This window comes from Mycolicibacterium diernhoferi (assembly GCF_019456655.1).
In the GTDB taxonomy this organism is placed as follows: Bacteria; Actinomycetota; Actinomycetes; order Mycobacteriales; family Mycobacteriaceae; genus Mycobacterium; species Mycobacterium diernhoferi.
The window spans coordinates 2,287,780-2,403,122 of the sequence record NZ_CP080332.1; the positions used below are offsets into that span (position 1 = coordinate 2,287,780).

Sequence of the window (115,343 nt, forward strand, 5' to 3'; positions counted from 1 at the left end):
CCGCCCTGGCCGAACTGGAGGGCGCGGCCTCGGCGCTGGCCTTCGGGTCCGGGATGGGGGCGATCAGTGCGGCCCTGCGGGTGCTGGCGAAACCGGGCACCACGCTGGTGGTGCCGGCCGACGGCTACTACCAGGTGCGCCGGTATGCCGCCGAATACCTGAAGCCGCTGGGGGTCACCGTGGTGGAGGCCGCCGCCGCGCAGATGTGCGAGGCCGCCGGCCACGCCGACGTCGTGCTCGCCGAGACCCCGGTGAATCCGACGCTGGACGTGGTGGATCTGCACCGGCTGGCCACCATCTGCCGGTCCCGCAGATCCACCTTGATCGTCGACAACACCGCGGCCACACCGCTGGGCCTGCAGCCGTTGTCGCTGGGTGCCGATCTGGTGGTCGCCAGCGCCACCAAATCCCTGGCCGGTCACAGCGATCTGCTGGCCGGATACGTGGCAGGCAGCCATCCCGGGTTGATGGCCGCCATCGAGCGGGACCGGCTGCTGGCCGGGCCGGTGCTCGGCGTGTTCGAAGCCTGGCTGGTGCTGCGCAGCCTGGGCAGCGCCGGTCTGCGTATCGACCGCCAATGCCGCAACGCGCACGCCGTCGCGCTGATGCTGCGCGATCATCCCGCCGTCCGCTCGGTGCGGTATCCGGGCCTGCCGCAGGATCCGTCGCATGCCGTGGCGGTGGAGCAGATGCGCCGGTTCGGCGGCCTGGTGTCCGTCGAACTCGCCGACGCGGGCGCGGTGCACCGGCTCGTAGAGCGCAGCGCCCTGCTGGTCGCGGCGACGAGTTTCGGCGGGATCCACACCTGTGTCGACCGCCGGGCGCGGTGGGGCGATCCGGTACCCGACGGATTCGCCAGGATCTCACTGGGCATCGAGGACACCGACGACATCGTCGCCGACATCGAGCGCGCCCTCACCTGACAAGCCGGGCCCGGGCAGCAGCCGGTAGCCTCTGCAGGTTGTGAATGCGCGTACCCGAGTCGCCGTCATCTACGGCGGACGAAGCTCCGAGCACGGGATTTCGTGCGTTTCCGCAGGAAGTATCCTGCGCAACCTGGACCCGCAGCGGTTCGAGGTCGTCCCGGTCGGCATCACCCCGGACGGGACCTGGGTGCTCACCGACGGCCGGCCCGAGACGCTGGCGATCGATGCCGGTCAGCTGCCGAACGTGACCGAGAGCGCGGGCACCGCGCTGGCGCTGGCCGCCGACCCGGTGCGCCGGGGCGAGCTGGTGTCGCTCGGGGAGGGCGCCGGCCAGGTGCTCGCCGCCGTCGACGTGGTGTTCCCGGTGCTGCACGGCCCCTACGGCGAGGACGGCACCGTCCAGGGCCTGCTGGAACTGGCCGGGGTGCCCTATGTCGGGGCGGGCGTGCTGGCCAGCGCGACCGGCATGGACAAGGAATTCACCAAGAAGCTTCTGGTCGCCGACGGGTTGCCGATCGGCGATCACGTGGTGCTGCGGGCCCAGCAGGACACCCTCACGCTCGACGACCGGGAGCGTCTGGGCCTGCCGGTGTTCGTCAAACCCGCCCGCGGCGGCTCCTCGATCGGGGTCAGCCGGGTCACGGCGTGGGATCAGCTCGACGGGGCCATCGCCGCGGCGCGCCGGCACGACCCGAAGGTGATCGTGGAGGCCGCGGTGATCGGCCGCGAGTTGGAGTGCGGCGTGCTGGAGTTCCCGGACGGCCGGGTGGAGGCCAGCGAGATCGGTGAGATCCGGGTGGCCGGGGTGCGTGACCGCGAGGACAACTTCTACGACTTCGCCACCAAGTACCTCGATGACGCCGCCGAACTGGACGTGCCCGCCAAGGTGGACGACGCCATCGGCGACGAACTGCGGGCGCTGGCGGTCCGGGCGTTCCGCGCCATCGACTGCCAGGGCCTGGCCCGTGTGGACTTCTTCCTCACCGAGGACGGGCCGGTGATCAACGAGATCAACACCATGCCCGGCTTCACCACCATCTCGATGTACCCGCGGATGTGGGCGGCCAGTGGGGTCGACTACCCGACGCTGCTGGCGACGATGGTGGACACCGCGCTCGCCCGCGGCACCGGCCTGCGGTAGGTCCTCGGGCGGACGATGAGCTACCGGGGCGGCCCGGGATCCAGCGGCTGAGCGGGCATGGTGCGTTCCAGCGCCTTGGAGATCAGCTGGATCGGGGTGGGGCCGGACCCGGTCGGCAGCGTCAACGCCACGTAGATGCCGCGGTCCACGGCATACCAGGTGCTGCTGCCGTGCGCCCTGGCCTCGAACCACTGCACCGTGTCGACGACCTGCAGCGGGGTGCCCACCACAAAGTCGGTGGGCCGTTGCAGTCCGCAGCGCAGAATCACCGGATCGGCCTGCGGATCGGCCTGCCAGGCGGCGGCACCGGCGGGCACCGGTTCGACGGCCTCGGCGCGATGGTAATCGCCCAGCTGTTCGGGAAGCTCCTCCATCAGCGCCTGGCACTGCGGGCTCTCGGCGTCCGGGGCGAGCGCCGCGGCGATGGCCACCGGTCGGTCCGGCGGGGCCGCCTGCCGGGTGGCGGCGAAGGTCAGGACCACGATCACCGCGGCCACGGCAACGCCGACCGCGGCGATGATCAGCGACCGGGGCGGTCCGTCGTGTTCGTCGGGCTGCGTCACATCGGTCACTCTAGGGCTGCTGGGCCCCGGCGATCGGGCAGGTCAACGTCCGGGTGATGCCGGCGGCGCGCTGTACCGCGGTCACCACGCCGCGGTGCAACTCGTCGGGGGTGTCGGCGCCGACCCGGGCCACCACGTCATAGGGGCCGGTCACGTATTCCGCCGAGCGCACTCCGGGCAGTTCGGCCAGCTGCTTCGCGACGACCTCGGCGCGGCCCACCTCGGTCTGAATCAGCATGAATGCCTCCACCACCGCCAGTGCCTCCGTTTCTGCTGCATAGACTCGGCGCCGCAGGGATCAAACGTACCGCAGGTCGCACCGGTGTTCAGGCCGGCTCCTGCCAGACAGGACGGTGAGATGGCCGACAGGGAGCCGACCTTGGCGCAGGTCGGGGAGTTCGGCGTCATCGACCGGATCGTGGCCGGCCGCCGACAGCCGGCCGCGGTGACGCTCGGCCCGGGAGACGACGCGGCGGTCATCACCGCCGCCGACGGCCGCACCGTGGTGTCCACCGACATGCTGGTCCAGGATCGGCATTTCCGGCTGGACTGGTCGACACCGCATGACATCGGACGCAAGGCCATCGCCCAGAACGCAGCGGATGTCGAGGCGATGGGCGCGTCCCCGACGGCGTTCGTGGTGGCCTTCGGGGCCCCGCCGGACACCCCGGCCGCGGCGGCTCAGGCACTGTCCGACGGCATGTGGGAGGAAGCGGCACGCTGCGGGGCGGGCATCGCCGGCGGGGACCTGGTCAGCGCCCCGCTGTGGGTGGTGTCGGTGACGGTGCTCGGCGACCTCGGCGGGCGGGCCCCGGTCCGCAGGGCCACCGCGCGTCCGGGTGACCAGGTCGCCGTGGCCGGGGACCTGGGCCGCTCCGGCGCCGGATATGCCCTGTGGCTCAACGGAATCGATGATCATGACGAGCTTCGGAAACAACATCTGGTGCCGAAACCGCCGTACGGGCAGGGCTTCGCCGCCGCCGACGCCGGGGCCAGCGCGATGACCGACGTGTCCGACGGGCTGCTGGCCGACCTCGGACACATCGCCGAGGCGTCCGGGGTGGTGATCGACCTGTCCACGCGGGCCCTGGGCGCCGATCACGACGCCCTGACCGCGGCCGCGGCGGCCACCGGCGGGGATGCCTGGGATTGGGTGCTGGGCGGTGGCGAGGATCACGCGCTGGTCGCGACGTTCCCCGGCGCGGTGCCCGCGGGCTGGCGGGTGATCGGCCGGGTGCGCGACGGTGCCGCCGCGGTGGTGGTGGACGGCCAACCGTGGCAGGGAAATCCGGGCTGGCAGTCGTACTAGCGCGGCGGCACGCTAGTTTGGGCGCTCGTGACACAACGCTCGCTGACCGATCTCGTCGATCCCGGCTGGGCGCGCGCGCTCGAGCCGGTCGCCCCGCAGGTGGCCGACATGGGGGAGTTCCTGCGCGCCGAACTGGCCGCCGGGCACCAATACCTGCCGTCGGGGGAGAACGTCCTGCGGGCGTTCACGTTTCCGTTCGAGGCGGTGCGGGTGCTCATCGTCGGCCAGGATCCGTACCCGACGCCGGGGCACGCGGTCGGCCTGAGTTTCTCGGTGGCCCCGGATGTGCGGCCGATCCCGCGCAGCCTGGCCAACATCTTCAACGAGTACGGCGAGGATCTCGGCTATCCGATGCCGGCCACCGGGGACCTGAGCCCGTGGGCCCAGCGCGGGGTGATGCTGCTCAACAGGGTGCTCACGGTGCGGCCGGGCACACCGGCCTCGCATCGTCGCAAGGGCTGGGAGGCGGTGACCGAATGCGCCATCCGGGCGCTGGTGGCGCGCCCGCAACCCTTGGTGGCGGTGTTGTGGGGACGCGATGCGCAGACGCTGAAGCCGATGCTGGCCGAGGGCGGGTGCGCCGTCATCGAATCGGTGCACCCCTCGCCGCTGTCGGCGTCGCGGGGGTTCTTCGGGTCAAAGCCGTTCAGCCGCGCCAACGAGTTGTTGACGCGGCTGGGGGCCGAACCGATCGATTGGCGCCTGCCCTAGCGGGCGGGGCGGCGGGAGGCCGCCCGCGCAGGCGCGGGGCGGAACTAGCCGCGGGTGACCTTGCCGGCCTTCAGGCAGGAGGTGCACACGTTCATCCGCTGCTTGTTGCCGCCGGGGCGGGTCACAGCGTTGACGCTCTGGATGTTCGGGTTCCAGCGACGGCTGGTCCGACGGTGGGAATGCGACACCGACTTGCCGAAGCCGGGGCCCTTAGCGCAGATATCGCACACGGCAGCCATGTCAGAACTCCTCATTAATCAGTACTTGGGGGTCAACGACCACATGACGGGTGACCCGACAACCCGATCAGGATACCGGCCCGGGCAGTCGTTCTCCAAAACGTGGCCTCCGCGCAGGCTCGCAGGCCGCGTTCGGTGCTCATGAGTCGCGCGCTGTGCGCGCTCACGGGCGCCTTTGATTATCCACAACGTGTGCAGCTGCGGCAGCGCTGTCGGCGGCGATGGCTATTCTTGCGCGCACGGGCTGGTCCGAGCTGGAAGGGTGGATTGATGTCGGCTGCGCGGCTCGATGCACCCGCACTGCGGCGCTGGGCGCACACCGCCGTCGGGCAGCTCATCACCCATACCGAGGAGATCAACCGGCTCAATGTCTTCCCCGTCGCGGACTCCGACACCGGCACCAACATGCTGTTCACCATGCGGTCCGCGGTGGCCGCACTAGATGTCCGCGACGATCTGGACCTCGCCGCGCTGACCGCCAGCCTGGCCGACGGCGCGCTGCGCGGCGCGCGCGGCAACTCCGGGGTGATCCTGTCCCAGATCCTGCGCGGCTTCGCCGACGTCGCCGCGGACCGGCGGGCGGCCGAGATCGACGGGCCGGCCTTCGCCGCGGCGTTGCACTGCGCCGAGAACCTGGTGGTGGCCTCGATGGGCGAAGCGGTGCCGGGGACCATCATCTCGGTGCTCGGTTCGGCCGCCGATGCCGCCGAGGAACTCGCCGCCACGGGCGCCGACGTGTCGACGGTGGTCGGGGCGGCCGCGGCCGCGGCGGTGGTGGCGCTGGAGCACACCCCCGATCAGCTCGACGTCCTGGCCGAGGCCGGGGTGGTGGACGCGGGCGGGCGAGGACTGCTGGTCCTGCTGGACGCGCTGACCGCGACGCTGGTCGGCACCGCGCCGCGGCGCGACACCTACGAACCGGCCGGGGATCCGGCCGAGCCGACGATCACCTCCACCGCGCCGCCGCAGTTCGAGGTGATGTATCTGCTGAGCGGCTGTGCGGCCGACGCCATCGAGGGCCTGCGCGCCGCGCTGGACGCGCTGGGGGACTCGGTGGCGATCACCGCCGGCTGCGGCGGAACCCATTCGGTACACGTGCACACCGACAATGCCGGTGCTGCCGTGGAGGCCGGCCTGGCGCTCGGCACCCTCACCGGCATCCAGATCACCGTGCTCACCGGCGCCCGCCCGGCGATGCAGACCGGGCGGGACCGGGCGGTGCTCGCCGTGGTCGACGGGGACGGTGCGGCAACGCTGTTCGCCGGTGAGGGCGCGCACGTGTTGCGCCCGCACGCCGGGGCGCCGATCAGTGCGCAGCAGTTGCTGCGGGCGCTGGTGGATACCAACGCCGCGCAGATCATGGTGCTGCCCAACGGTTTCATCGCGGCCGAGGAGCTGGTGGCCGGCTGCACCGCGGCCACCGGGTGGGGCATCGACGTGGTGCCGGTGCCCGCCGGGTCGATGGTGCAGGGACTCGCCGCGCTCGCTGTGCATGATCCGGCCCGCCAGGGCGTGGATGACGGATACACCATGGCGCGCGCCGCGGCGGGCGCCCGGCACGGTGCGGTGCGGGTGGCCACCGAGGAGGCGCTGACCTGGGCGGGTTCCTGCAAACCCGGTGACGGGCTGGGCATTGCCGGCGATGAGGTGCTGATCGTGGGCCGGGACCTGGCCGCCGCCGGGGCCGGGCTGATCGACCTGCTGCTGGCCGCCGGCGGGGAGTTGGTCACCGTGCTGATCGGCGCCGGTGTCGACGAGAAAGTGGGCGAACGTTTGCGTGACCATGTGCGGCAACGACATCTGGGTGTCGAACTGGTGAGTTACCGCACCGACCATCACGGTGACGCCCTGCTGATCGGGGTCGAATAGCCGTGGTCGCACTCAACGATCTGCTCGCTCCCATCATCGGTTCCAAGGCCTCCGACAAGCTGGAAGAGGCGTTCGGTATCCGCACCGTGAACGATCTGCTGCGGCACTATCCGCGCAAGTACAGCGACGGGATGAGCGTGCGCGAAGAAGGCGAGGCGATCGAACTCGAAGAGGGTTCGCATGTCACCTTCGTCGACGTCATCACCAAGGCCGAGGCCAACTACATGCGCAGGCAGACCGGCAAGAGGCAGCGAAAGTTCCTGCGGGTCACCCTGGGCGAGCGCAATCCACCGATCACGGCGACCTTCTTCAACGCCGAGTTCCTCGAGAAGAGCCTGACCGAAGGCACCCGGGTGATGCTGTCCGGGGAGATCGGCTACTTCCGGAACACGATGCAACTGTCCCATCCCGCGTTCCTGGTGATCGACTCGCCGACCGGAAGGACCATCGGCACCCGGTCGTTCGCGAAGATCGCCGATGCGTCCGGAGAGTCCGGCGCGGGCGTGCTGGCGGCGTTCGAGAAGGACTTCTTCCCGATCTACCCGGCGACCAAGAAGCTGCAGAGCTGGGACATCTACGCCTGCGTGCAGCAGGTGCTGGCCGTGCTCGATCCGATACCGGAGCTGCTTCCGGAATCCTTTCTGCGGCAATGGGATCTGGTGTCCGAAGACAAGGCGCTGCGGGGCGTGCACATGTCCGAGAACGCCATCGAGCGGGCCGCGGCGCAGGAACGGCTGACCTACGACGAGGCGATCGGGCTGCAGTGGGCGCTGGTGTCACGGCGCTACGGCGAACTCGGGGAGACCGGTCCGCCCGCCCCGCGCCGCGACGACGGTCTGGCGGCCGCTCTGCTCGGGCAGCTACCGTTCGAGTTGACCAACGGGCAGCGCGAGGTGCTCGAGGTGATCTCCGAAGAATTGGCCGGGGCCCGGCCGATGAACCGGATGCTGCAGGGCGAGGTCGGATCCGGCAAGACCATCGTCTCGATCCTGGCGATGCTGCAGATGGTGGATGCTGGCATGCAGTGCGCGCTGCTGGCGCCCACCGAGGTGCTCGCCGCGCAGCACTACCGGTCCATCCGCCAGGTGCTCGGGCCGCTCGCGATGGCCGGGGAACTCGGTGCGGCCGACGGCGCGACGGCGATCACCTTGCTCACCGGCTCTATGTCGCCGGCGCAGAAACGCCAGGCACGTGATGAGATCTATTCCGGCACAGCGGGAATCGTCGTGGGCACCCATGCCATCATCCAGGAGTCGGTGGAGTTCAGCCGGCTGGGCATGGTGGTTGTCGACGAGCAACACCGGTTCGGTGTCGAGCAACGTGACCGGTTGCGCGCCAAGGCCACCGGCGGCATCACCCCGCATCTGCTGGTGATGACCGCGACGCCGATCCCGCGGACCATCGCGCTCACGGTGTTCGGCGACCTGGAGACCTCGACCTTGCGCGAGTTGCCCCGCGGCCGGCAGCCCATCGCCAGCAATGTGGTGTTCACCAAGGACAAACCGTCCTGGCTGGACCGGGCGTGGGCACGGATCGTCGAGGAGGTCGCCGCCGGCCGGCAGGCCTATGTGGTGGCCTCGCGCATCGACGAGGAACCCGACAAGAAGAACGCCTATGAGCACGGCCCGCCGCCGGTCACCGTGCTGCAGGTGCTGGAACGGTTGAGCACCGGCCCGCTGGCCGGGTTGCGGCTCGGTCTGATGCACGGGCGGCTGGCGCCCGAGGAGAAGGACGCGGTGATGTCCGCGTTCCGGGCCGGTGAGATCGACGTGCTGATCTGCACCACCGTCATCGAGGTCGGCGTGGACGTCCCCAACGCCACCATGATGGTGGTGATGGACGCCGACCGGTTCGGCATCAGCCAGCTCCACCAGCTGCGCGGGCGGATCGGCCGCGGGCAGCATCCGAGCCTGTGCCTGCTGGTGACGCGGATGCCGGAGAGCTCCAAGGCGGGGGAGCGGTTGCGCGCGGTGGCCGGCACGCTGGACGGCTTCGCGCTGGCCGACCTCGACCTGCAGGAGCGTCAGGAGGGAGATGTGCTGGGCTACAACCAGTCCGGACGTCTCACCACCCTGCGATTCCTGTCCCTGGCCGATCACCTGGGCATCATCCAGGACGCCCGCAGCTTCTGCGAGTCGGCGTATCTGGACAACCCGTACCAGCCCGGGCTGGATGTGCTCGCCGCGCCGTTCCGCAACTCCGACCGCGTGCAGTACCTGGACAAGTCGTGAAACGGATCGGCCTGCTGGCGGCGGGGGCCGCGCTGGCGGTGCTGGTCGCGGTTCAGGTCACCACGCAACCCGGTGCGGACTCGGTGCGCTACGTCGCCGAGGCCGAGACCCCCACCGTGGCCCCGGGCGTCGACGTGCTGGCCGGCGTCCCCGAGATCCCGCTGCGCATCCGCGGTTACGACTACCGGCGCGCGGCGTTCGGGGAATCCTGGGATGACGACAACGATGCCCCGGGCGGGCGCAACGGCTGCGATACCCGCAACGACATCTTGGACCGTGATCTGGTCGAGAAGTCCTATGTGTCCATCAAACGGTGCCCGACAGCCGTGGCGACCGGCACGCTGATCGACCCGTACACCAATGCCTCTGTCGCGTTCGTGCGTGGCAACCAGACCGGCGCGTCGGTGCAGATCGACCACATCGTGCCGCTGGCACTGGCCTGGGATCTGGGTGCGCGCAACTGGTCTGATCAGATGCGGCTGCGGTTCGCCAACGATCCGGCCAACCTGCTGGCGGTGTCCGGGGCGGCCAACCAGAACAAGGGCGATGGTGAGCCGGCGGTGTGGATGCCGCAGAACCGGGCGTTCTGGTGCCAGTACTCGGTGCAGTTCGCCGCGGTGCTGCGCGGCTACGGGCTGCCCGTCGACTCCCAGTCAGCCCAGGTGTTGCGGGAGGCCGCCGGGACCTGCCCGACCGGCTGAGGCGGCGCCTCGTCGGCCGGGGAGAGCGTGCGCGGGCGGCGCCGGTTGGCTCACGGTGACGGTGACGGCCGAGACCACCACGACGAGCATGGCGAACACGTGCACCCAGGTGAGGGTCTGGCCGAGCAGCAGCCAGCCGGCGGCGCCGGCGACGACCGGTTCCAGACACAGCAGCACGCCGAAAATGCGCGGGCTCATCCGGCGCATGGCCACGAATTCCAGTGAGTACGGGATCAGCGAGGACAGCAGGGCCATGCCCACCAGGGGGATCAGCACCGCCGGGACGGTGGCCGCGAGGTCGCCGACGGCCCCGACACCGAACGGGGCGACCACGAACGCACCGATGAGGATGCCGATCGCGAGTGACCCCTGCCCGGGCATGCGGGTGGTGACCCGCTTGCCGGCCGCGATGTAGAAGGCCCAGAAGGCGGCCGCGATCAACGCGTAGCCGACACCGACGGGGTCGAGCCTGTCCCCGCCTCCGCCGCCGCCGTGTTCGCCGAAACCCAATACCGCGATGGCCGCGGCCGCCGCCAGCACCCAGCCCAGGTCGCGGCGCCGCCGGGACAATGCCGCCGAGAGCAGGAGAGGCCCGGCGAATTCGATGGTGACGGCAATGCCGAGTGGGATGCGCGCGATGGCGGCATAGAAGAACCCGTTCATGCCGGCCATGGCGAAGCCGAAGAGCAGCACGGCTTTCCAGGTGTCACGATCCCAGCCGAAGGCGCGCGGCCGGTGCAGCGCCAGCAGCAGCAGGCCCGAGATGAGCAGACGGGCGCCGGTCGTCAGCCCCGCACCGAACTGCGCCAGCAGCGGTATCGCGATCACCGCACCCAACTGCAGCGACATGCACGACCCCAGGATCATCAGGATGCTCGACGGAGCGCGCGCGGACATGCAGCCATCCTCGACTTCGGGGCTATCATCAGTCCAGCGAGTCTTTTTGAGTCATATAGGTAAGTAATTCTGATGAATGATCGGCCGGCTGCGGGAGGCGCACCATGCTGAATCTGCAGCGCCTCATCGTCCTTCACGAATTGGAACGACGTGGCTCGCTCGCCGCGGTCGCGCAGTCGCTGAACTACAGCCCCTCGGCGGTGTCCCAGCAGCTCACGACGCTGGAGCGCGAGGTGGGCACGGCACTGACCGAGCCGATCGGCCGCAGTGTCCGGCTCACCGATGCGGCGCGGATCCTGGTCGAACACACCCGGGTGGCGATCGCCGCCATCGAATCGGCGGAGTCCGAACTCGCGGCCTCGGTGGGCGCGGTGGGCGGCAGCCTGCACATCGCCTCCCTGCAGACCGCGCTGCTGTCCCTGCTGCCGGCGGTCCTGGAGACGCTGGAGCGGGTGCACCCGGAGTTGCACGTGGACGTCTCCCAGCGCGATGTGTCCGAGGCGGCGTCGGGTCTGCTGGCGGGAACGTTCGACGTCGTGGTCGGAGAGGAGTACCCGGGCGGATCGCTGCCGGCGCGCGCCGGGTTGCACCGCAGGGATCTGGGGGCCGACGAGATGCTGCTCGCCGTGCCGGCCTCCGGTCCGTGGAGTGCGGTGAATTCGTTGTCGGAGGTCGCGACGGCGCCGTGGGCGCTGGACCCGGTGAACTCCGCGCCCGGACGGTGGGCCCGGGCCACCTGCCGCGACAGCGGATTCGAACCCGATGTCCGGTTCGACGGGGTCGACCTGCTGGTGCACCTGCAGATGGTGCGGGCCGGGCGGGCGGTGTCGTTGGTGCCCTCGCTGCTGCGCGCGGAATGGGCGCACGGCGTGCGCCTGGTGGAACTGCGTGGTGCGCCGAGCCGGCGGCTGTTCACCCTGACCCGCAGCGCGCGGGTGGCGCATCCCGCCGTGCATGCGTTCCGGGAGGCACTGGCAACGGCATTCGACGCTCAGCGGTCCGTCGCCGCCGGCCGCGCATTCTGATCGCGGCACCGATCTACGTAGCCGGGGCGTAGATTGGGCTGCCAGAACGGAGGTACGGATGCAGCAGCGGGGGTTCGGTGATCTCGAAGCCACGGTGATGGATCGGGTCTGGGGCCGAGAAGACGGTGTCACCGTTCGCGAGGTGTTCGAAGAACTCTGCGACGCGCGGCAGATCGCCTATACGACCGTGCTGTCCACGCTGGACAACCTGCACCGCAAGGGTTGGGTGCGTCGCGAGCGGGAGGGTAAGGCCTACCGGTACTGGGCGACCATGACCCGTGAGCAGCGCTCGGCCAACCTGATGCGGGCGGCGTTCCAGACCGGCGGCAGGCCCGAGGCCGTTCTCGCCTTCTTCGTCGAGCAGATGTCCGACGAGGAGTCGGCGCAACTGAAGGCGGCGCTGCGGTCATCGGCCACCCAGAAGCGACGCCGATGACGGCCGCGGTCTATCTGCTGCTCTACGGGATACTGGTGACCTGGCTGGCACCGCCGCTGCTGTCACGGTTGACTCGGGGTGGCCTGAATCCGCGCCTGGGGGTGGCAGTTTGGCTCACCGCGATCCTCGGGGTGCTGGCAGCCTGGTCGGTCGCGGTCGTCCTGACCGTCGTGCACGGTGTGCGCGGGCTGCCCGAATCCCCGGTGATCGTGGTGTGTCTGGAGTTGCTCGGCATCCCCGAACAGGTTGCCACACCGAGTGTGGAGGGCACCGTGCTGCTCATCGCTGCCGCCGTGCTGCTGTGGACGGTGGTCGGGGTGCGGGCGGGCCGGGCCGTGCGCGGGCTGTGGGCGAGCAGTCGTGAGCACGCGCAGGCGGCCCGGTTGATCGGTGAGCCCACCGACCGCCCGGATGTCTTCGTGCTGAACGCCGAACGGCCGGCCGCGTACTGCGTGGCGGGCCGCCCGAATGCCATCGTGGTGACCAGCGCCGCGGTCGAGCGCCTCACCGGATCACAACTGGATGCGGTGCTGGCGCACGAGAACGCCCACATCACCGGTCGTCACCACCAGTTGTTGATGGTGCTGCGGGCGCTGGCCGCGACCCTGCCCCGGTTGCCGTTGTTCCCGCGTGCCGCGGACGCGGTCGGCGAACTGCTGGAGATGTGCGCCGATGACCTCGCCGCTCGCCGGCACGGCGGCCGAACCCTGGTGGCCGGGATGGTCAAGCTGGCCGGGCCGGTCGCACCGGCGGGTCTCGGAGTCGCCGCGTCCGCGATCACCCGGCGGGCCAACCGGCTGCTGATACCGGCGCACCCCGGCAGCCTGCGGTGTCACCGGGTGACCGCCTGGGCCACCATCGCGGTGACCGTGGCGGCGCCGGTGGTGGTCAACCTGATCTGTCGGCACTGATCCCGCTGCGCTCCGGCGCGCCGAACCACTGACCGATCAGGTGACGGCGTTACCGGCCTTCCACTGCGACCAGGGGATGTTCCAGTCGCCGAGGCCGTCGGTCCCCGACAGCGTCGGCCCGACGGTGTTGACCACTTCGACGATGTCGCCACGTTTGGTGTTGTCGTAGAACCACTTCGCGTTCTCGGTGCTGACGTTCAGGCATCCGTGGCTGACGTTCGCCCGGCCCTGGCTGCCCACCGACCACGGCGCGGCGTGCACGAAGATCCCGCTGTAGGACATCCGGGTTGCCCACTTCACCTCGGTGCGGTATCCGTCCGGGGAGTTCACCGGTACACCGTAGGTCGACGAGTCCATCACCAGGTCGGCGAGGCGCTCGGCGATGATGTAGGTGCCGTTGTCGGTGGGTGTCTTGTCCTTACCCATCGAGATCGGCATCGTCTTGGCCACTTCGCCGTTGACGCGCACCGTGAGGGTCTTGGTGGCGTCGTCGGCGGTGGCGATGACCTCATCGCCGATGGTGAATCGGGTGCTGGCGTCGTCCTGGCCGAACAGCCCGTCGCCCAGGTCGACTCCGTAGGTCTTCGCCTGGACTTCGACGGTGGTACCGGGCTTCCAGTATTTCGCTGGGCGCCAGCGCACTTCGCGGCCACTGATCCAGTAGAAGGCGCCCTCCACCGCGGGTTTGGTGGTGACGGTGATGGCGCGTTGGGCGGCCAGCCGGTCGGGAATGACCTCGTCGAAGGTCACCGAGATGGGCTGGCCGACGCCGACCACCGCGCCGTCGCCGGGCATCAGGTAGGGCATCGTCAGATACTGCGGGGAGTGGGTCTCGAAGGTGGCGCTGGTCCGCGTCACCCCGCCGAGGCCGAATGCGGCTGCGGTGAGGGTGTATTCCTTGTTGTAGCCCAGCGGCTCGGCCGAACGCCATGAGACGCCGTCGGGGCTCAGCTCACCGTCGACCACCCGGCCCTGCGCGTTGACCAGAGTCACCTCGTCGAGGACGCCGGCCTCGACGCTCACCGTCACCGGCTGCTCCACCGACACCCCGATGTCGCCCTCGGTGACCGAGGACTTCAGTTTCGGGACGAGCAGATCGCCGTACGGCGTGCCCTTGTCGGTGACGGTCTGGGCCGTCGGGGGTGCGGGAGCGGTGCTGCAGGCGTTCAACCCGAGGATGAGGGCGAGCACGGCGAGCAGTGTCAGTGGGACACCCAGAAAGTTTCGTCGTCTGACGGTTGCCGATGTCATCCGCCGCATCACCGTTGTCCTGCCGTGTGTCGAAGTGCCGTTGCGCTAACATCCTACGTAGCGACTACGTAGATGCACGTCAGCGCGGGTGCCCGGCGCCGTCAGCCGCGGATCGGGGGAGAAGTCCAGTGCTCAAGACTCGGGCCGGGCGGGCGGTGATCACCGCCGTCGGCGTCCTGATCATCGTGGCGGTGGCGATCGTCGTGTTGATCAAGGGCGGCGACCGCGAGCGCGGTGCCGAGACGGCGGAGACCGGATCGGCGCAGGTGGTGCGCGACAGCAGTCATCGACTCACCGACCCGCGCGATGCGCAGGCGACCTTCGTGGAATTCCTCGACTTCGAATGCGAAGGCTGCCGCGCCGCCTATCCCATCGTGGAACAACTGCGCGCGGAGTACGGCGACCGGGTCGAGTTCGTCCTGCGCTATTTTCCGCTGTCCGGGCACTACAACGGCGAGCGCGCCGCCCGTGCCGTGGAAGCCGCCGCACAGCAGGGCCGGCTGGAGGCGATGTACCGAAAGATGTTCGAAACACAGGCCGAATGGGGGGAGCAGCGAGTGCCCGCCGACGGTGTGTTCCGCGGTTTCGCCGAGGAGCTCGGGCTGGACATGGCGGCATTCGACAAGGCCTACGACGAGCCGGCGACACTGGAACGCATCCGGGTCGACCAGCGAGATGGCGAGCTGCTGGGTGTGCAGGGCACGCCCACCTTCTTCGTCGACGGCGAGCAGATCCTGGTGCGCAGCGTGGACGATCTGCGAAACGCCATCGACGGCGCCTTGCGGTGACCCGGATCTGTGGGCCGCTCGCGGTCCTGCTGCTGTGCCTAGCGCTGGTCGCGGCGCCACCGGCAGCGGCGACCTGCACGGCAGGCGATGCGCAATGTGTGCTGCGCCAGCGCATCGCGACGGCCGAGGCGTACATCGCGGGGCGGCCGGGAACGATCGGGTTCGTGCTGCGCGACCGGGTGACCGGCGCCCGGTATCGCAGCGCCGCGGCCGCAACCCCGATCTGGACCGCGTCGACGATCAAACTGGCGATGGTCGCCGATCTGTTGACCCGCGAGCAGTCCGGCGCGCTGCGCCTCAGCGCGGCGGACCGCCATCAGATGGCGGCGATGCTGCGCAGTTCGGACAACGACGCCGCCGACGACCTGTGGTCGCGCTACGGCGGACCGGCCAACGTGTTCAACGTCGGCTTCCTCCGGTACGGGATGGCAAGCGTGCGGCCCCAGCCCGGATTCGGGGATGTCTACCCGTACTGGGGGTTCCAGAAGGGCACCGCCGACGATTTCGACGCCCTGATGAACTATGTGCTGACCGGTCTCACCCCGGCCAACGCCGCCGCGGTGATCGCCGAGATGCAGCGGGTCGACCGTTCGCAACAGTGGGGTGTCTGGGGCGCCGGCTCCGCGATGTCGCCGGGCAACAAGAACGGCTGGTCGCAGGAAGAGGGCGGCTGGGTGGTCAACTCCGTCGGTTTCGCCGGGCCGGGGCAGCGCTACACGTTGGCCATCATGAACGCGCTGGGCGGACGGGGCGGATACGACGACGGCGTGCAGACGACGACCGAGGTGGCACGAATTCTGCTGGGGCCCAGCGGCGGTTAGCCCGCCGGTTGCCAGCCGTACATCGCGGTGTCCATCTGGTCGTCGTCCAGCGGGTCGACGGGCAGGCGGATCTGGCCATCCCGGCGCCGCAGACCTTCGAGCAGCAGGGCGACGTAGCGATGCCACAGCTCGGGTTCGACATGGCCGGCCCATTCGCTCACGGTGCCGGCCAGCAGGCTCAGGATCGGCATATCGGTGTGCGCGGCATCGGCGCGCAGGTAGCCGTCGGTGCGGGCCCGCTCGAACAGCCGGGAGACCGGGGGCACCAGCCGCTGCCGGGCGCACGCCACCGAGTACCCGCCGTAGGCCGTGCTGAACACCATCTCCCGCAGGCCGCGGTCGGTCGCCGTCAGCCCGCACATCTGCTCGACGAACCACACGAACCCGTCCCACGAGTTCGGCTGCGCGAGAGCCGATTCTGCCAGGGCCACGATCTGGTCGATGGCGCTTTCGAAGATGGCGTCCAGCAATTCCTCTTTGGTGGCGAACCGCCGGTACACCGTGCCGACACCCACCCCGGCGTGGTGGGCCACATCGTTGAGGGTGGCTTCAAGGCCGCGCTGGGCGAACAGGTCACGTGCCGCATCGAGGATGCGTTGCCGATTTCGCTGGGCGTCCTTGCGTAGGGTGCGGGGTTCGTCGACGGATGTCATCGCTGGTCCCGTTGCGCGGTGACCGCGCTGCCGAGCCAGCGCCGCAGGAACTTTCGCAGTTCCTCCGGGGAGCGTCGGGCGTCGTTGGGGGCCACGAAGAAGGACAGCATGATCCGCAGGGTGAACTCGACCAGCTCCTGCAGGCTGGCCTCGTCGTATCCGTGTGCAGCCCAGTCCACATCGAAGCGGTCGATCATCCGCATGCCGATGGCGCGAGCCTCTTCCGAGGTGAGGTCCTCAGTGTGGTTGTGCGGGTAGGACTCCGAGAGCAGGATGCCCAGATGCGGGGTGCGCCCGACCTCGGCGAGCGTGAACAGCGTGCCCTCGGTGAGGGCCTCGGCCGGATCGTGGATGCCGCGCACGTGGGTGGCCAGTCGGTCCAGGAAGGCGTCGACCGAGCCCATCGCCACCGCCCGCATCAACGCGTCGGAGGTGGGGAAGTAGCGGTACACGGTCTGGCGGATGATGCCGAGCGAGGTGGCGACATCGGCCAGGGAGATGGCTTTCCCGGTGGCGCTGACCAGGTCGACGGCCGCGGTGACGATGCGGCGGGTGGCTTCCTCATCGGTCTGGGGTGGATCTCCGCCCCAACCGCGCCTGCGTGCCATCGTCGTCTTTCGCTCGTGAGTCGGAGAACGCGACGGTAGCACGCACCGGTAATCATACAAGTAAACGTTGATGCGTATGATCGTGTGATAGTTTCCGGCCATGACCAACCTGCAAGTACGCAAGATGCGGTTCGGCTTCGCCGATCACGACGTCCCCTTCCTGTGGAACGAGGCCAACCCGGCGTTCTCCGCGATGGCCAACGCAGTGTCCTTCCTGGCGATCGCGTTCGAGAAGATGATCGTCACCACCATGACCGAGGCCAAGCCGCTGCTCACCGACCCGGTCATCGCCGAGGAGGCCGACGCCTTCACCCGGCAGGAGGGTCAGCATTCGATGGCCCACCGCCAGCACGCCAAGGGGCTCATCAAGGCCTACCCGGCGCTCAAGGAGACCCTCGACGAGGTGATCAAGTCGTTCGACGACCTGGTCGCCACCAAGTCGCTGAAGTACCGGCTGGCCTACACCGCCGACCTGGAGGCGACCTTCACGCCGGTGTTCAAGCTCATGCTCGACAACGACGACCGGTTGTTCGCCCCCGGCGACGACCGGGTGGCCTCACTGTTCCTGTGGCACTTCGTGGAAGAGGTCGAACACCGCAGCTCCGCGCTCATCATCTACGACGGACTCGTCGATGACCCCTGGTACCGCATGCGGGTCGCGCCCTCGGTCTTCAAGCACGTGCTCGACGTGGTCCGGATGGCCTGCGAAGGCTTCAACAAACACCTTCCGCTGGAGGTGCGCAAGGTCGACGCCATGTCCGCGTTCGCGTTGGAAGGCCGAAAGAACAAGCTGCTGAGGCGAATCGGGCTTCGCCCCGACTACGGCCCACTGGAGAACGCTTTCGCCGGTCTGTCCAAGCGCGAGATGGCCGCCGCACTGGTCGGCATCGTGCGCAGCCAGATCCCCGGCCACAACCCAGAACACGAAAAGCTCCCGGTGCTGGCCGGAGAATGGTTCGATCGCTTCGACGCCGGTTACGACGTAACCCAGTGGTACACGGCGAACACGCCCGCCGCCGGCTCCGAGGACAAGAAAGCAGCCGATGTCTGATCTGTGTGCGCCCACATTCGAGCAACTCGCCGAACGGATGGGCTTCTCCTGCGCCGAGGCCGGGGGCCTGGTGGAACTGCGCAGTCCGTTCGCGCTGGAGAACTGGACGCTGCCGGTGCTGGAGCTCACGGTGATCGTCGGCGCAGTCCTGGCACTGGTGTACGCGATCACCCGGTACCGGCGCCACGGTGATGCCACCAACCTGGTGCTGTGGTTCGGCGCCATCGCCTATCTGGCGATCATCGAACCGCCGCTGTACTTCCCGGCGCAGTTCGGCATCGCCGAGTACGTCGACACGATGTTCGCGCACAACGTGTTCACCGTCGACTTCCTGTGGGGACGACTACCGCTCTACATCATCGCGATCTACCCGATGATGGCCACCATCGCCTTCGAGATCGTGCGCACCCTCGGGGTGTTCCGGCGGTACGGCGCCCTCGTCGGGGCGGTGTGCGTCGGATTCGTCCATCACGCGTTCTACGAGATCTTCGACCACCTGGGCCCGCAACTGCGGTGGTGGGAATGGACGCTGGACCATCCGATGGCCCAGCCGTTCCTGGACTCGGTGCCGCTGCCCAGCATCGTGGTGTTCGCCACGCTCTGGCCGATGTCACTGGCCTTCTGCGTGCAGTTCTTCGTCGGCCGCCACGTCGACCGGGGACAGCGGTTCACCGGGTGGCAGATCCTCTGGCGCACCGTCGTCGTCGGCGTGCTCGCGTCCATCGGCACCGTGCTGCTGCCCGCGCCCGCCACGATCATCGGATCGTTCACCAACTTCACCGTGATGGGTGTGGTGTACGCGCTGGAACTGGTCGCGATCACCGTCGTCGCGGTGCCGGTGCTGGTCAAGCAGTGGCAGCGGCTGCGCAACACCCCGGCGGGGGCCACCGAGGCGCGGCACACCAGCCCGCTGATGGTGCGCTTCGGCGTGGGCTATCTGGTGGTGATGGCGGTGCTGTGGGTGACCGCGCTGCCGGCCTACTTCGGCGCCGTCGACGGCGTCACCGACAACGGTGACCCGATCGGCAGCCTGTGGTACACCGCACTGTGTTTCGTGATCGCGGGCCTGAGCGCCTTCGCCGCGCTGACGGTGAGCGCCACCAAGACCGAGAAGGTGCCCGCCCCCGTCGCCTGATACGACTTCGGCGCGTTTACGTACGTTCTCCGTACGTAAACGCGCCGAAATCGTGGTCTGCGACCTAGGTCCCGGTGTAGGTGGTGGGGTCCGGGCGGTAGCGGGTGCCGTCATCGAGCGCGGTCAACGCGGCCAGATGCTCGGCGGCCAGCTCGAAGCCGAACACGTCGAAGTTCTCGGCGATGCGTTCGGGCGACTTCGAGCGCGGGATCACCACATTGCCCTGCTGCAGGTTCCAGCGGATCAGCACCTGGGCCGGCGTCTTGCCGTACTCGGCGGCCACCGCGGTCACCGTCGGGTTCTCGAGCAGCTTGCCGACGCCGAGCGGGCTGTACGCCTCGGTCACGATGCCGCGCTCCGCGTGCTCGGCGCGCAGCTCGGTCTGCACCAGCTGCGGGTGCAGTTCGATCTGGTTGACCGTCGGCACCACATAGGACAGGTCGATGATGGTGGCCAGGTCCTCGGACGTGAAGTTCGCAACGCCGATCGACTTGGTCAGCCCGTCACCCTGGATGCGCATCAGGCCGCCCCAGCTGTCGACGTATTTGCCGGTGTCGCCGCCGGGCCAGTGGATGAGATACAGGTCGACGTACTCCTGGCCGAGCCGCTCCAGGCTGGCCTTCGCGGCGTCCTGGGAGGCCTGGAAGCCCTGGTCCGGCGTGGCCAGCTTGGTGGTCAGGAAGATCTCGGAGCGCGGCACGCCCGATGCGGCGATGGCGCGGCCGACGCCCGCCTCGTTGCCGTAGGCGGCCGCGGTGTCGATGAGGCGGACGCCGATCTCCAGCGCCGCCGCGACCGCGCGCTCGGCCTCGGTGTCGGAAAGCTCACCCACTCCGATACCGAGTGTCGGGATGGTGTTCTCGTCGCTCAAGCTGATGCGTGGCGCCGCAGCTGCCGATGTCATGTTCTGCCTAACCTGTGAAATTGAATGTCCGTGGATCGGGACCCAGGCGGGTGCCGTTGTCGAGCGTGGCGATGGACGCGATGTCCTGTTCGTTGAGTTCGAAATCAAACACGTCGAAGTTACTCGCGATCCGGTCGGGGTGCACCGACTTCGGGATGACGATATTACCCAGCTGAAGATGCCACCTAATCAGCACCTGGGCTGGCGTTTTACCATGGGCCTCGGCCACCGCCACCACGGCGGGTTCGCTCAGCAGGGCGCCCTGGCCGAGCGGGCTCCAGGCCTCGGTCGCAATGCCCAGCTCGGCGTGCACCTCGCGCAATTCCTGCTGCGGGAACCGCGGATGCAGTTCGACCTGGTTCACCGCGGGCACGATCCCGGTGCCGTCGATCAGGGTCCGCAGATGCTCGGGCGCGAAGTTGCTGACGCCGATGGACCGAACCCGGCCCTCGTCACGCAGGGTCGCGAAAGCCTTGAAGGTCTCGACGAACGCGTTCACCTCGGGCATCGGCCAGTGGATCAGGTAGAGATCGACGTAATCGACGTCCAGGCGTTTGACGCTGTCGTCGAACGCCCTGAGGGCCTTGTCGTATCCGTGCTCGGAGTTCCACAGCTTGGTGACCAGGAACACGTCCTCGCGGGGGACACCGTTGTCGGCCGCGCTCTTGAGCGCCTGCCCGACCTCGCGTTCGTTGCGGTAGGCGGCCGCGGTGTCGATGTGCCGGTAGCCCGTCGACAACGCGGCTTCGACGGCCTGCCGGGTCTCCTCGGGCGCGGTCTGCCAGACTCCCAACCCGACCGTGGGAATGGAATTACCGTCGTTCAGCGACAGCGTGGGATTCGAAAGGCCAGTCATGACTCAAAGTCTGCCAGCCCGGCGGCAGCCGAGCCCGGCGCGCCTCAAGATGGCGGCAGTCGCCAGCCGATTTTCGCTGCCGCTGATGGCACGGATTCCGGACCCCGTGAAGCGGGTGATGCTGGGCCGTCGTTCGGTCACCATCGACGGCAACACCCTGGACACCACGCTGCAGCTGATGCTCACCGCACAGCGGGCCTCGGGGGTCGGCGGGCTCGTCGCCAGCGACGACGTCGCCGTCTCCCGCAAGCAGCTCGGCGCGGTGGCCGGCGCCTTCGGCACCCCGATCGTCGTCCCGGTGCGTGACTTCACGATCCCCGGCCCGGCGGGGGAGTTGCCGGTGCGGCACTACCGTGCCGACTCGGGCGCGCCGCTGCTGGTTTTCCTTCACGGTGGTGGTTTTGTCCTCGGCGGTATCAATACCCACGACGCGCTGTGCCGGCGGATCTGCCACGACTCCGGCGTGCACGTGCTGTCGGTCGACTATCGGCTCGCGCCCGAGTACAAGGCGCCCGCCGCCGCCGAGGACAGCATGGCCGCCTACCTCTGGGCGGTGCAGCACGCCGACGAGTTGGGCGCCGATCCGCAACGGGTGGCCGTCGGCGGGGACAGCGCCGGCGGAAACCTCGCCGCGGTGGTCACCCTGACCGCCCGCGACACCGGCGCGCCGCTGCCGGCACTGCAACTGCTCATCTACCCGGTGACCGATATGGCCGGGGAGACCGTCTCCAAGAACCTGTTCGCCGACGGCTTCTTCCTCACCAAGGCCGACGTCGAGTGGTTCGACCGGCACTACCTGCAGGACGCGGCCGTCACCAGCAGTGATCCGAGGGTGGCGCCGCTGCTCGCCGACGATCTGTCGGGACTGTCACCGGCCCTGGTGCTGACCGCGGGGTTCGACCCGCTGCGCGACGAGGGCCGGGCCTACGCCGCCGCACTGGCGGCCGCGGGCGTGCCGGTGGACGCGCGGGAGTACGGGTCACTCACACACGGTTTCGTCAACTTCTTCCCGCTCGGCGGGGGCAGTGAGGTGGCGCTCACCGACCTGACCTCGGCGCTGCGTGCTCATCTCAGCCGGTAGGCTGCACCCGTGGCGAACAAACCGAAGAAGCAGGCCAAATACGACTTGAAGGCCGCCGACCGCAAGCGCAACCTCCTCGTCCAGATCGGGCTCACCTCGATCGTGGTGCTGTTCGCGGTCGCACTCGTGCTCTACATCGTGCTCTCGGGCGAGACCCGGCCGGAGGCCGGCGAGGCCCGCGCGGTTCGCGTCGAGTCGAGCGATGTCGTCAAGAAGGACGACGGTATCGAGCCCAAGGTTGTCCTGTCCGTCTACGAGGACCCGCTCTGCCCGCACTGCGGCGCCTTCGAGAAGGCCTTCGGCCCGACCATCAACAAACTCATCGACGGCGGAGCGATCGCGGTCGACTACTACATGGTCGGGATCCTGAACAGCGCCGGGAACCAGAACTACTCGTCGCGGGCCAGCGGTGCCGCCTACTGCGTGGCGGATGAATCGGTCGAGGCGTTCCGCCGCTTCCACGGCGCGCTGTACGCCCAGCAGCCCAGCGAGACGGGCGGCATCTACCCGACCAACGCTCAGCTCATCGAGACGGCGCGCCAGGCCGGTGCCGGGGGCAAGGTGCCCGAGTGCATCGACAAGGGCCGTTACGTGGAGATGGCGGGCGGCATGGCCAAGGCCACCGAGATCAACGCCACGCCGACCGTGCGCATCAACGGCGAGGACTACCAGTACAGCACTCCGGAGGCCCTGGTCGGCAAGGTCAAGGAGATCGTCGGCGACGTACCCGGGATGCCCGAAACATCGTGACCGTCGCCACCGATCTCGATTCGACCGACACCTCGGCCGGACGCAGCGGTGTGCGCCGTTCCAGTGCGATCGGTGTGCTGATCGCCGGGGTGCTGGGGCTGGCCGCCGCCGCGGCGCTGACCGTCGAGAAGATCGAGATCCTCATCGATCCGAGTTACATCCCTTCGTGCAGCCTGAACCCGGTGCTGTCCTGCGGATCGGTGATGATCACCCCGCAGGCCTCGGTATTCGGCTTCCCCAACTCCTTGATCGGCATCGTCGGTTTCACCGTGGTGCTGGTGACCGGGGTGCTCGCCGTCGCGCGGGTGAGCCTGCCCCGCTGGTACTGGGCGGGGTTGGCGATCGGCACCGCGCTGGGCACCGTGTTCGTGCACTGGCTGATCTTCCAGAGCCTCTATCGGATCGGGGCGCTGTGCCCCTACTGCATGGTGGTCTGGGTGGTGACCATTCCGCTGTTGGTGATCGCCGCGTCGATCGCCCTGCGTGCCGACACCGCCACCGGGGTGGCGGGCGCGCTGTACCAGTGGCGCTGGTCGCTGGTGGCGCTGTGGTTCACCGCGGTGTTGCTGATGATCCTGGTTCGTTTCTGGAATTACTGGTCGACGTTGCTGTAGTTCGTCGATGGCCGGGATGTTTCCCGGACTTCACACCCGGGGGCTGCGGCTCGGTGAGTTATCCGCAGGTCAGTATCCTCATACCACCGCTTCCTCAGGGGGGTGACGGAGCGAAGGCCGGGGCCATCGTAATCCGAACATGAAGGAGACGAGTTCGATGATTTCGAAGCTCTTGGTGGCCAATCGCGGCGAGATCGCGATCCGTGCGTTCCGTGCGGCGACCGAGATGAACATCTCCACGGTGGCGGTGTATCCGTTCGAGGATCGCAATTCGTTGCATCGGCTCAAGGCCGATGAGTCGTATCAGATCGGTGAGTCCGGGCATCCGGTTCGGGCGTATCTGTCGGTGGACGAGATCATCCGGGTGGCCAAGCATGCCGGTGCGGATGCGGTGTACCCGGGTTATGGCTTCCTGTCGGAGAACCCGGAGTTGGCTGCGGCGTGTGCCGCGGAGGGCATCACGTTCGTGGGGCCGTCGGCGGAGGTGTTGGAGCTGACCGGGAACAAGGCGCGCGCGATCGCGGCGGCCCGGGAGGCCGGGTTGCCGGTGTTGGCGTCCTCGCAGCCTTCGGCCTCGGTGGAGGAACTCGTCGAGGTCTCGAAGTCGATGCAGTTCCCGCTGTTCGTGAAGGCGGTGTCCGGGGGCGGGGGCCGCGGGATGCGCCGGGTCGCGGAGGCTTCCGGGTTGGCCGAGGCCATCGAGGCCGCCTCGCGTGAGGCGGAGTCGGCCTTCGGTGACGGACGCGTCTACCTGGAGCAGGCGGTGATCAACCCGCGCCATATCGAGGTGCAGATCCTGGCCGACGGTGCGGGCAATGTGATCCATCTGTTCGAGCGGGACTGCAGTCTGCAGCGGCGCCATCAGAAGGTGATCGAGTTGGCGCCGGCGCCGAATCTGGATCCTGCGGTGCAGGAGAAGATCTGCGCGGACGCGGTCGCCCTGGCCCGGCATATCGATTATTTCTGTGCGGGCACGATCGAGTTCCTGCTCGATGAGCGTGGCCATCACGTGTTCATCGAGTGCAATCCGCGGATTCAGGTGGAGCACACGGTGACCGAGGAGATCACCGATGTGGATCTGGTGTCCAGCCAGCTGCGGATCGCGGCGGGGGAGACGCTGGAGGATCTGGGGCTGGCCCAGGATTCGATCCACATCCGGGGTGCGGCGATGCAGTGCCGGATCACCACCGAGGACCCGGCCAATGGTTTCCGCCCCGACACCGGGCGGATCACCGGCTACCGGTCCCCGGGTGGGGCGGGTATCCGGCTGGACGGCGGTACTCACACCGGGGCGGAGATCAGCGCGCACTTCGACTCGATGCTGGTGAAGTTGACGTGCCGGGGGCGGGATTTCGGGATGGCCGCGGCGCGGGCCCGGCGCGCGTTGGCCGAGTTCCGGGTGCGCGGGGTATCGACGAACATCCCGTTCCTGCTCGCGGTGATCGATGACCCGGATTTCCGGGCCGGGCGGGTGACGACGTCGTTCATCGATGAGCGTCCGCAGTTGCTGACCGCGCGCACCCCGGCCGACCGGGGCACCAAGATCCTGAACTACCTGGCCGAGGTGACCGTCAACAAGCCGCACGGGGAACGCACCTCGACGGTCTACCCGCACGACAAGTTGCCCCCGCTGGACCTGCGGACCGCACCGCCCTCGGGCTCCAAGCAGAAACTCGAAGAACTCGGCCCGGCGGGTTTTGCTGCGTGGCTGCGTGATTCGCCTGCGCTCGGGGTCACCGATACCACGTTCCGGGATGCCCACCAGTCGCTGTTGGCCACCCGGGTACGGACCAACGGTCTGCTACTGGTGGCTCCGCACATCGCCCGGATGACCCCGCAGTTGTTGTCGGTGGAGTGCTGGGGTGGGGCGACCTACGATGTGGCGCTGCGGTTCTTGAAGGAAGACCCGTGGGAGCGCCTGGCCGCGCTGCGCGAGGCGATACCCAACATCTGTCTGCAGATGCTGTTGCGGGGCCGTAACACGGTGGGCTACACCCCGTACCCGGAATCGGTCACCAAGGCGTTCGTGGACGAGGCGACCGCGACCGGGGTGGACATCTTCCGGATCTTCGACGCGCTGAACAATGTGGAGTCGATGCGCCCCGCGATCGACGCGGTGCGTGACACCGGGACCGCGGTGGCCGAGGTGGCGATGTCCTACACCGGGGATCTGTCGAATCCGGCCGAGGATCTCTACACCCTGGACTACTACCTGCGGTTGGCCGAGCAGATCGTGGCTGCCGGTGCGCATGTGCTGGCCATCAAGGACATGGCTGGGCTGCTGCGCCCGCAGGCCGCCACCAAACTCGTCGGCGCGCTGCGTGCACGCTTCGATCTGCCGATCCATGTGCACACCCACGACACCCCGGGCGGGCAGCTGGCCACCTATCTGGCGGCCTGGACCGCCGGGGCGTCCGCGGTGGACGGGGCCTCCTCGCCGTTGGCCGGCACCACCAGCCAGCCGGCGTTGTCGGCGATCGTCGCGGCGACCGCGCACACCGAGTTCGACACCGGTCTGGACCTTTCCGCGGTGTGCGATCTGGAGCCCTACTGGGAGGCGCTGCGCAAGGTGTACGCACCGTTCGAGGCGGGATTGCCGGCCCCGACCGGGCGGGTCTACACCCACGAGATCCCGGGCGGGCAGCTGTCCAATCTGCGCACCCAGGCCGTGGCGCTGGGGCTCGGCGACCGTTTCGAGGAAGTGGAGAACGCCTACGCCGGTGCGGACCGGGTGCTGGGGCGCCTGGTCAAGGTCACCCCGTCGAGCAAGGTCGTCGGCGATCTGGCGCTGGCCCTGGTGGGTGCCGGCGCGGACGCGAGCGAGTTCGCCGCCGACCCGGCTCACTTCGACATCCCCGAGAGCGTGATCGGTTTCCTGCGTGGCGAATTGGGGGATCCGGCCGGTGGCTGGCCGGAACCGTTGCGCACCAAGGCACTTGAAGGCCGCGGGCCGGCCAAACCCGAGGTGGAGCTGTCCGCCGAGGACGAGGCGGCGCTGGCCCAGCCGGGCACCAAACGGCAAGCGGTACTCAACCGGTTGCTGTTTCCGGGCCCCACCAAGGAGTTCGAGGCACACCGCGATCAGTACGGCGACACCTCGATGCTCAGCGCCAACCAGTTCTTCTACGGTCTGCGCCAGGGCGAGGAACACCGCGTGCTGCTCGAGCGCGGGGTGGAACTGCTGATCGGTCTGGAGGCGGTCTCCGAGGCCGACGAGCGCGGGATGCGCACCGTGCTGTGCATCCTCAACGGGCAACTGCGCCCGGTGCTGGTGCGCGACCGCAGCATCGCCAGTGACGTCGCGGCCGCCGAGAAGGCCGACAAGACCAACCCCGATCACGTCGCGGCCCCGTTCGCCGGGGTGGTCACCGTCGGGGTCGCCCCCGGGGACAAGGTCGAGGCGGGCCAGACCATTGCGACCATCGAGGCGATGAAGATGGAGGCCGCCATCACCGCGCCCAAGGCCGGCACCGTCGCCCGCATCGCCGTCACCGGCACCGCCCAGGTCGAGGGCGGGGACCTGCTCGTGGTCGTGGGTACGGCGGGCTCGGGGCACCTCCCGCGTGCGGGGGAAAGCGAAGCGACCGGGGGATCAGCCTGACTCGGATCATCGCCGGCGCGTACGGCGGGCGTCGAATCTCGGTGCCCGCCAGTGGAACCCGTCCCACCACCGACCGGGTCCGGGAATCGTTGTTCAACGTGCTGGCCGCGCGGCTGGACTTCGGCGGGATCGCGGTGCTCGACCTGTACGCCGGATCGGGTGCGCTCGGCCTGGAGGCGTTGTCGCGGGGGGCGTCTTCGGTGCTGCTGGTGGAATCGGATCGCCGCGCCGCCGGGGTGATCGAGGCCAATATCGCCGCGCTCGGCGCCAAGGGCGCGGTGGTGCGCCGCGGCCCGGTCGAGAAAGTGGTGCAGGGCAACCCGACCCGTCCGGTCGATCTGGTGTTTGCCGACCCGCCGTACGAGGTGAAGGCCGCAGCCGTCGAGGCGGTGCTGGCCGCGCTCCTCGCGCACGGCTGGGTGCGCCCGGGTGCGCTCGCGGTGATCGAGCGGCCGGCCGGCGGCCCGGCGCTGGCCTGGCCGCCGGGCTGGGAGGCCGACGACGAGCGCCGCTACGGTGACACCCGACTGGAGTTCGGCGTCATCGCGTAGCGTCTCGGTCCATGAGTGGCGCCGTATGTCCTGGTTCGTTCGATCCGGTCACCCTTGGTCATGTCGACATCTTCGAGCGGGCCGCCGCCCAGTTCGACGAGGTCGTCGTCGCCGTGCTGGTGAACCCGAACAAGAAGGGGATGTTCAGTTCCGAGGAGCGCATCGAACTGATCCGTGCCTCGACGACGCATCTGCCGAATCTGCGGGTGGAGTCCGGGTCCGGGCTGGTGGTCGATTTCGTCAAGGAGCGCGGGCTGACGGCGATCGTCAAGGGCCTGCGCAGCGGCACCGACTTCGAGTACGAGCTGCAGATGGCGCAGATGAACAAGCACGTCGCCGGCGTCGACACGTTCTTCGTGGCGACCACACCGCAGTACTCGTTCGTGTCGTCCTCATTGGCCAAGGAGGTCGCCCAGCTCGGCGGCGACGTCAGCGACCTGCTGCCCGAGCCGGTGAACGCCCGGCTCAAGGAGAAGCTCGGGCGCTGATCTGCGACACACCGGGGCGTAAAACACCAGTCACACGAGTAACACCAGGCACACTGGTCACTAACAACTACGCCTGGAGGGTGTTGCCGTGTACCGAGTGTTCGAGGCGCTGGACGAACTGAGCGCAATCGTGGAAGAAGCCCGTGGCGTGCCGATGACCGCCGGCTGCATGGTGCCGCGCGGTGACGTGCTGGAGTTGCTCGACGACATCAAGGACGCCATCCCCGGCGAGCTCGACGACGCCCAGGACGTCCTGGACGCCCGCGATGCGATGCTCAACGAGGCCAAGGACCATTCCCAGTCCATGGTGGCCACCGCCTCGGCCGAGGCCGATTCCATGGTGAACCACGCCCGCGGGGAAGCCGACCGGCTGCTCGCCGACGCGAAGTCCCAGGCCGACCGGATGGTCGCCGAGGCCCGGGCGCACAGCGAGCGGATGGTCGCCGAGGCCCGTGAGGAAGCCGGCCGCATCGCCGCGACCGCCAAGCGTGAGTACGAGGCCGCCACCGGACGGGCCAAGTCCGAGGCCGATCGCCTCATCGAGAACGGCAACATCTCCTACGAGAAGGCCGTCCAGGAGGGCATCAAGGAGCAGCAGCGCCTGGTGTCGCAGACCGAGATCGTGCAGACGGCGACCGCCGAGGCCACCCGCCTGGTCGACACCGCGCACGCCGAGGCCGACCGGCTGCGCGGCGAGTGCGACATCTACGTCGACAGCAAGCTCGCCGAGTTCGAGGACTACCTCAACGGCACCCTGCGTTCGGTGAGCCGGGGCCGCCACCAGCTGCGCACCGCGGCCGGCACGCACGACTACGCGACCCGGTAAGCCACCGAATTACGCGAAATGGTCGCCAGCCCCGCAGGGTTGGCGACCATTTCGCGTATCTGGGCGTGGCCGTCAGATCTGGCCGTGCCGCGGCGGCTGTGTCCCGGACAGCGTGTAGCGCCCGATGTGCTGCAGCTTCCAGCGGGTCGGATCGTGCAGGGTGTGGGTGCGGGCGTCACGCCAGTACCGGGACAGGTTCGCCGTACCGGAGGCGCTGCGCGTCCCACCCAGTTCGAACAGCGTGCTCGACGCCTCCAGGCAGGCCCGGGTCGCGGCCACCTTGGCCACCGCTACCGCGATCGACGCCTGGGCCGTGCTGTCGGCGTCCAGATCGGCCTGTGCGGCATCGACGGCGCGGCCCGCCTCGACCAGCAGGGCCTGCGCGCCGCGCACCGTCACGGTGAGCTCGCCGGCCAGGTTGATCACCGTCGGGTCTTCCGCCGAGGAGTCCACCGCCGCCTCGAAATGCGGACGGGCCTTGGCCGCCTGGCGAACCCCTTCGTCCAGCGCGGCGGTCGCGATACCCACATCGAGCGCGGCGTGCAGCAGCTGCGCCCGCGCGCCATACACCGTGGGCTGCTTGAAGATCGGGGTGAAGCCCACCACCTGGGCGGCAGGCACCCGCACCGCGTCCAGCGTGACGGTGCCCGAGGCGGTGGTGCGCTGCCCCATGCCGTCCCAGTCGTCGACGACCGCCACACCCTCGGTGTCGGCCGAGAGGTAGGCCAGCGCCTTGGGCGTCGAGGAGGTCGGCGTCTCGTCGGGATGATCGGGCAGCGAGGCGCGCACCACGATCCAGTCGGCGAACAGCGCGCCGGTGGAGTAGAACTTGCGGCCCTCGAGCACGTAGTCGCCGGTCTCGGTGCGCACCAGGGTGGTGGTGTCCACGTCGATCGGGTGTGGTCCACGCTCGGACTGGGCGTTGGCGAACAACGCGCCGCCCAACACCTTGTCGTAGAAGAACGCCTGCTGCTCGGGGGTGGCCTGGAGCCGCAGCGCCTCCAGGAAGGTGAAATGCGAATGGGGGATCTGGCCCAGCGACGGGTCGCCGTGCGCGATCAACCGGAACACCTCGGCCAGCACCGTCGCCGGCGCATCGATGCCGCCGTGCTCGACGGGTACCGAAAGGGCCAGCAGCCCGGACTCCTTCAGTGCCTGCACCTGCTCACGCGGCAGATCGCGATCGGCATCGCGGGCGCTGGACCCGGCCGCGAAGACGGCGGACAGTTCGGCCGCGACGGTCAGTGCCTGCTCGACGTCGGCGATTCGGGTGGCGGCCGACGGAAAATCGGAGGTCACGGAACGGAGGTGCGGGGTTGGAGATGGAGTCACCTCGGGAGAATGCCCGAACCGTCCGGGCTTGTCACGGGTTCAACTCAGCACGATTCTGACATTCAACGCTTCAGGAACCGGGCCAAGCTGTCATCGAGCTCGTCCCACCACGTCGAACTCGGCACCGGTCCGACCGTCCCGGTGCACGGCGAGGTGAAGGACTTGTCGCGGTAACCGGTGATGCTCTCGTCCTTGTCGTGCTCCCAGGTGACGAAATGCGCACGGACCAGCTCGATATCGAATTCCGCATAGTCGGTCAGCGATATGAGTTCGCGCACATAGTCGGTCTGGAAATCGATCTGCTCCATGACGCTGTCGACCGCCGCGTATTTGGCCAGCCACCCGGCGACGTCGGCAGCCATCGCGTCGGCCTCGGGCAGCGGCAGCCGGCCCAGCACCACATCGCGGGCGACGAACGCCTGCGCGTCGAACATGTTGAAGGTGTAGTACTGATCCTGCATGCCCAGGTACAGCAGCTTGGGATTGGCGGTCCACACCACGCCCTTGTACAGGCCCGGCGGGTAGAGGTTGTTGGTGGTCTGCAGCCGCAGTTCGGGGTCGATGAACGGAAAGTGGTGCTGGTAGCCCGTGCACAGGATGATGGCGTCGACCTCGCGGGTGCTGCCGTCGGCGAAGTGTGCGGTGCGGCCGTCGAGATGTTGCAGCGCAGGCACTTCGGTGATGCCGTCGGGCCAGCCGAAACCCATCGGCGCGGTGCGGTAGGCGATGGTGATGGACTCGGCGCCGTACTTGAGCGACTGCAGCGCGATATCCTCCGCGGAGTAGCTGCTGCCCAGGATCAACAGGTTCTTCCCGGCGAATTCGACCGCGTCCCGGAAGTCGTGCGAATGCAGGATGCGGCCCGGGAAGGACTCGAAGCCAGGGTATTCGGGCACGTACGGCGTCGAGAAGTGCCCGGTTGCGACGATGACGTGGTCGAAAATCTCGGTGCGCAGCACACCGGGGCCGGTCTCCCAGGACTCCACCGTGACGGCGAATGACCGGCCGTCGTAGGTGACATCGCGGACCGCGGTGTCGAACCGGATGAACTGGCGCACATTGCTCTTCTTGGCCCGCCCGACGATGTAGTCGTAGAGCACCTCGCGGGGCGGGAAGGACGGGATCGGGCCGCCGAAATGTTCGTCGAAGCTGTAGTCGGCGAACTCCAGGCATTCCTTGGGCCCGTTCGACCACAGGTAGCGGTACATGCTGCCGTGCACCGGATCTCCGTGCGCATCGAGGCCGGTGCGCCATGTGTAGTTCCACAACCCGCCCCAGTCGCTCTGCTTCTCGAAGCAGACCACCTCGCCGACGTCGATGCCGTCGAGGCGGGCCTGTTCGAACGCGTGCAGCTGTGCCAGGCCGCAGGGGCCGGCACCGATCACGGCGGTCCGGGACATGTTTCCTCCTTGGTGTTCGAGTGGGTCAAGCCCGGGGCCGGGACTTTTCGGGGTCGTAGAACGGGAATGTCGTGACGGTGGCCGGAATCCGCTTGCGGTGGCCGTCGAGCTTGCCGATCTCCACCCGGGTGCCGGGCTCGGCGTGCTGTACCGCCATCCGGCACAACGCGATACCGGCGCCCAGAATCGGGGACCGCACCCCGCTGGTGACCACGCCGACCTGGGCGCGACCGATGTGCACACAGTCGCCGTGGCCGGCGGTCTCGTTACCGTCCAGGCGCAGGCCGACCAGTACCCGCTGCGGGTGCGCCTTACGTTCGGTCAACGCCGCCCGGCCGATGAAGTCGTCGGTCTTGGTCTTCAGGGGGACGGCGAACCCGATGCCCGCCTCGAACGGGTCGGTCTGATCGTCGAATTCGTGTCCCGCGGCGATCAGGCCGGATTCCACTCGCAGCAATTCGAGTGCCTCCAGCCCGAGCGGTGCGATTCCGTGTGGGGCTCCGGCGGTCCACACCGCATCCCACAGCGTCCCGCCGTCGTCGGGGTGCACCCACAGTTCGTAGCCGAGTTCGCCGGTGTACCCGGTGCGCGATACCAACAACGGAGGCCCATCGGGGCCGCCCAACCTTCCGATCAGAAACCGGAACCAGCCCAGATCCCGTAGCGTGGGCTGGGTCGGTGGTGTCCAGATCAGTCCGGCGAGCAGGTCGCGGCTGGCCGGACCCTGCACGGCGATGTTGTGCATCTGATCGGTGGAGTCCTTGATCCACACCTGTTGCAGGCCCAGCTTCTCGGCCTGGGTGCGCAACCAGATCCCGTCGTGGGGATCCCCGCCGATGAATCGGAAGTTGTTATCGCCCAGACGCAATACCGTGCAGTCGTCGATCACTCCGCCGGTCTCGGTACACATCGCCGAGTACACCACCTGACCGCGGGACAGCCGGCGGATATCGCGGGTCAGGGTGGCCTGCAGCAGGGTTTCCGCGTCGGGCCCCAGCACCTCGAACTTGCGCAGCGCCGACAGGTCCATCACCGCGACCCGTTCGCGGCATGCCCAGTACTCGTGTTGCGGTCCGTACCCGTCGAAACTGTTCGGCAGCCAGTAGCCGTGATACTCGGTGAAGGTGGACGTCAGCGCACCGGTGCGGTCGGCGAACGCGGTGGGCTTGGTCAGTACGGGTTCGGAGTCCGGCGTCAGCCGGTGTCCCACCGCCACAGAGAACCTCCTGGTGGAGTCGTAGACGCGCACGTGGATGTCGGTGGGCATCCAGCCGTTGGCGGGGTCTATATCGTCCGGACAGGCCGACGATGCGCACACCAGGTCGGTGCACGCGCGCAGCATCACGTAGTCGCCCGGCCGTGACCACGGCTCATCGGAGGTGAGCTGGTGTGCCGCGTCGAAGGCGGTGTTGTAGAACAGATTCAGCGCCGGCCAGCCCGCCCGGGCGGCCACGCCGAACCGGGACAGGGTGGCGTTGAAGTTGTCGGTGCAGTTGACATGCCCCGGATAGCCGAGATCCGCGTAGTACTTGGCGGTGCAGGCCAACGCGAACGTGTCGTGCCGGCCGACGGTGTCGCGCACCACCTCGACCAGTGGTTGGGCCCGACTGTCGAAGAACTTGCCGGACAGACCGGGCTGCGGGTACGCGCCGCCTCCGATGGTGCGGGTGGTGGTGGGGTCCAGACCGTACTCGCGACCACCGTCCAACCCGCGTGCATCGAAGGCCAGAAAGTCCGAGCACTGTCGACCTTCGACATCGATGATCTGGATGAACTGCCCGGCCCGGATTTCGTAGGACGATGCCGTCGACGATCCGATTCGCATGTCCCACAACGGTTCGGCCAGTGGTGCAGGTAGCTCGCGTGCCTCCGGGCGCGCCGGCTTCGCGCGGTGCACCTCCACCATCACCTCCGACGGCGGGTTGGGGTCCGCGCCGGCCAGATCCATCCGGGATGCCGGCGCGGCGACCAGGACGACGGCGTCCGCGTCGACACCGAAGCCCGACCGGGCCCCGGCGGCGGAGTCATCGCCGAACAGTCGGAGGGCCCTGGCCCGGTCCTGATCGATGTGTCGCGACAGCAGGGTCAGGATGCGCCCGGCCGCGTAGCCGATCTCGTCGGGTCCGGCCACCAGGCTGCGCAGGACGGTGGCGGGCGCGTCCGGGGTCCACCCGGTGACGGCGCGCGGGTCGGCGGCGAGCACCGTCAGTTCTGCGGGTTGGCGGCCGAATCGGTCGATCACCTCGAAGCGGTCACCGCCGGAGACCGTCAGCGCGGTGACCGAACCGGGTGCCACCCGGAAACGTTCGATCATGCTGTCCGACAGCGTGATCAGGGGGCGAACGACCGGTGGCCGACGTAGAACGCCAGCGCGTAGTCCGGGGTGGAGAACAGGATCCGCGAACCCTTGGGGAAGAAGATGGCGTCCTTGGCCCGGGCGATCTGTACCTGACCGGTGTCCGGGTTCTCCAGCCGGAACTCGCCTTGCAGGACGACCTTCATCTCGTCGTAGGCGTAGTAATAGTCCAGCGGCGCATCGGTATTCCGCAGCGCGAAGTAACCCGCACACATCGGCACATCGTCGGGGTTGGCGTAGACGTCGTCGATGAACCCTTCGGTGCCCGGGTACTGCGCCAGGGGCATCTGCGGCAGGGTCTGCCAAAAACCGGATGTCACAAGAAATTCGGGCGCGGACGTGCTCGTCACGAAACCTCCAGAATGATCTCTCACATGAAACTGCGTCTGATGTGAGGAAACCACTGGTCGATTTCCGCGAGATTACGCCCGCGTACCCGGGCTGTAGCGGAACCGCCGGCGCAATCCGGCGGTTCCGCTCAGGTCAGCGCGCCGCGCCGACGAACGGAATCGACACGTTCGACGGCTCGGAGGAGCCGGCGTTGAACAGGCCGCGCTCGCGCAGGATCGGCACCACGCCCTCACCGAACCAGAACAGTTCCTCCAGATGCGGGTAGCCGGAGAAGATGAACTCGTCGATACCGATCTCGGCGTACTCGGCGATGCGGTCGGCGACCTCGGTGTGGCTGCCCACCAGGGCGGTGCCCGCGCCACCGCGGACCAGGCCCACGCCCGACCACAGGTTCGGTGAGATCTCCAGACTGCGGGCGTCCGACCAGGTTCCGGCGGTGCGGTTGGCCTCGTGCAGCGCCAGCATCCGCTTCTGGCCCTCGGACTGGCTGCGGGCCAGGCCGGCCTGGGCGGCCGCCACGGTCTCCTCGTCGAGCGCGCCGATCAGCTTGTCGGCCTGCGCCCACGCCTCCTCGGAGGTGTCCCGGGAGATGGTGTGCAAGCGGATGCCGAAGCGCAGCTGGCGGCCCTCCTTCTCGGCCTCCTCGCGGATCCAGGCGATCTTCTCGGCGACGGCGGCCGGCGGCTCACCCCAGGTGAGATAGACATCGGAATGCCGCGCCGCGACCGGGCCGGCGGCCTTCGAGCTCCCGCCGAAGTACAGCGGGGGCACCGGGCTGGGTGGCACGGCCAGCGCGGCCTCCTCGACCTTGATGTACTCACCGTCCAGGCTGACCGTCTCTCCGGCCCACAGCCGGCGCACCACCTCGAGGAACTCGTCGGCGCGGGCGTAGCGGGCGTCCTTGTCCAGGTGATCGCCGAAGGCGCGCTGTTCGTGAGCCTCGCCGCCGACGACCACGTTGAGCAGGATGCGGCCGGGGGCGTGACGGGCGAAAGTGGCCGCCATCTGGGCCGACAGCGTCGGGCTGATCAGACCGGGGCGGAAGGCCACCAGGAACGCCAGCGACGTCGTCTCGCGCGCCAGCAGCGCGGCGGTGACGAACGCGTCCTCACACCAGGCGCCGGTGGGGATGAGTGCACCGGTGAACCCGAACCGCTCGGCGGAGCGCACGATCGACGCCAGATAGTCGATGGAGGCCTCGCGGTCACCGCCGGCCGCGCCGGCCGGGGTGCCGTGGCCACCGCCGACGATCAGGCGGCTGTCGCCGTAGGTGGGCAGAAACCAGTGCAACTTCACAGTCACGGAATCATCCTTTACGCAGCTAGTTAACTTCGAACACGATTATCGACCCCCGCGAGATCGGTGGCCGCCACCGGCAACCCCGCCCCCTCGGACCACCGACCTCACCGGCCACGGGGCTGGTGCCGACTTAAAATCTCGCTGATCCAGTATCGGGTGCGAACGGTGCGCCACCACCATCGCAGTAGGATCGGCGGCATGGCTGGCAAGAATCCCCTCGCGATCGACATCTCGCGGCTGGGTCGTCGGCCGGGCTCGATGATCGAGGTGCACGAGACGGTGCCGTCGCCGTCGCGCATCGGTCTGGACCTGATCCGCATCGAGGCGGGCGCTCCGCTGGAGCTGGACCTGCGCATCGAATCGGTGTCCGAAGGCGCACTGGTGACCGGGACCGTCTCCGGGCCCACCACCGGGGAATGCGTGCGTTGCCTGGAACCGCTGACCGGCGATGTGTCCATCGACATCACCGAACTGTTCGCCTACCCGGGCAGCGTCACCGAGGCGACCACCGAAGAGGATGAGGTCGGTCACGTCGTCGACGACCGGGTGGACATCGAGCAGTCCGTCGTGGACGCCGTCGGCCTGGTGCTGCCGTTCTCGCCGCTGTGCCGGCCGGACTGCGCCGGGTTGTGCCCGGACTGCGGTGTCGCGCTCGCCGACGTCGAGCCGGACCACTCGCACGACAAGATCGATCCCCGCTGGGCGAAGTTGGCTGCGCTGCGGGAGCAGGCCGGAGACGAGACCAGTGACGGCTGACCACGAGTCGTTGCTCGACGCGCTGGGGGTGGTGCTGCCGGCGGACCTGCTCACCATCGCGCTGACCCACCGCAGTTACTCCTACGAGAACGGCGGGCTGCCCACCAACGAGCGCCTGGAGTTCCTCGGTGACGCGGTGCTCGGGCTGACCATCACCGAGGAGCTCTACCACCGGCATCCCGACCGCCCGGAGGGCGATCTGGCCAAGCTGCGGGCCAGCATCGTCAACACCCAGGCGTTGGCCGACGTCGGACGCAAGCTGGGGCTCGGCGAGCACCTGCTGCTGGGTAAGGGTGAGGAGAGCTCCGGCGGCGCAGACAAATCCAGCATCCTCGCCGATGGTGTCGAATCACTCTTGGGCGCAATCTATCTGGCCAAGGGCAATGAGGTGGCCCGGGAGGCCGTTCTGCGGCTGTTCAGCGAGTTGCTCGACACCGCACCGACCTTGGGTGCGGGCCTGGACTGGAAGAGCAGCCTGCAGGAACTGTCCGTCGCGAAGGGGCTGGGCCCGCCGACGTACACGGTGACCGCGCAGGGCCCGGACCACGACAAGGAATTCACCGCCGTCGTCACCGTGGCAGAGCGCGAATACGGCCGCGGCATCGGGCGCAACAAGAAAGAGGCGGAACTCAAGGCGGCCGCGGCGGCTTGGAGTGCCATCAGCGACTCGGACGGCGACGAGACCGGGGATGCCCGAACTTCCTGAGGTCGAGGTCGTGCGGCGGGGGTTGGCCGCACACGTCCTGGACCGCACCATCACCGATGCGCAGGTGTTGCACCCGCGCGCCGCGCGCCGGCACCTGGCGGGCGCCAACGATCTCGTTGCTCGCCTGCGGGGCAACACGATCACCGGCACCGGCCGGCGCGGTAAGTACCTGTGGCTCACCCTGGCCAGCGGTGATGCGCTCGTCGTGCACCTGGGGATGAGCGGGCAGATGCTGCTGGGGCCGGTGCCCAACCCGTCGCATCTGCGCATCACCACCACCCTCGACAACGGGGTCACGATGAACTTCGTCGACCAGCGGACCTTCGGCGGCTGGATGCTGACCGATGTGGTCACCATCGACGGCACCGAGGTCCCCGAACCCGTCGCGCACATCGCGCGGGATCCACTGGACCCCGCGTTCGATCGCGACGGCGTGGTAACGGTGTTGCGGCGCAAGCATTCCGAGATCAAACGGCAGCTTCTCGACCAGACCGTGGTGTCCGGGATCGGCAACATCTACGCCGATGAGGCGTTGTGGCGGGCCAGGATCAACGGGGCCCGGATGGCCTCGGCGCTGACCCGGCGCCAACTGGCCGAACTGCTCGACGCCGCGGCCGAGGTGATGACCGGCGCGCTGAGCCAGGGCGGGACGTCCTTCGACTCGTTGTATGTGAACGTCAACGGGGAGTCCGGCTACTTCGAGCGGTCGCTGGAGGCCTACGGGCGCGTCGATCAGGCCTGCCGGCGCTGCGGTGCGGTGATGCAACGCGAGAAGTTCATGAACCGCTCGTCGTATTACTGCCCGAAATGCCAACCGCGCCCGCGGATCCGCCGGACCGCTATTTCTGGCTGAACTCCACCGCCGCGGACATGCAGACCTTCCACTCGCCGGCCTCCTTGCGGAAGTAGGCGGTGTCGAACGGCCCGGCGTCGCTCATCCGAGCCGAGGCGACCTCGCCCTTGATCTGGATGTCACTGGCGGTCACCTCGGTGGTCGGGACACCCGGCATCTCGATGCCCTGCAGGATCTGACCGAGTTCGCCCAGCGCACTGAACATTCCGGCCTCGGCGGCGCAGAAGTACCGGCCGAGCTCGGAGAAGTCACCGGCGTTGCCGGCCGCGCCGAAGTCCTCGACCAGTTGCGCGATCTCGGCTTCATCGGTGGAGACCAGGATTTCGTCACCGGAACGGAACAGGAAGATCCCGCCGACCACCAGCGCCGCGATGACCAGCACGCTGGCCACGCCACCGAGAATCCACCAGTTGGCGTTGCTCTTCTTCGGCGGTTGTGGGGGATAGGGGTAGGGATAGCCCGGCGGTACCGCGCCGTAACCGTAAGGCTGGGCACCGTAGGGCGGCTGGCCGTAGGGCTGCCCCGGCGGCGCTTCGTAGGCCGGGTAGTCGTACGTCGGGGGCTGCTGTTCGGGACCCGGCTCCGGACCCCAAGGGCCCTGCGGGCCCGGTTGTTGCGGGGGGTAATAGGTCACGGCGACGGCTCCTCAGCTGGTGTAGTTCAACACTAACCCGGGATGCAACCGGCGCTGGGGCTTTGCCGGGCGTGGCGAAACCGGCCCCGCGGGCCCTCCGTAGACTCGCCCGAATGACAGAACTGTGGGTCGAGCGGACCGGCGTGCGCCGCTACACCGGGCGGAGCACGCGCGGCGCTGAGGTGCTGGTGGGGTCCGAAGACGTCGAGGGCGTGTTCACCCCGGGCGAGCTCATGAAGATCGCGCTGGCGGCCTGCAGCGGTATGAGTAGCGACGCGCCGTTGCGCCGCCGTCTCGGGGATGACTACGCCGCCACCATCCGGGTGTCCGGGCCGGCCGACCGCGAGCAGGAGCGCTACCCGCTGCTCGCCGAGACCCTGGAGATCGATCTGTCCGGTCTGACCGAGGACGAGGTGAAACGGCTGCGGGTGGTCGTCGAACGCGCGATCGACCAGGTCTGCACCGTCGGGCGCACCCTCAAATCCGGGACCGAGGTCACCTTCGAGGTGAAGGTCGATGAGCGTTCCCACGAAGAGAAATAGGCACAGATGGCCGACGATGTGATCCGACTCAACGCCTGGGTGCACGGGGACGTGCAGGGCGTCGGTTTCCGCTGGTGGACGCGATCGCGCGCGCTGGAGCTCGGGCTGACCGGGTATGCACAGAACAAGCCCGACGGGCGTGTCCACGTCGTCGCGCAGGGTCCGCGTCCGGCGTGCGAGCGGCTGTTGGACCTGCTGAAATCCGGTCAGACGCCGGGAACGGTGGATTCGGTGATCTCGGATTGGCTGGCACCCGGCGATCCGATCGACGGCTTCAGCGAACGCTGACGGCGGCGACGGTAGGGTAACTCGGCATGCATCTCAAGAGTCTGACGCTGAAGGGCTTCAAGTCCTTCGCTGCGGCGACGACTCTGCGTTTCGAACCCGGCATCACCTGCGTCGTCGGGCCGAACGGCTCCGGTAAATCCAACGTCGTCGACGCCCTGACCTGGGTGATGGGTGAACAGGGCGCCAAGACGCTGCGCGGCGGCAAGATGGAGGACGTCATCTTCGCCGGCACCTCCTCGCGGGCACCGCTGGGGCGCGCCGAGGTGACGCTGACCATCGACAACTCCGACAATGCGCTGCCGATCGAGTACTCCGAGGTGTCGATCACCCGGCGGATGTTCCGCGACGGCGCCGGGGAATACGAGATCAACGGCAGCAGCTGCCGCCTGATGGATGTGCAGGAGCTGCTGAGCGACTCCGGTATCGGCCGGGAAATGCACGTCATCGTCGGGCAGGGCAAGCTCGCCGAGATCCTGGAGTCGCGGCCCGAGGACCGCCGCGCCTACATCGAGGAAGCCGCCGGGGTGCTCAAGCACCGCAAGCGGCGCGAGAAGGCGGTCCGCAAGCTCGACTCGATGCAGGCCAACCTGGCCCGGCTCACCGATCTGACCACCGAGCTGCGCCGTCAGCTCAAGCCGTTGGGCCGCCAGGCCGAGATGGCGCGCCGCGCCCAGACCATCCAGGCCGACCTGCGAGACGCCCGGCTGCGGCTGGCCGCCGACGACCTGCTGGCCCGGCAGACCGAGTTCAACAGCACCAATCAGACCGAGGCGATGCTGCGTCGCGAGCACGACGAGGTGACGACGCGGCTGGAGCTCGCCTCCGCCGAGCTGGCCGAGCACGAGTCCGCGGTCGCCGAACTGACCGAGCGTGCCGAGGCGGCCCAGCAGTCCTGGTTCCGGTTGTCCGCGCTGGCCGAGCGGGTCAGCGCGACCGTGCGGATCGCCACCGACCGCACCCAGTTGCTCGACGCCGAACCCGAGGTGGATTCCGGTCGCGATCCGGACGCGCTGGAAGCCGAGGCCGACGAGGTCGCCGCGCGGGAGCAGGAGCTGCTCGCCGAACTGGAGGCCTCGCGGGAGACCCTGGAGTACGCCCGCGCCGAGCTGGCCGAACGCGAACGCATCGCCGCCGACGCCGAGCAGGCGCACCGGGCGGCCGCCCGCGCCGAGGCCGACCGCCGCGAGGGCCTGGCCCGGCTGTCCGGTCAGGTCGACACCATGCGCATCCGGGTGGAATCCACCGATGACGAGGTGGCCCGGTTGTCGGCGCGCATCGAGGAGTCCGCGGCACGAGTTCAGCAGGCACAGGCCGAGTTCGAGACGGTGCAGGCCCGGGTCGGTGAGCTCGACGAGGGCGAGGCCGGCCTCGACGATCAACACGACCGTTCGGTGGCCGCGCTGCGGGTGGCCGATGAGCGGGTCGCCGAGCTGCAGGCCGCCGAGCGGGCCGCCGAGAAGCAGGCGGTGTCGCTGCAGGCGCGTATCGACGCGCTCTCGGTGGGCTTGGAGCGCAAGGACGGCGCCGCCTGGCTGATCGACAACCACGGGGAGACAGGGCTTTTCGGCTCGGTCGCGAAACTCGTCCGGGTCCGTCCCGGCTACGAGGTGGCGGTCGCGACGGTGCTCGGACCGGCCGCCGATGCGCTGGCCGCCGAGAACGTCGGCGCCGCCCGGGCCGCGGTCGCCGCGTTGAAGGAAGCCGACGGCGGACGCGCGGCGCTGCTGCTCGGCGACTGGCCGGTGCCCTCGACGCACAACGGTGAGGTGCTGCCGGCCGGTGGGCAGTGGGCCATCGATCTGGTCGAGGTGCCCGAGCGGCTGCGCGGCGCGGTCACCGCGCTGCTGTCCGGGGTGGCGGTGGTCTCGGATCTGGTCGCCGCGCTCGATCTGGTGGCCGAGCGCCCGCACCTTCGGGTGGCCACCTCCGAAGGTGACCTGGTCGGGGCGGGATGGGTCAGCGGCGGTTCGGACCGCAAGGTGTCCACGCTGGAGATCGCGTCCGAAATCGAAAAGGCCCGAACAGAACTCGAGAGCGTGGAACGTCAGGCCGGCGAACTGACCGCGGCCCTGTCCGGCGCGAAGGCCGAGCAGGCGGCCCGCCAGGACGCGGCCGAGCAGGCGTTGGCTGCGTTGAACGAATCGGATGCGGCGATCTCGTCGATCTACGAGCAGTTGGGTCGGCTCGGCCAGGAGGCGCGCAACGCCGACGCCGAATACCAGCGGCTGATCAAGCAGCGCGTCGAGCTGGAGGCCGGCCGCAACACCGCAGTGGAGGAACTGACCGAACTGGAGACCCGGCTGCACAATGCGCAGCAGACGCCCATGTTCGAGGTCGACGACACCGAGGATCGCCAGGAGTTCACGCTGGCCGCCGAGACCGCGCGGGCTACCGAGGTGGAGGCCCGGCTGGCGGTGCGCACCGCCGAGGAGCGCGCGAATGCGGTTCGGGGACGGGCGGATTCGCTGCGCCGCTCGGCTGCTGCCGAGCGTGAGGCACGGCTGCGGGCGGCCCGGGCCCGGGAGGCCCGTGAGCTTGCCGCCACCGTGGCGGCCGCCGTCGTCGATGCGGGTCGAATGGTCGCCGCGAAGCTGGCCGCCGCGGTCGCCTCGGCGGCCTACACCCGCGACCGGTTGGCTGTCGAACGCACCCAGCGTGCCGAATCGTTGAACCGGGCCCGCACCGAGGTCAACGAACTCGGGGCGCGGATCGCCGCGCTGACCGATTCGCTGCACCGCGACGAGGTCGCCAAAGCCCAAGCGGCGCTGCGTATCGAGCAGCTGGAGCAGCAGGCCCTGGAGCAGTTCGGTTTGGCTGCCGGGGATCTGATCGCCGAGTACGGACCCCACATTCCGCTGCCGCCGACCGAGCTGGAGATCGCCGAGTACGAGCAGGCCCGCGAGCGCGGCGAGCAGGTCGTCGCGCCCGCACCGATGCCGTATGACCGCGACACCCAGGAACGGCGGGCCAAGAAGGCCGAGCGTGAGCTCAAGGAGCTCGGCCGGGTCAACCCGCTGGCGCTGGAGGAGTTCGCGGCGTTGGAGGAGCGCTACAACTTCCTGTCCACCCAGCTGGAGGACGTGAAGGCGGCGCGCAAGGACTTGATGGATGTCATCGAGGACGTCGACGAGCGGATCCTGGCGGTGTTCACCGAGGCCTATGCCGATGTGGAGCGCGAGTTCACCCAGGTGTTCGCGTCGCTGTTCCCCGGCGGTGAGGGCCGGCTGCTGCTGACCAATCCCGACGACATGCTGACCACCGGAATCGAGGTGGAGGCGCGGCCGCCGGGCAAGAAGGTCAAGCGGCTGTCCCTGTTGTCCGGTGGTGAGAAGTCGCTGACGGCGGTCGCGATGCTGGTGGCGATCTTCCGGGCCCGGCCGTCGCCGTTCTACATCATGGACGAGGTCGAGGCTGCCCTCGATGACGTGAACCTGCGCCGGCTGCTCGGGCTCTTCGAGCAGCTGCGGGAGAAGTCGCAGCTGATCGTCATCACCCACCAGAAGCCGACGATGGAGATCGCCGATGCGCTGTACGGCGTCACCATGCAGGGCGACGGCATCACCCAGGTGATCTCGCAGCGGATGCGGGGGCAGGACCTGGCCACCACCGGCTGAATTTCGGTGCGTTCCGCTGGTGGCGGGCTCCGGTAGGGTTTTTGCCGGGGAGTGTGCTGCGGGAGGGGCCTCATGACGCTGGAACCTTTGAAGGTGGACGCCGAACTACTCAAGGCGGCGGGGGACCGGCTGTTGACCGCGGCCCAGGGGCTGCCGGATGCGCCGGAGCCGTTCACCGTTCCCGCCGGGTCTGACGCGTTGTCGCAGGCGCTGTCGACGGAGATTCCGAAGGCCGAAACCCCGATCATCGAGGGTCTGCCGCCGATGAAGCAGAACGCCATCGGGACGGCGGAATCCGTGATCGAGGCGGCCCGGCGGTATGCCAGCACCGATTCTCACCTCAAGAGCAAGATCGACGAGGCGGTGCGCCCGTTGGGTTCCGGCTCTGGGTCAGGCGGGTCTGCCGGTGGTGGTGGCGCGCCCGCCGCTGCTGCTCCCGCGAGTGGTTCCTCCGCGGCCGTTGCCCCGGCGAGCGCGGCGAGTGCGGCGAGCGCCGGTGGGGGCGCCGCTGGGCAGATGGGCTCGATGATGGGCATGCCCATGCAGATGGCGCAGCAGGCGGCCCAGATCCCGTCGCAGGCCGCGGGTATGGCGGCATCGCTGCCGCAGAGCGCGATGCAGGGGGCACAGCAGGTCGGCGATCAGGTCAGCCAGATGGTGGAGCAGTTCGGTGCAAAGGACGAGCGGGACAAGGATTCTGAGGAATCCGAGCCCGGTGGGCGGCACCGGGCGCCGGAGCCTGACGGCGCCGCGTCGGGTGAGGCGACTGCCGAACGAGCCCCAGCGGCCCCGTCTGGGTCCGGGGCGGCTGCGCAGACGGACCCGACGATCAACCTCTGAGTTCGGCCGCTACGGCGCTGTCTGGGGCGATGTGGCTGCGGAATGCAGTACTGAGATTGCCAGTGGGTGGTCTCAGCTCACCATCGCCGACAGTGCATCGGAGGTGAGCACGCTGATGTGTTGCCAGTAGATCCATTCGGCGATCGCGGCCCGTTGCAATTCGGGGTCCTGCGCGTTGTGCGCGCGGAACAGAGCCACTTCTTGCAGATGGTCGGCGTAGGCGATCATCGCTTTGAGGTGCGCGCCGGCGCGGTCGGGGTTGGCGCTCAACAGCGGCTTGCACACTTCCAGCAGCAGATTGATCTTGTTGTTGGCCGGTGGGGTGTTGTCCGCGGGCGCCGGGGGCAGCAACTCGGTGAGGCCGGCGGCCGGGATGGCCGCGAGTTTCGTGGCCACCTCGGGGGCGATGACCTCTAGCCTGTTGCGGCCCTGCATCTTTCCGTTGTCGGGCAGGTCCTCGGGGGTGAGCACATCTCGGGCCGTGCCGAGGTCGAACCCGCGGAGGTTCTCCTCGGTGCCGCAGACGGCTTGGAGGGTGATGTCGTGATGACGGGCCCATTCCTGCACCGCGAGTAGGGGATAGGTGGCCCAGGTGCCGCGGGTTTGAGCGGGGATGGCCTCGTCGGCGGTGACCATGTGGACCTGCTCGGGCAGGTGCACGTGTTCGGGGATGTAGGCCAGGCCGTAGTTGTTGGCGGCCAGGATGCGGCCGTCGTTGGTGACAGCGGTGATCCAGACCAGGCTCGGGTCGGTGATGCCGACGTTGAGGGCGGCGCCGATGTGGCGGGCGACTTGTCGCGGGTTGGTGCCCTTGCGCCGCATGGCCCCTGCCGTGGAGGCTGCGGCGATGGCGTCGCGTTCGGCGCGGGCGGCCGAGATCGGCACCGGCGCAGCTGGTCCGGCGGCACCGCCCTGGTTGGTGGAGGCGGGTGCGACGCCGGGGCCGATGGGCCCACCGCCGGGCTGCACGGGTGCGGCCGGTGCTGGGGTGGAGGGGTTGCCCAACGGCATCGGCGTGGCACCGGCCGGCGGTGCGGGGGCCGGTGCTGGGGGTGGCGCATTGCTGGGGGGTGCGCTGTGCCCGGTGGTAGCGGCCGGTGCTGTGGAGGCGGCGGTGTCGGCCTGCTGGTACACGGGTGCGACCGGTTGGGGCGCAGGGGCGGCGGGGCTGAGCGGAGCTTGTGTCAGCGGCCCGGAGTTGGCGCTCGCCGCCTTGGTGGCGTCGGTGAAACCCTTCTGGAAGTCCTGTTGCGGGGTGGTGACGGGTGCAGCGCCGGAGCCTGAGCCGGGACCGGGTGTGGCTGTGGGGGTTTGGGGTCCGCCTCCGCCTGTTCCGCCAGTGGAGCTTTGCGGGGTGCTGAGCGAAGGGCCTCCGCTGGGACCGCCTTTGCCGCCACCGGTGGAGATGGGGGTGGCTGACTGGCTCGTCGGGGGAACGGCTGTTGGCGCCGAAGGAGACCCGGGGCGCGGTACAGCCGTGGGAGGCCCTTGCGGCGATACCTGCGGATGTGGCGAGACCACTGTGGGGGCGTTCGTAGGATTCGCCGTGGGCGTGTTTTGGGGAGAAGGCGTTGGTTCCGAAGGTGCCGGCATCGGGGAAACCTCGGTCGGTCCCTTTTCCGGATTCGTCGCGGCGGTTTTTGGCTCCGTCCTGGGAGCATCTGATGGTTGGGTGGGGCTCTGCTCTGGGAGGGTTTCCGTCGCGCGATTGCGAACGTTCGCGACCCTGCCGGGCTCTGGCGGCTGCGATCCGGGGGCAGGCGGCTTCGGCGTCGTTGACGGTGTAGCTGCAGGCATCGCGGATGGCGGTTCGGCACGCAACAGACCATCGAGGTTTCGCTGGAACTGCTCGGGAGTTTGTTTCCAGTCTGCGAACTTAGACGCGCTTGCCGCAGCTGCTACTTCCGCTAGATTCGCGTCGTATGCTGCCCTGACTAGAGAATCAATTTTCTTGGAGCGTGCCTCTGGATTTAGGCTTGTTTGTTCCAATGCAGCTATCTGAGACTCTGTCGTTACAACTCGATCGAAGATTGATACTTTGGTGTTGAGGATTATCGTAAATAACGAATTCAACCAGGCGATTGTAGTGACGAGGGTCTTCTGTTGATGAATCATTGCGGCAATTGATGAACCCACTGCTGCGGTACCTGCGTTTGCACCTGAACCCGACCAAATGGCCCCAGCGGAAAGCTCCGTTTGATGGTGAAGCCAATCATCGAGTGTCTGGGTAAGGGCATGAAATTTAGCGGTTAAATCTGTGCTTAGGTCTATTAGTTGTGTTTCATCGGTGTCGGGCCAGCCTCCCGGGGACAGCATCCTGTCGGCGTATTTTCCCACAGGCTTCGAAAACCCCATGAATCGTTAGCCCCCGATTGCTGCGGCACACGCGTTGAATACCGCGTACGTTGAGTAGGCTGCGACAGCCGATAAGTGGCTGTCTGCAGCTGTGTAGCTAGGTATTGCGGCCGCAAATGCAAGCCAATATTGTGCCGCTAGGTCCGAAAAGTCTGCGAGGACGGGATTATCGCTCTTCGTCCCTAAAACGGACAGGTCTTTTGCGAGGGCCTTCATTACGGGAACTACGTCGTACATAATAGTCCGTCGCTGTGCATCCCATTCAGACGCAGGTATGTTGGGGTCCGCGTCGCGCCACGGCTCGCCATCGCGGTCGAAATTGTCGGAAATCCGTTTCCACTCAGCGCATACTGGATTGCCGCTTGCTTCCATGAACGGCTGCGGCGAGTCTGGAGTACCAAGCGAACTAGAGTTTTGGCGAGCCTCCGATGTCTCCACTAAGGGGCCTCGCGATCCGGCGGAGCCCTGAGCGATTGCGTCACAAATAGCGACGAGAGCACCGGACGTATCGGTGGCTACACCGGCGAGGAAATTATCTCGCTCGATATAGCGGGGGATGCTATCTGCGTACGCGCGCCAGTAGGCGATTGACTGTTCGTAGAGCTCACGCATGACGCGATGAGGGGTGAGCTTAGCCAATGCCACCGTTTGATCTGCTGCCTGCCGCATCGCGTCGGCAACTGCCTCGAACATGCGGCGTTGGTCGGGGGTCCATGCCGAAGCGGGTACGTCGTATGGCCTCGCCTCCCAGCCCTGACGCTCCTGTTTAGCTAGCGTGCTGATTATTGGACGCCAAGGCTCACAAGTCGGGTCTTCGGTGATGATGCTTACCGGCCCAGTGTCGTTGGCGCTCGCAATGTCACCGGCTGCCGGAGTATTTCCGGTCGCCGTCGGTGGGTCACCGCCGCCGTCCCGCGTGAAAAGTAGTGTGGCGCCTACTGTTATCGCGATAACCAGAAGAACCGCGACACCGATCAGCAGCCACTTCAGGCTGTTGTTCTTCGGCGGCGGGGGCGGCGGCCCCCAGCCCGGTTGCTGTGGCCACTGCCCGGGCGGACCGTATGGCGGTTGACCCTGACCGTAGGGCTGCTGCGGACCAGGCTGCGGTGGGCCCCAATTGCCGGGCGGCGGTGGATTCGTCACTGGCGCCACCTGTGATCACCGCGCGCAGTCATCCATCCACCCCCGTTGTCGTCGACCAGCAGTCGATGCTAGCTACATCACCCCGAAAGTCATCGTAGGTGAGCGGGCGGTACCTGCAGTGCACTTCTTTCACATGGAACGGCTCAGCCTTATGGCAAAAGTGTCAAAACACCATCCGTCGGCCGGTAACGTCCCCCATGTGGAGCTGACCCTGCAACGCATCGGCGCCTGGTGCGGCACGATCATGATCCTGCTCTACGGCGCCAGCTTTTCCGGTATCGCACAACTGTTCCCGCCGCTGTCACCCACGGCCTCAGCCGACGAGATCGCCGCCTTCTTCGTCGACCACAAGCTCTGGATCCGCTTCGGCGTCTCGGGTGCCCTTCTCAGCGCGGTCCTGGCCCTGCCCTTCCTCGCCACGATCATCCTGCGCATCCGCCGCGCCGAGGGCCGCTGGGGCATGCTGTCGATGACCCAATTGATGGCCGCGACGGTCTTCGTCCCCGCCCTGCTGTTCCCGCAGTTCTTCCTCGGCGTCGCCGCCTACCGCCCCGAGCAACGCTCGGCCGAACTCACCCAGGCCCTCAACGACATCTTCTGGCTCTGGTTCATCGGCATCGTCGGCACCATCATCATCCAGAACCTCACACTGGCCGCCGCCGCGTTCATCGACAAGGCCGAGCCCCCGACCTTCCCCCGCTGGTACGGCTACCTGAACCTGTGGGTGGCGACGCTGTCGCTGCCGGGCTGCGTCGTGGTCGTCTTCAACGACGGCCCACTGGCTTGGGACGGTGTCTTCGCCTTCTACATCCCGGGCCTGGTGCTGGTGGTCTGGCTGTTCTGCACCACCGCGGTCCTGCTCAAGTCGATCAAGGCCGAACAACAAGCCGAGTCCGTCCTGCAGACCGCGTGACCGTATCAGCGCCGCCACAGCAGAAGCGGATACCGGGGGAGAGCGGCACCTGGGTCTTCCTGTTCGGAGACATGCTGATCTTCGGCGCGTTCTTCGTCACCTTCCTGGTCGAACGCGCCCGTGCCCCCGAAGTCTTCGACGCCGTCCGCGCCACTCTGCACATCGGCGTCGGTGTCACCAATACCCTTGTGCTGCTGACCAGTTCGTTGTGCGTCGTGCTCGCGCTGAACGCGATGCGCACCGGACAAGCGCAGATCGCCACGTTGGCCACCGCCACCGCGATGGCCTTCGGCGCGCTGTTCATCGCCCTGAAGGTCTACGAGTACGTCTCGCTGGGCACCGCCGGACACGGCCCGGGCGCCAACGACTTCTATCTCTATTACTTCATCCTCACCGGCCTGCACCTGTTCCACGTCTGCCTCGGCCTGGGCGCACTGTCCTTCGTCCTGAGCCAGACCCGGCGACCCGACCTGACCCCCACCCGCACCGCGCTCGTCGAAGGTGCGGCCTGCTTCTGGCATCTGGTCGACCTGCTGTGGATCTTCCTGTTCGCCCTGCTCTACCTGGTGAGCTGATGGCAGTCCTCGAACTGCTGAAGAATCGTGCCGGCGCCAGCTGGCTGTTCCTGGTCGCCGCGACGGTGGTGTCCTGGGCGGTCGGCGCCGAACACGGCACCGGCTCCACGGTGGCCGTCCTGGTCCTGGGCATCGCCGCGATCAAGGTGCGCCTGGTCGGCCTGGACTTCATGGAGCTGCGGCACGCCCCGGTCCCGCTGCGCGCCGCCTTCGAGGCCTACTGCGCCGGCATGTGGGCGCTGCTGTCGGCGCTCTACCTCTGGCTGTAGATCAGACCGCGTCCACGCCCACCGCGCGCAGCGCGGCCAGATCCGCCGCCCCGCACCCGTGCAGGCACACCCGCAGCTCGGAAATGAACCGCTGCAGCCACTCCTGCGCCGCCGCCGCCGACTCGATGGCCGGCATCAGCAGCGGATGCGCCACCGCCACCACATCGGCACCCAGCGCGATCGCCTTCGCGGCGTCCATCCCGGTGCGGATACCGCCCGAGGCCACCAGCGGCATCGCCGGCAGGGCTGAACGCACCTCGACCAACGCCTGGGCGGTGGGGATGCCCCACTCGGCCAACCCGAGGTCATCGATGCCGCCGTAGCGCACGAACTGCTCGACCCGCGCCCAGGACGTCCCGCCGGCCCCGGCCACATCCACCGCGGCCAGTCCCATATCGGCCACCGACGCCGCGGCCGCCGCGCCGATCCCGTGCCCGACCTCCTTGAGCAGCACCGGGTACCCGATCGCGTCCACGAGTTCCCGCAGCCGGGTCAACGACCCGGTGAAATCGGTGTCCCCGAAGCGCTGCACCGCTTCCTGCAGCGGATTGGTGTGCACCGCCAGCGCATCGACGCCGATCGACCCCAGCGCGTTGCGCAACTCCGGCACCACCTCCGGACGCAGCTGGCCCATCCCGATATTGCCGATCAGCAGCACATCGGGGGCGAGGTCACGGACGTGAAAGCTGGTGGGTCCGTCCTCGCCGAGCATGACGCGCTGGGAACCCAGCATCATCCCGATGCCCAGCGCCTGCGCCGCGGCCGCCAGGTTGCGGTTGATGGTGCCCGACAGCTCCGAACCCCCGGTCATCGCGCCGATCAACACCGGGGCCTGCAGCCGCTTACCCAGGAACTCCACCCCGAGATCGATCGTCGCCAGGTTGGTCTGCGTCAGCGCGTTGTAAGGCAGCCGGTAACGCTCCAACCCGGTGGTCAGCGTCTGATACTGCACGGCCTCGGACAGGCAGACGTCGATATGGCGACGCTTGCGCATCTGGATGCCGTCGTCGAAGTCAGGCCCGATCGTCACGCTGTCGACACTGCCACAGACCCGGCGGGCACAGCCTCGATAGCCTCCGCGACACCAGCCCCTGAGACAATGGCCGAGTGTCAGATGCCTTATGGATCGCGCTTGCGGTCGTAGCAGTCCTGGTCGTCGTCGCCCTCGTTGTCGGGTTGGTGCGCTACCGCAAGCGGCGAATCAGCCTGTCCGCACCGGACACCACCACCGCGATCGACAAATCCGGCGGCTATAAGGCCTCATCGGGCATCACCTTCAGCGGGCCGACTACCGCCCCGCCGGCGGACAAGGTGGACAAGGCCGAGAAGGTCGACACCACCGGCCTGCCCGGTGTCGGGGACGACGCCGCCGTCCCGCGCGATGCGCCGAAACGCACCATCTCCGACGTCAAGCTGCCGGAACCGCCGGTGGTCGAACCCGCGCCCAAACCGGTCATCGAGCCCGAACCCAAGCCGGAGCCGACGCCGGAACCCAAGCCCGAGCCCACCCCGGAACCGGCGCCCGCACCCGAGCCGACACCCGAACCCGCACCCGAGCCCACCCCGGCGCTGCCGGAGATCGCGCCCGCCGAGGGCCGCCTGGAGCGGCTGCGCGGGCGCCTCGCGAAATCCCAGAACACCCTGGGCCGCGGCATGCTCGGCCTGCTCGGCGGTGGCGATCTCGACGAGGAGTCCTGGGAGGAGATCGAGGACACCCTGCTGATCGCCGACCTCGGCCCCGTCGTCACCGAGAACGTCATCGCCGCGCTGCGCGCCAAGATGGCCAGCGCCTCGGTCCGCACCGAGGCCGACGCCCGCGCCGTTCTCAAGGAGGTGCTGGTCTCCGAGTTGCGCCCCGACCTGGACCGCTCCATCCGGGCGTTGCCGCACGCCGACAAGCCGTCGGTGCTGCTGGTCGTCGGCGTCAACGGCACCGGCAAGACCACCACGGTCGGCAAGCTGGCCCGCGTCCTGGTCGCCGACGGGCGCCGCGTCGTGCTGGGCGCCGCGGACACCTTCCGCGCCGCCGCCGCCGATCAGCTGCAGAGCTGGGCCGCTCGGGTCGGCGCCGAGGTGGTGCGCGGACCCGAGGGCGCCGACCCGGCCTCGGTCGCGTTCGACGCCGTCGCCAAGGGCATCGCCACCGGCGCGGACGTCGTCGTGGTCGACACCGCCGGACGCCTGCACACCAAGACCGGGTTGATGGACGAACTCGGCAAGGTCAAGCGCGTCGTGGAGAAGCGCACCCGGGTCGATGAGGTGCTCCTGGTCCTGGACGCCACCATCGGGCAGAACAGCCTGCCGCAGGCCAAGGTTTTCGCTGAGGTCGTCGACATCACCGGCGTGGTGCTGACCAAGCTCGACGGCACCGCAAAGGGGGGCATCGTGTTCCGGGTCCAGCAGGAACTGGGCGTGCCGGTGAAGCTCGTCGGACTCGGCGAAGGACCCGACGATCTGGCCCCGTTCGAGCCCTCCGCATTCGTCGATGCGCTCCTCGGATAGCTGTTTCGGAACGTAGAAACACACGCGTAACAGACAACGTCAATCCGTTCACCCCAGCGAAACATCTGTGAACCACGGATGAAACGAGGGCAAAAGAGTCTCTTCGGGAGGCCGATTAGTCGGCGAAATCCCGAGGAGGTTCACACAAAGTGGTCTTTGCCTTAAGCGACGTCGTCACGGCTCTGCCGGACGATGCATTCCTGCCGTTTGGCCCGGATGGATTGAACACGGGCGACACAGCCTGGGTCCTCATCTCGGCGGCTCTGGTGTTGCTCATGACGCCCGGCCTCGCGTTCTTCTACGGCGGCCTGTCCCGGCAGAAGTCCGTCCTGAACATGATGATGATGTCCTTCGGCTCCCTGGGCCTGGTCAGCGTCATCTACGTGTTGTGGGGCTATTCGATGTCGTTCTCGGCCGGCCACACCGGCGAGACCCCCGGCCTGTTCTTCGACAACCCGTTCGCGCTGTTCGGCGTGAACCAGCTCGCCGAGGTCCGTGAGATCGACGGGGTCGACACCTTCGTCGCCGGCGGCTTCGGCACGGTGCCGGCCATCGTCTGGGTCGGCTTCCAGCTGACCTTCGCCGTCATCACCGTCGCGCTCATCAGCGGTGCGGTCGCCGAGCGCATGAAGTTCGGCACCTGGCTGGTCTTCGGCGGCCTGTGGGTCACCTTCGTCTACTTCCCGCTGGCGCACATGGTCTGGGGTGGCGGCCTGCTGTCGGGCAGCGACCAGGGCCTGGCCGCGAAGATCTTCGGCGTCGATGACGAAGGCGCGGCCAACGTCGCGCCGATCGACTTCGCCGGTGGCACAGTCGTTCACATCAACGCCGGTATGGCCGCGCTGGTTCTGGCCGTGCTGCTGGGCAAGCGGGCCGGCTTCGGCAAGACCGCGTTCCGTCCGCACAACATCCCGTTCGTGATGCTCGGCGCCGCGCTGCTGTGGTTCGGCTGGTTCGGCTTCAACGTGGGCTCCGAGGGTGGCGCCGATATGCTCGCCGGCCTGGTGTGGGTCAACACCACCGCCGCGACCGCGGCCGCGATGCTCGGCTGGTTGCTGGTGGAGCGTCTGCGGGACGGCCACGCCACCAGCGTGGGCGCCGCGTCCGGTGTGGTCGCCGGTCTGGTCGCCATCACCCCGGCGTGTGGCAACCTGACCCCGATCTGGTCGCTGGTCGTCGGTGCGATCGCGGGCGTGTTGTCGGCCTTGGCAATCGGGCTGAAGTACAAGTTCGGCTACGACGACTCGCTCGACGTGGTCGGTGTGCACCTGGTGGCCGGCCTGTGGGGCACCATCGCGCTGGGCTTCTTCGCCACCGACACCGGCCTGTTCGTGGGCGGCGATTACAAGCAGCTCGTGATCCAGATCGTGATCGCGGTTGTGGCACTGGTGTTCACCGCGGTGCTGACGACGATCATCGCCTTCGTGGTCAAGCCACTAGGCTGGCGAGTCAGCACGGAAGACGAGGCCACTGGCATCGATGAGACCGAGCACGCAGAAACCGCTTATGAACTCGCATGATCGGGAAGAATTGACTTCAGTCCTGGAAGGATCGACCAAATGAAACTGATCACCGCGATCGTCAAGCCGTTCACTCTGGAAGACGTCAAGACCGGCCTCGAGCAGACGGGCATCCTCGGTATGACCGTCAGCGAGGTGCAGGGTTACGGCCGTCAGAAGGGCCACACCGAGGTCTACCGTGGCGCGGAGTACTCGGTGGACTTCGTGCCGAAGGTGCGCGTCGAGGTCGTCGTCGACGACTCCGCCGTGGACAAGGTGGTGGACGTCATCGTGCAGGCGGCCCGCACGGGCAAGATCGGTGACGGCAAGGTGTGGGTCAGCCCCGTGGACACCGTTGTGCGGGTGCGCACCGGTGAGCGGGGAGTCGACGCACTCTAATCAGCTCAAGGGTCGTTTCCCGGCCAAATATGTGACCGTAAGATGTGGGGCCGGGGGAGGAACCGAAATGACTGATCAGACACCAGATCCCGCTGCTGGGGCTTCCCAATGGGAGGCTCCGGCAGCGGGATCGCCGCGTCCGGCGACCGACCTGGCCGCGGCATCCAAACAACTGCTCGACGGCGGCCGGCAACTCGACTCGGCCGCACTGCGCGACGCCCTGCTCGACCTCAACGAGTTCTGGTTGACCGCCAAGGCCGCCGAGATCGGCATCACCGCCACCAGCGGGTTCGCCATCGTGGCCACCGGTGGGCTCGGACGTGGTGAACTGCTGCCGTACTCGGATCTCGACCTCATGCTGCTGCACGACAACATGCCGGCCGACATCGTCTCCAAGGTCGCCGAACTGCTGTGGTATCCGTTGTGGGACGCCAACATCCACATCGACCACAGTGTGCGCACGGTGCCCGAGGCGCTGAAGGTGGCCGGCGAGGACATCTCCGCGGGGATGGCCATGCTCGACGCCCGCCACATCGCCGGTGACGCCGAACTGTCCGCGCTGCTGACCGGCGGGGCACGCCGCCAGTGGCGCATCGGGATCGCCTCCCGCTACGAGGAACTCGTCGAACACACCCGGGCCCGCTGGGAACGCAGCGGACAGATCGCGCACCGCGCCGAACCGGACCTGAAGAACGGCCGCGGCGGCCTGCGTGACGTGCAGCTGCTCAACGGGCTGGCCATCGCCCAACTCGCCGACGTCTACCCGAGCCGGCTGCTGGCCTCACCCACCGGGACCCTCGGCGAGGCGCACCTGGCGCTGCTCAATGTGCGCACCGAACTGCACCGGATCTCCCGGCGCGGGCGTGAACAGGTGCTGGCCCAGTACGCCGACGAGATCGGCGCCGCGCTGCGCATCGGGGACCGGTTCGACCTGGCCCGCACCATCTCCGATGCCGCCCGCACCATCAGCTACTACGTCGATGCCGGCATCCGCACCGCCGGAAATGCACTGCCGCGCCGCGGATTCGCAGCACTGCGGCGCCCGGCCCGCCGACCGCTGGACGAGGGCGTCATCGAATACGGCGGCGAGGTGATCCTGGCCCGCGACGCCAGACCCGAACGTGACCCGGGGTTGATCCTGCGGGTCGCCGCGGCCTCGGCCACCACCGCGTTGCCGATCGCCGCGTCCACCCTGAGCCGGCTGGCCGGCGCGGCCCCCGAACTGCGGACACCCTGGCCCCGCGAGGCACTCAAGGATCTGCTGGTGCTGCTGTCGGCGGGGCCGGCCGCGGTCAACACGATCGAGGCGCTCGACCGCACCGGCCTGTGGGGCCGGCTGTTCCCGGAATGGGGTGCGGTGCGCGACCTCCCGCCGCGTGATGTCGTGCACATCTGGACCGTTGACCGCCATCTCGTCGAAACAGTCTCCCGGGCAAGTGCATTCACCACCCGGGTATCCCGGCCAGACCTGCTGGTGCTCGGCGCGCTTGTGCACGACATCGGCAAGGGGCGCGGCGGCGACCACAGCGTCATCGGGGCCGAGCTGGCCGCCCAGATCGGCACCCGGCTGGGGCTGTGGCCCTCGGACGTCGAGTTGCTGTCCAAGATCGTGCGCTACCACCTGCTGCTGCCCGACACCGCCACCCGCCGGGATCTGCAGGACCCCAAGACCATCGCCACCGTGGTGCATGCCCTCGGCGGGGACTACCAGTTGCTGGACCTGCTGCACGTGCTGGCCGAGGCGGACTCGCTGGCCACCGGGCCCGGTGTGTGGGGGGACTGGAAGGCCTCCCTGCTTGGCGATCTGGTGCGTCGCTGCCGGCTGGTGATGGCAGGGGAACCGCTGCCCACCCCGGACCCCATCGAGCCTCGCTACCTGGAGCTGGCCGCCGACGGCGCCGTGCACGTGGAGATGGTGGCCGGGGAAGGCCCGCACATCCACAACGTCACGATGATCGCCCCCGACCGGCGCGGCCTGCTGTCCAAGGCCGCCGGTGTACTGGCCCTCAATGCGTTGCGGGTGCACTCGGCATCGGTCAACAGTCGAAACGGGGTGGCCATCAACACCTTTGCGGTGTCGCCGCACTTCGGCACCCCGCCGGCCGCCGAGCTGCTGCGCCAGCAGTTCATCCTGGCGCTCGACGGTCAGCTCGACGTCATCGACACCCTGGAACGGCGGGACTCCGAGAGCGCCGCGGCCGCGCCGTATCGGGCGGGGGAGACCCCGGCCTCGGTGCCGGTCACCCAGGCCATTGCCCCGCCGCGCATCCTGTGGTCGGAGGGCAACGCGCCCGACGAGTTCATCGTCCAGGTGCGCGCCACCGACCGGTCGGGCCTGCTGGCGCGGCTCACCGCGGTCATCGAGCGCGACGGGCTCGACATCAACTGGGCCAAGGTCACCACCCTCGGGTCGGTGGTCATCGACGTCTTCAGCATCGGGGTGCCCGGCGGCAGCGCGGACCTGGACGCGGCCGAGATCGCCGCGGCGCGCGCGGACTTCGAACGCGATCTGTTGCAGGTGCTGCCCGCCCCGCCACCGAAACCGGTCGCCGAGGCCAGTTAACCGGCGGCGCCGACCGTCACCCAGGTGTTGTTCAGCGCCGCGGTGCCGGTGAACGTGTCCACCTGATCCGGGTCGTGCAGGTCGTTGACGTTGGCGCCGGGCAGTGAATCGGCATGCCGCCAGCCGGTGTTGCGGTGACCCCAGCCGTGCGGCACCGCGACGGTGCCGGCCCGCATCTCGTCGCTGACCTCGAGCTCGACGTCGATATGGCCCACCTGTGAGGTGACCCGCACGGTGTCGCCGTCGGTGAGCCCGCGCGCAGCGGCATCCTCGGGATGCATCAGCACGGTGCACCGGTTGTTGCCGCCGGTCATGGTCGGCACGTTGTGCAGCCAGGAATTGTTGCTGCGCAGGTGGCGTCGCCCGATCAGCTGCAGCCGGCCGTCCCTGGGCTCCTCGGTGCGGGCGGCCAGCCGGGCCGCGGCCTCGGCGACGAACTCCGCGGGCGCCAGGTGCACCCGCCGGTCGGAGGTGGCCAGCACCTTGCTCAGTCGGGGCTGCAGCGGGCCGAGGTCGATACCGCCGGCGCTCTCGCGTACTGCCCGCAGGGTGATGCCCTTGCGTCCGCGTCGCAGCCGCCCGTACGGTCCGGTGGCCAATGCGGCCGCGGTGACGCGCAGTGGATCGGCGAACGCGATCAACCGTTCGCGCACCGGTGCGGTGAGCCGGCGCAGCGGGGTGGGCAGCAACTCGAAGGTCAACCGGCTCAGGATCTGCCAGTCCTCCAGCGCGCCGGCCGCCGCCTGGAAGGAGCGGTGCTGGTAGCGGATGTTGTTGCGCACGCTGAAGATCGTGGTGAGCAGGGCCACGTCCTCGCGTTCCAGCGGGGACACCGGCGGCAGGATGAAGTCCGCGTGCCGGGTGGTCTCGGTGATGTACATGTCCACGGCGACGTACAGATCCAGCTCGGCGAGCGCCTCGTCCAGGCGGCCCTTCTGCGGGATCGAGGACACCGGATTGCCGGCGTAGGTGATCATCGCCCGGATCCGTCCCGGGCCGTCGGTGAGCATTTCGTCGGCCATCGTCACCGCGGGCAATTCGGTGCGGAACGCCTTGTAGCGGCCGGACCGGTCGGTCCACCAGCCGTGCCCGACGGGGATGTAGCGGGCCAGCCGGGGCACATCGACGATCGGGGTGGAGAACATGGTGCCGCCCGGGCGGTCCAGATTGCCGGTGACCGTGTTGATCACCATCACCAGCCAGCTGACCAGGGTGGCGGTCTGCTGATGGCAGATGCCGATGCGGGCGTAGATCGCCGCCGACTCGGCCGCGGCGTGCTCGCGGGCCAGGGCGCGGATCTCCTCGGCGCTCACCCCGGCCCGGGCCGCCATGGCCTCCGGCGTGGTGGTGGCGACCAGCTCGGACAACTCCGCCCAGCCCGAGGTCAGCTTCTCCACAACGGTGGCGTCGCAGAGGTTTTCGGTGACCAGAACGTGCAGCATGCCCAGCAGCAGATAGAGGTCTCCGCCCGGGCGCACCGCGATGTGCCGGTCGGCGAGTCGGGTGGTCTCGGTGCGCCGAGGATCGATGACGACGACGGTGCCGCCGCGATCCCGCACGGCTTTGATGCGCCGTTTGGCGCCCGGCATGATCGACAACGACCCGTTGGACACCGCCGGGTTCGCACCCAGGATCACCAGCCGCTGGGTGCGGTCGATATCGGTGATGGGCACCAGCACATTGGAGCCGAACACCCGCCACGCCGCGTACTCGTGCGGCATCTGATCGATCGATGACGCGGAATAGAAGTTCGGGGTGAGCAGCGCGATGCGCAGGGCCAGCCCGTACAGCGCACCGGAACTGTGCGCGGCCGGGTTACCGAGGTACATGCCCAGCGACCGGAAGCCGTGCTGGTGGCGGACACGGCGCAACCGGGTGCCGATCTCGGCGAACGCCTCGTCCCAGCCGACCGGTTCGAAGGAGTCCCCGACCCGGCGCATCGGTGTGCGCAGCCGGTCCGGGTCGTGATGCAGGCCGCCCATCGCGGTGGCCTTCGGGCAGATGTAGCCCTTGGACAACACGTCGTCGGGATTGCCCGCGATCCGGCTGACCTGGCCGTCGATGACGGTGACCTGGATGCCGCAGTGCGCCTCACACAGCGTGCACTGACTGCGGTGGGTGGTGCTCGCCGCGTCCTCGGCCCGGCCGCGCACCTGGGGCAGGGGGACGTCGATGGCTGTCATGAGGACCTCCCGCCGATCAGTCATCGTGCGTTGACAGATTAGCGTCACCGGCTCGCCTGAGACCAGAGTTCGGCACGACCGTTAGGCTTGTCAGGTGTTTGAATCGCTGTCTGACCGGTTGACCGGTGCACTGCAGGGGCTGCGCGCCCGAGGTCGGCTGACCGACGCCGATATCGACGCCACCGCGCGGGAGATCCGGCTGGCCCTGCTCGAAGCCGACGTGTCGCTGCCCGTGGTGCGCGCGTTCGTCGGCCGCATCAAGGAGCGGGCCAAGGGTGCGGAGGTCTCGGCCGCGCTCAACCCGGCCCAGCAGGTCGTCAAGATCGTCAACGAGGAGCTCGTCGGCATCCTCGGCGGCGAGACCCGGCAGCTGGCGTTCGCCAAGACCCCGCCGACGGTCATCATGCTCGCCGGCCTGCAGGGTTCCGGTAAGACGACGCTGGCCGGCAAGCTCGCCCGGTTCCTGAAGGCGCAGGGGCACACGCCCCTGCTGGTCGCGTGTGACCTGCAGCGTCCCGGCGCCGTCCACCAGCTGCAGATCGTCGGTGAGCGCGCCGGTGTCGCGGTGTTCGCACCGCACCCGGGGGTGTCGCCCGACGGCGTGACCATCGACCAGATGACCACCGGCGACCCGGTCTCGGTGGCCGCCGCGGGTCTGGCCGAGGCCAAGGCCAAGCACTACGACGTCGTCATCGTCGACACCGCCGGCCGCCTCGGCATCGACGAGGAACTGATGAACCAGGCCGCGGCCATCCGCGACGCCGTTCAGCCCGACGAGACGCTGTTCGTCCTGGACGCCATGATCGGTCAGGATGCCGTCACCACCGCCGAGGCCTTCGGCTCCGGCGTCGGCTTCACCGGTGTCGTGCTGACCAAGCTCGACGGCGATGCCCGCGGTGGTGCGGCCCTGTCGGTCCGCGAGATCACCGGCGTCCCGATCCTTTTCGCGTCCGCCGGCGAGAAGCTGGAGGACTTCGACGTCTTCCATCCCGACCGGATGGCCAGCCGGATCCTGGGCATGGGCGACGTGCTCACCCTCATCGAGCAGGCCGAACAGGTCTTCGACGCCGAGCAGGCCGAGGCCACCGCGGCCAAGATCGGCTCCGGCGAGCTGACCCTGGAGGACTTCCTCGAGCAGATGCTGGCCATCCGCAAGATGGGCCCGATCGGCAACCTGCTCGGCATGCTGCCGGGCGCCGGCCAGATGAAGGACGCGCTGGCCGCGGTCGACGACAGCCAGCTCGACCGGGTACAGGCCATCATCCGCGGTATGACCCCGGCCGAGCGGGCCGACCCGAAGATCATCAACGCCTCGCGCCGGCTGCGTATCGCCAACGGCTCCGGGGTGTCGGTGTCCGAGGTCAATCAGCTCGTCGACCGGTTCTTCGACGCCCGCAAGATGATGTCCCAGATGGCCGGTCAGATGGGTATGCCGTTCGGGCGCAAGAACACTGCGCGCAAGGCCGCCAAGGGCAAGAACAAGCAGGCCGGTAAGAAGAAGGGCAAAGCGGGCAAGGGCCCGACCCAGCCGAAGAACCCGTTGGGCGCCGGCATGCCCGCCGGCTTCCCGGATCTGACCGGTATGCCCAAGGGCCTGGACGAGCTGCCGCCCGGGCTGGCCAACTTCGACCTGTCCAAGCTGAAGTTCCCGGGCCAGAACTAGCGATGGGCGTGCTGCACCTGCGCGGCCGCGGACTGCCCGACGGCGAGCAGGTGCAATGGTGGGTGGTCGATGAGCGCTCGCGCGAAGAGCACGGGCCCAGCGGTGTGCTGTCGGCCGAGCCGATCGGCAACGCCGTCACCGTCTTCGACGGCGGCTGGATCATCCCCGGCCTGGTCGACGCGCACTGTCACGTCGGGCTCGGCCCCGCCGGCGCGACGAGTTTCGACGAGGCGATCGGGCAGGCCGAGATCGAACGCGACGCCGGCGCGCTGCTGCTGCGCGACGCCGGTTCGCCGGTGGATACCCGCAGCCTCGACGACCGCGACGATCTGCCCCGCATCATCCGGGCCGGCCGGCACCTGGCCCGGCCCAAGCGCTACATGCCGGGCCTGCCGATCGACATCGAGGACGAATCGCAGCTACCGGAGTACGTCGCTGCGCAGGCGCGGTTCGGTGACGGCTGGGTGAAGCTGGTCGGCGACTGGATCGACCGCGGCGCCGGCGACCTGGCCCCGCTGTGGTCCGACGATGTGCTGGTCGAGGCGATCGCGGCGGCGCACGCCAACGGCGCCCGCGTCACCGCGCACGTGTTCGGGGAGGACGCGCTGCCCGGACTGATCAAGGCCGGTATCGACTGCATCGAACACGGCACCGGCATCACCGAGGACACCATCGAGCTGATGCTCGAACACGGCACCGCGTTGGTGCCGACCCTGATCAACATCGACAACTTCCCGGGCATCGCCGACAAGGCGGCCAAGTATCCGACCTACGCCAAGCACATGCGCGACCTGTACGCGTCCTGCCGGCAGCGGGTGGGGGCGGCCCACGACGCCGGGATTCCGATCTACGCCGGGACCGACGCCGGCGGGATGATCGCCCACGGCCGCATCGGCGACGAGATCGACGCGCTGCGCGGGGTCGGGATGAGCCCGACGGACGCGCTCGGTGCGGCGAGTTGGAACGCCCGGGACTGGCTGGGCCGTCCCGCGCTGGAACACGGCGCCTCGGCGGATCTGCTGTGTTTCACCGAGGATCCGCGCGAGGTCGGGGTGGGTAACCCGGATCTGGTGATGCTGCGCGGCCGGGTCTGGCCCTGACGCCCGTCGAGACTGACGAAATGGTGGCGCCCACTCGTAGTTTCCCGCCCGTTTGATCGGTTGGGCGGTTAGTACACGTCGCGGACGTAGCGGTGGCTCTTGATCAGGTCGTTGACGTAGCTGTGCGCGGCCGTGGCGTCCATGCCGCCGGCGCGGGCGACGACATCGTGCAGCGCCGCGTCCACGTCCTTGGCCATCCGTTCGGCGTCGCCGCACACATACACGTGTGCGCCGTCCTGCAGCCAGCCGAAGACCTCCTCGGCATTCTCCTGAATATGGTGCTGCACATACACTTTCGACTCTTGGTCCCGGGAGAATGCCAGGTTCAGCCGGGTCAGCACACCGCTGTCGAGGAAGTCCTGCAACTCGTCGCGGTACAGGAAATCGGTGTCGCGGCGCCGGTCGCCGAAGAACAGCCAGGACCGTCCCGTCGCGCCGGCGGCGGCGCGCTCCTGCAGGAAGGCGCGGAACGGCGCGATGCCGGTGCCCGGGCCGATCATGATGATCGGGACGTCCCCGGCGGGCAGCCGGAAGTGGTTGTTCGGGCGCAGGTGCACCAGCACCTCGGTGCAGCGGTCGGCCAGATATGTCGATGCCACACCGCCGCGCCGGCGACCGGCGGCGTCGTAACGCACGCTGGCGACCGTCAGGTGCACGCTGTCGGGATGCGCCAGCGGGCTGGACGCGATCGAGTAGTCGCGGAACTGCAGCGGGCGCAGGGTGTCCACGACCTCGTCGGCCTTGAGGTCGGCCAGCGCCACGATGTCCAGGACATCCTTGCCGTACAGCCACGACCCCTCGGTGCCGCCGTGGGTGTCCCCGGTGCGCAGGGCTTCGGCGACCGACTGATCCGAGGTGCGTGCGGCCGCCAGCGTCAGCAGCGCCCGTGACGGCGTGCGGATCTCCAGATCCTCGGTGAGCAGCGTGCCCAGCGGCTTGTCGTGCCCGGTCACCGTGTGGTCGGCGCCGACCCTGAGCTCATCCAGCAGCGCCGCCACCAGTGCGGGATCGTTGGTGGCGTGCACGGCGATGGAATCGCCTGCCTGATAAGCGATTCCGGTGCCGGTGAGATCCACCTCGTAATGGCGGACCTCCTTGTCGGACGTGGTCGAGTTGAGCCACCGGTTCACCGCGAGCCGGGCCCGGACCGCGACGTGGCGCTCCCGCGGTTCGGCCCGCTCGGGGATCGGGACGGGTTCGCCGCCCGGCGCGCCCTGCTCGGCGGTCAGCAGTTCGATGAGCTCGGCGGTCCACGCCCTGGCCGGCTCCTCGTAGAAGCCGTCCACGTCGACCCGGTCGGTCATCCGGTGGGCGCCGAGCGCCTCCAGTCGTTCGTCGAGCAGCTTCCCGGCGTTGCAGAACAGTTCATAGGAGCTGTCGCCGAGGGCCAGGACGGCGAACTTGAGGTGCTCGAGGCGGTCGGTGTCCGCGCTGATGGCCTCCCAGAACAGCGTCGCCGAATCCGGGAACTCGCCCTCGCCGAAGGTCGACACCACCACGATGAAGTGGGAGGTGTCCGGCAGCTGCGTGAGGTCGACCTGATTGAGCTCGACGGCTTCGACCTCGATGCCGATGGTGGCGACCGACTCGGCGAACGTCATCGCCGCGTCCTCGGCGTTTCCCATATCGGTGCCGAACGCGACGATGAGCGAGATGTCGGACTGGCCGGACACGGTGTCCCCTCTGATCGGTGCGTGGCCCGATGCGCAGCGCAAGTTAGGGTGACCTTACTTGGATTCGGGCGGCAGTGGGGCGCTCCCTGTCAGGGCCGGCTGAAACCCCAGTCCAGCAGGCCGATGGCCTGGCCGTACAGATCGCCGGTTCCGTACATCTGCACCACGACCAGGCGACGGTCACCGCGCTGAGCTGCCCCGACATAGGTTTTGCGGGCCAGGTTCGTATACCCGGTCTTGCCGCCCAGGTCGCCGGGATACCGGCTGAGCAACTCGTTCTGGTTGGACAGCGTCTTACCGGGGAACGCGGCGGACGGGGAGCGCATGATCTGCGCGATCAACGGATAGCGCAGAGCGGCCCGGAAGATGACCGCCAGATCGTGCGGGGTGGTGATCGACTCCCACCCCGGCCCGTCCAGCCCGGACGGGGAGGACGCCTTGGTGCTGCGGGCCCCGACGGCGGCGGCTTTGCGGTTCATGGCGGCGACCGCCGCGCGCTGACCGCCGAGCATGTCGGCGAGCATGTTCGCCGAATCGTTGCCCGACACCATCAGTAGCGCGCTCAGCAGCTGGGTCACGGTGTACGGCTGGCCGGGTTTGAGCCCCACGCAGGAACATTCGACCTTGGTGTGCGAGTCGTTGGCGCGGGCGAAGTTGTCGGGCCGCAGATGGTCGAGCACCACCATGGCCAGCAGCACCTTGATGGTGCTGGCCGGGGCGTAGCGGCCGTGCGCATCCTTGGCGGCCAGTACCGCGCCGGTGTCCAGATCGGCGAGCAGGTAGGCCTTGGCCGGTCCGTTCGCAAACGATTGCGCGCCAGCGGGTTCCACATTGGGCGTGGCCTGTGCAGGCGCCGCCAGGACCGTGCTGAGGGCGAGCGCGGTCGCCGCGAACAGGTGTCGCACCCGCGAGAGGCTACGGGCCCCAGGACTCGTTCCGTGCCCGGGAAGGTATCTGTCGGGTCTCGACCAGAGCACCCCGCACTACAGGACCCCGATGCCGGCCGACCGGTCCTGCACGAAACCCCAATCCAACAGGGCCGACGCCTGATCCCAGTAGGTCGGGCCGCCCTCGCGGACCAGCCCGTACATCAACGCGACCACGAGGCGTCGGCCGTCGCGCTGCGCGGCGCCGACGAACGTCTTACGCGCAAGATCGGTGAATCCGGTCTTGCCGCCCAGCGTGCCGGGATAGCGGCCCAGCAACTCGTTCTGGTTGACCAGCACGCGGTCACCGGTCCTGCCCGGGAACACCGCCGTGGGTTGCGCGGTGATCTGGCCGAACACCGGGTCGGCCAGCGCGGCCCGGAACAGCACCGCCAGGTCGTGCGGCGAGGACCACATCTCGATACCGGGCCCGTCCAGGCCGGACGGACTGCCCGCCACGGTGGCGTGCGCGCCCAATTGTGCGGCCTTCGCGTTCATCTTCGCCACGGCCGCCTCCCGGCCGCCGAGCATGGTGGCCAACGTGTTTGCTGCGTCGTTGCCCGACACCAGCAGCAAGCCTTCCAACAGTTGACGCACCGTGTAGGTCTGGCCGGGCGCCACGCCCGCGCAGTTGCACTCGACCCGGGTGTCGGCCTCCTCGGCCACCACGGTCGCCTCCAGCGGCAGTTCCTCGAGCACCACCGTGGCCAACAGCACCTTGATGGTGCTGGCCGGCGCGTAGCGCCCGTACCCGTCCCGAGAGGCCAGGACCGCACCGCTGTCCATATCCGCGATCACCCAGGCCTGTGCAGGTCCATCCGGTATCGGCACCGATCCCAGCGGCTGATCGACACCGGGAACGGCGCCCGCCGAACCGGTGCTGACGGTGAGCAAACAGAGCGCAGAGATGAGACCGGCGGCAAGCCTTCGCATGGCGTGTGAGCTTAACGACCTTTTGTCGTCTCAGGTTTGGCGAGCGCCCATGGCGGTAACGTTGAACGGGCGCGAACCAGAGTGGCCGAAAACCATCGAGGGGACGAATTCAATGTGCGGCATCGCCGGCGAGGTTGCTCGCGGCCGATCAGCAGATCTGTCAGCCATCGCCAAAATGGCCGATTCCATGGTGCCGCGAGGACCTGACAGTGGGGGATTCTGGGCCCAGGGCGGCGTGGCCCTCGGACACCGCCGGCTGGCCATCATCGACCTGTCCAGCCACGGACAGCAGCCCATGCACGACCCCGAACTCGGCCTCACCGTCGCGTTCAACGGCTGTATCTACAACTATCCGCAGTTGCGCCAGGAACTGATCGGCAAGGGCTACCGGTTCTTCTCACACAGCGACACCGAGGTCGTGCTCAAGGGCTACCGGGAGTGGGGCGAACAGGTGGTCGACCACCTGTTCGGCATGTTCGCCTTCGCCGTCACCGAGGTCGACTCCGGTCGGGTGCTGCTGGCCCGTGACCGGCTCGGCGTGAAACCGCTGTACTGGACCGAGGTTTCGGACGCCTTCCGGTTCGCCTCCTCACTGCCGGCGCTGGTCGCGGCCGGTGGGGTGGACACCGACATCGACCCGGTGGCCCTGCACCACTACCTGAGCTTCCACTCGGTGGTGCCGCCGCCGCACACCATCCTCAAGGGTGTGCGAAAACTGGCGCCGGGAACCATCATGCGCATCGAGCCGGACGGGTCCCGAACCGAACGTACTTACTGGGAACCGGTTTTCGAGCGCTCGGCCGAACGCGCGGGCTGGTCGGAGAACGAGTGGGAAGAGGCCATCCTGGACTCGCTGCGCACCGCGGTGGAGCGGCGGCTGGTGGCCGACGTCCCGGTCGGCTGTCTGCTGTCGGGCGGCCTGGACTCCAGCCTGATCGTCGGCCTGCTCGCCGAAGCCGGCCAGCACGGCCTGGCGACGTTCTCCATCGGCTTCGAGGCCGCCGGCGGGGAAGAGGGCGACGAGTTCAAGTACTCCGACATCATCGCCCGGCACTACAGCACCGATCACCACCAGATCCGTATCGATACCGCCCGCATGCTGCCCGCACTGTCCGGGGCGATCGGCGCGATGAGCGAACCGATGATGAGCCACGACTGCGTGGCGTTCTATCTGCTGTCCCAGGAGGTCAGCAAGCACGTCAAGGTGGTCCAGTCCGGTCAGGGCGCCGACGAGATCTTCGCCGGCTACCACTGGTACCCGCCGATGGCGCACGCCGCGGACCACGATGTCGACGGCGCGCTGCGGCGCTACCGGCAGGCGTTCTTCGACCGCGACCACGCCGCGCTGAACAGTCTGCTGCAGCCCCAGTGGCGCCTGGACGCCGACATCGCCGGCGACTACGTCCGCAGCCATTTCGCGCACCCCGGCGCGGCGACGGCCACCGACCGGGCCCTGCGCCTGGACACCACCGTGATGCTGGTCGACGACCCGGTCAAGCGCGTCGACAACATGACCATGGCCTGGGGTCTGGAAGGCCGGGTGCCGTTCCTGGACCACGAGCTCGTCGAACTCGCGGCCACCTGCCCGCCCGCGCTCAAGACCGCCTACGACGGCAAGGGCGTGCTGAAAGAGGCTGCCCGCAAAGTCATCCCGCACGAGGTGATCGACCGGCCGAAGGGCTACTTCCCGGTGCCCGCGCTCAAGCACCTGGCCGGGCCCTATCTGGACCTGGTCCGCGACGCGCTGCACGGCCAGGGTGCGCGCACCCGGGGATTGTTCAACCCGGCCGAGGTGGATCGGCTGCTCGCCGAGCCCAACGGTTACCTGACGCCACTTCGGGGTAACCCCCTGTGGCAGCTCGGACTGCTGGAACTGTGGCTGGCGCATCACGTGGATGGGGTAACGACGAGATGACCCTGGAGAAGGCGACCTCGCGCCGTGGCGCCCCGCACAAGGACCTCTCGCGCAAAGAGGTCGTGCAGGATCTCGGCTGGGGTCGGCTCGTCTTCGGGCAGACATTCGACGATCCCGGCGAACTGGGTACCGCATTGCGTGCCGAGGCCAGCGGGCGTCGCGACATCGGCATGTACCTGGAGGCGCCGCACGTCTTCGTCGCACTGAACCCACAGGAATTCTTCATCGACCCGAGCTTCACCTACCGGCTGGACCTGACGGTGCCGCCGGCCTACCGACCGCCGGACCTGCCCGGCGTGACGGTCCGGCGGGTGCAGTCCAGGGCCGACTGCGCGGCGATCAACGAGATCTACCTGCAGTGCCGGATGGTGCCCGCCGACGTCGAGTTGATGTGGCACAACAGTCAGCGCGAACATCACATGATCTATCTGGTGGCCGTCGACGACAGCACCGGTGCGGTGGTCGGCACCGTCACCGGTATCGACCACGTGGAGCTGTTCGACGATCCGGAGAACGGGTCGTCGCTGTGGTGCCTGGCGGTCAGCCCGACGCTGTGCCGGCCCGGAGCCGGTGGCCTGCTGGTGCGGTCGCTGGTCGAGGAGTTCATCGACCGCGGCCGCGCCCAGATGGACCTGTCTGTGCTGCACGACAATTCGGCGGCCATCGCGCTGTACGAGCGGATGGGTTTCGATCGGGTTCCCGAACTCGGCGTCAAACGCAAGAACGCGATCAACGAGAAGCTGTTCGCGCCCGCACAACCCGAGGAAGAGCTCGACCAGCTCAACCCGTACGCCCGCATCATCGCCGACGAGGCGATCCTGCGGGGGATCGCGGTGCAGGTGCTCGACGCCCAGGCCGGCTACCTGCAGCTCACCCACGGCGGCACCACGGTGACCACCCGCGAATCGCTCTCCGAGCTCACCAACGCGGTCGCAATGAGCCGGTGCGATGACAAGCGGATCGCGCGCAAGGTGGTCAGCGAGGCGGGAATCGTTGTGCCCCAAGGTGTCACCGCGACCTTCGGCGAGGAGGATCACCGTTTCCTGGCCCGGGTGGGCTCGGTGGTGGTCAAGCCGGCCCGCGGCGAGCAGGGCGCCGGCATCACCGTCGGGGTGACCCGTCACGACGAACTCGACCGGGCCTTGCAGGTGGCCAGCAAGCATTGCCCCGATGTGCTGATCGAGGAGCGTTGCGAGGGTGAGGATCTGCGCATCGTGGTGATCAACGGCAAGGTGATCGCGGCAGCGGTCCGGCGCCCACCGGAGATCATCGGCACCGGCAAGCACACCATCGGGCAGCTCATCGAGGCGCAGAGCCGGCGCCGGTCGGCCGCCACCCAGGGTGAATCGAAGATCCCGCTGGACTCGGTGACCGAGGACACCGTCCGCGACGCGGGCTGGGACCTCGGGGACGTGTTGGCCGCCAATGAGCACCTGGTGGTGCGCCGCACCGCCAACCTGCACACCGGTGGCACCATCGTCGATGTCACCGACGACCTGAACCCGACGCTGGCCAGGGTGGCGGTGGACGCCGCCGACGCGATCGGGATCCCGGTCACCGGGATCGACCTGATGGTGCCGGCGGTCGACGGTGAGGAATACGTGTTCATCGAGGCCAACGAGCGTCCCGGGTTGGCCAATCATGAACCGCGCCCGACGGCGCAGGCCTTCGTGGATCTACTCTTTCCACGGACAGCTGCCACGCCGTGGGCCTGGCAGCCCGATCCTGTCGATCAGGGTTAGGGGGCGGTGGGCCCGTATCGGGACCACACCGGGGCGACGCATGTGCGGCGCCCGGCCCCGGCCCTGACGCAATGCTTGAGAAGGAGACATCTTGTCCGAACGTGCCGTGATGCCGGAAGAGACCAGGGCGTGGATGATCGACACGCTGCTGCACCTGTTGCAGACGCCGAGTCCGTCGGGACGCACCGACGCGGTCATGCAGTTGATCGGTGACACCCTCAACGACCTCGGGGTGCCGTTCACGCTGACCCGGCGCGGCGCACTGACCGCGGTGCTGCCCGGCGAGTCGAAGACCACCGATCGCGCCGTGGTCGTGCACGCGGACACCATCGGCTGCATGGTGCGGGCGCTGAAGGACAACGGCCGCCTCGAGCTGGTGCCGGTGGGCACCTTCTCGGCGCGCTTCGCGACCGGGGCGCGGGTCCGGATCTTCACCGACGACGCCGACGAATTCTTCACCGGTACGGTGATGCCGCTCAAGGCCTCCGGGCACGCGTTCGGCGACGAAATCGACACCCAGCCAACGGAATGGGAGCACGTCGAGGTCCGTATCGACCGCCAGGTCAGCAACCGTGCCGACCTGGAACGGCTGGGCTTCAACGTCGGTGACTTCGTCGCGCTGATCGCCGCCCCGGAGCTGACCTCCGACGGGTACATCGTGTCCCGGCACCTGGACGGCAAGGCCGGGGTGGCCGTCGCGCTCACCCTGGCCAAGACGGTGGCCGAGCAGAAGATAGTGCTGCCGCACACGACGTCGATCATGGTGACCATCACCGAGGAGGTCGGGCACGGGGCGAGCCACGGCCTGGACCCCGACGTCGCCGAACTGGTGTCGGTGGACAACGCGGTGTGCGCGCCGGGGCAGGAGTCGATCGAGGACGGGGTGACCATCCCGATGGCCGACCTGCACGGCCCGTTCGACTACCACCTGACCCGCAAGCTGTGCCGGCTGGCCAAGGAACGGGGGATTCCGCACGCCCGCGACGTCTTCCGCTACTACCGCTCCGATGCGGCCGCGGCCATCGAGGCCGGCGCCAACACCCGCGCAGCCCTGGTCGGTTTCGGCCTGGACGGCAGCCACGGGTGGGAACGCACCCACCTGGACTCGTTGGAGGGCGTCTACAACCTGCTGTACGCCTGGCTGCAGACCCCGCTGACCTTCGAGAAGTGGGATGCCAAGCCGTCGGGCAAGCTGCGCGACTTCCCGTCGTCGAAGCAGCCGGCCCCGACCGAGCAGTGGGTGCCGCTCTCGCGTGGCGACCACGCCGAACCCGGGGAATGGGAAGGGGATCACTGGCCGCCGCCGCAAGGCTCCCCGGGCCCGTCCTCCTAGGTGGTTCAATCGGGACGTGCTGAGCATCGAAGAGATCTCCGACCGCCTCGAAATCCAGGACCTGCTGGTGGCCTACTCGACGGCCATCGACACCCGTCGCTTCGATGACCTCGATCAGGTGTTCGCCCCGGACGCCTATATCGACTACCGCGCCATGGGCGGGGTGGACGGGCACTATCCGGAGGTGAAGGCCTGGCTGGCCGAGGTACTGCCGAACTTCCCGGCCTACGCGCACATGCTCGGCAACATCGACGTCCGGGTGACCGGGGACACCGCGACGGCGCGCACGCTGTGCTTCAACCCGATGGTGCTGCCGGGGCAGGAACCGCCGCAAGTGCTGTTCTGCGGCCTTTGGTACGCCGACGAGTTCGTGCGCACCGCCGACGGTTGGCGGATGACGCGCCGCGTCGAGGAGAAGTGCTTCGACCGGGTGGTCTGAGTCGGCCCCGCTCGGCGCCGGGTAGATGGGATTTGGGGGCGACAGCCCCGCTCTGGCACAATGGGCGGCTGTCCCGCGCGCGACACGTTAGATGCGCCGCACGCCGGTCACACGCGCAGATGCAAAACCGGACCGGGCAATCCGCCCGAGTCGCTGAATTGCAGGCGCGGCAATCAACAGGAGAATCGTTTCACATGGCTGTCAAGATCAAGCTCGCCCGTTTCGGCAAGATCCGTAACCCCCAGTACCGCATCGCCGTCGCCGATGCGCGCAACCGTCGCGATGGCCGCGCCATCGAGGTCATCGGCAAGTACCACCCGAAGGAAGAGCCGAGCCTGATCGAGATCGATTCGGAGCGTGCGCAATACTGGCTGAGCGTCGGCGCGCAGCCCACCGAGCCGGTGCTCGCGCTGCTGAAGGTCACCGGTGACTGGCAGAAGTTCAAGGGCCTGCCGGGCGCCGAGGGCACGCTGAAGGTCAAGGAGCCCAAGCCGTCCAAGCTGGACCTGTTCAACGCCGCCCTGGCTGCCGCCGACGGCGCGCCGACCGGCGAGGCCGTGCAGGCGAAGAAGAAGAAGGCTCCGGCCAAGAAGGAAGAGGCTCCCGCCGCCGAGGCCGAGGCTCCCGCCGCTGAGGCCGAGGCGCCCGCCGAAGAGTCCGCCGCAGAATGAGCACCGTCGTCGTCGACGCCGTCGAGCACCTCGTTCGCGGGATCGTCGACAACCCTGACGACGTCCGTGTCGACCTGGTGACCAATCGCCGTGGACGCACCGTCGAGGTGCACGTTCACCCCGACGACCTGGGCAAGGTCATCGGGCGCGGTGGCCGTACCGCCACCGCGTTGCGCACCCTGGTCGCCGGCATCGGTGGCCGCGGTATCCGCGTCGACGTGGTGGACACCGACCAGTAGCGGCCACCCTCATGGAGCTGGTCATCGGGCGCGTCGCCAAGGCACATGGTGTCACCGGCGAGGTGGTCATCGAGGTCCGTACCGACGACCCGGCGGGGCGGTTCGCCCCGGGTGCGGTGCTGCGCGGCCGTAAGCCGCGCGGGGGACCCGAACACAGTTACGTCATCGAAACGGTGCGTGAGCACGCCGGTCGGCTGCTGGTGCGGCTGGCCGGCGTGAACGACCGCAACGCCGCCGACGAGATGCGCGGCACGTTGTTCCTCATCGAGGCCGCCGAGCTGCCCCCCATCGACGACCCCGACGAGTTCTACGACCACGAACTCGAAGGTCTGGCCGTGCGGACCATCGACGGCACGGCGGTGGGCACGGTGGCCGAGGTGCTGCACACCGCGGCCGGGGAGTTGCTGTCGGTCAAGACCCCCGAGGGCCGCGAGGTGCTGGTGCCGTTCGTCGGTGCCATCGTCACCGCGGTGTCGCGTAGCGAGGGCATCGTGGAGATCGATCCGCCCGACGGCCTGCTGAACATCGAAGATCTGTAGGAGCGACGTGCGTATCGACGTCGTCACGATTTTCCCTGCCTACCTGGACGCGCTGCGACAGGCTTTGCCGGGCAAGGCAATTGCGGCGGGCATCGTCGAACTCGGCGTGCACGACCTGCGCGAGTGGACCCATGACGTGCACCGGTCGGTGGATGATTCGCCCTACGGCGGGGGTCCCGGCATGGTGATGAAGGCCCCGGTATGGGGTGCCGCACTCGACGATATCTGCACTCCCGACACGCTTCTGGTGGTGCCGACGCCGGCCGGTCGGCCGTTCACCCAGGCCACCGCGCAGCGGTGGAGCCGCGAGACGCACCTGGTGTTCGCCTGCGGGCGCTACGAGGGCATCGACCAGCGCGTCGCCGACGACGCCGCCCGGCGGATGCGGGTCGAAGAGGTGTCCATCGGCGATTACGTGCTGGCCGGGGGAGAGTCGGCGGTGCTGGTGATGGCCGAGGCCGTGATCCGGCTGCTGCCCGAGGTGCTCGGCAATCCCGCCTCACACCAAGATGATTCGCACTCCGACCACGTCGGTGGCCTGCTGGAAGGCCCCAGCTACACCCGGCCGCCGGTCTGGCGTGAGCTGGAGGTGCCGCCGGTGCTGCTCTCCGGTGACCACGCCAAGATCGAGGCCTGGCGCCACGAGCAGTCGCTGCAACGGACCCGTGAGCGCCGTCCCGACCTACTGGGCGACTAGATGCGCCCGCCCGGGAAGATGGTCTTCACCGCATCGGTGATCGCCCGGCGGGCTTCCTCGGCACCGGCCGGCTGCATCGAGCCGATGGCCATCACGTAGCGACGGTCCGGGCCGACCACACCGGTGGACAGGTGCATCCAGTCCGAGCCGATGCAGCACATCCAACCCTGTTTGACCGCAACCGGTTCGGCGTAGAGCCCCTCCGGGATGCCGAACCGCTGCGGATAGACGCCGCCGGGCGCCATGCCGTCGGGAGCGGTCGGGGTGGACTCCGCGAGGTTGGACATGATGATGCCGGCCCGTTCCGAGGGCAGGCCCCCGGTCCCGGCCAGCAGCATGTCGTAGTAGCGCACCAGGTCGGTCACGGTACTGATGGTGTTGTACCAGCGGCCGTTGCCGGGCGCGCTGGTCGAGCCCAACCCGTAGCGCTCGACCACCCGGTCGATGATCGCGCTGCCGCCGCTGCGGTTCCAGAACACCTCGGCGGCACTGTCATCGGAGGAGCGCAGCATCACATCGAGCATCGAGCGATCCTCGGGGCTCAGCGTGGTCTCGCCGTTGGCCTCCTGCAGCAGCAGATCGTCGGCGATGAAGAGCTTGACCACCGAGGCGATCGCGATGGTGCGGTTGGCGCCGTTGGTCACCAGCTCACCGGTCAGCCGGTCGAGGACCGCCACCGTGATGTCCGCACCCGCTTCGGCGGCCTCGCCGGTGGCCTGGATCGCGCGCTCCTTCAGCCCCTCGAACGTGGCCACCGGCCGGTCCGGGGGAGCCTCGGGCAGCGGTGCGGAGGTGCCCAGCGGCGCGACGACGGTGAGTTGCGGTGCGGCCGGCGACGGCGGCGGGCTGCCGTACACCTTGGCCTCGCAGCCGGAGATCATGACGGTCGAAAAGACGGCCGTGACGGCCACCGCCAGAAACTTCGACGGGCGTGGCATGGACTCCTCCAGATGCTGTGGTGGGGCACGCCCCGGAGCGGTGCGACGGGGGGACCCGGCCACGCTGTCGGTTCGTCTACCCCGGATGCAGGTAGCCTAATCGTCGGCTGCAGGGTGTGCGCGCTGCGGACCGGCACGGCGTTTCGGGGCATGGATAGGCCCGCGATTTCGCCTGCCGCGCCTCGTCTGGCACAATTGAGCAGTTGCCTGCGCAGGCTCGGTCCTGCCGCGGAGACAAACACAGTCAGATCCGCCCGAATACGTCGGCTCGGTTGCGCGAACGTCAGCGCCGCCCGTGAAGAGCCGCCAACAGCAAGGAAGAGTCACCGATGAACACGCTTGACTTCGTCGACAAGGCGTCGCTGCGCGACGACATCCCGGCTTTCGGTCCCGGCGATACCGTCAACGTGCACGTCAAGGTCATCGAGGGCTCCAAGGAGCGCATCCAGGTCTTCAAGGGTGTCGTGCTGCGCCGCCAGAACGGTGGGGTCAGCGAGACCTTCACCGTCCGCAAGGAGAGCTACGGCGTCGGCGTCGAGCGGACCTTCCCGGTGCACTCGCCCAACATCGATCACATCGATGTGGTGACCCGCGGCGACGTGCGTCGCGCCAAGCTGTACTACCTGCGCGAGCTGCGCGGCAAGAAGGCGAAGATCAAGGAGAAGCGCTGACGCCGGTGACAGGTGTGTCGATCCCGACACGCTTGCCCATGCTGACGGGCCGCCATCCGGCCGCGCTGGCTACCCTGATGCCGTGACCGACGACGCCGAAGACTCTGCCCGCACCGCCCGGTCCGATTCGGACACCGAGACCGGTGAGGATGCCGAGCAGGAGCCGAAGAAGAAGCACGGCGCGCTGCGTGAGGGTGCCATCCTGGTCACCATCGCGTTGGTTCTCTACTACGTGATGCTGACCTTCATCGCGCGCCCGTACCTGATTCCGTCGGAATCGATGGAGCCCACGCTGCACGGTTGCCCCGGCTGCGTCGGCGACCGGATCATGGTCGACAAGCTCACCTACCGGTTCAGCGAGCCCGAACCCGGCGACGTCGTCGTCTTCAAGGGCCCGCCGAACTGGAACATCGGGTACAAGTCGATCCGTTCGGACAATCCGGCGATCAAGTTCGTGCAGGACGCACTGTCCTTCGTCGGCTTCGTGCCGCCGGACGAGAACGATCTGGTCAAGCGGATCATCGCGGTCGGTGGCCAGACGGTGCAATGCCGTGCGGACACCGGATTGACCGTCGACGGCAAGAAACTCGTCGAGCCGTACCTGGATCCGGTGACGATGAACGCCGACTCCGAGGTCTACCCCTGCCTGGGCAATGAGTTCGGCCCGGTGAAGGTCCCCGAGAACAAGCTGTGGGTGATGGGGGACAACCGCACGCACTCCGCCGACTCGCGGTCGCGCTGCACGAATCAACCCGGCGACGCCCAGCGCGGTCTGCTGTGCACCGGTGACCCCGAAGCGGGCACCGTGCCGGTGGACAACGTGATCGGCAAGGCCCGATTCATCGCCTGGCCGCCGTCGCGGTGGGGTGGCGTGAGCAGCGTGAACCCGCAGACGGCCTCGGCCGATTAGGAGTTCCGGCGTTGCCGGCGAGTTGGCCCCCCAGAACAGTGATCCGCAGGTCGGGCCTGCGGACCCTGGAGTCCGCGCTGTACCGCAGCGGCCTCGGCCCGGTCGCGGGTGTCGATGAGGTCGGCCGCGGGGCGTGCGCCGGACCGCTGGTGGTGGCCGCCTGCGTGCTTGGACCCAACCGCTTGACAAGTCTTGCCGCGCTGGATGATTCGAAGAAACTCAGCGAAGTCGAACGGGAGCGGCTGTTCCCGCTGATCCGCCGCTACGCGCTGGCCTACCACGTGGTGTTCATCTCCTCGGAGGAGGTTGATCGCCGCGGCGTGCACCATGCGAACATCGAGGGCATGCGCCGCGCGGTGGCCGGCTTGCCGGTCCGGCCGGGGTACGTGCTCTCGGATGGGTTCCGGGTGCCCGGGCTGCCGATCCCGTCGCTGCCGGTCATCGGTGGAGACGCCGCGGCCGCCTGTATCGCCGCGGCCAGCGTGCTGGCCAAGGTGAGCCGGGACCGGCTGATGGTGGAGATGGACCGCGAGTATCCCGGATACCGCTTCGCCGAACACAAGGGCTACATCACGCCGGTGCACACCGCAGCGCTGGCGGAACTCGGGCCGTGCCGCCAGCACCGCTATTCGTTCGTGAACGTGCGTCGGATCGCGGGACCGGGTGCGCCGCGGTTGGATGGCGAAGCCCTGTGCGGGATGATGGAGCACAACCTAGACGAAGGACAGCAGAGCAGATGAGTGCCGAGGATCTCGAGAAGTACGAAACCGAGATGGAGCTCTCGCTGTATCGCGAGTACAAGGACATCGTCGGTCAGTTCAGCTACGTCGTGGAGACCGAACGCCGGTTCTACCTGGCCAACAGCGTGGAAATGGTGCCCCGCAACGCCGACGGCGAGGTGTATTTCGAGTTGCGCCTCGCCGATGCCTGGGTGTGGGACATGTACCGCCCGGCGCGCTTCGTCAAGCAGGTGCGCGTCATCACCTTCAAGGACGTCAACATCGAAGAGGTCGAGAAGCCCGAACTGCGGCTGCCGGACTGAGCGGTCCCGGGAATAGCCGGCCGCCCGTCGCGGTAGATACCGGTTATGGACAAAGCCGCATTCGACGAGATGAATGGCTCCGTGATCGAGGAGTTCCGCGCCACCGGCGGGCGGGCAGGCGGGGTGTTCGAGGGCAAGCCACTGGTGCTGGTGCACCACACCGGCGCCGTATCGGGTAAGCAGCGGATCGCTCCGCTGGTGCCGCGACGAGATCTACGCCAAGCAGGTTGAGGTCGAACCGCAGTTCGGTGAGTACCAGCGGAAGACGGTCCGGGTGATCCCGGTCGTGGAACTGGTGCGGGCCTAACCGCGCAGGTGCTCGTCGAAGAACGCGAACACCCGCTGCCAGGCGTCCTCGGCGACGGCCTCGTTGTACCCGAATCCGGTGACCCGCAGCAGCGACTGGGCGGGCAGCTGGTTGGCGAAGCTGTGTCCGGCGCCCGGGTAGACCTTGATGTCGGCGGCGATACCGTGCGCCGCGACGGCCCTGTTCAGCTTCGCCGGCGCGCCCCGGCCGAGCGGGTCGCGGGCGCCGAAGCTGGCCACGATCGGGCAGGCGCCCTGCAGAGTCTGCTCCAGGTTCTTCGGCAGCGGCGTCCCGTAGAACGGCGCGGACGCGCCGAAACCCGCCGGCGACATGATGAGCGCGAACTGTCCGCCCATGCAGAAACCGGCGATGCCCACCGTGCCGGTGCAGTCCGGGCGGCCCTGCAGGTAGTCGCGGGCCGCGGCGATGTCCTCGATGGCCGGGCCCTGTTTGGTCAGCGCCGCGCGCATCACCGTGCTGATGCAGCGGGCCCGTCCGCCGCGCGCGTACAGGTTCGGGGTGACGGCCAGGTACCCGGCGGCCGCGATGCGCTCGGACACCGCCTCCTTGTCGGGCTGGTAACCGATGGCGTCGTGCACCACCACCACGCCGGGCCACGGGCCGTCGCCCTCGGGGATGTCGACGAGCGCGTCGATGGGACCGGCCGGGGTGTCGAGCTCGATCGAGGGCATCCCCCAAATCTAGAGGCCGTAATGTCACCTGTCGTGTCCGAATCCGTCGAACTGGCATCCCGGGTCGTCACCGCACTGCGGGTGCTACGTGAGGCAGGGGAGGTCCCGTTGCGCTGCAACAAGGGCCCGATCCGCACCGCCATCGCCGCCGCCGTGCGGGCGCTCACCGAAGACAACCTGGGGGCCAAGGTGCGGCCCTGGCATCTGTCGGCGCTGCGCCGCCGGGCCGCCGAACTCGGGCCGGTGACCGGCGCTGTCGCCGTGCACCTCGATGAGGCGGTGCTGGTCGCCGAGCTGCTGCCGAACCGCGACCGGATCCTGCTGTGCGGGGACGAGGACCACTGGCGCCTGGTCCGTTTCCTGGACCCTGCCGAGGCCACCGACGAGGTCCGGTTGGTCCCGGAGACCACCCGCGAGATCACCCTCGACGGCTTCTCACCCGATGCGGTGCTGGCCGCACTGGGCATCACCCTGCCCGACGATGTGGAACTGGACATCGAATCCGCGGACCTCGGCCGGGGCGAGACCCGGACGGTGTTGCGCTACCTGTTCACCGATGCCGGCCGCTCGGTGCTGGCCGAGGAGATCACCGACGGCGCGACTCCCACCTGGAGTCGATTGCGCGGCGTGCTCATCGACGGCGGCCGCGGCGCGCTGGTCACCGCGAACCGGGACGGCGCCCGGCTGATCATGGGTTGATAGCTTGGCCCGGTGAGTGGTGAGGCGCAGGGGCCCCTGGCGGGCGTACGGATCATCGAGATATCCAGCTTCGTGGCGGTGCCCCTGGCGGGGATGACGCTGGCCCAACTGGGGGCGGAGGTGATCCGGGTCGATCCGGTCGGCGGCGCCGCCGACTATAAGCGCTGGCCCGTCACCGAGGACGGCGACAGTATCTACTGGGCCGGGCTCAACAAGGGCAAGCGGTCGGTCGCGGTCGACATGCGTGCCCCCGAGGGCCAGAAGCTGATCCGTGAGTTGATCGCCGAGGCCGGCGTGCTGATCACCAATGTGGCCGGCCGGCCGTGGCATTCCTACGAGGAGCTGGTCGGGCTGCGCCCGGATCTCATCCACGTCGAGATCTCCGGGCGCGCCGACGGTTCCACCGGGGTGGACTACACCGTCAACGCCGCGGTCGGGTTCCCCCTGGTGACCGGGCCCGCCAACCTGTCCACCCCGGTCAACCACGTGCTGCCGGCCTGGGATGTGGCGTGCGGGCTGTACGCGGCGCTGGCGGTGTCCACCGCGGTGCGCCACCGCGAGCTCACCGGTGCCGGCCAACGGATCGCCATCCCGCTGGAGAACGTCGCCCTGGCCACCGCCGGGAACCTGAGCTTCCTGACCGAGGTGATGGTCGGCGGTACCGAACGTCAACGGATCGGCAACTCGTTGTACGGCCAGTACGGGCAGAACTTCACCAGCCGCGACGGCGTGGTGTTCATGCTGGTGGCCCTCACCGGCCGGCATTTCCGCGATCTGACCGAACTGACCGGCACCGCCAAAGCCGTTGCCGCGCTGGGCGAGGCGCTGGGCGCCGACTTCACCGACGAGGGCGACCGGTACCGGCATCGAGACGCACTCACCGGTCTGTTCACGTTGTGGTTCGCCGAGCGCAGCGCCGAGGAGGTGAGCGCCGCGCTGTCGCAGACCTCGGTGCTGTGGGAGCGCTACCGCAGCTTCGCCGAGGTCGCCACCGACGAGCGGGTGACCGCCAACCCGCTGTTCACCGAACTGGACCAGCCGCGGATCGGGCAGTACCTCGCACCCGGCCTGCCGATCTCCATCGACGGCGGTTACCCGGCTGCGGTTGCCGCCCCGGCCCTCGGTGATCACACCGCGCAGGTGCTGCGCGAGCGACTCGGTCTGAGCGCCGACGACATCGACCGGCTCACCGGGTCCGGCACCGTCGCATGAGCGACGCTTGCGGAGCGAATATGAGTCCGGAATGCAAGACCCGAGCCTGCGAGGGGATTGCATGAGCGCGCTGCTGGACCTGCTGACCTTGACACCCGACGGCGAGGACGGCTGGGTCGGCCCCGGTGCCGGACCGGTCGGCAAGCGGTCCTTCGGCGGGTTGTTCGCCGCGCAGAGCCTGGCCGCCGCCTGCTGCTCGGTCGCCGGTGACAAACGACCCACCAACATGCACCTGCAGTTCCTGCGCGGCGGCGAGGCCGGGGACAGCTCGGACTACCGCGTCGAACGGATCTACGACGGCCGGACCGCCGCGGCGCGCCGGGTCGAGACCCGCCAGCACGGGCGACTGCTCAACACCGCCACGGTGTCGTTCTCCGTCCCGCTGGCCGGACCCGAACACGGCATCCGGTCGTCGATGCCGGCGCATCCGGACACCCTGGAGCAGACCGGCCCGCCGGGCCCGGCGCCGTCACTGCCGCTGGACGAACTCGATATCCGCGTCGCGGACGACCGCTCCGGCGGGGAGTTCGTGCGGCGGATGTGGTGGCGTACCCGGTTCGACCTGCCCGCGCAGGATCTGCTGCACACCCTGGTCGCGGTGTACGTCACCGACCTGTACGGCATCGACCCGATTCTGCAGGTGCACGGCCACGCGATGGCCGCCCGCACCCACCGCGGCGGGACCACCGACTCGTCGATCTGGTTTCACCAGCCGCTGCGGGCCGATCAGTGGAATCTGCTGGAGTCGCGCTCCCCGGCGGCGGCCGGCGGCCGCGGCGTGGTCACCGCGTCGCTGGTCCGCGAAGACGGGGTCATCGCCGCCACTGTCGTCCAGGAGGGCCTGGCCGCCGACCGCTGACGGATCCGGCGGCGCAGCATCGTCATCAGGTAGGTCAGCGCGATGCCGACCAGCAGGGAGGCGATCACCCCGGCGACGCGGTGCTCCCCGAACAGCGGGTACACCTGGTAGTGGGTCAGATAGGTGTACAGCGACGCCTCCGCCAGCACCGCCGCCGCCGCGCTCACCGGGGCGGGGCAGCGGATCGCCGGCACCCAGATCAGCAGGGCGAGCCCGCCGAACACCAGCATCTCGCGAACCGTGTTGTGCCCGAAGTAGCCGTGCAGGGCGCCCGCCAGCACGCACGTGATCGCGGCCCGCTGCCAGAACGTGGTGGCCTTGGACACCGCCCAGCCCGCCGCGAAGAACCAGAACGCCAGCATGGTGAACATGGCGTCGCGCACCGGGTACGGGCCGAAAACCTGGTAGCGCAGCGCCAGTCCGATCACCAGGAAGACGACCGCGAAGGTGAACGGGTGACGGCGCTCGGTGCGGTCCATCCCGGGCAGCCACAACAGGCAGGCCAGCAGCACCAGGATCCACACCAGCACCTCGATGAACCACAGCCGGCCCGAGGTCATGCTGTCGGGGGGCCCGAGGAACTTGTCGGCCAGCAGCAGGTTGGTCAGGTGGTAGTGGTCGGTGAACAGCAACGCCCATGCCACCCATGCCACCGTGGGCACCACGATCCAGCCGATCGTGCTGCGCAGGTGCCCGATCCGTTCCCGGCGTCCGACGGCGGTCAGACAGAACCGGCCGAAGTTGTAGCCGGCGACACCGAGCAGGATGTGCGCCCCGCCCCACATCTGGAACAGTTCGGCGTGCGATCCGACGATGAGCACGATCGCGGCGGCCCGCAACGCGACGCTGGTCTCCAGGGTGGTGCCCCAGCGTCGCTTCGGGGTGCCGATGCCCTCCAACTCGCGCAGCGAGAGCTGCTGCCACTGGGCCGGGAGTGTTCCCAACGCCTTCTCCAGCCGCACCGACATGGACACATAGATCAGCGAGTTGCCGCCCAGGTCGACGAAACTGGCATCGGGGTCGATGGTGTCGGGGTCCAGGTGCAGCACGTCGGCGAACACCTCCCGCAACTGGGTCCCGGCCCGGACCGGCGGGGCCAGCGCACGCACCGCCGGGTAGTCCGGTTTCCCGGACGACAGCATCGGCAGTTCGTCGACGGTGATGGCGCGCACCGACCCGCCGGGTACTCCGGTGATGTCGGTGACCGCAGCGCGGACCGCATCGGCCGGGTGCGTCGCGGCGATGACGAGGGTGTCCTCATCGGCCGCACACAGCGCCGCGATGCCACGCTCGCGCAGTTCGGTCTCCACCCGGGCGAGGTCGATGCGTAGACCGAACATCTTGACGAACCGATTGGCCCGGCCCACCACCTCGAAGAGACCGTCCGGAGCACGCCGGGCCAGATCGCCGGTGCGCAGCTCGTCGACCCCGGGCCCCATGGCGAGGTCGGCGATGCTCTGGGCGTAGCCCATCATCACGTTCGGCCCGCGGTAGACCAGTTCGCCGATGTCGCCGTCGCTGTCGTGCTGATCTCCCGTCGCTTCGCTCGCCCAGGAGAGATCGATGCGCAGCTCGCCGCCGGGGATGGCGCGACCGATGGCGGTGGGCCGGCCGGCCGCCAGCTCGGGCGGCAGGTACGCCATCCGGGCGGTGGCCTCGGTGGCGCCGTACATCACGTACAACTTCCAGCCTCGGCGCTGTCCCAGCATGGCGTACTGCTGCACCCGCTGCGGCGCCAGCTTGCCGCCGGCCTGGGTGATGTAACGCAGGTGCGGCAGCCGCATCTCGGCGAAGCCGATGCGCTCCAGCAGGTCGAACGTGTACGGCACACCGGCGAACGAGGTGCCGCGGTGCCGCCGGAACAGGTCCCAGAAATCCTCTTCGATGACCGACAGGTCGGTGAGGATCAGCGCCGCCCCACGCAACAGGTGGCTGTGGACCACCGACAGTCCATAGCAGTAGGACATCGGCAATGTGGTTGCCGCGCAGTCGGTCTCGCGGATGTCGAGGTACTCGGCAATGGAGCGGGCGTTGGCCAGCAGATTCGCCCCCGACAGCCGGACCAGCTTGGGGGAGCCGGTACTGCCCGAGGTGGACATCAGCAGGGCGAGATCGGGATGCAGCGTGTGGCCGCCCGGCGCGCGGTGGTGGATCCCGGCCGCATCGATCACCAGATCGGGCCGGTAGGTGCCCAGCAGATCGGTGTGATCGCTGCCCGGGGGTGCCGGCAGCACGACATGCCCGGCGGCCAGGGCGGCGAGGTAGCGCACCAGGGTGGTGATGTCGTTGGTGGTCTCCAGCAGCACCAGTTTCCGGTCGCCGCCGAGGTCGTCGGTGGCGACGTGGTGCACCCGGTCGGCCAGCTCGCGGTAGGTCAGGGTCGCACCGGCGGTGTGCACCGCGGGGCGGTCACCGAAACTGTGCAGGTGAGCGACGAGATCGTGCCGGACGGAGTTCACAGCAGACCCGGCGGAGCGGCCGCGGGTCCGGGGACCCTGCCACGGCTTGCGGCGACCGCGGGGGACAGTTCCGGCGTAAACATGCTGTTCGGCAGTCTATCGGAGGCGCCGCGGTCGAAGTTCCGGCATCGTCAGCGCCGGTGGTCAGGACGCTGACCGGGCCTCCAGCGTCTGGCACAGCAGTTCCCGGTGGTGTGCGGAATCCCCGGACAGCAGCGCGTTCACCCGGGCCCTCCGGATGTAGAGGTGCAGATCGTGCTCCCAGGTGAAGCCGATGCCGCCGTGCAGTTGCAGTGCGTTCCCGGCGATGCGGCCGATGGCGTCGGATACGTAGACCTTGGCCACACTGACCGCGTGCGCGGCGTCGGCCTGATCGCTGTCCAGCGCCATCGCCGCGTAGTAGGTCGCCGCGGTACAGGCCTGGACCCAGATCCGCATATCCGCGCACTGGTGCTTGACGGCCTGGAAGCTGCCCACCGGTCGGCCGAACTGAACCCGGTCGGTGACGTAGTCCACGGTCATCGCCAGCATGCGCTCGGCGATGCCGACCAGTTCGGCGCACAGCAGCACGGTGTGCAACCGCATCGTCGCGGCCAGTGAGTCACGCGCGGCAAGGCCGGCGGCGCACAGCGCGTCGGCCCCCACGGCGACCCCGTCGAAGGTGACATCACAGTAGCTGCGGGTGACGTCGAGGGTGTGCTGGCGGCTGATCCGTACCCCGGTGGCATCCGTGGGTACCACGAAACGGGCCGGCTCGTCGTCGTCGAGCAGCGCGTCGACGACCATGAACTGGGCCGTATCCGCATCGTGCACAGTCACTTTGGAGCCGCTGATCAGATAGCCGTCGCCGTTGCGCCGGGCCCGGGTGCCGACGCCGGTGGCCGCCCACGGCTGCCCGTACTCGGCGAAGGCCCAGGTTGCGGTGATATCTCCCGCCGCGATCGACTGCACCAGCTCCGAGGACTGCTCATTGTCGCTGCGGCTGAGCGCATCCGCAGCGACCACGGTCGGGATGAACGGGGTCGCCGCCAGGCTGCGGCCCAGTTCGGCGGCGACCAGGGCCAGGTCCACACATTGCTGGCCCAGGCCGCCGTCGGCCTCGGCGATGGCCAGGGCCGGCCAGCCGAGTTCGGTGCCGCGCCGCCACAACTCGGCATCCACGCGGGTCTCGCTGTCGATGAGGGTGCGGGCGTTGCCGGTCGCCGACCTGCTCGCGAGCAGAGATCGGGTGGAGTCGACGAGACCGCGCTGCTCGTCGGTGAGCTCGAAATCCACAAGCTGCTCCTTTTGCCGGAATGCGGTCTTCGGGGACGGGCATTGCAATAACCGCCCCCAACATACAGGATACTGATTAAGGTAAATCAGGATCCGTCGCTGTGGATAGGGGAGGTTGCCGTGCACCTCGGGCAAGACGCAGAACTCGATGTACTGCGTAAGCGTGTCCGCGAACTCGCATCTCGGCACGCACCGCCGAGGCACGGGCGCACCGGGGTCCGGGCGCCGGAGCCCGAGCAGGTTCCCGCGTTGCGGAAGTGGACCGGCATGCTGTTTGCCGAGAACCTGCTCGGAGTGCACTGGCCGGTCGAGCACGGCGGACTCGAGGATCCGCATCCGCTGCACGAATCGGTGGTGACCGATGAGCTGATCAGAGTCGGCGCGGCCGGTCCGGTCGGTGGCGGGCTGCTCGCCGCCGCGGCGATCATCGCGTCGGGCAGCGCGGCGCAGAAGGATTTCTTCCTACCCAGAATCCGTTCAGGTGAGGACATCTGGTGTCAGCTGTTCAGCGAACCGGACGCGGGCAGCGATCTGGCGGGACTGCGGACAAAGGCCCGTCTGGACGGCGACGCCTACGTGGTCGACGGGCAGAAGGTGTGGACCACCAACGGCCAGCACGCCGACCGGGGTTATCTGCTGGCCCGCACCGATCCCGACGCGCCCAAACACGCCGGTATCACCGCATTTGCTCTGGACATGAACACGCCGGGCGTGACGGTCCGCCCGCTGCGGGAGATCACCGGCACCTCGGACTTCAACGAGGTGTTCCTCGACGGGGTGCGGATCCCGGCTGACCGGGTGATCGGCGGGGTCAACCAGGGTTGGGCCGTCACCACCACCAGCCTTGCCCACGAACGGTCCAGCGCGGGTAGCGGCGCTTCGCTGTTCGGTGCACTGGACAGGTTGGCCCGGCTGGCCGGTGAGATCACCCGGGATGGTTGCCCGGCAATCGATCGCGATGACGTCCGCCAGGTCATCGGTGGCTTCGTCGCCGACGTGCACGTGAACTCCTTGGTGTCGGCCTTCGGGGACAGTCGCGCCCTGCACGGCAGCGGTGATGTTGCCGACGCCCCGGTGTCGAAGATCCTGTTCAGCGAGATCAATTTGGCCCTGCACGAATACGGCATGCAGTTGCAGGGCCACGACGGTGTGCGGGTGGAGGGCGATCCGCTGGTACACGACAACGGGTGGTGGCAGGACGCGTTCCTGTACGGAAGGGCGTTCACCATCGCCGGCGGCACCAACGAGGTGCTCCGCAACCTGATCGCCGAGCGGGCACTGCGGCTGCCCAGGTGACCTCCGGGCCGTCCGACGTTCGAAAGGGAGGGGCGAATTGGCGACACCGCCGCAACCGCCGTCACCGGTCGGTGACATCACCCGGTGGACGAGGGGCTACGTCGACCGGCACCCGGTCGCCTCGCTGGAAACTGTTGGTCTGCAGTGCATCCTGGGACTACGTGCGCTGCAGTACCTGATCCTCGACATTGCCCGGTGGCGGTTCTCCTTCGCCGAGTTCGTCCACCAGGCGGCGTTCATGGCCTCCACGGCCATGCTGCCGACGATGTGCGTGGCCATCCCCATCGGCGTCACCCTGCAGATCCAGTTCGCCCTGCTGGCCGGTCAGGTCGGCGCCACCTCACTGGCCGGTGCGGCCAGCGGGTTGGCGGTCATCAAACAGGGCGCCCCGCTGGTGGCGGCGCTGCTGATGGCCTCCGCCGTCGGCTCGGCCATCTGCGCCGACCTCGGGTCGCGCACCATTCGTGAGGAAGTGGATGCCCTTGAGGTACTGGGCATCTCGGCGGTGCGACGGTTGGTGGTGCCACGCTTGGCGGCGGCCATCGTGGTGAGCGTCGCGCTGACCGGGCTGGTCTGCTTCATCGGGTTCCTGGCCGGGTACCTGTTCAACACGTTTGTCCAGGAGGGCGCGCCGGGCAGCTTCGTGACCACGTTCGCCTCGTTCGCGACGGTGGGGGACCTGGTGCTGACCCTGATCAAGTCGGTGGTGTTCGGCGCCATCGTCGCCATCGTCGCGTGCCAGAAAGGGTTGAGCACCAAGGGCGGTCCGGCCGGCGTGGCCAACTCGGTCAACGCCACCGTGGTGGCGTCGATCCTGCTGCTGATGATCACCAACGTCGTCTTCACCCAGATGTATGTGTTGCTCTTCCCCAAGGCGGCTCTGTAGTGGCGGCGCCGTACTACCCCCGCGGGGTCCGGCCGTTCGTCTCCGCGACCACCGCCATCGGGGACCTCGGTGTCCGGCTGGGCCACATGCTCACCTTCTTCATCCATGCGGTGGCGGCCGTTCCGGTGGCCCTGACCCGGTACCGCAAGGCGTTTCTCACGGTGCTGTCCGATGTCACCTGGGGCAACGGCTCGATCGTGGTCGGCGGCGGCACCGCCGGGGTGATCATCGTGCTCGGCGCCACCGCCGGGGCGATCGTGGGCATCGAGGGCTATCAGGCGCTGCACCTGCTGGGCATGGAACCCGCGGCCGGACTGCTGTCCTCGACCGTGTCCACCCGCGAGCTGGCGCCGATCATGGCGGCGCTGGCGTTCGCCGCCCAGGCCGGCTGCCGGTTCACCGCCCAACTCGGGTCGATGCGGATCTCCGAGGAGATCGACGCCATGGAATCACTTGCCATCCGCCCGATTCCGTATCTGGTGACCACCCGGCTGTTGGCCTCGGTGCTGGCCATCATCCCGCTCTACATCCTGTGTCTGGTGGTCAACTACGCGGCGGTGCAGACCATCGTGACGTTCGCCGGCGGCCTGTCCGGCGGCACCTTCGACCACTACTTCCGGCTGGTGCTGACCGGCACCGACATCGTCTACTCGGTGGGCAAGGCGATCGTCTTCGTCATCATCACCTCGACGATCCAGTGCTACTACGGCTATTTCGCCAGCGGCGGTCCGCAGGGGGTCGGCGTCGCCGCGGGCCGGGCCATGCGGGCCAGCATCTCGGTGATGATCATCGCCAACCTGCTGCTCACCATCGGGCTGTGGGGCATCGGTTCCGGCGCACGGCTGGGCGGCTGATCGGATGACACAGCGCCTCGAATCCGCGGAACGGGCCTACTCCAGGGGCCAGTTGCTGCTGCGTGGGCTGGCGCTGCTGACCGTCACCCTCGTGCTGTCCGCGGTGGCCATCGCCAAGTCCGAGGGCGTGTTCTCCGACCGTGTCGAGGTCACCGCCATGCTCGGCAACGTCGGTGACGGGTTGCCGTCGGGATCGGACGTCAAGTTCCGGGGCGCGCTGGTCGGCACCGTCGAGGATGTGTCACCCTCGATCGACGGGCGCCCCAACGAGGTCGTCCTGAGCCTGGATCCGCACTTCGCACAAGCCATCCCGGCCAATGTCACCGCCCGGGTGGTGCCCAGCAACGTGTTCGCGGTGTCCTCGATCCAGCTGGTCGACAACGGTCCCGCACCCACGCTGCGCGCCGGATCGCAGATCACCCAGGACGAGAGCCTGGCCACCGTGCAGTTCCAGACCGCGCTGACCAAACTGCGCGATGTGATGGCCGCGGCCGGGCGGCCCGGGTCCGACAACACGGTCGGGGTACTGGCCGCGGTGGCCGAGGCCACCAGCGGGCGCGGTGAGGAACTGTCCCGGGCCGGCGGCGGCGCCAACCGGATCGTCAAGGAACTCAACGCCCAGATGGCCGCCGGCGGCGACGAGCCGACGCTGGCGGTGCTGTCCGAGGCGTTGGAGGGGTTGCAGGGCTCGTCCCCGGAGCTGGTGGAGGCGGTGCACAACGCGGTGGTGCCGATGCGCACGGTGGCCGAGAAGCGCCGGGAACTGGCCAGGTTCCTGTCCGCCGGGCACACCACCTTCGGCACCGTCGGTGAGGCCTTCGAGAACAACACCGACAACCTCATCGTGATCACCACCGGGCTGTCCCCGGTGCTCGGCGTGCTCGCCGACGCCGAGCCGGAATACGCGCCCATGGTCACCCGGATCCATGATGTGGTGAACCGGTTCTTCACCCACGTGTGGAAGGCCGACCGCAACACCGCCGTCGGCAAGTTCCTGCTGGTCTTCACCCCCAACAAGATGTACACCCGGCAGGACTGCCCACGGTACGGGCACCTGGAGGCGCCGAGCTGCCGGACCGCGCCGCTGACCACCGACCCGCCGGTGCTGCCGCGGGTGGCCGACCCCCGCAATTATCCACCGCCACCGCCGATGTCGGGCGGCAACGTCGGTTCGGTCGGCAGCCCCGCCGAACGCGCGCAGTTGGCCGAGATTCTCGGCCCGGAGCCCAACGCGGTCTCCGAGCTGCTGCTCGGGCCGGTGGCCCGGGGCAGCACCGTGCAGGTGATCCCAGATCCGGCCGGGACCGCCGCCGGCCCACCGCCGGCCGCCGAGGCCGCGCCGCCGACAGGGGGCCGACCGTGAGCTATCGTCGCCCGCTGATCTGGCTGTGCGTGTTCCTGGCCGGGTGTTTCGCCCTGATCTGGACGGTGTTCGTCACGCTGCAACGCAATGTCAGCGGCAGCACCGACTCCTACACCGCGCTGTTCACCGACGTCTCCGGGCTCAAGGTCGGTGACGAGGTACGCATGGCCGGGGTCAAGGTGGGCCGCGTCGATACCGTCGGCCTCGATGGCGGCCTGGCCCGCGTCGGCTTCCGGGTGGAATCCGACAAGGCGCTCTACGGCAACACCCGGGTGTCCATCGATTACCAGAACATCATCGGACAGCGCTACGTCGGACTGTCCCTTGCCGAGTTCGGCGACCCTCAGGAGCTGGCGCCCGGCGCGCTGATCCCGGTGGCACGAACCCAGCCCTCCTTCGACATCTCCAAGCTGCTCAACGGGTTCGAGCCACTGTTCGCGCTGCTCAACCCGCACCAGGTCGACAATCTGACCACCGCGATCGTGCGGGCCATGCAGGGCGACGCCGGATCGGTCACCACCCTGATCGCCGAGACCACCCGGCTGGCCGAATCGTATTCGGGCACCGATCAGATCCTCGACGGGGTGCTGGCCAACCTCGACACCGTCCTCACCTCGGTGGCCGAGCGCGGCGGCGACCTGGATTCCACCATCGTCTCGGCCAAGTCCCTGTTCGACGGATTCGCCGTCCGCCGAGAAGAATTCGTCACCTCGCTGGATCAGGCCTCGATCGTCGCGCAGCGGTTGTCCAACGTGATCGGTGACGTACAGCCGGACCTGCAGGAGTGGCTGGCCCGCGAACCCGGGTTCGCCAAGCACTTCATGGAGGACAAGCAGGGCTTCGCCTACATGGCGTTCAACACCCCGCTGATGCTCAAGGGTTTGGCCCGGATGAGCCAGACGGGCTCGTATCTGGACGTGTACGCCTGTGACCTGACGGTCAGTCAGTTCCCCCGGATCGACAGCCTGATCGCCCAGATCGTCGCGTCCGGCACACCCGGCGGTGTGTCGCAACGGAGTTCGAAGTGCCGGTGAGAATGCCATGAGAATCAGGGAATCGCTGCGCCGGCCGGTGGAAAGCCACGGCCCGTTCCGGCTCGGGGTGATCACGGTGGCGATCATCGCTCTGGTGCTCGGCAGCGCTCTCGGGCTCGGCAATCTGGGGCTGGGCAAGACCCTCTACACCGCCGAATTCGCGCAGGCGGCCGGCATCTCCGCCGGCGATCAGGTGACGGTCGCCGGGGTGCGGGTCGGGGCCGTCAAAGGTCTGCGGCTGGAGGACGACCACGTCGCGGTCACCCTGGAGGTCGAGAACGGGGTGCCTCTCGGGGCGTCGACGCGCGCCGCGGTCAAACTGACCACCCTGCTGGGCGCCCGTTACGTCGACCTGCAGCCGGGCGGGTCCGGCGAGCTGACCGATGACCGGATTCCGTTGTCCCACACCGAGGTACCCTATGACCTGCAGGCCGCTCTGCAGGACGCGACCACCACCTTCGAGGCCGTCGACGCGGAGAAGATCGCCCAGTCGATGACCAGCCTGTCCGAGCAGTTGCAGGGCGCCCCGGAGATCCTGCCGCAGGCGCTGGACAACATCGAGCATCTGTCCTCGGTGATGTCGGCCCGGCGCGACGAGATCGGTGATCTGCTGCGCAGCACCCAACGGGTGGCCGAACTGCTGGGCAACCAACAGCGCAGCCTCGGTCTGCTGATCACCCAGGGCCACGAGGTGCTCAGCGATCTGGCGGCGCGCCGGCAGATGATCGTGCGGTTGATCGACGCGACCACCAAACTCGTCGACGAACTGCAACCGGTGCTGATCGGTAGCCGGCCGCAGGTCGACGAACTGCTGCGCAACCTGGCAGGGATGCTCTCGGCCGTCGGCCGCAACGACGCGCTGCTGCGCAACACCCTGCAGATCCTGCCGGTCCCGATCCGCAACTTCGCCAACGCCACCGGCAACGGCAACGAGTTCGATTTCACCTCCTCCGGCGGCACCATGATCGACTCCTGGATGTGCGCGATCAGCGGCCGGGCCATCCAGTTCAACCTGCCGCACTACTTCCAGGACTGCCGATGATGCGCGGCCCGGTCACCAAGCTGCTCGCCGTCGTCGCCATGACGCTGGCCGCGTGCGGGTGCTCCGGTGGCCCGCTGGTGGCCCTGGACCGCGGTATGACGATCACCGCGCACTTCGACAACGCCAGCGGCCTGTACGAGGGCAACGCGGTGGCCATCCTGGGCATGCCCGTCGGCAAGGTCGAAAAGATCGTGCCCAGGGGCGAATACGTCGACGTCACCATGCACATCGACGGCGGGGTGAGGATCCCCGCCGACGCCCAGGCGGTGACCCTGTCCACCTCGATCCTCACCGACCGGCACATCGAGTTCACCCCGGTGTACCGGGGCGGACCGATGCTGGCCGACAACGACCACCTGAGCCTGTCCCGCACCCGCACCCCGGTCGAGTTCGACCGGGTACTGGCCATGGTGGACAAACTCGCCGTCCAGATGCAGGGCGATGGCGGGGGATCGGGCCCGATCGCCGACCTGCTCAACGTCAGCGCCGCGATGACCGGCGGTAACGGGCCCAAGATCCGGTCGGCCCTCGGCGAGCTGTCCACCGCACTGAAGATGAGCGAGGAACGCGGCCAACCCACCGGCGACGCCATCACCACCATCGTCAAGAATCTGGACCGGTTGAGCACGGCGGCCGCCGACAACGACCGGACCATCCGCGAATTCGGCACGGCCATGCGACAACTGACCGCGGTGCTGGCAGGCGAGCGGCTGGGCAGCGGGTCGACCGGCGCCCAGATCAACCAGGTGCTGACCGCGACCACCGATCTGCTGGAGGTCAACCGGGAGACCCTGAGGTCGACGGTCGGCGGTACCGAGACCGTCACCCGGGCCATCGCCGAGTACCAGCGGGAGATGGCCGAGGTGCTCGACCTGGTGCCGATGGTGCTGGACAACGTCTACAACATGATCGACCACGAGAAGGACGCCATCCGGGCGCACCCGACGCTGGACAAGATCGAGTTGAACGGGCAGTTCACCAAGGAGGTGTGCAACCTGCTGGGGTTGCGCCAGCTCGGGTGCGCCACCGGCACCGTCGCAGACTTCGGACCGGATTTCGGGGTGACGACCATGCTCGAGGGATTGGCAGGGCTGGGGTCATGAGAAGACACCCGGCGATTCGGCGGGCACTGACCGGCCTTGCGGCCACCTGCACTGCCGTCGCGTTGACCTCGTGCTCGGTCGGCCTGGACGAGCTGCCGCTGCCCGCTCCGTCGGCCGGGCAGCAGACCTACCCGATCGGTGCGACCTTCACCGATGCGCTGAACCTGCCCGCCAAGGCCAAGGTGCGCCTGTCCGGTGCCGATGTCGGCGAAGTGGAGTCGATGGAGGCCCACGACTACACCGCCGTGGTCACCCTGCGAATCGCCGCCGATGTCCGGATTCCGGCGGGCACCAAGGCCGAATTGCGGTCGGCGACCCCGCTCGGCGACGTCTTCGTCGCCCTGACGCCGCCACCGGATCTCGGCGCCGGTGCACCGATGATGCGGCCCGGCGACACCATCGGATTGGCGTCCACCACCTCCGCGGCCTCGGTGGAAGAGGTGCTCAGCACGGCGGCGCTGCTGGTCAACGGCGGGGCGATCCGCAACCTCACCAAGGTGATCAACGGGATGGGGGAGGCCGTCGGCGGCAAGGGCGAGGACCTCCACCGATTCATCGACGAATCCACCCGGCTGATCGACAGCCTGTCGCAGCGGTCGGTGATCATGAAGCGGGCACTCACCCAGACCGGGGACGTGGCCGCGGTCCTCGCACAACGCCAGGAGTCGATCAACGAGGCCATCGAGGCCGCCGGGCCTGCGCTGGGCACGCTGGCCGGCAACACCGACCACATCGTGGATCTGGTCGCCCAGGTCAACCGGATCATGCTGCAGCTGGCCAAGTTCCCGTCGGTGCGTGGTGAACAGACCCGCAGCATGATGGCCGACCTCAACCGGCTCTCGGCCGGGATGAACGCGGCGTCGGTGGCGCCGGGCGCTTCGCTGGCCAGATTCAACACACTGTTCGGGCCGGTCCTCAAACTCACCAACTCCACCTCCGCGCACGTCGACATCGACCTGGCCGATCTGGCGGTCGGCGCCTTCGCCGACCCGTACCACCCGGCCGACCCCGGCAGCCGCGCCCCGACCCGGGAGGACTTCCGCAACATGGTCGGCAGCATCACCTACGAGCTGATCAAGGTGCGCGACAAGTTCTGGGGTGCCCCGACCCCGCCGCCGGGGAATGTGCCACCGCCCAACCTGATCGGCCCGGCACCGCATGCGCTCACCCCGGCGCCGCCGCCACCGGGACTGCCCGGGCGGTCGGGGGGTACGCCGTGATCCGCGGGCTGCTGAACGCCCTGGGCTACGCCCGGGAACGCCGGCTCGGGCTGTCGGCGCTGGCGCTGCTGATGATGTTCGTGGTCGGGGTGGTGTACCTGCTGTTCGGCACGCTGAGGATGGATCCGGCGCGATCGGACAAGCTGGTGCGCGTGCACCTGGCCGAGACCGGGGGGCTGCTGCCGGGCCAGGACGTGACCCTGCGCGGGGTCCCGGTCGGCCGGGTCCGGTCCATCGATCTGTCCGGTGACGGTGTGGTCGCGGTCGCCGCCCTGCACCCGGACACCGAGATTCCGACCGACAGCGAGGTGCGGGTGTCGGCGCTGTCCCCGGCCGGTGAGCAGTACCTGGACTTCCGGGCCAACCGCAACGACGGCCCCTACCTCGATGACGGCAGTGAAATCGACCGCAGTGCAACGAGTACGCCCGTGACCCTGGGCACGTTGCTGGGCAACCTCGACGGCACCTTGCAGCAGATCGAGACGGCCAAGCTCGGCGCGGTTCTCGACGAGCTGCGGGTCGGCCCGGAGGGCAGCGCCAAGCTGGCGGCGATCCTGGACGGCGGCGCGTTCCTGGTCTCGACGCTGGATTCGGTGCTGCCGCAGACGGTCAGCCTGTTCAACACCAGCCGTGTGGTGCTCGGCACCGTCCGTGATGTCAACCCCGGTTTGGCCGCCACCTCCAAGGACCTGAACTCGGTGCTCGGCGGGGTGCAGCGGATGGACGCCGGATACCGGACGCTGCTGGACCGCGGCCCGGACACGATGGCAGGGCTCGACGACATCGTCGCCGACAACTCGCCGACCATGGTGCAGCTGCTCGGCAACCTGACCACCGTCTCCCAACTGGCCTATCTGCGGGTTCCCGCGCTGGAGGAGTTCCTGTTCCCGCAGTACCGGGCCGGGTCGGCGCTGGAGGCGCTGGGCAGCAGCTTCCGGGACGGCGGGGTCTGGGGTGCGGTCAGTCTGTACCAACGGTATTCGTGCGACTACAACCTGCCGCACGCCCCGCCGACGGTGCCCGACCACCCGGAGCCGTACCTGTACACCTACTGCCCGAACCCGGACCCCAAGTATCTGGTGCGGGGCGCGCGCAATGCGCCCCGGCCGCCGGGCGACGACACCGCCGGTCCGCCGCCGGGTGCGGATCCGTTGCGCCGCGCCGATCCGACGCCGACCGGACCACTGACCATCCAGACCCCGTACGCGGGTCCGATCCTGCCGGTGCCGCCCGCCCCGAGTGGCCCGTGACGGCGAGAAGAGGAGTGAGCGCATGACTCGCGACGACGTGTCGACGCTGGATAAGACCGGCGAGAGCCCCGATGACACCGAAAGCCCTGTCCGCGAGCCGGACTCGACACCCCGGTCCGCGTTCGGGAACAGACGGTTGCTGGTGTCGGTGTCGGCAGGGGCACTGCTGCTGGTGGCCGCGGTGGTGACCGCCGCGGTGCTGGGCTGGCAGCTGCGTGAGCAACGAGCCGTCGCGGACGCCGGTCGGCAGGCGCTGGCGGCGGCCCAGGAGTACGCGCTCGTGCTCACCAGTGTGGACGCCGCGGCACTGGATCAGAAGTTCGCCGCCGCAGTCGACGGCGCCACCGGTGAATTCAAGGATATGTACCGCGAATCGAGCGCCCAGCTCAAACAGGTGCTCATCGACAGCAAGGCCAAGGCCGATGGCACCGTGATCGCCGCGGCCGTCGAATCGGCCACCACCGACAGGGTGGAGGTCATGCTGTTCGTCGATCAGGCGGTGACCAATGCGCTCAATCCCGAACCGCGGGTAGACCGTAACCGGATCATCATGACCATGGAGAAGGTCGACGGCCGCTGGCTGGCAGCCAACGTGGATCTGCCCTGACCCGGGAAGTGAGAACCGTGAACCTCTGCCGATCGGCCCGATGTGCCGTCGCAGTGCTGTCCGTGACGATGCTGTGGGCCGCCGTGCCCGCCGCCGTCGCCGAACCCGTATCCAACGGTGTCGGCTACACCGTGGTCCCGGCGCTGCTGGACGCGGAAAGCCCAGGCGGACTGGGGCATTGGACGGTCGAGTACGAGAAGCTGGCCGGCGGTGATCCGGTGGTGGCCGACGCGATCAACCGGATCCTCGACGACGAGGCGCACGGTCAGGTGTGGCTGTACGCTGCCAGCGCCAGCAAGACCTCGCCGTGGACCTTCCACACCCGGGGCCGGCTGGTGTTCCGGCCGGTCACCATCTCGGCGCTGTTCACCGGCGTGTACGACGCCGTGGACCTGCCGAACATGCCGGTCGACGCGGTCGCGACCCGGGTGTTCGACGCCCGCAGCGGTATTCAGATCGTCTGGAGCAACCTGTTCGTCGACGAGCGGGCCGGGCTGGCCCGGCTGGCGGAACTGACCCGGCAGATCCTGCCCGCCACCTATCCGACGCCGCCGCTGGGTGGCTGGGCCGAGTACGGCACCGCGATGGCGCCGATACCGCGCAACTACCGGTTCTGGATCCCGACCGACGCCGGGATCGAACTCCATTTCCCGGACCGGCAGTTCGGCCGGGGGCTGCGCGTCATCACGGTGCCATGGGCGGCCGTCGGCGATCTGATCGCACCGGAGTTCGCGGTGATCACCAGTTGAACACGTCATCCGGGTCGCCCGGATTGCAGCCCGAGTGCAGCAGGATGGTGTTGGACACCACCTGTCGCCACGGCTCCAGGTTCCAGGTGTCGACCTTGCCCGGGTTGGTGAACGTCGCGGACTGCCAGTAACAGAAGAACTGCTGCTGCATGGACAGCGTGTTGGCATCGGGTGCGTGCTCGAGCAGTTCGGCCCACGCGTCATGACTCTGGGCGCCGTTGGTGAACGGGCCGGCGGCGGCCCAACCCCACGCCGTCGGGTAGATCCGCAGGGTTGCCCGCTCACCGTGGTACTCCCAGACGGTGCGCTCGATGTACTGCGGTGAGCCGGGGGGTCGGGCCGGGAGCGGTGCCGCCACCGCCGGTGCGAGACCGGTGGCGGCCGCCGCGATGACGGTCGCGGCGATGAACATCGAGCGCATCATGGGCACCTCGTCAGTCGGCCGGTCGGAATTGTCTGTCCACTATCGGACCGGCCATTGCAGCGCCTTGTGCTGCAGGTACTCGGCCAGGCCGTATTCACCGAACTCCCGGCCGATACCGCTGTCCTTGTACCCGCCGAACGGGGCGGCCGGATTCAGTCCGCCACCACCACCGTTGATGACGACCATGCCGGTGCGCAGCCGGCGGGCGACCGCGGCGGCGCGCACCGGGTCCGCCGACCATACGCCGCCGGCCAGGCCGTACCGGCTGTCGTTGGCGATCCGCACCGCGTCGTCGTCATCGTCGAACGGGATGACCACGGCCACCGGGCCGAAGAACTCGTCCTGGGCGATGCGCATGCTGTTGTCGACGCCGACGAACAGGGTCGGCTCCAGGAAGAAACCGCGGTCCAGGTGCGCGGGGCGCTTGCCGCCGTAGGCGATCTCGGCGCCCTCTTCGACGCCGACGGCGATCAGCTGCTCCACCCGCGCGCGCTGTACCTCCCGGATCAGCGGGCCCACCATGCTGGCCGGATCGGCCGGGTCCCCGACCGAGATGAAGCCGAGCACACCGGTGATGCGGGCCACCAGATCGTCGTGCAGCGACCGGTGCACCAGGATTCTGGTCTGTAGGGCGCAGCCTTGCCCGGCATGTGTGATGAACCCTGCCAGAACGCTTTCCATCACATTGTCCAGGTTGGTGTCGTCGAGGATGATGTTCGCCGACTTGCCGCCCAACTCCAGGACGACCTTCTTGATGCCCTCCGCGCCCTGGGCGTACACCTTGCGGCCCACGGTGTCGGATCCGGTGAAGCTGACGAGGTCGACGCCGGGGTGGCGGGTGAGCCGCTCCCCGGCCGGGATGTCGCCGGTGACGATGTTCAGCACGCCCTGCGGAAGACCGGCGGCCTCGGCGATCTCGCCGAGGACCAGCGCTTCCAGCGGTGTGTACGGGGAGGACTTGAGCACCGCGGTGCACCCGGCCGCGAGCGCCGGGCCGAGCTTGGCCAGGTTGAGCAGGAACGGGAAGTTGAACGCGGTGATCAGCGCGGCGACGCCGTAGGGTTCGCGGACCACCATGCCCTGGCCGATGCCGTTGCCCATGATCGGGGCGACCGGATGCTCGAAGGGGAACTGGGGCAGGACCCGGTCCACCATGTCGCGGAAATGGTCGATCGGTGTGCCGACCTGCAGCACCTCCGCCAGCATCCGGGTGGATCCGGCCTCGGTGATGTTCAGCTCGACCAGTTCGGCTCGCCGGCGGTCGAGTTCGTCGGCCATTGCGCCCAGGATGCGCCCGCGCTCTGCGGGTTTCATGGTCGGCCACGGACCGTCGTCGAAGGCGCGGCGGGCCGCCCCGACGGCGGAGTCGATATCGGCCGGGGTCGCCTGGGGCACCTCGGCGATGGTCTCCTCGGTGGCCGGGTTGAGCACTGCGATGGTCTCGTCACCGGCGCCGTCGGTCCAGGCCCCGTCAATGAACAGGCCGCGGGTGGTCGGCTTGGCTGACGTCGCTGAGCTCATTCGAATTCTCCTTGATTCCGGGCACTGAGTAAGATCATTTGGGTAATGGGGAGAGTTCAGCTGATGATCTCAGCTGAGCGGCCGTGAGCGTCGAGGATTGGACTATCGGATGAACTCGGTGAACCGGCCGAACGGCACGAAACTGGTGCGCGTGCCGAAAACAGCTGAGCTCATTGCCGATCAGCTGCGCAGCAGCATCGTGCGCGGGGTGCTGAAGAAGGGTGATGCGCTGCCCACCGAGGTGGAGCTGGTCAAGCAGTTCGGGGTGTCGCGGCCCACCCTGCGCGAGGCGTTCCGCATCCTGGAGAGCGAATCCCTGATCGTGGTGCGCCGCGGGTCGCGCGGCGGCGTGCTGGTGTCCTCGCCGGAGATCTCGGTCGCGGCACGCGATTTCGGCCTGTTGCTGCAGATGTCGGGTACCACGCTGGCCGACGTCTACACGGCGCGCCGGGTGTTCGAACCGGCGGCCGCCGAGATGCTGGCGCGGCGTGCGACCGCTGAGGACGTGTCCGAACTGCGTGCTGCGGCAGGGGCTTTGGCGGTGCTGGTCAATGAGGGCACCGAGCAGGCGGACTTCGGTGAATGGTCGGCCGCGGCGTTCCGGTTTCACGACGTGATCCTGGAGCGGGCCGGGAACACCACCATGATGCTGTTCGGCGCGGTACTGCGCGAGGTCGTCACCCGGCACATGGCGCAGGCGGTCGCCCGCTCCACCGACCACGCCGAGATCGAGAAGCAGTTCAAGCACACCATCCGGACCTTCAACAAGTTCATCGTCCTCGTCGAGGCCGGTGATGTGGACGGCGCCCGCGATCTGTGGTCCGGCCACATGGACCGTGCCGGTCGCAGCATGCTGTGGGGTGAACTGGCCACCGAGACGGTCCTCGACCTCTACACCTGACCCCTGCACTTCCGGCACGACGCTCACCCCAGCGCGCCGCTGTCCCGCAGCGCGCTGATGTCATCCCAGCTCCAGCCGCTCTCCAGCAGCACCTCCTCGGTGTGCTGGCCGAGTTCGGGGGCCGGGCCGGCCGGGGCGCCCGGGGTGCCGTCGAACTGATACGGCGGGGACACCAACCGGAACGGGCGGCCGTCGGCGCCGGTCACGGTCGGCAGGTAGCCGTTGTCGGCGACCTGCGGGCTGTCGCAGAGTTCGTCGAATGTCGCTGCCGCGGACCAGACTCCGGAGAAACCGGCCAGGGCCTGCTTCCACTCGTCGAGGTTGCGGGCGCCGAACGTCTTGTCCAGTTCGGCGACACACGCCTCCCGGTTCACGAAGCGCTGCACGGCGTCGACGAAGCGGTCGTCGGCGGTCAGGTCCGGGCGGCCGAGCAGTTCGCACAGTTCAGCCCAGTACCGGTCGGCCTGCAGGCAGACCAGATTCAGCCACCGGTCGTCGGAGGTGCGGTAGGCGTTGACGATCGGGTTGGGCGCATCGTGGCGTTGCGGGCGGGGAATCTCGCCGCCACCGGCCGCGCTGGCCGCGATGTCCGGACTCATGGTCCACATCCCGGTGTTGAGCAGCGAGACGTCGACCACGCCGCCCTGGCCGGTGCGCTCGCGCCGGAACAGCGCCATGGCCACCGCGCCGGCCAGCGCGCTGGAGCCCTGCAGGTCGAAGAATGCGGCGGGCTGCGACGCCGGGGCCGCGGCGCCGGGGGAGGTGAGTTTGTTCTGTACCCCCGCCGCCGACCAGGCGGCGGCGGCATCGAATCCGCCGACATCGGCCTTGGCGCCGACACTGCCCCATCCGGTTCCGCGCACGTAGATCAGCCGGTCGTTGTCGGCGCGCAGATCGTCGACGTCGATGCCGAGCTTGGTGCGGACCTTGGGCAGATAACTGGTCAAGAACACGTCCGCGGACTCGGCCAACTGCAACAGGGTGGACCGGCCGTCGGGTGACGTCAGGTCCAGGGTGATGCTGCGCTTTCCCCGATTCGGCACCTGCAGAAAGGGATTGGGGGCCGAATCGTCGGCGTTGATGGCGTTGCGCAGCGCTCGCTGTGGGTCTCCGGTGGGGGGCTCCACCTTGATCACATCGGCGCCGAGATCGGCCATGATGGCCCCGGCCCCGGGCACGAACGTCCACGCCGCGACCTCGACGACGCGCACCCCTTCGAACGGTCCGGTCACTGGCTGCTCCTCATCGATCGTTGTCCTCATCTGGGCCGGCCGCACCGTTCAGTGCACGGCCTGCAGTGCCGCACGCATGCGGGCGAAGTGCTTCGGGTGCCAGATGTCCTGGTCCTCACCCCAGCCGATCCGGCCGTCGAACTCCCACCGCATCAGCGCGGTACTGCCCCCGCCGTGCTCGCAGATGTGGCTGACGGTGAACCCCTCGGCGTCCATGCGGCGCCCGGTCACATCGGTCAACCGCACCTGCATGTGCGCGCTCCAACCGGTCAGCGGGTGGCGGTAGTTCTTCATCCGGCTGGTGGTCTTGTCCAGCAGTTCGAAGTGTCCGTCGCGCAGCAGCCAGCCGTGGTTGAGCGGTGACCAGCCCGCCGCGTCCCCGTCGGCGACCCGGGCGAACGCCAGGAATCCGGCGTCGGCACCGGCGTGGCCGAAGATGTACTGGATGCGGCCGCGTCCGCGCTCGCGTTCGATCTCGCGCCAGCGGGGTCCGCCGGGATGGCGCACCCGGTCGGTGTCGCCGGCGCCGGAGGGTGTGGCGCCGGCCGGGCGCGGGGCGCCGCGCGGTGCCCAGGACCGGTCCCGGATCGAATAACAGTCGATCGGGAGGCGCTCCCCGGCCAGCACCAGCTCGCCGGTGACGTGCCCGAGCTGGTCGAGGTGCGCATGCTCCATGAACGGTGGTTCACCGGGGGTGTAGCGGCGTGGATCGTGTACCCCGTCGAAGTGCAGGCGGATTTCGAAATCTGCTGCCGGATCGCTGAATTCGATCTGGTACTCGCGCAGTGGCCGGAGCATCCGGACACTGAACCCCCCTGCGGGGATGGCGATGTCACGCAGATCCGGGGCCGGATTGTCCAGCGGCACATCGGTGACCATCCGGAAGTAGCGCAGATCCTGCGGGGTGGCGCCGCTGGGATCCCAGACGTACACCCGCCAGGTGACGGTGCCGCGGGTGGTGTGGAAGGTGGCGTGCAACCACCCGCCGATCCTGCGCTCCGGGATGTTGAACGACCACCAGGTGGTCTCGGCCCAATACGGGTCGTCGTCCGGAGCTGGATGGAACTGGTCGTCGGCCGGCAGGAAGGGGGTGTCGGCGGTGACCACCGTGCCCGGTGCGGCTGCGCGAACCATGGCAGCCACCCTACCGTAAAGGATACTTATTTAGTTGATACTTCGTGAGGTTGAACTGTGCCGCTGTTCCGGCGGGAAGCCGAACGGCGATTCCTGGGCGAGGCCGGCCGGCAGGCGTCCGTCCCGGTCGAAGATCTGACCCGAGTAGACGCACTGGGCAAGAGTGGGACGCCGTCGGCAGCAAGAAGGGAACAGCATGCGTACCAACGGATTATGGGCTCTGGTGACCGGTGCGTCCTCCGGGCTGGGGCGGGCGCCGGCCACCCGACTGGTCGAGGAGGGCGCCGCGGTGGTGCTGGTGGATCTGCCCAGCTCCGAGGGCGAGAAAGTGGCCGCCGAACTCGGTGAAGGGGCGAGCTTCGCACCGGCCGACGTCACCGACACCGAGGCCGCCCTGGACGCCATGCTGGCCCGGTTACGCGACGACATCCGACTGGACGGGGCGCTGCGGATGGCGTCCCGCTAGACCTGGCGACCGGATCCGGCCCAATAGGAATCGCGGATCTGCCGTTTGATCAGCTTGCCGGTCTCGGTGCGGGGCAGTGCGGTGTCGAAGTCGACGCTGCGCGGGCACTTGAACCCGGACAGCCGGGCCCGGCAGAACGCGATGATGTCCTCGGCGAGCGCCTCGGAGGGTTCGACACCGTCGACCGGTTCGACCACGGCCTTGACCTGCTCACCCCACTCCGGGTCGGGGATGCCGATCACCGCGACGTCACCGATCGCCGGATGGCCGGCCAGCACCCCCTCCACCTCGGCGGGGTAGATGTTGACCCCGCCGCTGATGATCATGTCCTTGGCGCGGTCGCAGATGAACAGGTAGCCGTCCTCGTCGAGATAGCCGACATCGCCGATGGTGAAGGCCGATCCGCGGTGCACCGATGCGGTGAGTTCGGCATCGTTGCGATACTCGAAGCTCTGGCCGTCGGTGCGGTCGATGTAGACGTCGCCGATGGCGTTGGGCGGCAACGGCCGGCCCTCGTCGTCGAGGATGAGCACCCGCACCCCGCGCACGGGGCGCCCGACGGTGCCCGGCTTCTCCAGCCAGCGATGGGGTTTGGCGATCGTGGCCGCGCCCTCGGTACCGCCGTAGGTCTCCCAGATCACCGGGCCCCACCAGGCCATCATGTCCCTTTTGATCTCCGGCGGGCAGGGTGCCGCGGAGTGCACGATGCTGCGCAGGCTGGACGCGTCGTAACGGTCGCGGACCTGCCGGGGGAGTTTGAGCATCCGGACGAACTGGGTGGGCACCATGTACGCGGTGGTCACCGCGTACCGCTCGATGGCGGCCAGGGTCCGCTCGGCGTCGAATCTGCCCAGGATGGCCAGCGCCTGACCGACGTTCAGCGCACCCAGATAGAAGCTCTGGCAGCCCGCGTGATGCATGCCGGTGGACACCAGGTGCACACCGTGCAGCGGCTGGAAGTCGAATGCGCGCCCGAAGATCGCCATCGCGTGGGCGGCCTCGGAGGGGTCGCGCCCGTCCAGCGCGCGGACGATGCCCTTGGGCTTGCCGGTGGTCCCCGACGAGTACCGGATGGAGTCGCCCTGCCGGCGGTCGGCGGGCGGGGTGTCGGGGTGCCCGGCCAAAAAGTCGGCCTCGGTGACGAACCCGCCCGGCGCGCTGCGACCACCGCCGAGGACGATCCGCAGCCCGGCCCCGGCGGTGCCGGCGGTCGCGAAACTGTCCAGGTGGTCGACATGGGTGACCAGGGCCGTGGCCCCCGAATGGTCCAGGATCGAGGCGAACTCGTCGCCGGCCAGCGCGGTGTTGAGGGTCAGGTAGCGCAACCCGATCTCGGTGGTCGCGAGCTGCCAGATCACCGCATCGACGTCATTGGGCAGCGCGTAGGCCACCACATCCCCGTCGCTCAGGCCCTGCGCGCGCAGCGCATTGGCCACCCGGTGCGCCGCGGCGGCCAGCTCGCCGAAGGTCAGGGTGCGGCCGCTGGGGGATGCGACGACGGCCGGCGCGGCCGGGTGATCCTCGGCGATCCACCACACGCCGAGGCGCTGATCCCACGGATGCTGCATCAAACCTCCCGCTGTCCAATTAGATAGAACAGTATCCTCAATCGAGGTTTCGGGGAAGGGTGATCGCCCGATCGGCCGGGTTGGTGTCAGATGGTTTCGGGTGCGGTCTCGGTCATGTGGGCGCGCATGCGCATGACCGCCAGTTCGGAGTCGCCTGCCAGCAGCGCGTCGGCGATGCCGCGGTGTGCCGGTCCCACCACCGCGGGCAGGGATTCGGACATGGCGCTCAGCCGCGGATCCCCGCCGGCGACCTGTTCGAAGAACTGCCAGCCCAGCCGCATGGTGACCCGATGCAGCAGTTCGATCGCGCTGTTGCCGGTGAGCGCGCCGAGCATGGAGTGAAAGTCCTCATCGCTGCCGAACGCCTGGGCCACACCATGTTCGGCCTCGGCGCGCAGGGCCGCCTCGATCTGCTCGGCGTACCCGGCGGGGTCGGCCGCGGTGCGGATCCGGTCGGCCGCCCGGGCCACCACGGCCAGCTCGAGGCCGGTGCGCAGTTCCAGGATGTGGCGCAGCGAGACCCCGCGGCGGCGCAGATAGATCGCGATGATGTCGGTCAGCGCGGCCATGTCGGGCTCGGCGACGAACAGCCCGCCGCCCGGGCCACGCCGGGTCACCGCGATCTGGTGGTACTCCAGGATCCGGATCGCCTCGCGCACCACGGCCCGGCTCGCCTGGTGCTGTTCCATCAGGCTGGCCTCGGAGCCGACGAACGTGCCCGGGGTGGCCCCGGAATGCGCGATCCAGGTGAAGATCTCGCGGGCCAGCGCCTCGCCTCGCTTGTCGCCGATCGCCCCGGTCAACGCGACGGTCGGGTCCAGGCGCTGCACCGTGCCGGGCTGATTCCGGATGTACTCGGCCTCGGCGCTCAGGTGCCGCTTCATCCGCTCGCGGGCCAGGCCCGCATCGTTGGTCAGGATGGCCCGCGCGATCGCGTCGTGGGCATGGCGCACATCATCGGCCAGACCGTCGGGGCGGGTGACGTGCTCGTCGAAGTACAGGTTGCTGACCCGGCTGAACGTCTCGACGAACAGCTCCAGCAGCGGGTTGGCCGTCAGCTCGGCGAGTTGGCGGTGCAGCAGCCGGGCGTTGGTGGCGGTGCCGGCCGCCTCGCGTTCCAGGGTGTCGCGCACCGCGGCGATGTCGGCCTCCCCGGCCCGCCGGGACGCGATCTCGGCGACCAGTTCCTCCAACAGGATTCGGGAATCGAAGATCTCGTCGAGGGTGGCACCCACCCGCAGCAGATAGATCACCGCGGGCCCGATCACGGCGTCGATGTCGGGTTCGCTGATCACCAGACCACCGCCGGTACCGCGCCGCATCCGCGCCACATGCTGGTGCTCGACCAGCCTGATCGCCTCGCGCAGCACGGCGCGGCTGACCCCGTAGCGTTCCAGCAGTTCGGTCTCCGAACCGAGCACCTGCCCGACGGGCCAGCCGAGCTCGATGACGTCGGCGACGATCTGCTCGGCGGCCCGGCCGGCCAGCTTGGCCCGGCGCGAATCGACCCGGGGCGCGATCAGTTCGGGGCTCACGGCATCACCGGTAGACCGGCGCTCCGTTGCGGCGGGGCGTGGCCCGGCGCTCGTCCAGTGGCGGGTTGCCGATATGGGTATAGGCCATCCCGTTCTGCAGCGCGGTCGACCTCGTCATGTCCAAAGACTCCCATATCGCCCGGACGCTGCCTTGAATGGCCGTCGGACTGCGTGTGGCGATGGACGCCGCGATGGCCTGCGCGCGGTCCCACAGGGCGTCGCGGGCGACCACCTCGGACACCAGGCCGATGCGCAGCGCGGTCGCCGCCGAGATGCGCTCCTCGGTGCCCATCAGGGCCCAGCGCAGCACCTCGCCGAGTGGAACGCCGCGGTGCAGCATCCCGATCGGTTCCAGCGCCGAGACGATGGAGGCGTTGGCGTGCGGGTCGAAGAACGAGGCCTCCTCCGAGCAGATGATGATGTCGGATTCGTTGAGCAGGTACTGGGCGCCGCCGGCGGCGAATCCGTGGACCGCGGTGACGACCGGCTTCCAGCACCGGTGATGCAGCTTCGGCGAGATGACCGTGCCCGGGTCGAAGGTGTTCCAGATGTTGGTCCGGAAGAACCAGCTGCCATCACCTTTGACGTCCACGCCGGTGCAGAAGGCCTTGTCCCCGGCGGCCCGCAGCACCACCGCATGGATGTTGTCGGTGTCGCGCACCGTCTGCCACGCCCAGGCCAGTTCGCGGGCCATCTGCCCTGATATCGCATTCATGGCGTCCGGCCGATTCAGGGTGATCGTCGCGACATGGTCGTCACCGACGGCGAACTCGATGTGCTCCAAGGTGACCGGATCGATTCCCTCGGTGTGCAGATCATCATGGGGGGTAGCGGAAATCATGGAAATCAGTGTACTAATGAAGCCGGGTCGACGATGTGTATCGGAGAAGTTGGCCGGGCGGGTCCGGCGGGCCGGGGTTTGTGCCCGGGCCAGTGAGCGGGGCACCGATGGGAGAGATCATGTCCAAGGCGATCGGCACTTTGGAGCGCACGGCACTGGGTAGCCGGCAGATGCTCGACCACCCGTTCGAGCGGTTCGCATACCTGCGTGCACAGGCGCCGCTGTCCTGGGCCACCGCCCCGCAGTTGCTGCCCGGTAAGGGTGGCTTCCTGCTCACCCGCTTCGACGATGTGATGGCCATGCACAGCGACGACCGATTCTCCACCGACGTCATGAAGTACACCTCGATCGGTCGGTATTCCTGGGCGCTGCCGGCCACCGGCCGGATGCTGATGCAGACCATGGTGTTCAAGGACGATCCCGACCACAAGCGGTTGCGCACCCTGGTGCACAAGGCATTCACGCCGAAGCTGGTGGCCACCATGGAATCCGACATCGTCAAGATCGCCGAACAACTCGCCGACGAGGTGCAGGCCAAGCGCGATGTGGATCTGGCCCACGAGTATGCGGTCCGGTTGCCGCTGGCCGTGATCGCCACCATGCTCGGGGTGGCCGACAAGGACCGCGACGAGTTCCACCGCCTGGTGGAGGCCCTCGGGGCCGGCGGCGGCAAGGCGCGGTCCCTGATCAACGCGCACCGGCTCGCCAAACTCTTCGAGCGACTGATCCAGGAGCGCCGCGTCGATCCCGACGACGGGCTGATCTCGCAACTGGTGGCCGCCAACGAGGACGGGGACCGGCTCAGCCACACCGAGACCGTCGCCATGGTCTTCCTGCTGTTGCTGGCCGGCCACGACACCACGGCCAGCCTGATCGGCAGCAGCGTGCTGGCCCTGATCCAGCATCCCGAACAGCTCGAACTGCTGCGTGAGCAACCGGAACTGCTGGGTGGCACCGGGATAGAAGAGCTGCTGCGGTTCACCTCGCCGGTCGCCTCCGGGGCGGCGCGGCTGGCCACCGAGGACGTCGAACTGCACGGGGTCACCGTGCCGCGCGGGGCCCACATCCTCGGCATGATCGCCGCGGCCAACCGGGACGACACCGTCTTCGACGAACCCGAGTCATTGGACCTGACACGTAAGCCCAACCGGCACTTGGCATTCAACTTCGGTATGCATTACTGCCTGGGTCACCAACTGGCCCGGCTGGAAGGCCGGATCGCGTTGAGCACCCTACTGGCACGGTTCGGCAACTGGGAGCTGGCGGTGCCGCCGGAGCGGCTGCACTACAAACCCACAGTCTCGCTTCGCGGGCTGACGAAACTACCGACCCGGATGTACTGACAGAGGGGAACTCCAGCGATGACCCAGACCGAACAGGTCCGCGATTTCGACCACGCGATCAAGGACGACGACATCGAGCGGGCCAAACTGCTGCTCGGCATCGATGCCCCCGCCAGCATCGACGAGCACCACCGTGAACTGAGCGTCGACGCGATCCGCCAGTTCGCCATCGGCTACGGCGACGACAACCCGCTCTACGTCGACCCCGACTACGGGGTGAGCACGCGCTGGGGCGGACCCATCGCGCCCCCGATGATCCATTCCTCGCTGTCCCGAAAGATGTTGGGCGATCCGATTCCCGAGGATATCCGCAAGGCGACCAAGGGACTGTTCTCCGGTGTGCACATCTTCGTCTCCGGTCAGGACACCGAATGGTTCCAGCCGGTACGGCCGGGGGATCAGCTGTTCGGGTTCGGCGGCCTGGAATCGATCGAGGAGAAGACCAGCGAGTTCGCCGGCCGCTCGGTCATCCGGGTGCGCCGGGTCGTCCGGATCAACCAGCGCGCGGAGGTCGTCGCCATCGAGCGCACGATCCTGATCGCCACCGAACGAAAGCAGTCCCGCGAGCGCGGCAAGAACATGACCATCGAACCGGCCAGCTACACCGACGAGCAGATCGCCGAGATCGACGCGATCTACGCGGCCGAGGGGCCGCGCGGCGCCGAACCGCGCTACTACGAGGACGTCCAGGTCGGCGATGTGCTGCCGAAGATGGTCAAGGGCCCGCTGACGCTCACCGACATGATCTGCTTCCACGCCGGCGGTTACGGTTTCGGGCCGTACGGCACCAGCGCCTCCCGGGTCGGGTACAAGAACCGGCAGCGCGCCGGGAAGTTCTACATCAAGAACGCGGCCGGGATCCCCGACGTCGCGCAGCGGCTGCACTGGGAGAACGAGTGGTCCCAGTCGATCGGAAACCCGATGGCCTACGACTACGGCATCATGCGGGAATGCTGGCTGACCCATTACGTCACCGACTGGATCGGTGACGACGGCTGGCTGCTGCGCCAGCACGACGAGATGCGCAAGTTCAACTTCATCGGTGACACCCAGTTCATCACCGGCGAAGTGGTCGGCAAGAAGATCGAGAACGGCAACGCCACTGTGGATCTCGCGTTCCGGGCGACCAACCAGCGCGGTGAGGTCACCGCGCCGGCCACCGCCACGGTCGCGCTGCCCAGCCGCGAACTCGGCCCCGTCGTGCTGCCCGAACCCGATCCGGAACTACGGCGCAAGGCGTCGGCGTTCATGGCGCGCCACAACGAACTCGCCGGGACACCGCCCCGGTGAGCGGGGCCGGCGTGCAGACCGGCACCGACACCGTGCTGGCCGAGGTCGTCGACGGGGTCGGTGTCATCACCCTCAACCGGCCCGACCGGCGCAATGCGCTGCACGCCGAGATGTACGAGGCGGTGCCGCGACTGCTCGAGCGGTTCGCCGCCGACGACGGCATCGGAGCCGTGCTGCTCACCGGGTCCGGCAACGCGTTCTGCGCGGGTGGGGACGTCCGCGACGGCGACTCGGCCAGGAACGTCGCCACCGGCGACCGGGAAGCCCGGATTCTCTCCCGCAGTGCGATTCTGGCCGACAACGCCCGGATGGTGACGCTGCTGCACGAGATGCCGAAGATCACCATCGCCGCGCTGCCCGGCGCGGCGGTCGGCGCCGGGATGAGCATCGCGCTGGGCGCCGATCTGCGGATCGCGGCCCGGTCGGCGCGGCTGATCCCGGGCTGGTCGAAGCTGGCCTTCTCCGGTGACTTCGGCGGGGCGTGGCTGCTGACTCATCTGGTCGGGCCGGCCAAGGCGCTGGAACTGTTGATCACCGACGAGCCGATCGACGCCGGGACCGGCGAGCGGCTGGGGTTGTTCAACCGGGTCGTCGAGGACGACGACCTGCCCGCCGCGGCGCTGCGCTGGGCGGCGCAGATCGCCGCCGGGCCCACCTACGCGTTCGCCGGCACCAAGGCCAACGTGCGCGACGCCGGGCGGCTGCCGCTGGCCGAGGCGATCCGGGCCGAAAGCGAGCGGATGGTGCGCAGCGGCGCGACCGCCGAGCACCGCGACGCAGTCAAGGCCTGGCTGGCCCAGGCCGCTCAGAAGGCGAAGGTGCGGTCATGACCGGCGAGCGTACCCAGATCCCGGCCGACCTACAGGCCTGGATCGCCGAGGTGACCGGCGCGGGACAGATTGCGCTGGAACAGGTTTCCGGTGGCGCGAGCCGGCAGGCCTGGTTCGTCGACCTCGACGCCGGCACGGACGGCGCACAGCAGCTGTTCCTGCGCTACGACCCGCGCGAACCCCGGCCCGGCAGTGCCTTCCACTCGCTGCAGGTGGAGGCTGCGATCATCGCCGAGTTGCACCGGCACGGCGTGCAGGTGCCCCGGGTGATCGCCGCGCACCCGTCCGCGCAGGCGGTGCTGATGGACCGGGTGGCGGGGGAGACCTGGTTCCGGCTGATCAAGGATCCCGACGAACAGGTGCGCACCGCACAGGATTTCATCGCCAAGCTGGCCGCCATGCACCGCATCGACGCGCGCGAACTGCGGATCGCCGGCCTCGGCCCGGCCGGCCCGGTCGCCGATCATGTCCGCGCCGAGATCGCCGAGATGCGCTCCCGGGTGGACCGGTACGGCAGACCGGCGCCGCTGCTGGGCTTTTGCATCGACTGGCTGGACCGCAACGTGCCCGACTACGACGGGCCGACGGTGCTGGTGCAGGGTGATACCGGGCCCGGCAACTTCATGTACGCCGACGGGGTCGTCACCGCGATCGTGGACTGGGAGCTGGCGCACTTCGGTGACCCGATGGACGACATCGCCTGGCTGTCCCTGCGCACCGTGCAGGACACCTTCACCGATTTCCCGGCCCGGCTCGCCGAGTACGAAGCGCTGTCCGGGCACCGCATCGACGAGACCCGGGTCTGGTACTACCGGCTGTTCGCCGAGACCCGGTTGGCCTCCATGAACCCGGGCAGCGTGGACACCCGGGCCTCGGCCCCGGCCGGCTCGCCGGATGCGGGCAACGGCCTGATCTACGGCATGCTGCACCGACGGCTGCTCATCGAGGCGCTGGCCCACGCCGTCGGGATCCCCGAGGTGGCGGTGGATCTGCCCGGCGAGGACCGGGTTTCGGAGAACGCGCCGGTGTACGAGGCGGCCGCCGCGGCGCTGTCCGGTGCCGTCGAGCGCTCCACCGACGCGCTGGCGACCCGGTACGTCAAGGGTGCCGCCCGGCTGGTCAAGTACCTCGCCGAGGTCGACCGGATCGGCGGACTCGTCGAGGCCGCCGAGATCGCCGAGATCGCCGCACTGCTCGGCCGGACACCGTCCTCGGTATCCGTGGGCCGCGCGGGCCTGGCCGCGGCGGCCGGGCGCGGCGAGATCGGCGAACGCGAGTACGTCGCCCAACTGTGGCGCGGCATCAAACGTGACGACCATCTGACCCGCACGGCCTCCGGCGCGCTGAGCCGCAGGACGTGGCCACCCCTGACCCATTCCGTGGAACCCCACTTGCACAAGGAGACCGAGACCGTTGGGCATCGCAATCACTGAAGACCATCGTGAACTGGCCGGGGTTGCCCGCGCCTTTCTGCAGGCCCGTGGCGCACGGGCGGCCGCACGATCGCTGCTCGACGCCGACGATGAAGCGCGGCCGGCGTTCTGGGCCGAGCTGACCGGTCTGGGTTGGCTCGGTCTGCACGTCGCCGAGGAGTACGGCGGAGCCGGGTTCGGGCTACCGGAACTGGTGGTGGTGGTGGAGGAGTTCGGCCGCGCCGTCGCCCCCGGACCGTTCGTGCCCACCGTGACCGCTTCGGCGATCATCTCGGCCGCGGGCAGCGACGAACAGCGGGGACGCCGGTTGCCCGGGCTGGTCGACGGCAGCAGCACCGCCGCGGTCGGTATCGACACCGCGATCACCGCCGACGGGAATCGCTTCTCGGGCGAGGCTCCGGTGGTGCTGGGCGCCGCGCTGGCCGACCTGCTGGTGCTGACCGTGGGGGAGGACGTGGTGATCGTCGACCGCGCCGCCGCCGGTGTCACCGTGGAGGTGCCGGGCAACCTCGATCCCACCCGCCGGTCGGGGCGGGTCACGCTGACCGATGTGGAGCTGTCCGCCGCGGACATCCTGCCCGGTCGGGCGGCCATCGCGGTGGCCTTGGCCCAGACCATCGTCGCCGCCGAAGCCGTTGGCGGAGCGCAGGATTGCGTGGAGGCAGCGGTCGACTACGCGAAGGTGCGTGAGCAGTTCGGCCGCGCCATCGGCACCTTCCAGGCGATCAAACACCATCTGGCCAACATGCTGGTGGCCGCCGAATCCGCGACCGCGACGGTGTGGGACGCCGCCCGCGCCGCCGAGTCGGCCACCGAGGACGAGTTCGCGTTGATGGCCGCCTGCGCGGCGACCCTGACCTTCCCGGCCTATGTGCACAACGCCGAACTCAACATCCAGGTGCACGGCGGCATCGGGTTCACCTGGGAGCACGACGCGCATCTGCATCTGCGCCGCGCGCTGACGGTGCGCGGGCTGTTCGGTGGCCGCGAGGGGCCGACGTCGGTCTACGAGCTGACCGCCAAGGGGGTGGTCCGGGAGAACTCCATCGACCTGCCCCCGGAGGCCGAACAACTCCGCGCCGAGATCAGCCGGGAGTTCGCCACCTGGCCGGATCTCGACGAGAAGGCCCTGCGGGAGCGGATGATCGAGACCGGCTATCTGATGCCGCACTGGCCCAGGCCGTGGGGCCGGGCGGCCGACGCGGTCGAGCAGCTCGTCATCGAGCAGGAGATGGCGGCGGCGGGGATCAGGCGGCCCGACTTCGGCATCACCGGGTGGGTGGTGCTGACACTGATCCAGCACGGCACCCCCGAGCAGATCGAGCGGTTGGTCGCCAAGGCGCTGCGCGGTGACCAGGTGTGGTGCCAGCTGTTCTCCGAACCCGGCGCCGGATCCGATGCCGCCGCGGTCGGTACCAAGGCGGTGCGCACCGACGGCGGCTGGATCATCAACGGGCAGAAGGTCTGGACCAGTGGTGCGCAGTACTGCCAGCTCGGTCTGGCGACCGTGCGCACCGACCCGGAGGCGTCCAAGCACGCCGGCATCACCACGGTCATCATCGACATGACGGCGCCGGGCGTCGAGGTGCGGCCGCTGCGGCAGATCACCGGGCAGTCGGAGTTCAACGAGGTGTTCTTCACCGATGTGTTCGTGCCCGACCAGGATGTCGTCGGCGCACCGAACAACGGCTGGACGGTCGCGCGGGCCACGCTGGGCAACGAACGGGTGAGCATCGGCGGTGGCGGGGTGGCGGCGAGCCGCAACGCGGCGGGGGCGATAGTGGATGTGACGCAACGGTTCGCCGATCGCGTCGCCGGCGCGCCCGAGCGCGCCGGACGGTTCCTCGCCGACGAGCATGCGCTGCGGCTGCTGAACCTGCGCCGGGTGGCGCGCAGCGTGGCCGGGGCGGAACCGGGTCCCGAGGGCAACGTGACCAAACTGCTGATCGCCGAACATGTGGTGGACCGGGCCGGTCTGACCGCGGAGTTGTTCGGCGCCGATGTCGCGCTGCTGGCGGCGCCGGCCAAGGGAGCCGGGCTGATGGTGCTCGGATCCCGGGGGATGACCATCGCGGGCGGCACCTCGGAGGTGACCCGCAATCAGATCGCCGAGCGCATCCTGGGCCTGCCCCGCGATCCGCTGATCAAGTGAGCGCGGCCGGAGCGAACACCGGGACGTACACCGTCCCGGTGTTGTGCTCGTGCTGTTCGAACCGCACCGTCAGCGGCATGCCGGTGACCAGATCCTCGGGATCGCAGTCGACGATGTTGGTGACCATGCGCAGCTCGGGCTGTTCGGCCAGCTCCACCAACGCGATGATGAAAGGCGTTGGGACACTGGGATGGAACTGCTGATGAGCGACGGTGTAGGTGAACAACGTCGCCGCACCGGACACCGCGGCGTAATCGCACCCGGCGCCGCAGTCGGGGCAGCCGGCGCGCGGCGGGAGGACGAATCGCCCGCACGATGGGCAGTACTGCACGCGCAGCACACCGTCGGCACCGGAGGTCCAGAACGGGCGGGTGCTGTCGTCGAGTGCGGGCAGGACCCGCGGCGCGTTCGCCGAAACCGGTGATGGTGTCACTCGCAGAACAGTACACTGATTAAGCTTATTCACGTGAGGAAGGGCGAATGGTCCCAGCCAGCACTGCCGCCCCGGTGATCTCGGGCACCGGCATCTCCCAGATCGGGCGTCGCACCGGTATCCCGGCCTCCGATCTCACCGCACAGGCCGCCACCGCGGCCATCGCCGACGCCGGACTCACCGCGGCCGACATCGACGGTGTCATCACCCTCGGTGACACCCCGGCCGAGGAGGCGGCCGCCCGGCTCGGCATTCCCGGGGCCGGCGACTTCGGGCCGGCGATGGGGTCCGCCGGGCTGCTCACCCCGCTGGTGCAGGCTCGCGACGCGGTGGCCGAGGGTCGGGCCCGTCACGTGCTGGTCTACCGCACCGTGCAGATGATGGGCGGCACCGCCGACGCCGGCCCCAGGAAGGCCCGGCCCGCCGAGCGCACCGCGATGGACCGTGAGTTCGAATACCTTGTTGCCGCGCATGCCTACTCGGCCGCGAACTGGCTGGCCATGCACTGCCGCCGGCACATGGATCTGTACGGCACCACCCGTGAACAACTGGGCTGGATCGCCATCAATGCCCGCCGCAACGCGGCCCGCAATCCGCTGGCCGTCTACCGCGACCCGATCACCATGGCCGACTACCTGGACGCCCGGCAGATCTCGTCGCCGTTCGGGCTGCTGGACTGCGATGTGCCGGTGGACGGTTCGATCGCCTTCGTGGTGTCCACCGCGGCGCACCGCGCCGACAGCCCGCACGGCGCGGTGACCATCGAGGCCACCGGCGGGGCGTCCGGCCGCGGCGGCTGGTTCGGCCGGTCGGACTACCCGAAGATGGCGGCCACCGACGCCGCCGCGGACCTGTGGTCCAAGACCGCCCTGAAACCCGCCGACGTCGACATCGCGGAACTGTACGACGGATTCAGCTTCCTCGCCCTGGCCTGGCTGGAGGCGCTCGGGTTCTGCGCGGACGGGGAAGGCGGCGCCTTCGTCGACGGCGGCACCCGCATCGCCCCGGCCGGACAGCTGCCGCTGAACACCTACGGCGGTCAACTCTCGGCCGGCCGGATGCACGGCTACTGGGTGCTGCACGAGGCCTGTCAGCAGCTGCGTGGCCTCGCCGGACCCACCGCGATCCCCGCGCGCCCCGAGGTGGCCGTGGTGTCCGCCGGTGGCGGCCCGATCGCCGGATGTGTGCTGCTGACATGCTGACCCAGACCGTCACCACCATCCCGGACGCCATCGTCGAGGGCGCGCGGCAGTACCCGGACAAACTGGTCAAGGTGCACAGCGCGATTCGCCCGGACACCACGACCCGCGCCGATCTCTACGCCGAGAGCCGGCGGCTGGCCGCCGGATTGATCGGACTCGGGGTGCGCCCCGGCGACGTGGTGGCGCTGCAACTGCCGAACTGGCGGGAATGCCTGGCCGCGCACGCGGGCATCTGGCTCGCCGGGGCGGTGGTGCTGCCGATCGTGCCCAGCTACGGGCCGGCCGAGGTCGCCTTCATCGCCCGCCAATCCGGTGCGCGGGCACTGATCCTGGCCCGCGAGATCCGCAACCGGGACGCCGCGGGCACACTGAGGGCGGTGGCCGAGCTGCCCGGCCTGGAGCACCGCATCCTGGTGGGCGACCCGCTGCCGGGAACCACGCCCTACACCGACCTGGCCGCCACCCCCGCCGGCGACGTCGCGCCGGCGGCGACGGACACGGGCCGGCGCGCGCTGCTGGTGTACACCTCGGGCACCACCGCCGAACCCAAGGGCGTGCAGCACAGCCACGCCGGCATGCTCGGCGAGATCCGCGCCATGGACGAGATGCGGGGCAGCAGCGGCGATATGACCACCCTGTCGGTGTTCCCGTCCGGCCACATCGCCGGCACCCTGGGCATCCTGCGGGTGTTCTGCGGCGGCAGCGCCACCATCGCGATGGACGCCTGGGATCCGGTGGCCGCGGCCCGGCTCATCGACGAGTACTCGGTCACCGCTTCCGGGGGCGCCCCGATCCACCTGAGCGGCATCCTCGACGTGGCCGAACGCGAGGGCCTGGATCTGTCCAGCATGACCGAGTACGTCACCGGCGCGGCGGGCGTGGCCGGCAGCCTGATCCGACGCGCCGACGGATTCGGGGTGGGGGCGTTCCGCTGCTACGGCTCCTCCGAACACCCCACCATCAGCTCCGGCCTGCCGACCGATCCACTGGACAAGCGCGCCGACACCGACGGCCGGATCTGCCCGGGCACCGAGGTCCGGATCGTCGACGAGGACGGTCTTGACGTCGAAACCGGTTGCCCGGGCGAGATATTCACCCGCGGGCCGGAACTGTTCCGCGGCTATACCGACGCCGGGCACACCCGAGCCGGCATGGTCGACGGTTGGTTCCGCACCGGGGACATCGGCCGGCTCGACGCGCAGGGCTATCTGACCATCACCGATCGCAAGAAGGACATCATCGTGCGCGGCGGGGAGAACATCTCCTCCAAAGAGGTCGAGGACGTCCTGAGCAGCCACCCGGCCGTCGCCGAGGCCGCCGCGATCGGCGCACCCGATGAACGCTACGGCGAACGGGTGTGCGTGTTCGTCGTGGTCAACCCGGGCAGCCAGTTCGGGATCAGCGACGCGGCAGCGCATTTCGCGGCATGCGGACTGGCCCGACAGAAGACCCCGGAACACATCGTGGTGGTCGACGAACTACCCCGCACCGCCAGCGGCAAGGTGCAGAAGCACCTGCTGCGGGCACAGCTGAAAGCAACCCCGATCCCCAACTGAAAGGCGTAGAACATGGGCAGAGTTGAGAACAAGGTCGTCCTGGTCACCGGCGGCGCCCGCGGGCAGGGCCGCCGGCACGCCGTCCGGCTGGCCGAAGAGGGTGCCGATGTCATCCTGTTCGACATCTGCGCCGACATTGAGCACAACGACTATTCGCTGGCCACCAGCCTCGACCTGGAGGAGGCCTGCCGGGAGGTCGAGAAGTCCGGTCACCGGGTGGTATCGGCCGCGGTGGACGTCCGGGACCGGGCCGCGCTGGAAACCGCACTCGCGGCCGCCGTCGCCGAACTGGGCCGCCTCGACGTGGTGGTCGCCAACGCCGGCATCTGTCCGCTCGGCGGCAACCAGCCGATCGGCGCCTTCGCCAACGCCTTCGACGTCGACTTCGTCGGCGTGGTCAACACCGTGCACACCGCGCTGCAGTACCTGTCGGCCGGCGCCTCGATCATCACGGTGGGATCCGTGGCCGGTCTGCTGGCCGAGAAGGCCGGGCCCGGAGCCAGTATGGGCCCCACCGGCGCCGGCGGCGCCGGGTACAACCTGGCCAAGCAGTTCATCGACAAGTACACCCTGTCGCTGGCCGGACAGCTTGCGCCGCTGTCGATTCGGGCGAACGTGGTGCATCCCACCAACGTCAACACCCCGATGCTGCACAACGAGGCCATGTACAAGATGTTCCGGCCCGATCTGGAGCACCCGGGGCTCGACGACGCGCTGCTGACCTTCCCGATGATGCAGGGCATGCCGATCCCGTTCGTGGAACCCGAGGACATCTCGCACGCGGTCACCTACCTGGCCTCCGACGAGTCCCGCTACGTCACCGGCGTGCAACTCA

General features: G+C 68.7%; 106 protein-coding genes and 2 pseudogenes (2 of these 108 only partly in view). 74 read left to right on the forward strand and 34 right to left on the reverse strand.

The features are described 5' to 3' along the window. Together K0O62_RS10755 and K0O62_RS10760 are read left to right on the forward strand one after the other, a co-directional pair. Positions 1-923 carry the 3' portion of a cystathionine gamma-lyase gene (locus K0O62_RS10755; RefSeq protein WP_073855984.1) on the forward strand. 178 nt of this gene lie to the left of the window's left edge, so the window shows 923 of its 1,101 coding nt (coding positions 179-1,101); the start codon falls outside the window, past its left edge; the stop codon is at positions 921-923. A 40-nt stretch (positions 924-963) separates the two neighbouring features. Further along, entirely contained in the window at positions 964-2,067 is a 1,104-nt protein-coding gene (locus K0O62_RS10760; protein WP_073855985.1) for a D-alanine--D-alanine ligase family protein, read from the forward strand. Between the two features lie 20 nt (positions 2,068-2,087). Here the strand turns inward: K0O62_RS10760 and K0O62_RS10765 are convergent, their stop codons facing one another. Together K0O62_RS10765 and K0O62_RS10770 are read right to left on the reverse strand one after the other, a co-directional pair. Next, positions 2,088-2,630: a DUF3515 domain-containing protein gene (locus K0O62_RS10765; protein WP_073856200.1), complete on the reverse strand. Its 543-nt coding sequence runs from the start codon at positions 2,628-2,630 to the stop codon at positions 2,088-2,090. Between the two features lie 10 nt (positions 2,631-2,640). Beyond that, positions 2,641-2,868: an Lrp/AsnC ligand binding domain-containing protein gene (locus K0O62_RS10770; protein ID WP_073856201.1), complete on the reverse strand. Its 228-nt coding sequence runs from the start codon at positions 2,866-2,868 to the stop codon at positions 2,641-2,643. 120 nt (positions 2,869-2,988) lie between these two features. Here K0O62_RS10770 and K0O62_RS10775 point away from each other — a divergent pair, with 120 nt between their 5' ends. Continuing rightward, entirely contained in the window at positions 2,989-3,939 is a 951-nt protein-coding gene (locus tag K0O62_RS10775; RefSeq protein ID WP_073855986.1) for a thiamine-phosphate kinase, read from the forward strand. 27 nt (positions 3,940-3,966) lie between these two features. Beyond that, positions 3,967-4,650, forward strand: a complete 684-nt coding sequence (locus tag K0O62_RS10780; RefSeq protein WP_073855987.1) for a uracil-DNA glycosylase — start codon at positions 3,967-3,969, stop codon at positions 4,648-4,650. 44 nt (positions 4,651-4,694) lie between these two features. Here K0O62_RS10780 and rpmB read toward each other — a convergent pair whose 3' ends face one another. Then, the gene (gene rpmB / locus K0O62_RS10785; RefSeq protein WP_073855988.1) at positions 4,695-4,889 is read right to left on the reverse strand and encodes a 50S ribosomal protein L28; all 195 of its coding nucleotides are present in this window, start codon (positions 4,887-4,889) and stop codon (positions 4,695-4,697) included. A 270-nt stretch (positions 4,890-5,159) separates the two neighbouring features. On the opposite strand from rpmB, the gene K0O62_RS10790 reads away from it, so the two are divergent. From K0O62_RS10790 to K0O62_RS10800, 3 genes are read left to right on the forward strand one after another with little or no spacing between them, the layout of a single operon-like run. Then, positions 5,160-6,758 (forward strand): fatty acid kinase ATP-binding subunit FakA, encoded by a 1,599-nt coding sequence (locus K0O62_RS10790; protein ID WP_073855989.1) that lies wholly within the window; start codon positions 5,160-5,162, stop codon positions 6,756-6,758. A gap of 2 nt (positions 6,759-6,760) precedes the next feature. Then, positions 6,761-8,989 (forward strand): ATP-dependent DNA helicase RecG, encoded by a 2,229-nt coding sequence (gene recG, locus K0O62_RS10795; RefSeq protein WP_073855990.1) that lies wholly within the window; start codon positions 6,761-6,763, stop codon positions 8,987-8,989. Continuing rightward, positions 8,986-9,690 carry an HNH endonuclease family protein gene (locus tag K0O62_RS10800; RefSeq protein WP_073855991.1) on the forward strand — a complete coding sequence of 235 codons (705 nt, stop codon included), beginning with the start codon at positions 8,986-8,988 and terminating at the stop codon, positions 9,688-9,690. Before recG ends, K0O62_RS10800 begins: the two co-directional genes overlap by 4 nt. On the opposite strand, the gene K0O62_RS10805 is transcribed toward K0O62_RS10800, so the two are convergent. Continuing rightward, a complete protein-coding gene (locus K0O62_RS10805) occupies positions 9,643-10,587 on the reverse strand; it encodes an EamA family transporter (protein WP_073855992.1) in 945 nt (314 codons plus the stop codon). The two genes, K0O62_RS10800 and K0O62_RS10805, sit on opposite strands and share 48 nt — an antisense overlap. 104 nt (positions 10,588-10,691) lie before the next feature. On the opposite strand from K0O62_RS10805, the gene K0O62_RS10810 reads away from it, so the two are divergent. The 3 genes from K0O62_RS10810 to K0O62_RS10820 are packed head-to-tail and all read left to right on the forward strand — an operon-like array spanning position 10,692 to position 12,959. Then, the gene (locus K0O62_RS10810; RefSeq protein WP_073855993.1) at positions 10,692-11,612 is read left to right on the forward strand and encodes a LysR family transcriptional regulator; all 921 of its coding nucleotides are present in this window, start codon (positions 10,692-10,694) and stop codon (positions 11,610-11,612) included. A gap of 58 nt (positions 11,613-11,670) precedes the next feature. Continuing rightward, entirely contained in the window at positions 11,671-12,048 is a 378-nt protein-coding gene (locus K0O62_RS10815) for a BlaI/MecI/CopY family transcriptional regulator (protein WP_073855994.1), read from the forward strand. Further along, positions 12,045-12,959 (forward strand): M56 family metallopeptidase, encoded by a 915-nt coding sequence (locus K0O62_RS10820; RefSeq protein ID WP_073855995.1) that lies wholly within the window; start codon positions 12,045-12,047, stop codon positions 12,957-12,959. The genes K0O62_RS10815 and K0O62_RS10820 overlap by 4 nt, the downstream gene beginning before the upstream one ends. 36 nt (positions 12,960-12,995) lie before the next feature. Here the strand turns inward: K0O62_RS10820 and K0O62_RS10825 are convergent, their stop codons facing one another. Beyond that, positions 12,996-14,219, reverse strand: a complete 1,224-nt coding sequence (locus K0O62_RS10825) for a L,D-transpeptidase (RefSeq protein ID WP_073855996.1) — start codon at positions 14,217-14,219, stop codon at positions 12,996-12,998. Positions 14,220-14,338: 119 nt separating this feature from the next. Here K0O62_RS10825 and K0O62_RS10830 point away from each other — a divergent pair, with 119 nt between their 5' ends. Then, positions 14,339-14,998, forward strand: a complete 660-nt coding sequence (locus tag K0O62_RS10830; RefSeq protein ID WP_073855997.1) for a DsbA family protein — start codon at positions 14,339-14,341, stop codon at positions 14,996-14,998. Continuing rightward, entirely contained in the window at positions 14,995-15,819 is an 825-nt protein-coding gene (locus K0O62_RS10835; protein ID WP_372512826.1) for a serine hydrolase, read from the forward strand. Before K0O62_RS10830 ends, K0O62_RS10835 begins: the two co-directional genes overlap by 4 nt. On the opposite strand, the gene K0O62_RS10840 is transcribed toward K0O62_RS10835, so the two are convergent. Together K0O62_RS10840 and K0O62_RS10845 are read right to left on the reverse strand one after the other, a co-directional pair. Then, positions 15,816-16,472, reverse strand: coding sequence for a TetR/AcrR family transcriptional regulator (locus K0O62_RS10840; protein WP_073855998.1), 657 nt, complete (start codon positions 16,470-16,472; stop codon positions 15,816-15,818). The genes K0O62_RS10835 and K0O62_RS10840 overlap by 4 nt on opposite strands. Next, entirely contained in the window at positions 16,469-17,080 is a 612-nt protein-coding gene (locus tag K0O62_RS10845) for a TetR/AcrR family transcriptional regulator (protein WP_073855999.1), read from the reverse strand. The genes K0O62_RS10840 and K0O62_RS10845 overlap by 4 nt, the downstream gene beginning before the upstream one ends. Before the next feature lie 100 nt (positions 17,081-17,180). On the opposite strand from K0O62_RS10845, the gene K0O62_RS10850 reads away from it, so the two are divergent. Together K0O62_RS10850 and K0O62_RS10855 are read left to right on the forward strand one after the other, a co-directional pair. After that, positions 17,181-18,131, forward strand: coding sequence for a metal-dependent hydrolase (locus K0O62_RS10850; RefSeq protein ID WP_073856000.1), 951 nt, complete (start codon positions 17,181-17,183; stop codon positions 18,129-18,131). Then, positions 18,124-19,266 (forward strand): DUF7802 domain-containing protein, encoded by a 1,143-nt coding sequence (locus K0O62_RS10855; protein ID WP_073856001.1) that lies wholly within the window; start codon positions 18,124-18,126, stop codon positions 19,264-19,266. Before K0O62_RS10850 ends, K0O62_RS10855 begins: the two co-directional genes overlap by 8 nt. A 64-nt stretch (positions 19,267-19,330) precedes the next feature. On the opposite strand, the gene K0O62_RS10860 is transcribed toward K0O62_RS10855, so the two are convergent. Further along, a complete protein-coding gene (locus K0O62_RS10860; protein WP_073856002.1) occupies positions 19,331-20,170 on the reverse strand; it encodes an aldo/keto reductase in 840 nt (279 codons plus the stop codon). A 7-nt stretch (positions 20,171-20,177) separates the two neighbouring features. Next, on the reverse strand, positions 20,178-21,026 hold the full coding sequence (locus K0O62_RS10865; protein ID WP_073856003.1) for an aldo/keto reductase: 849 nt from the start codon (positions 21,024-21,026) through the stop codon (positions 20,178-20,180). Between K0O62_RS10865 and K0O62_RS10870 the strand changes: the two genes are divergently transcribed. The 7 genes from K0O62_RS10870 (at position 21,025) to sepIVA (ending at position 28,937) form a co-directional block, all read left to right on the forward strand. After that, positions 21,025-22,107, forward strand: a complete 1,083-nt coding sequence (locus tag K0O62_RS10870) for an alpha/beta hydrolase (protein ID WP_073856004.1) — start codon at positions 21,025-21,027, stop codon at positions 22,105-22,107. The genes K0O62_RS10865 and K0O62_RS10870 overlap by 2 nt on opposite strands. 9 nt (positions 22,108-22,116) lie before the next feature. Continuing rightward, on the forward strand, positions 22,117-22,857 hold the full coding sequence (locus K0O62_RS10875) for a DsbA family protein (RefSeq protein ID WP_073856005.1): 741 nt from the start codon (positions 22,117-22,119) through the stop codon (positions 22,855-22,857). Beyond that, positions 22,854-23,471: a vitamin K epoxide reductase family protein gene (locus K0O62_RS10880; RefSeq protein ID WP_079244402.1), complete on the forward strand. Its 618-nt coding sequence runs from the start codon at positions 22,854-22,856 to the stop codon at positions 23,469-23,471. The genes K0O62_RS10875 and K0O62_RS10880 overlap by 4 nt, the downstream gene beginning before the upstream one ends. A 157-nt stretch (positions 23,472-23,628) precedes the next feature. Further along, positions 23,629-27,072 (forward strand): pyruvate carboxylase, encoded by a 3,444-nt coding sequence (locus K0O62_RS10885; RefSeq protein WP_073856204.1) that lies wholly within the window; start codon positions 23,629-23,631, stop codon positions 27,070-27,072. Continuing rightward, complete coding sequence (rsmD, locus tag K0O62_RS10890) at positions 27,069-27,623, forward strand: 16S rRNA (guanine(966)-N(2))-methyltransferase RsmD (protein ID WP_073856006.1); 555 nt, start codon at positions 27,069-27,071, stop codon at positions 27,621-27,623. The genes K0O62_RS10885 and rsmD overlap by 4 nt, the downstream gene beginning before the upstream one ends. Before the next feature lie 11 nt (positions 27,624-27,634). Continuing rightward, a complete protein-coding gene (gene coaD / locus K0O62_RS10895; protein WP_073856007.1) occupies positions 27,635-28,111 on the forward strand; it encodes a pantetheine-phosphate adenylyltransferase in 477 nt (158 codons plus the stop codon). Positions 28,112-28,199: 88 nt separating this feature from the next. Beyond that, complete coding sequence (sepIVA, locus tag K0O62_RS10900) at positions 28,200-28,937, forward strand: cell division protein SepIVA (RefSeq protein WP_073856008.1); 738 nt, start codon at positions 28,200-28,202, stop codon at positions 28,935-28,937. Positions 28,938-29,009: 72 nt separating this feature from the next. On the opposite strand, the gene K0O62_RS10905 is transcribed toward sepIVA, so the two are convergent. The 5 genes from K0O62_RS10905 to K0O62_RS10925 form a co-directional block, all read right to left on the reverse strand. After that, a complete protein-coding gene (locus tag K0O62_RS10905; RefSeq protein WP_073856009.1) occupies positions 29,010-30,236 on the reverse strand; it encodes an SfnB family sulfur acquisition oxidoreductase in 1,227 nt (408 codons plus the stop codon). A gap of 95 nt (positions 30,237-30,331) precedes the next feature. Continuing rightward, entirely contained in the window at positions 30,332-31,669 is a 1,338-nt protein-coding gene (locus K0O62_RS10910; RefSeq protein ID WP_073856010.1) for a trimethylamine monooxygenase, read from the reverse strand. A 25-nt stretch (positions 31,670-31,694) separates the two neighbouring features. Further along, complete coding sequence (locus K0O62_RS10915) at positions 31,695-33,983, reverse strand: trimethylamine N-oxide demethylase (RefSeq protein WP_073856011.1); 2,289 nt, start codon at positions 33,981-33,983, stop codon at positions 31,695-31,697. 17 nt (positions 33,984-34,000) lie between these two features. Continuing rightward, complete coding sequence (locus tag K0O62_RS10920; RefSeq protein WP_073856012.1) at positions 34,001-34,375, reverse strand: cupin domain-containing protein; 375 nt, start codon at positions 34,373-34,375, stop codon at positions 34,001-34,003. A 133-nt stretch (positions 34,376-34,508) separates the two neighbouring features. Next, complete coding sequence (locus K0O62_RS10925) at positions 34,509-35,678, reverse strand: LLM class flavin-dependent oxidoreductase (protein ID WP_073856013.1); 1,170 nt, start codon at positions 35,676-35,678, stop codon at positions 34,509-34,511. Between the two features lie 195 nt (positions 35,679-35,873). On the opposite strand from K0O62_RS10925, the gene K0O62_RS10930 reads away from it, so the two are divergent. Genes K0O62_RS10930 through mutM form a run of 3 tightly spaced genes read left to right on the forward strand, consistent with a single transcriptional unit; the run spans position 35,874 to position 37,990 of the window. Then, positions 35,874-36,431 carry a YceD family protein gene (locus tag K0O62_RS10930; RefSeq protein ID WP_073856014.1) on the forward strand — a complete coding sequence of 186 codons (558 nt, stop codon included), beginning with the start codon at positions 35,874-35,876 and terminating at the stop codon, positions 36,429-36,431. Continuing rightward, complete coding sequence (gene rnc / locus K0O62_RS10935; protein ID WP_073856015.1) at positions 36,421-37,137, forward strand: ribonuclease III; 717 nt, start codon at positions 36,421-36,423, stop codon at positions 37,135-37,137. Before K0O62_RS10930 ends, rnc begins: the two co-directional genes overlap by 11 nt. Then, positions 37,121-37,990, forward strand: coding sequence for a bifunctional DNA-formamidopyrimidine glycosylase/DNA-(apurinic or apyrimidinic site) lyase (gene mutM, locus K0O62_RS10940; RefSeq protein ID WP_073856016.1), 870 nt, complete (start codon positions 37,121-37,123; stop codon positions 37,988-37,990). The genes rnc and mutM overlap by 17 nt, the downstream gene beginning before the upstream one ends. Here the strand turns inward: mutM and K0O62_RS10945 are convergent. Beyond that, positions 37,977-38,624 (reverse strand): Rv0361 family membrane protein, encoded by a 648-nt coding sequence (locus tag K0O62_RS10945; protein WP_073856017.1) that lies wholly within the window; start codon positions 38,622-38,624, stop codon positions 37,977-37,979. The two genes, mutM and K0O62_RS10945, sit on opposite strands and share 14 nt — an antisense overlap. A gap of 113 nt (positions 38,625-38,737) precedes the next feature. Between K0O62_RS10945 and K0O62_RS10950 the strand changes: the two genes are divergently transcribed. The 4 genes from K0O62_RS10950 (at position 38,738) to K0O62_RS10965 (ending at position 43,908) form a co-directional block, all read left to right on the forward strand. Next, complete coding sequence (locus K0O62_RS10950; RefSeq protein ID WP_073856018.1) at positions 38,738-39,166, forward strand: OsmC family protein; 429 nt, start codon at positions 38,738-38,740, stop codon at positions 39,164-39,166. Between the two features lie 6 nt (positions 39,167-39,172). Further along, positions 39,173-39,454: an acylphosphatase gene (locus tag K0O62_RS10955; RefSeq protein ID WP_073856019.1), complete on the forward strand. Its 282-nt coding sequence runs from the start codon at positions 39,173-39,175 to the stop codon at positions 39,452-39,454. A 26-nt stretch (positions 39,455-39,480) separates the two neighbouring features. Then, complete coding sequence (gene smc, locus K0O62_RS10960; RefSeq protein WP_073856020.1) at positions 39,481-43,068, forward strand: chromosome segregation protein SMC; 3,588 nt, start codon at positions 39,481-39,483, stop codon at positions 43,066-43,068. A gap of 72 nt (positions 43,069-43,140) precedes the next feature. Then, on the forward strand, positions 43,141-43,908 hold the full coding sequence (locus K0O62_RS10965; protein WP_073856205.1) for a hypothetical protein: 768 nt from the start codon (positions 43,141-43,143) through the stop codon (positions 43,906-43,908). Between the two features lie 72 nt (positions 43,909-43,980). On the opposite strand, the gene K0O62_RS10970 is transcribed toward K0O62_RS10965, so the two are convergent. Beyond that, the gene (locus K0O62_RS10970) at positions 43,981-44,919 is read right to left on the reverse strand and encodes an EspK C-terminal domain-containing protein (RefSeq protein ID WP_073856021.1); all 939 of its coding nucleotides are present in this window, start codon (positions 44,917-44,919) and stop codon (positions 43,981-43,983) included. A 1,350-nt stretch (positions 44,920-46,269) separates the two neighbouring features. Further along, entirely contained in the window at positions 46,270-47,415 is a 1,146-nt protein-coding gene (locus tag K0O62_RS29115; RefSeq protein WP_491562381.1) for an ESX-1 system-associated protein, read from the reverse strand. Positions 47,416-47,557: 142 nt separating this feature from the next. On the opposite strand from K0O62_RS29115, the gene K0O62_RS10975 reads away from it, so the two are divergent. The 3 genes from K0O62_RS10975 to K0O62_RS10985 are packed head-to-tail and all read left to right on the forward strand — an operon-like array spanning position 47,558 to position 49,163. Continuing rightward, the gene (locus tag K0O62_RS10975; RefSeq protein ID WP_073856023.1) at positions 47,558-48,319 is read left to right on the forward strand and encodes a hypothetical protein; all 762 of its coding nucleotides are present in this window, start codon (positions 47,558-47,560) and stop codon (positions 48,317-48,319) included. Further along, positions 48,316-48,894 (forward strand): cytochrome c oxidase subunit 3, encoded by a 579-nt coding sequence (locus K0O62_RS10980; protein WP_073856024.1) that lies wholly within the window; start codon positions 48,316-48,318, stop codon positions 48,892-48,894. The genes K0O62_RS10975 and K0O62_RS10980 overlap by 4 nt, the downstream gene beginning before the upstream one ends. Then, the gene (locus K0O62_RS10985; protein WP_073856025.1) at positions 48,894-49,163 is read left to right on the forward strand and encodes a cytochrome C oxidase subunit IV family protein; all 270 of its coding nucleotides are present in this window, start codon (positions 48,894-48,896) and stop codon (positions 49,161-49,163) included. The genes K0O62_RS10980 and K0O62_RS10985 overlap by 1 nt, the downstream gene beginning before the upstream one ends. 1 nt (position 49,164) lies before the next feature. Here the strand turns inward: K0O62_RS10985 and fni are convergent, their stop codons facing one another. After that, on the reverse strand, positions 49,165-50,157 hold the full coding sequence (fni, locus tag K0O62_RS10990; RefSeq protein ID WP_073856206.1) for a type 2 isopentenyl-diphosphate Delta-isomerase: 993 nt from the start codon (positions 50,155-50,157) through the stop codon (positions 49,165-49,167). A gap of 113 nt (positions 50,158-50,270) precedes the next feature. Between fni and ftsY the strand changes: the two genes are divergently transcribed. The 4 genes from ftsY to K0O62_RS11010 all read left to right on the forward strand — a co-directional run bounded on the left by ftsY (position 50,271) and on the right by K0O62_RS11010 (position 56,126). After that, entirely contained in the window at positions 50,271-51,665 is a 1,395-nt protein-coding gene (gene ftsY, locus K0O62_RS10995; protein WP_073856026.1) for a signal recognition particle-docking protein FtsY, read from the forward strand. A 275-nt stretch (positions 51,666-51,940) separates the two neighbouring features. Further along, positions 51,941-53,185, forward strand: coding sequence for an ammonium transporter (locus K0O62_RS11000; protein WP_234800050.1), 1,245 nt, complete (start codon positions 51,941-51,943; stop codon positions 53,183-53,185). A 39-nt stretch (positions 53,186-53,224) separates the two neighbouring features. After that, positions 53,225-53,563 (forward strand): P-II family nitrogen regulator, encoded by a 339-nt coding sequence (locus K0O62_RS11005; RefSeq protein WP_030133509.1) that lies wholly within the window; start codon positions 53,225-53,227, stop codon positions 53,561-53,563. Positions 53,564-53,630: 67 nt separating this feature from the next. After that, entirely contained in the window at positions 53,631-56,126 is a 2,496-nt protein-coding gene (locus K0O62_RS11010) for a [protein-PII] uridylyltransferase (protein ID WP_073856028.1), read from the forward strand. Here the strand turns inward: K0O62_RS11010 and K0O62_RS11015 are convergent. Then, positions 56,123-58,309 (reverse strand): molybdopterin oxidoreductase family protein, encoded by a 2,187-nt coding sequence (locus K0O62_RS11015; RefSeq protein WP_073856029.1) that lies wholly within the window; start codon positions 58,307-58,309, stop codon positions 56,123-56,125. The two genes, K0O62_RS11010 and K0O62_RS11015, sit on opposite strands and share 4 nt — an antisense overlap. A 94-nt stretch (positions 58,310-58,403) precedes the next feature. Here K0O62_RS11015 and ffh point away from each other — a divergent pair, with 94 nt between their 5' ends. Continuing rightward, on the forward strand, positions 58,404-59,972 hold the full coding sequence (gene ffh / locus K0O62_RS11020; RefSeq protein ID WP_073856030.1) for a signal recognition particle protein: 1,569 nt from the start codon (positions 58,404-58,406) through the stop codon (positions 59,970-59,972). 2 nt (positions 59,973-59,974) lie between these two features. After that, on the forward strand, positions 59,975-61,072 hold the full coding sequence (locus tag K0O62_RS11025) for an amidohydrolase family protein (RefSeq protein ID WP_073856031.1): 1,098 nt from the start codon (positions 59,975-59,977) through the stop codon (positions 61,070-61,072). A 68-nt stretch (positions 61,073-61,140) separates the two neighbouring features. Here K0O62_RS11025 and K0O62_RS11030 read toward each other — a convergent pair whose 3' ends face one another. The 3 genes from K0O62_RS11030 to K0O62_RS11040 form a co-directional block, all read right to left on the reverse strand. Continuing rightward, positions 61,141-62,745 (reverse strand): diflavin oxidoreductase, encoded by a 1,605-nt coding sequence (locus K0O62_RS11030; protein WP_073856032.1) that lies wholly within the window; start codon positions 62,743-62,745, stop codon positions 61,141-61,143. An 89-nt stretch (positions 62,746-62,834) separates the two neighbouring features. Then, positions 62,835-63,650, reverse strand: a complete 816-nt coding sequence (locus tag K0O62_RS11035; RefSeq protein ID WP_073856033.1) for a D-alanyl-D-alanine carboxypeptidase family protein — start codon at positions 63,648-63,650, stop codon at positions 62,835-62,837. A gap of 78 nt (positions 63,651-63,728) precedes the next feature. Continuing rightward, positions 63,729-64,604, reverse strand: a complete 876-nt coding sequence (locus tag K0O62_RS11040) for a D-alanyl-D-alanine carboxypeptidase family protein (RefSeq protein WP_073856034.1) — start codon at positions 64,602-64,604, stop codon at positions 63,729-63,731. A gap of 112 nt (positions 64,605-64,716) precedes the next feature. Here K0O62_RS11040 and K0O62_RS11045 point away from each other — a divergent pair, with 112 nt between their 5' ends. The 8 genes from K0O62_RS11045 to trmD all read left to right on the forward strand — a co-directional run bounded on the left by K0O62_RS11045 (position 64,717) and on the right by trmD (position 72,179). After that, entirely contained in the window at positions 64,717-66,519 is a 1,803-nt protein-coding gene (locus K0O62_RS11045) for an N-acetylglutaminylglutamine amidotransferase (RefSeq protein WP_073856035.1), read from the forward strand. Further along, a complete protein-coding gene (gene ngg / locus K0O62_RS11050) occupies positions 66,516-68,261 on the forward strand; it encodes an N-acetylglutaminylglutamine synthetase (protein WP_073856036.1) in 1,746 nt (581 codons plus the stop codon). The genes K0O62_RS11045 and ngg overlap by 4 nt, the downstream gene beginning before the upstream one ends. A gap of 109 nt (positions 68,262-68,370) precedes the next feature. Then, entirely contained in the window at positions 68,371-69,594 is a 1,224-nt protein-coding gene (locus K0O62_RS11055; RefSeq protein ID WP_097933410.1) for an osmoprotectant NAGGN system M42 family peptidase, read from the forward strand. 16 nt (positions 69,595-69,610) lie between these two features. After that, a complete protein-coding gene (locus tag K0O62_RS11060; RefSeq protein ID WP_073856038.1) occupies positions 69,611-70,033 on the forward strand; it encodes a nuclear transport factor 2 family protein in 423 nt (140 codons plus the stop codon). Between the two features lie 194 nt (positions 70,034-70,227). Next, a complete protein-coding gene (rpsP, locus tag K0O62_RS11065) occupies positions 70,228-70,704 on the forward strand; it encodes a 30S ribosomal protein S16 (RefSeq protein WP_073856039.1) in 477 nt (158 codons plus the stop codon). Continuing rightward, positions 70,701-70,943: an RNA-binding protein gene (locus K0O62_RS11070; RefSeq protein WP_056548932.1), complete on the forward strand. Its 243-nt coding sequence runs from the start codon at positions 70,701-70,703 to the stop codon at positions 70,941-70,943. Before rpsP ends, K0O62_RS11070 begins: the two co-directional genes overlap by 4 nt. 11 nt (positions 70,944-70,954) lie before the next feature. Then, positions 70,955-71,482 carry a ribosome maturation factor RimM gene (gene rimM / locus K0O62_RS11075; protein ID WP_073856040.1) on the forward strand — a complete coding sequence of 176 codons (528 nt, stop codon included), beginning with the start codon at positions 70,955-70,957 and terminating at the stop codon, positions 71,480-71,482. Positions 71,483-71,489: 7 nt separating this feature from the next. Beyond that, positions 71,490-72,179, forward strand: a complete 690-nt coding sequence (trmD, locus tag K0O62_RS11080) for a tRNA (guanosine(37)-N1)-methyltransferase TrmD (protein ID WP_073856041.1) — start codon at positions 71,490-71,492, stop codon at positions 72,177-72,179. Here the strand turns inward: trmD and K0O62_RS11085 are convergent. Then, positions 72,176-73,117, reverse strand: a complete 942-nt coding sequence (locus K0O62_RS11085; RefSeq protein WP_073856042.1) for a serine hydrolase — start codon at positions 73,115-73,117, stop codon at positions 72,176-72,178. The two genes, trmD and K0O62_RS11085, sit on opposite strands and share 4 nt — an antisense overlap. Before the next feature lie 329 nt (positions 73,118-73,446). Between K0O62_RS11085 and rplS the strand changes: the two genes are divergently transcribed. The 5 genes and pseudogenes from rplS to K0O62_RS11110 all read left to right on the forward strand — a co-directional run bounded on the left by rplS (position 73,447) and on the right by K0O62_RS11110 (position 76,047). Beyond that, the gene (gene rplS, locus K0O62_RS11090; protein ID WP_073856043.1) at positions 73,447-73,788 is read left to right on the forward strand and encodes a 50S ribosomal protein L19; all 342 of its coding nucleotides are present in this window, start codon (positions 73,447-73,449) and stop codon (positions 73,786-73,788) included. Positions 73,789-73,870: 82 nt separating this feature from the next. Beyond that, on the forward strand, positions 73,871-74,698 hold the full coding sequence (gene lepB, locus K0O62_RS11095; RefSeq protein ID WP_073856044.1) for a signal peptidase I: 828 nt from the start codon (positions 73,871-73,873) through the stop codon (positions 74,696-74,698). An 11-nt stretch (positions 74,699-74,709) separates the two neighbouring features. Then, complete coding sequence (locus K0O62_RS11100) at positions 74,710-75,438, forward strand: ribonuclease HII (protein ID WP_073856045.1); 729 nt, start codon at positions 74,710-74,712, stop codon at positions 75,436-75,438. Beyond that, complete coding sequence (locus tag K0O62_RS11105) at positions 75,435-75,740, forward strand: DUF2469 domain-containing protein (protein ID WP_019511324.1); 306 nt, start codon at positions 75,435-75,437, stop codon at positions 75,738-75,740. Before K0O62_RS11100 ends, K0O62_RS11105 begins: the two co-directional genes overlap by 4 nt. Positions 75,741-75,785: 45 nt before the next feature. After that, positions 75,786-76,047: pseudogene (locus K0O62_RS11110) on the forward strand (nitroreductase/quinone reductase family protein). On the opposite strand, the gene K0O62_RS11115 reads toward K0O62_RS11110, so the two are convergent. Further along, positions 76,044-76,739, reverse strand: a complete 696-nt coding sequence (locus K0O62_RS11115; RefSeq protein ID WP_073856046.1) for a dienelactone hydrolase family protein — start codon at positions 76,737-76,739, stop codon at positions 76,044-76,046. The pseudogene K0O62_RS11110 and the gene K0O62_RS11115 overlap by 4 nt on opposite strands. Positions 76,740-76,772: 33 nt before the next feature. Between K0O62_RS11115 and K0O62_RS11120 the strand changes: the two genes are divergently transcribed. From K0O62_RS11120 to K0O62_RS11130, 3 genes are all read left to right on the forward strand, one after another. Beyond that, entirely contained in the window at positions 76,773-77,438 is a 666-nt protein-coding gene (locus K0O62_RS11120; RefSeq protein WP_131817391.1) for a hypothetical protein, read from the forward strand. Positions 77,439-77,450: 12 nt separating this feature from the next. Then, the gene (locus K0O62_RS11125) at positions 77,451-78,650 is read left to right on the forward strand and encodes a CoA transferase (protein WP_073856048.1); all 1,200 of its coding nucleotides are present in this window, start codon (positions 77,451-77,453) and stop codon (positions 78,648-78,650) included. Between the two features lie 61 nt (positions 78,651-78,711). Continuing rightward, entirely contained in the window at positions 78,712-79,509 is a 798-nt protein-coding gene (locus K0O62_RS11130) for an acyl-CoA thioesterase (protein WP_073856049.1), read from the forward strand. Here K0O62_RS11130 and K0O62_RS29085 read toward each other — a convergent pair. Continuing rightward, a pseudogene (locus tag K0O62_RS29085) lies at positions 79,500-81,968 on the reverse strand (AMP-binding protein); the annotation flags it as partial. The gene K0O62_RS11130 and the pseudogene K0O62_RS29085 overlap by 10 nt on opposite strands. A 144-nt stretch (positions 81,969-82,112) precedes the next feature. Further along, a complete protein-coding gene (locus K0O62_RS11140) occupies positions 82,113-83,243 on the reverse strand; it encodes an acyl-CoA dehydrogenase family protein (RefSeq protein ID WP_073856051.1) in 1,131 nt (376 codons plus the stop codon). 120 nt (positions 83,244-83,363) lie between these two features. Here K0O62_RS11140 and K0O62_RS11145 point away from each other — a divergent pair, with 120 nt between their 5' ends. The 11 genes from K0O62_RS11145 (at position 83,364) to K0O62_RS11195 (ending at position 94,647) form a co-directional block, all read left to right on the forward strand. Then, positions 83,364-84,539 carry an acyl-CoA dehydrogenase family protein gene (locus K0O62_RS11145; RefSeq protein WP_073856052.1) on the forward strand — a complete coding sequence of 392 codons (1,176 nt, stop codon included), beginning with the start codon at positions 83,364-83,366 and terminating at the stop codon, positions 84,537-84,539. Positions 84,540-84,576: 37 nt separating this feature from the next. Next, the gene (locus K0O62_RS11150; protein ID WP_073856053.1) at positions 84,577-85,425 is read left to right on the forward strand and encodes an MlaE family ABC transporter permease; all 849 of its coding nucleotides are present in this window, start codon (positions 84,577-84,579) and stop codon (positions 85,423-85,425) included. Continuing rightward, on the forward strand, positions 85,425-86,279 hold the full coding sequence (locus K0O62_RS11155) for an ABC transporter permease (protein WP_073856054.1): 855 nt from the start codon (positions 85,425-85,427) through the stop codon (positions 86,277-86,279). Before K0O62_RS11150 ends, K0O62_RS11155 begins: the two co-directional genes overlap by 1 nt. 4 nt (positions 86,280-86,283) lie before the next feature. Continuing rightward, positions 86,284-87,642, forward strand: a complete 1,359-nt coding sequence (locus K0O62_RS11160) for an MlaD family protein (protein ID WP_073856055.1) — start codon at positions 86,284-86,286, stop codon at positions 87,640-87,642. Continuing rightward, positions 87,639-88,676, forward strand: coding sequence for an MCE family protein (locus K0O62_RS11165; RefSeq protein ID WP_073856056.1), 1,038 nt, complete (start codon positions 87,639-87,641; stop codon positions 88,674-88,676). The genes K0O62_RS11160 and K0O62_RS11165 overlap by 4 nt, the downstream gene beginning before the upstream one ends. Before the next feature lie 7 nt (positions 88,677-88,683). After that, positions 88,684-89,718, forward strand: a complete 1,035-nt coding sequence (locus K0O62_RS11170; RefSeq protein ID WP_073856057.1) for an MCE family protein — start codon at positions 88,684-88,686, stop codon at positions 89,716-89,718. Then, a complete protein-coding gene (locus K0O62_RS11175) occupies positions 89,718-90,821 on the forward strand; it encodes an MCE family protein (protein WP_372512829.1) in 1,104 nt (367 codons plus the stop codon). The genes K0O62_RS11170 and K0O62_RS11175 overlap by 1 nt, the downstream gene beginning before the upstream one ends. Next, complete coding sequence (locus K0O62_RS11180) at positions 90,818-92,041, forward strand: MCE family protein (protein ID WP_073856059.1); 1,224 nt, start codon at positions 90,818-90,820, stop codon at positions 92,039-92,041. The genes K0O62_RS11175 and K0O62_RS11180 overlap by 4 nt, the downstream gene beginning before the upstream one ends. Continuing rightward, positions 92,041-93,291: an MlaD family protein gene (locus K0O62_RS11185; RefSeq protein WP_234800069.1), complete on the forward strand. Its 1,251-nt coding sequence runs from the start codon at positions 92,041-92,043 to the stop codon at positions 93,289-93,291. The genes K0O62_RS11180 and K0O62_RS11185 overlap by 1 nt, the downstream gene beginning before the upstream one ends. A 22-nt stretch (positions 93,292-93,313) precedes the next feature. Then, positions 93,314-93,898: an Rv1363c family protein gene (locus K0O62_RS11190; protein WP_073856208.1), complete on the forward strand. Its 585-nt coding sequence runs from the start codon at positions 93,314-93,316 to the stop codon at positions 93,896-93,898. A gap of 68 nt (positions 93,899-93,966) precedes the next feature. After that, positions 93,967-94,647 (forward strand): DUF3298 domain-containing protein, encoded by a 681-nt coding sequence (locus K0O62_RS11195; RefSeq protein ID WP_234800070.1) that lies wholly within the window; start codon positions 93,967-93,969, stop codon positions 94,645-94,647. Here K0O62_RS11195 and K0O62_RS11200 read toward each other — a convergent pair. Next, entirely contained in the window at positions 94,637-95,068 is a 432-nt protein-coding gene (locus tag K0O62_RS11200) for a DUF2599 domain-containing protein (protein ID WP_234800051.1), read from the reverse strand. The genes K0O62_RS11195 and K0O62_RS11200 overlap by 11 nt on opposite strands. A gap of 42 nt (positions 95,069-95,110) precedes the next feature. Then, positions 95,111-96,592, reverse strand: coding sequence for an aldehyde dehydrogenase family protein (locus tag K0O62_RS11205; RefSeq protein WP_073856061.1), 1,482 nt, complete (start codon positions 96,590-96,592; stop codon positions 95,111-95,113). 151 nt (positions 96,593-96,743) lie between these two features. Here K0O62_RS11205 and K0O62_RS11210 point away from each other — a divergent pair, with 151 nt between their 5' ends. Then, complete coding sequence (locus K0O62_RS11210) at positions 96,744-97,493, forward strand: FadR/GntR family transcriptional regulator (RefSeq protein WP_234800052.1); 750 nt, start codon at positions 96,744-96,746, stop codon at positions 97,491-97,493. A 23-nt stretch (positions 97,494-97,516) separates the two neighbouring features. On the opposite strand, the gene K0O62_RS11215 is transcribed toward K0O62_RS11210, so the two are convergent. Together K0O62_RS11215 and K0O62_RS11220 are read right to left on the reverse strand one after the other, a co-directional pair. Next, complete coding sequence (locus tag K0O62_RS11215) at positions 97,517-98,725, reverse strand: CaiB/BaiF CoA transferase family protein (RefSeq protein WP_073856063.1); 1,209 nt, start codon at positions 98,723-98,725, stop codon at positions 97,517-97,519. A gap of 48 nt (positions 98,726-98,773) precedes the next feature. Further along, positions 98,774-99,859: a DUF7064 domain-containing protein gene (locus K0O62_RS11220; RefSeq protein ID WP_073856064.1), complete on the reverse strand. Its 1,086-nt coding sequence runs from the start codon at positions 99,857-99,859 to the stop codon at positions 98,774-98,776. Between the two features lie 196 nt (positions 99,860-100,055). Here K0O62_RS11220 and K0O62_RS11225 point away from each other — a divergent pair, with 196 nt between their 5' ends. After that, complete coding sequence (locus K0O62_RS11225; RefSeq protein WP_079244558.1) at positions 100,056-100,325, forward strand: SDR family NAD(P)-dependent oxidoreductase; 270 nt, start codon at positions 100,056-100,058, stop codon at positions 100,323-100,325. Here the strand turns inward: K0O62_RS11225 and K0O62_RS11230 are convergent. From K0O62_RS11230 to K0O62_RS11240, 3 genes are all read right to left on the reverse strand, one after another. Further along, positions 100,322-101,893: an AMP-binding protein gene (locus K0O62_RS11230; RefSeq protein WP_073856066.1), complete on the reverse strand. Its 1,572-nt coding sequence runs from the start codon at positions 101,891-101,893 to the stop codon at positions 100,322-100,324. The genes K0O62_RS11225 and K0O62_RS11230 overlap by 4 nt on opposite strands. Positions 101,894-101,979: 86 nt before the next feature. Continuing rightward, entirely contained in the window at positions 101,980-103,428 is a 1,449-nt protein-coding gene (locus K0O62_RS11235; RefSeq protein WP_073856067.1) for a FadR/GntR family transcriptional regulator, read from the reverse strand. A gap of 4 nt (positions 103,429-103,432) precedes the next feature. After that, positions 103,433-104,269, reverse strand: a complete 837-nt coding sequence (locus tag K0O62_RS11240; RefSeq protein WP_079244557.1) for an enoyl-CoA hydratase/isomerase family protein — start codon at positions 104,267-104,269, stop codon at positions 103,433-103,435. Positions 104,270-104,388: 119 nt separating this feature from the next. Between K0O62_RS11240 and K0O62_RS11245 the strand changes: the two genes are divergently transcribed. From K0O62_RS11245 to K0O62_RS11265, 5 genes are read left to right on the forward strand one after another with little or no spacing between them, the layout of a single operon-like run. Further along, entirely contained in the window at positions 104,389-105,612 is a 1,224-nt protein-coding gene (locus tag K0O62_RS11245; protein ID WP_073856068.1) for a cytochrome P450 family protein, read from the forward strand. Positions 105,613-105,630: 18 nt separating this feature from the next. Continuing rightward, positions 105,631-106,902: an FAS1-like dehydratase domain-containing protein gene (locus K0O62_RS11250; protein WP_073856069.1), complete on the forward strand. Its 1,272-nt coding sequence runs from the start codon at positions 105,631-105,633 to the stop codon at positions 106,900-106,902. Continuing rightward, on the forward strand, positions 106,899-107,732 hold the full coding sequence (locus K0O62_RS11255; protein WP_234800053.1) for an enoyl-CoA hydratase/isomerase family protein: 834 nt from the start codon (positions 106,899-106,901) through the stop codon (positions 107,730-107,732). The genes K0O62_RS11250 and K0O62_RS11255 overlap by 4 nt, the downstream gene beginning before the upstream one ends. After that, positions 107,729-109,165, forward strand: a complete 1,437-nt coding sequence (locus tag K0O62_RS11260; RefSeq protein WP_073856070.1) for a phosphotransferase family protein — start codon at positions 107,729-107,731, stop codon at positions 109,163-109,165. The genes K0O62_RS11255 and K0O62_RS11260 overlap by 4 nt, the downstream gene beginning before the upstream one ends. Next, positions 109,146-111,317 (forward strand): acyl-CoA dehydrogenase family protein, encoded by a 2,172-nt coding sequence (locus K0O62_RS11265; protein WP_073856071.1) that lies wholly within the window; start codon positions 109,146-109,148, stop codon positions 111,315-111,317. Before K0O62_RS11260 ends, K0O62_RS11265 begins: the two co-directional genes overlap by 20 nt. Here the strand turns inward: K0O62_RS11265 and K0O62_RS11270 are convergent. Beyond that, complete coding sequence (locus tag K0O62_RS11270; RefSeq protein ID WP_205870730.1) at positions 111,310-111,750, reverse strand: Zn-ribbon domain-containing OB-fold protein; 441 nt, start codon at positions 111,748-111,750, stop codon at positions 111,310-111,312. The genes K0O62_RS11265 and K0O62_RS11270 overlap by 8 nt on opposite strands. A 47-nt stretch (positions 111,751-111,797) precedes the next feature. On the opposite strand from K0O62_RS11270, the gene K0O62_RS11275 reads away from it, so the two are divergent. The 3 genes in view from K0O62_RS11275 to K0O62_RS11285 are tightly spaced (at most 12 nt apart) and all read left to right on the forward strand, a layout consistent with a single transcriptional unit that may run on beyond the window. Continuing rightward, the gene (locus tag K0O62_RS11275) at positions 111,798-112,952 is read left to right on the forward strand and encodes a thiolase family protein (RefSeq protein ID WP_073856072.1); all 1,155 of its coding nucleotides are present in this window, start codon (positions 111,798-111,800) and stop codon (positions 112,950-112,952) included. Further along, positions 112,946-114,508, forward strand: a complete 1,563-nt coding sequence (locus tag K0O62_RS11280; protein ID WP_079244650.1) for a class I adenylate-forming enzyme family protein — start codon at positions 112,946-112,948, stop codon at positions 114,506-114,508. Before K0O62_RS11275 ends, K0O62_RS11280 begins: the two co-directional genes overlap by 7 nt. 12 nt (positions 114,509-114,520) lie before the next feature. Continuing rightward, positions 114,521-115,343, forward strand: partial view of a mycofactocin-coupled SDR family oxidoreductase gene (locus K0O62_RS11285; protein ID WP_073856073.1) — the 5' portion only. 32 nt of this gene lie beyond the right edge of the window; only the first 823 of its 855 coding nucleotides appear in the window; the start codon lies at positions 114,521-114,523; the stop codon falls past the right edge of the window.

Excerpts from the sequence above, each read along its gene's own strand:
- K0O62_RS11195 (WP_234800070.1), top strand. The coding sequence starts at position 93,967 with ATGCTGTGGGCCGCCGTGCCCGCCGCCGTCGCCGAACCCGTATCCAAC.
- K0O62_RS10805 (WP_073855992.1), bottom strand. The coding sequence starts at position 10,587 with ATGTCCGCGCGCGCTCCGTCGAGCATCCTGATGATCCTGGGGTCGTGC.
- K0O62_RS10970 (WP_073856021.1), bottom strand. The coding sequence starts at position 44,919 with ATGCCGTTGGGCAACCCCTCCACCCCAGCACCGGCCGCACCCGTGCAG.
- K0O62_RS10860 (WP_073856002.1), bottom strand. The coding sequence starts at position 20,170 with ATGACATCGGCAGCTGCGGCGCCACGCATCAGCTTGAGCGACGAGAAC.
- K0O62_RS10810 (WP_073855993.1), top strand. The coding sequence starts at position 10,692 with ATGCTGAATCTGCAGCGCCTCATCGTCCTTCACGAATTGGAACGACGT.
- rplS (WP_073856043.1), top strand. The coding sequence starts at position 73,447 with ATGAACACGCTTGACTTCGTCGACAAGGCGTCGCTGCGCGACGACATC.
- K0O62_RS11245 (WP_073856068.1), top strand. The coding sequence starts at position 104,389 with ATGTCCAAGGCGATCGGCACTTTGGAGCGCACGGCACTGGGTAGCCGG.
- K0O62_RS10865 (WP_073856003.1), bottom strand. The coding sequence starts at position 21,026 with ATGACTGGCCTTTCGAATCCCACGCTGTCGCTGAACGACGGTAATTCC.
- rpmB (WP_073855988.1), bottom strand. The coding sequence starts at position 4,889 with ATGGCTGCCGTGTGCGATATCTGCGCTAAGGGCCCCGGCTTCGGCAAG.
- K0O62_RS11115 (WP_073856046.1), bottom strand. The coding sequence starts at position 76,739 with ATGCCCTCGATCGAGCTCGACACCCCGGCCGGTCCCATCGACGCGCTC.
- K0O62_RS10815 (WP_073855994.1), top strand. The coding sequence starts at position 11,671 with ATGCAGCAGCGGGGGTTCGGTGATCTCGAAGCCACGGTGATGGATCGG.
- K0O62_RS11105 (WP_019511324.1), top strand. The coding sequence starts at position 75,435 with ATGAGTGCCGAGGATCTCGAGAAGTACGAAACCGAGATGGAGCTCTCG.
- rimM (WP_073856040.1), top strand. The coding sequence starts at position 70,955 with ATGGAGCTGGTCATCGGGCGCGTCGCCAAGGCACATGGTGTCACCGGC.
- K0O62_RS11260 (WP_073856070.1), top strand. The coding sequence starts at position 107,729 with ATGACCGGCGAGCGTACCCAGATCCCGGCCGACCTACAGGCCTGGATC.
- K0O62_RS10975 (WP_073856023.1), top strand. The coding sequence starts at position 47,558 with ATGGCAAAAGTGTCAAAACACCATCCGTCGGCCGGTAACGTCCCCCAT.
- K0O62_RS10950 (WP_073856018.1), top strand. The coding sequence starts at position 38,738 with ATGACAGAACTGTGGGTCGAGCGGACCGGCGTGCGCCGCTACACCGGG.
- K0O62_RS10790 (WP_073855989.1), top strand. The coding sequence starts at position 5,160 with ATGTCGGCTGCGCGGCTCGATGCACCCGCACTGCGGCGCTGGGCGCAC.
- K0O62_RS11205 (WP_073856061.1), bottom strand. The coding sequence starts at position 96,592 with ATGAGCTCAGCGACGTCAGCCAAGCCGACCACCCGCGGCCTGTTCATT.
- mutM (WP_073856016.1), top strand. The coding sequence starts at position 37,121 with ATGCCCGAACTTCCTGAGGTCGAGGTCGTGCGGCGGGGGTTGGCCGCA.
- K0O62_RS11055 (WP_097933410.1), top strand. The coding sequence starts at position 68,371 with ATGCCGGAAGAGACCAGGGCGTGGATGATCGACACGCTGCTGCACCTG.
- K0O62_RS11275 (WP_073856072.1), top strand. The coding sequence starts at position 111,798 with ATGGTCCCAGCCAGCACTGCCGCCCCGGTGATCTCGGGCACCGGCATC.
- coaD (WP_073856007.1), top strand. The coding sequence starts at position 27,635 with ATGAGTGGCGCCGTATGTCCTGGTTCGTTCGATCCGGTCACCCTTGGT.
- K0O62_RS11005 (WP_030133509.1), top strand. The coding sequence starts at position 53,225 with ATGAAACTGATCACCGCGATCGTCAAGCCGTTCACTCTGGAAGACGTC.
- K0O62_RS11170 (WP_073856057.1), top strand. The coding sequence starts at position 88,684 with ATGAGAATCAGGGAATCGCTGCGCCGGCCGGTGGAAAGCCACGGCCCG.
- K0O62_RS10825 (WP_073855996.1), bottom strand. The coding sequence starts at position 14,219 with ATGCGGCGGATGACATCGGCAACCGTCAGACGACGAAACTTTCTGGGT.
- K0O62_RS11070 (WP_056548932.1), top strand. The coding sequence starts at position 70,701 with ATGAGCACCGTCGTCGTCGACGCCGTCGAGCACCTCGTTCGCGGGATC.
- K0O62_RS11200 (WP_234800051.1), bottom strand. The coding sequence starts at position 95,068 with ATGCGCTCGATGTTCATCGCCGCGACCGTCATCGCGGCGGCCGCCACC.
- K0O62_RS11085 (WP_073856042.1), bottom strand. The coding sequence starts at position 73,117 with ATGCCACGCCCGTCGAAGTTTCTGGCGGTGGCCGTCACGGCCGTCTTT.
- fni (WP_073856206.1), bottom strand. The coding sequence starts at position 50,157 with ATGCGCAAGCGTCGCCATATCGACGTCTGCCTGTCCGAGGCCGTGCAG.
- K0O62_RS11230 (WP_073856066.1), bottom strand. The coding sequence starts at position 101,893 with ATGCAGCATCCGTGGGATCAGCGCCTCGGCGTGTGGTGGATCGCCGAG.
- smc (WP_073856020.1), top strand. The coding sequence starts at position 39,481 with ATGCATCTCAAGAGTCTGACGCTGAAGGGCTTCAAGTCCTTCGCTGCG.
- K0O62_RS10985 (WP_073856025.1), top strand. The coding sequence starts at position 48,894 with ATGGCAGTCCTCGAACTGCTGAAGAATCGTGCCGGCGCCAGCTGGCTG.
- K0O62_RS10820 (WP_073855995.1), top strand. The coding sequence starts at position 12,045 with ATGACGGCCGCGGTCTATCTGCTGCTCTACGGGATACTGGTGACCTGG.
- K0O62_RS11225 (WP_079244558.1), top strand. The coding sequence starts at position 100,056 with ATGCGTACCAACGGATTATGGGCTCTGGTGACCGGTGCGTCCTCCGGG.
- K0O62_RS10910 (WP_073856010.1), bottom strand. The coding sequence starts at position 31,669 with ATGTCCCGGACCGCCGTGATCGGTGCCGGCCCCTGCGGCCTGGCACAG.
- K0O62_RS11240 (WP_079244557.1), bottom strand. The coding sequence starts at position 104,269 with ATGATTTCCGCTACCCCCCATGATGATCTGCACACCGAGGGAATCGAT.
- K0O62_RS11280 (WP_079244650.1), top strand. The coding sequence starts at position 112,946 with ATGCTGACCCAGACCGTCACCACCATCCCGGACGCCATCGTCGAGGGC.
- K0O62_RS10885 (WP_073856204.1), top strand. The coding sequence starts at position 23,629 with ATGATTTCGAAGCTCTTGGTGGCCAATCGCGGCGAGATCGCGATCCGT.
- K0O62_RS11175 (WP_372512829.1), top strand. The coding sequence starts at position 89,718 with ATGCGCGGCCCGGTCACCAAGCTGCTCGCCGTCGTCGCCATGACGCTG.
- rpsP (WP_073856039.1), top strand. The coding sequence starts at position 70,228 with ATGGCTGTCAAGATCAAGCTCGCCCGTTTCGGCAAGATCCGTAACCCC.
- K0O62_RS11190 (WP_073856208.1), top strand. The coding sequence starts at position 93,314 with ATGACTCGCGACGACGTGTCGACGCTGGATAAGACCGGCGAGAGCCCC.
- K0O62_RS10855 (WP_073856001.1), top strand. The coding sequence starts at position 18,124 with ATGTCTGATCTGTGTGCGCCCACATTCGAGCAACTCGCCGAACGGATG.
- K0O62_RS11040 (WP_073856034.1), bottom strand. The coding sequence starts at position 64,604 with ATGCGAAGGCTTGCCGCCGGTCTCATCTCTGCGCTCTGTTTGCTCACC.
- K0O62_RS10850 (WP_073856000.1), top strand. The coding sequence starts at position 17,181 with ATGACCAACCTGCAAGTACGCAAGATGCGGTTCGGCTTCGCCGATCAC.
- K0O62_RS11015 (WP_073856029.1), bottom strand. The coding sequence starts at position 58,309 with ATGACAGCCATCGACGTCCCCCTGCCCCAGGTGCGCGGCCGGGCCGAG.
- K0O62_RS11025 (WP_073856031.1), top strand. The coding sequence starts at position 59,975 with ATGGGCGTGCTGCACCTGCGCGGCCGCGGACTGCCCGACGGCGAGCAG.
- K0O62_RS11250 (WP_073856069.1), top strand. The coding sequence starts at position 105,631 with ATGACCCAGACCGAACAGGTCCGCGATTTCGACCACGCGATCAAGGAC.
- K0O62_RS10840 (WP_073855998.1), bottom strand. The coding sequence starts at position 16,472 with ATGACATCCGTCGACGAACCCCGCACCCTACGCAAGGACGCCCAGCGA.
- K0O62_RS10845 (WP_073855999.1), bottom strand. The coding sequence starts at position 17,080 with ATGGCACGCAGGCGCGGTTGGGGCGGAGATCCACCCCAGACCGATGAG.
- K0O62_RS11180 (WP_073856059.1), top strand. The coding sequence starts at position 90,818 with ATGAGAAGACACCCGGCGATTCGGCGGGCACTGACCGGCCTTGCGGCC.
- K0O62_RS11160 (WP_073856055.1), top strand. The coding sequence starts at position 86,284 with ATGACACAGCGCCTCGAATCCGCGGAACGGGCCTACTCCAGGGGCCAG.
- K0O62_RS10955 (WP_073856019.1), top strand. The coding sequence starts at position 39,173 with ATGGCCGACGATGTGATCCGACTCAACGCCTGGGTGCACGGGGACGTG.
- K0O62_RS11010 (WP_073856028.1), top strand. The coding sequence starts at position 53,631 with ATGACTGATCAGACACCAGATCCCGCTGCTGGGGCTTCCCAATGGGAG.
- K0O62_RS10930 (WP_073856014.1), top strand. The coding sequence starts at position 35,874 with ATGGCTGGCAAGAATCCCCTCGCGATCGACATCTCGCGGCTGGGTCGT.
- K0O62_RS10770 (WP_073856201.1), bottom strand. The coding sequence starts at position 2,868 with ATGCTGATTCAGACCGAGGTGGGCCGCGCCGAGGTCGTCGCGAAGCAG.
- K0O62_RS11130 (WP_073856049.1), top strand. The coding sequence starts at position 78,712 with ATGAGCGCGCTGCTGGACCTGCTGACCTTGACACCCGACGGCGAGGAC.
- ngg (WP_073856036.1), top strand. The coding sequence starts at position 66,516 with ATGACCCTGGAGAAGGCGACCTCGCGCCGTGGCGCCCCGCACAAGGAC.
- K0O62_RS10965 (WP_073856205.1), top strand. The coding sequence starts at position 43,141 with ATGACGCTGGAACCTTTGAAGGTGGACGCCGAACTACTCAAGGCGGCG.
- K0O62_RS10775 (WP_073855986.1), top strand. The coding sequence starts at position 2,989 with ATGGCCGACAGGGAGCCGACCTTGGCGCAGGTCGGGGAGTTCGGCGTC.
- K0O62_RS11220 (WP_073856064.1), bottom strand. The coding sequence starts at position 99,859 with ATGGTTCGCGCAGCCGCACCGGGCACGGTGGTCACCGCCGACACCCCC.
- K0O62_RS11000 (WP_234800050.1), top strand. The coding sequence starts at position 51,941 with ATGACGCCCGGCCTCGCGTTCTTCTACGGCGGCCTGTCCCGGCAGAAG.
- K0O62_RS11045 (WP_073856035.1), top strand. The coding sequence starts at position 64,717 with ATGTGCGGCATCGCCGGCGAGGTTGCTCGCGGCCGATCAGCAGATCTG.
- K0O62_RS10870 (WP_073856004.1), top strand. The coding sequence starts at position 21,025 with ATGACTCAAAGTCTGCCAGCCCGGCGGCAGCCGAGCCCGGCGCGCCTC.
- K0O62_RS10915 (WP_073856011.1), bottom strand. The coding sequence starts at position 33,983 with ATGATCGAACGTTTCCGGGTGGCACCCGGTTCGGTCACCGCGCTGACG.